The following is a 103,829-nucleotide window of genomic DNA, read 5'->3' as shown; positions in this document are numbered from 1 at the left end:
CCGACGGCCGCATCGTCGACGAACTCCACCAGCCCACCGCCGACACCGTCCTGGACCGCATGCGCCGCTTCGACGCCAAGGGCCGCACCAGCTGAGCCGGATCCCGGCCCACCCGCCCGGCGCCGCTCCGGCCTCCGTCCCCACGACCTTCCAGGACTGACACCACTCCATGTACCGCACCGCACTGCGCACCGTGCTGGCCCACAAGGGCCGACTGCTGATGACGACGCTCGCCGTCCTCCTCGGCACCGCCTTCGTGGCCGGCACCCTGGTCTTCACCGACACGCTCGGCAGCGCGCTCCGCTCCCAGAGCGCCAAGAGCTACACCGACATCACCGTGACCGTCAGCGACCGCTCCGCCGTCAGCAAGGGGTACGACCACGGCGGCGGCGCCGAGGCCGGCCCGGCCCTGTCCGAGGAGACGCGCGGGGCGATCGCCGCGCTGCCCGGCGCCGCCGAGGCCCGCGGCGTGGTCAGCGGCTTCGCCGGCATCGCCGACCGGAAGGGCGCACTGATCGGCAACGGCTTCTCCACCACCGGCACCAACTACGTGCCCGGCGCCGACGGCACCGACCCCCGCTACCCGCTGGTCGACGGACGCGGCCCGCGCGGCGCCGAGGAGATCGCGCTGGACGCCAGGACCGCCGAGAAGGGCGGCTACAAGGTCGGCGACACCGTCCGCGTCGCCGTCAACGGCCCGGTCATGGAGCTCCGGCTCACCGGCACCCTGCACACCAACGACCCGCGCGTCGTCTCCGGCGGATCGCTCGCCGCGTTCGACACCGCCACCGCCCAGCAGCTCTACCTGAGCCCCGGCCGGTTCGCCGAGATCGACGTCAGGGGCAGGCCCGGCGCCGACGACACCGCGCTGCTCGCCGCCGTGAAGCAGGCCGTGCCGCAGAGCGACTCCGTCGAGGCCCGGACCGGCCGCGAGCTCGCGGACGAGCAGGACCGGATGATCGCCGAGGGCACCAAGGGCCTCTCCACCGTCCTGCTGGGCTTCGCCGCCATCGCGCTCTTCGTCGGCATCTTCATCATCGCCAACACCTTCACCATGCTGGTCGCCCAGCGCACCAGGGAACTGGCCCTGCTGCGTGCCGTCGGCGCCAGCCGCAAGCAGATCACCCGCTCGGTGCTCGCCGAGGCACTGCTCGTCGGCCTCACCGCCTCGCTCGGCGGGCTGGTCGTCGGCATCGGCATCGCCACCGGACTGCGCGCCCTGCTCAACGGCCCCTTCGAGGCCAACCTGCCGGACGGCCCGCTGGTGATCGGCCCCTCCACGGTGCTCGGCTCCGTCGGCGTCGGCGTCGCGGTGACCGTGCTCGCCGCCTGGCTGCCCGCACGCCGTGCCTCGCGGATCGCCCCGGTCGCCGCGATGAGCTCCGCCGAGCAGCCCGCCACCCAGAAGTCCCTCGTGGTCCGCAACGTGATCGGCCTGCTGTTCGCCCTCGCCGGCGTGGGCGGCCTGCTGGCCGGCGCGGCCGGCAAGGAGGCCAAGCTGGTCGGCCTCGGCGCGGGTGCGCTGATGATCGGCGTCTTCGTCCTCACCCCGCTGCTCTCCCGGCCGCTGATCGCCCTGTTCGCCCCGCTGCTGCGCAGGCTCTACGGCACGCCCGGCAAGCTGGCCCGCGAGAACGCGGTGCGCAACCCGCGCCGCACCGCCGCCACCGCCTCCGCGCTCACCATCGGCGTCACCCTGATCACCGCGCTGACCGTGGTCGGCGCCTCGGTGAACAAGGCCGTCGACGAGGCCACCGCGAACGACCTCAAGGCCGACTACACCGTCGCCATGTCGAACTTCTCCATGCTCTCCCCCGAGGTCGCCCCCCAGATCGCCAGGATCCCCGGGCTCACCGCGACGAGCGTGATGCGCACCGTTCCCGTCAAGGCCGCCGAGGACGACACCTCGTGGCTCACCTCGGTGGACGCGGCCACCTTCGACCGGCTGGTCGACGTGAAGACCACCGAGGGTTCGGCCGACGCGCTCAAGCAGGGCAAGCTGCTGGCCGGCGCCGACTACGCCGCGCGGAACGGCCTCACCGTCGGCTCGACCCTGACCGGCACCTACCCGGACGGCAGCCCGGCCACCCTGACCGTCGGCGGCCTGATCGGGCACAGCACCGTGGTGTCCGGGCTGATCGCCCCCGAGAGCGTGGTCGGCCCGCACGCCGGCGCCGGCACCGGCCTGGACAAGGTGCTCGTCAAGGGCCCTGACGGCCCGGACGCCGCGCTCAAGCAGGCGCTGCGCGACGCCACCGGCGGCAACCCGCTGATCGCGGTCAAGGGCGACAAGGACATCAAGGCGGAGAACCGCGAGATGGTCTCCGCCGTGCTGAGCATGATGTACGGGCTGCTGGGCATGTCCGTGGTGATCGCGGTCCTGGGCGTGGTGAACACCATGGCGATGTCCGTGTTCGAGCGCCGCCGGGAGATCGGCATGCTGCGGGCGATCGGTCTGGACCGGCGCGGCATCGGCCGGATGGTCCGGCTGGAGTCCCTGATGATCGCCCTGTTCGGCGGCGTGGTCGGTGTGCTGCTCGGCATCGTCACCGCCTGGGCCGGCGTCCGGACCATGAAGGACGTGTTCAGGAACATCACCACGGTGGTGCCGCCGGTGCAGATCCTGGGCTTCCTGGTGGCCGCCGCGGTGATCGGCCTGCTGGCCGCGCTCTGGCCGGCCCGCCGGGCGGCCCGGACGGACATCCTGAGCGCGATCAAGAGCGACTAGCGCCGTCCGGTACCGCACGCACGGCGCCGCCCGCCGGGACTCCTCCCGGCGGGCGGCGCCGTCGTGATCGGCACTCTCGTGAGCGGCGCCGTCACGAGCGGTCTGTCGCGGCGGGCGGGGCGGTGGCGGGCGGCGCCGTGGCGGGCGGGGTGTTCCCGGCGGCTCCGGTGTGCGCCGCGCCGAGCGAACGTTTCCTCAGCAGCCGTTGAGGATCGAGGAGAGCGCGCTCTTCTCGGCGCTGTCCACGCTGAGGCCGTAGTAGTACTTCACCTGCACCCAGGCACGGGCGTAGGTGCACCGGTAGGAGGTCTGCGGCAGCCAGTGGGCCGGGTCCTGGTCGCCCTTGCTGCGGTTGGAGCTCGCCGAGACCGCGATCAGCTGCGGGCGGGTCAGGTCGTTCGCGAAGCCCTGGCGCTGGCCGGTGGTCCAGGCCCAGGCGCCGGAGCGCCAGGCCTCGGCGAGCGGCACCACGTGGTCGATGTCGAAGGACGAGGCGCTGGTGGTGCTGACGTTGTCGTAGACCGAGAACCAGGTGCCGCTGACGGAGGCGCACGCGGAGTCGGTGACGACGTTGCTGCCGTCCCGCTTGAGGACCGTCTCACGGGTGTTGCAGGTGCCGGAGACGGTGATCCAGTGCGGGAAGAGCGCCCGGTCGTAGGTGGAGGCGTGGGACTCGGCGGACACCGCGATCGAGGCGAGGTAGCTGCGCGCGGTGGCGGCGGAGACCGGGGTCGGCAGGGCCGCCCGGGCGGTGCCGGCGCCGGTCAGCAGGGTGACGAGGGCGAGCAGCAGGGCGCCGAGGGCGGCGGCCGGGGCGCGGCGGGGCAGGCGGGACGGACGGGGCACGGGTATCGCGGACATGGGGGACTCCTGAGTCGACGAGGGCAGGGGAAAGCCCCCGGGCGGAGCGGCCCGGGCTGCCGACCAGCATGCGGCCCCGGGGGTATACGCGGGTAGAGCCGGGAGGTGAACTTTTGAGCGGGCGTCAGCACCACACCCGTCCCGGCGGGCGCAGGAACGCCGAAGGCCCCGCCCGGCGGGTTGCCGGACGGGGCCTTCGAGGCCACCAGGTGGCCTGAACTCTTCGCTCAAACAGCCGAGTTGGCCGCTCCCGCGTTCGGCGCGGCAGGCTTGGTGCGGCGCCCGCCGAAGACGTTCAGGAAGATCGCCAGAGTCGGGACCAGGTAGGCCGCCCAGACCACGACCTGGAGGACCGTCGGGTCGGGCTGGAAGTTGAACACGCCCTTGAGGAGCGTGCCGTACCAGCTGTCCTTGGGGATGCCGGAGCTGATGTCGAAGGCGCGGCTGCGCAGGCCGGGGAGCCAGCCGGCCTCCTGGAGGTCGTGCACCCCGTAGGCCAGCACCCCGGCGGCGACCACCACCAGCATCGCGCCGGTCCAGGTGAAGAACCTCGCCAGGTTGATCCTCAACGCGCCCCGGTAGAACAGCCAGCCCAGGACCACCGCGGTCAACAGACCCAGCGCCGCACCGATGATCGGGTTGTAGCCGTCGTCGGTCGCCTGCACGGCCGACCAGATGAACAACGCCGTCTCCAGCCCCTCCCGCCCGACCGCCAGGAACGCGGTGACCACCAGGGCGGCCGTGCCCATCGCGAGCGCCGCGTCCAGCCTGCCGTGCAGCTCCGTCTTCAGGTGCCGGGCGGTGCGGCGCATCCAGAACACCATCCAGGTGACCAGACCCACCGCCACGATCGACAGCGTCCCGCCGAGGGCCTCCTGCGCCTCGAACGTCAGCTGCGTCGAGCCGTACTGGAGCACCGCGCCGAACGCCATGCTGAGGGCGACCGCCGCGCCGACGCCCGCCCACACCGGTGGGAGCTTGTCCCTGCGGCCGGTCCTGACGAGGTAGGCGATGAGAATGCACACGACGAGGCTGGCTTCCAGACCCTCGCGCAGGCCGATCAGATAGTTGCCGAACACGGCACCCTCCTCCGGAGGTTGTACAGGGGTGACGGGCGGAACGGTCAGCCGAGGAGGGCCTGGCCCCACCACTCACCGGGCTTGCGCACACCCGCCGGACAGGCGAAGTGCGCCGAACCGACGTGCTGGATGTACTCGTTCAGCGCATCCGACGCGGCGAGGCGCTGCTGCAGCGGGACGAACCCCGTACGGCTGTCCCGCTGGTAGGCCAGGAAGAACAGGCCCGCGTCCAGCCGCCCCAGCCCGTCCGTCCCGTCGGTGAAGGAGAACCCGCGCCGCAGGATCATGTGGCCGCCGTTCGAGTCCGGGTGCGCCAGGCGCACGTGGGCGTCCCCGGGCATGGCGTCCAGGTCCGGCGCGTCGTGCTCCCGGGCCTTCCCGTACGCGGCGCCCTCGCCCTTGGTGCGGCCGAAGACGTCCTCCTGCTCCTTGAGCGACGTACGGTCCCACGTCTCGATGTGCATCCGGATCCGCCGGGCGACCAGGTAGGAACCGCCGGTCATCCACTCCGGCCCCTCGCCGGGCGCCACCCAGACGTGCTGCGCCAGCGCGGCGGCGTCGGTGCCGGCGATGTTGTGGGTGCCGTCCTTGAAACCCATCATGTTGCGCGGTGTCTGCGCATCGGGCGTGGTGGAGGAGGTCTTGCCGAAACCCAGCTGCGACCAGCGGATGTTGACCGTCCCCATCCCGATGCGGGCCAGGTTGCGGATCGCGTGCACCGCCACCTGGGGGTCGTCGGCGCAGGCCTGGACACAGAGGTCCCCGCCGCTGCGCTGCGGATCGAGGTTGTCGCCCTTGAACCGGGGCAGGTCGATCAGCGCCTCGGGGCGCCGCGCCTTCAGCCCGAAGCGGTCCACACCGTCCTTGTCGAACAGGCCCGGACCGAAGCCGACGGTGAGGGTCAGCCGGGAGGCCGGCAGGCCCAGCGCCTCGCCGGTGTCGTCCGGCGGCGCCTGCGGCAGGCCGCTCGCCGCACCGCTGCCCACCTCGCGACCGCCGGTCATCGCCGCGGCGGCCCTGGTCCACTCCTTGAGCATCCGCACCAACGACTCGCGGGTCGCCGACGCGGAGACGTCGAAGGCCGCGAAGTGCAGCCGGTCCTGGACGGGGGTGGCGATCCCGGACTGGTGCTCCCCGAAGAACGCGACGTCCCCGCCCGCGGCGGCCGGCGCCGGGGCGTCCTCCTCCCGGCGGGTCGCGGCGGCCACCGAGCCGACGCCGGCCGCCCCCAGGGCGGCCCCCGCACCGGCCCAGCCGATCACCGCACGGCGGCTGAACCCGCCACCGGCGGCACCACCCGGCTCCCGGGCCCCGGGCTCGTCACCCCTGGGGGACGGCGTCCCGTGGTCCGGCGCCCCGTTCTGCTGCTCCTGCTCGGCGTCCATCGGCGGCGGACCCTTCTCTGTACGGGACTCGCGCCGTGGCGGCCGCGCGGGCCGCCACGGCGGCGGGGGGGGGGGGTGCGCGGTGCGGCGGCCCGGCCCGCCCGGGAAGCGGTGCGGGCGGGCCGCCGGGCCCGGCGCTATTCGGTGACGACCGCGGCGGCCAGCTTCGACAGCGGCTCGCCCAGCGCGTTGACCGCGTCGGAGAACGTCTTGCGCTCGGCCTCCGTGACCTTCTCGTACGAGGTGTAGGAGCCGTCGGCCTGCTTGTACTTGGCGAGCAGCGCCTCCAGGGCGGCGAACTCGGAGTCCAGCGTCTTCGCCAGCGCCGCGTCCTTCTCGGCGGCGACCGGCTTCAGCAGCTCGTACGCCTTCTTCGCGCCCTCGACGTTCGCGGCGAAGTCGGCCAGGTCGGTGTGGCTGTAGCGGTCCTCCTCGCCCGTCACCTTGCCGGTCGCGACCTCGTCCAGCAGTTCCTTGGCGCCGTTGGCCATGCCGGTCGCGGTGATCTCGGCCTCGGGGATCCGCTTCTGCCAGTCCTTCAGGTCGGCGACCAGCTGGTCCGCCAGCTTCTTCTCCGCGTCGCCGACCGCCGCGTCGGCCCAGAGCGACTTCTCCAGCTTGTGCCAGCCCGTCCACTCCTGACCCGGCTCCAGACCGTCCTCTCGGGTGTCGGTCTTCGGGTCCACGTCACCGAAGCTCTCCGCCACCGGCTCGGTCCGCTCCCAGCCCGTGCGCGAGGGGGCGTACAGCGACTTCGCCTTCTCCAGGTCGCCGCCCTTGATGGCGGCGGCGAACGCCTCCACGGCCGGAACGGTCGCGTCCGCCTGCTCCTGGGCGTACGTGCGGTACGCGTCGACGGCCGCCGTCAGACGGGGGTCGACCGCCGCCGCCGAGCCCTCGCCGGTCACGGTGATCTTCTGGCGGATGCCGTCGCCGACCATGCCCGGCTTGCAGGCGATCTCGTACGAACCGGCCTTGATCTCGGCGTTGACGGTCGCCTTGGTCCCGGGGCCGATGTTCTCCCGCTCGGTGACGATCTTGTCACCGGCCGCGTAGACGTAGACCTCCGTGGTCTTCGACCCCTTGTTGGCGATGTCGAGGACGATGTGACCGGCCGGGAACGTGGTCTTCGAGACCTCGCAGGCGGTGTCGGTGGCGTTCACCTTGACGGCGTCGGAGCCCGCCTTGTCGTCCTTCTTCTGCGAGCAGCCGGCCAGTGCGGCGGTCGCCACGGCGAGGGTGAGCAGCGTGGCTGCGGTGGAACGACGGGCGGACATGGGGGCTCCAGCGGGCAGGGCGTATGAGGGCAGGGCTGAGCGTGGACGAGGCAACGGCACGTGAGGCCCCCCGTCCACTTAGCTTAGGCATACCTTATGTACATCAGATTTCGCCGTCTACGCCCGGGACGGTAAAGAATAGGTAAGGCCGTCACCGCAGGTGAGAGCGGTCGCCCTGCGGGAAACCGGTCGGTACACCGATCGTTTCCGGCCAAGGGGGCTCACGGCCGGCTCCGTCACCGGGCGCACCGAGGCGGGCTGGGGCGCGCCCCCCGACGGCGCACGCCCGGCGCCCGGCCGGCCCGGCGCCCGGCCACACCGGCGCCCGGCCACCCCGGCGCCCGGCCGGCCCGGCGCCCACCGCCGCGGTGTGCCGGAGCGGCCTCAGCGCACCGGTGTGCGCCGGGCGGCGGCGCGCGCGGTCCAGCGGCCCTCGTGCCGGCTGATCCTGATCGGGTGGCCGAAGGTCGCGCTGACCAGCTCGGTCGTCATCGCCTCGTCGACCGGGCCGGCCGCGACCGTCTCCCCCTCCCGCAGCAGCAGCGCGTGCGTGGTCGACTCCGGCAGCTCCTCCAGGTGGTGGGTGACCAGCACGCTCGCCAGGTCCGGGTGCTGGTGGCGCAGCAGGTCCAGGCTGTCCAGCAGCAGCTCACGGGCGGTCAGGTCCAGCCCGGTGGCCGGCTCGTCCAGCAGGAGCAGGCGCGGACTGGGCATCAGCGCACGCGCGATCAGCGCCCGGCCGCGCTCGCCCTGGGAGAGGGTCGTCCACGGGGACTCCGCCGCCGCCGTCATGCCGAGCGTGTCGATCAGGTGCTCGGCGCGGTCCCGCTCCTCCGGACCGGGCTTGCGGTACAGGTCCGGCTCGATGGTGTTGGTCAGGCCGGTCAGCACCACCTCCCGCACGGTCAGCGGCGAGCGCAGCGGGTGGCGCGGGTTCACGTGGCCGAGGTGGGCGCGCAGCTCGCGGACGTCGACCCGGCCGAGCCGGCGACCGAGCACGTCCACCTCGCCCCGGGTCGGGTGGGAGACCGCGCCGAGCAGGGCGAGCAGGGTCGACTTGCCGGCGCCGTTGGGCCCGAGCAGGGCCCAGTGCTCGCCGGCCCGGATCTCCAGATCGATCCCGCGCAGCAGGTGGCGCCCGCCGCGGACGACGTCGACGCCACGGGTGCGCAGCAGCGGGCCGGCGAAGGAAGGATCGGGCGTGCTCATGGTGGGGGCCTCCGGGGGCGGGTGTCGGGCAGGGGCGCGGCCTCGGCGCCGTACCGGGCGGGCGCGACGCCGACCGTCCGCGTGCAGAGTACAACCGTCGGCCCCGCCACGGCCCTGCCGTCCGAGCCGTGGACACCGGCGCGACCCCGCACGCCCCTGTTCCGGAGGGGCAGTTGGCGGGAGTATCGGGGAACCGCGGAGGGCTTCTGCGCCGTCCCGCGAGGCAGCATCGGCACGGCGGAGGGGCGTATTCATGACAGGGACGGACGTACCGGTCGGGATCGGTTCGGGGCGGGCCGGGACGCTGCACGGACGGTTCGAGGAGCACACGCGGCGGACGCCCGACGCGGTCGCCGTCCGGTGCGCCGGGCGGGAGTTGAGCTACGCGGAGCTCGACGCCCGGGCCGACCGGCTGGCCCGTCACCTGGCGGCACGGGGTCTCACCCCGGGCCGGCGCGCCGCGGTGGCGTTCGGCCGCGGCACCGAGGTGTACGTCGCCCTGCTCGCCGTGCTGAAGACCGGCGCCGCGTACGTGCCGCTCGAACCGAGCGCGCCCGACCCGCTGCTCCGGCACGTCCTGGCCGAGGCCGACCCGGTACTCGTCGTCACCGAGGAGAGCCACCGGCTGCGGCTCTCCGACGCGGGCGCGCGCGCCCTGGTCTGCGTGGACCCGGCCGCGGCCGGGACCGCCGAACTGCCGGCCCTCTCCCCCACGGTGGCGGTCGGACCGGAGGACCCGGCGGTGGTCTTCACCACCTCGGGCACGACCGGTGCGCCCCGCTGCATACCGATCGAGCACCGCAACCTGCTGGCCCTGCACCGCGGGTGGCACGAGGTCTACGGGCTCTCCCCCGCCGACCGGATCCTGACCACGGCGAGCCTGGAGTTCGACGTCTTCACCTCCGACTGGGTCCGCGCGCTCTGCTCCGGCGCCACCCTGGTGGTCGCCCCGCGCAACCACACCCTCGACCGGAGCGCCGACATCGCCGACCTGCCCGCGCTGGTGGCCTCCGAGCGGATCACCGTGCTGGAGCTGAACGTCCGCACCGCGCGCCGGCTCACGGCCCACCTCGTCGCGTCCGACACCGCGGTCGGCGCGGTGCACGACGCGGTGGCCGGCGGCCCGCTCGGCGGCCTGCTGTCGGGCGTGCGGGTGCTCACCGTCGGCGCCGACAAGTTCTGGCTGGACGAGCACCTGATGCTGCGGCAGCTGCTCGGCCCGTCGACCCGGGTGATCAACGTCTACGGGCTGGCCGAGGCCGCCGTCGACAGCACCTGGTACGAACCGACGGGCCCCGGCGACGTAGCGGGGAGCGCCCAGGTCTCGCTCGTCGGCGTGCCGTTCCCCGGCGTCCGGGTCTACGTCCTCGGCCCCGACCGTGCCCCCGCGCCGCCGGGCACCCTCGGCGAGATCGCACTCGCCGGTGCGGGCCTCGGCCGCGGCTACCTCAACCACGCGGACGAGACCGCGCAGCGGTACGCCCACGTCGCGTACGACCCGGACGGCCGGGTGCTGCTCACCGGCGACTACGGCCGGCTCCGGCCGGACGGCGTCCTGGAGTTCGTCGCCCGCGCGTCGACCGCGCTCGGGGAGCCCGACCTCGCCCGCCCCGTCGGGACGGCGGTCACCCTGGCCGCCGAGGCCGCCGTCGCAGGCGTCGTGGCCCACGGCGTCGAGACGGCGGCCCGCGCCGAGGCCCTGCTGCGCGCGCACCCCGGCGTGCGGGAGGCGGTGGTCACCGTGGTCCAGGTGTCACCCACCCGCCGCGAGACGGTCGGCTACGCGGTCGTCGAGCCGGGCGCCACCGGCGTGGACGGCTGGTCGCTCACCTCCTACCTCGCCGACCGGCTGCCGGAACACGGAACGCCGGCCGCCGTGGTGCCGCTGACCGAGCTGCCGCGCACCCGGGCGGGCAAGCTGGACCACGGCGCGCTGCCGCTGCCCGCCCCCGCCGACCACACCGCGCCGCGCCGCGCCGTCGGCGCGAAGGGCGGCGGCGGCAAGGGCGGCGGACGGACCCGCAACACGGTCGAGGCCAGGGGGGTCGGCTGCGTCGGGGTCTTCGTGGCGCTGGCGTTCTCGGTCCTGGCCTGGGTCTTCACCGACGCGCTCTGGCCCGGTTCCACGGACGTCTCGGCGGTGCCCGCCCCGTACGACACCTACTTCCAGGTGCTGTACCTCTTCGAGTGGGGCTCGTTCGGCCTGGGCGTGGTGTGGCTGCTCGCGGGGCCCGGCGCGCTCGTCGAGCTCGGGCGGCCGTTCTGGCTCTCGGTGGCCACGTACCTGTCGGTGTTCTGGCTGCTGGCCTCCTGGTGGCCACAGGACAACATGTACCGGACCAGCGCGAAGGCGGACTGGTCCCGGCAGTCGCTGCTGGTCTACGTGTTCAACGTCGCGCTGATGGTCTCGGCCGCCGTCGTGGTCCGCTTCATGCTCTGGGATCCGCCCGCCCCGGTCCGGGACAAGCGGCGGGGCCGGCGGTAGGACGGGCGCACCGAGGGAGGCGCGCCGAGGGGGGCGTGCCGAACGGCGGGTCAGCGCAGGGCCTCGAACATCCGGCCCAGCGCGTGGTGCGCCGCGCCGACCAGCGCCTCCGCCGCGTCCAGCACCTCGACGCTGTGCGCGGCGAGCGCCAGACCGACGGTCGGCTCCGGCTCGTGGCCGGCCGTCACGATCAACGGCAGGACGGTCGCGCCGAGCCGGGCGCACCGCGGGCGCAGCCGGTCCAGGTGCGCGTACAGCGCCTCCTGGGAGAGCCGGGCGCCCAGCGGCATCGCGTCCAGCGTGCGGACCAGGTGGCCGGGCCCGCGCACCTCGTCCAGCCGCTGCCGCAGGACGAAGGCGACGGCCGGCCCGGTGAGCCGCAGGTTCACCTCGGTCGGGGCGGGCCGTCGGTCCCGGTCGGTGACGAAGTCCACGTCGAACCAGCCCCGGTGGCCGGCCGCGGCCAGCCGCTCCCCCACCGCCAGCCCGAACCGCTCGGCGGTCGCCGCCACCCCCGGCGGCACCACGCCCGGGCCGACCGTCACCCCCTGGTAGCGGGTGCCGTCCACGGCCATCTCCCCGGCGCCCACCGGGTGCACCCGCCCGTCGTCGCCGATCACGGCGTCGAAGGTGAGGTCGCGCAGCCGGTCCGAGCCGGCCGGTCCGCCGTCCACGAACTCCTCCAGCAGCAGGGCGCCGCCGGGCGGCAGCACCTCCTCCCGGACCAGCCGGCGGAGCAGTGCGCGGGCGCCGCCGGCCGCGAACACCTCCTGCGGGGTGGCCACGACGGTCCCGTACCCGCCCACGCCGTGTGGGCTCTTCACCACGGTGGTCAGACCCCGCGCCGCCCGGATCGTCAACCGGCGCGCGGCCCGGCGGGGGCCGTCCGCGTGCTCCTGGCGGGGCACCCGCACGCCTGGGTGGTCGGGGGCGAGCGCCGTGAACAGCTCGTGTGCGGCCGCCTTGGACTCGTACCGGCGCACCGCCGCCAGCTCCGGCCCCTCGCCCTGCGCGGCGGTCCGGCCCCAGACGAGGACCGGCTCGCCGCCGCGCGTGAGGCGTTCCGCGAGCGCCGGGCGCCGTTCCAGCGCCCGGGCCACCGTTTCGCCGGGTGCCACGCCGCTGTGCAGGTCGACCGGGCCCCAGGCCAACTCCCGGGCCAGCCAGTCGATCCAGTCCCGTTCGACCTCGGCCGGGAGCACCAGTGCCGCCGGCTCGGGGCTGTAGCAGGTCGCCATCCCGGCGTAGTGGTGCGCCTGCCGCAGCCGCCGCTCGCGCTGCGCCTGGTCCGTCCGCTCGTCGAGGAACTGCGCGTTGAAGTCGGCCACGTTGCCCACGTGCACGGCCCGGCGTCCGCCGGTCCAGGCCCCCACCCATCCGTCCATCCCGCGAGGGTACGGCCTCGGCGGGGCGTCCGCGACGGTTCCTCAGAGCGCGAGGAGCCCGGCGTCGGTGGTCGACGGTGCACGCAGGTCGAACGCACTCGATCATTTTTGATCAGTACAGGACACGACTTGGTCAAGAAATGGCGCCTCCTCTAGCTCAATCTGACTGACCACCGTCAACCTCGTGGCAGCTCCTTCCCTGCAGCTACCCCGACTGGAGTCAGAGTGAGCCCCATCTCCTCTTCCCGCCGCCTCCTCGCGGCCGGAGCCACCGCGGCCACCGCCGCCCTCCTCGCCGCCACCTTCACGGCCGGCACCGCCTCCGCCGCCCCCACCGGCCGTGACGCGGCGATCGACCGGGCCCGGTCCAACGTCGCCCACAACGCCGGCGTCTTCGGCTACGGCGACGGCCAGGACCTGGTGGTCAGGGACGTCGTCCTGGACGCCGACGGCACCCAGCACGTCCGCTTCGACCGCACCTACCTCGGCCTGCCCGTCGTCGGCGGCGACCTGGTGGTCCACCAGGACGCCCGCGGCCGGCTCAAGGACTCCTCCCGCGCCGCCGCCCACGACGCCGCCGTGGCCTCGATCGTCCCCAAGGTCCCCGCCCAGCTCACCGCCGGCCGCGCACTCGAAGCAGCCCCGGGCGTGGCCGACGCCACCAGCAGCCCCGAACTGGTCGTCTGGGCCGCCGACGGCACCCCCCGCCTCGCCTGGCGCACCACCGTCCGGGGCACCGGCGAGCACGGCCAGCCCGCCGGCCGCGTCGTCGTCACCGACGCCCGCAGCGGCGAGCAGATCGAGTCCTACGACTCCGAGCACCAGGCCGCAGGCACCGGACACTCCGAGTACACCGGCGACATCACCGTCGACACCACCCCGCAGTCCGGCGGCTACGCCCTGATCGACCCCCTGCGCGGCCACCGGACCAGGGACGCGCGCAACGCCGGCGCCGGCTCGATCACCCCCACCTCCGGCACCCTCTTCACCGACGCCGACAACGTCTGGGGCGACGGCAGGAAGTTCTCCACCGACCGCGCCACCGCCGCCGTCGACGCCCACGCCAACACCGCCCTGACGTACGACTACTACAAGAGCGTCTTCGCCCGCAACGGCATCAGGAACGACGGCAAGGGTGCCACCGTCTTCGTCCACGTCGGCACCAAGTGGGACAACGCCCAGTGGTCCGACACCTGCTTCTGCATGCTGACCGGCGACGGCGACGGCAGCGTCGACCCCGAACAGGTCGACCTCGACACCATGGGCCACGAGATGACCCACGGCGTCACCAGCGCCACCGCCAACCTCCGCTACAGCGGCGAGTCCGGCGGCCTCAACGAGGCGACCTCGGACATCTTCGGCACCATGGTCGAGTGGTACGCCGACAACACCGTCGACAAGCCGGACTACCTGTTCAGCGACCAGTCCACCCCGCCGTGGCTGCGCCGCTTCGACAAGCCCTCACTGGACGGATCGTCCGCCGACTGCTGGACGAAGAAGGTCGGCCAGCTCGACGTCCACCACTCCTCCGGCGTCGGCAACCACTGGTTCTTCCTGGCCAGCGAGGGCAGCGGAACCAGGACCGTCAAGGGCGTCACCTACACCAGCCCGACCTGCAACGGCTCCAGCGTCACCGGCGTCGGCAACCAGAAGATCGCCAAAATCTGGTACCGCGCGCTCACCGTCTACATGACGTCCACCACCGACTACAAGGGCGCCCGCGCCGCGTCGCTGAACGCCGCCGGTGACCTGTACGGGCTCAACAGCCCCGAGTACCGGGCGGTCGCGGCCGCCTGGAGCGCCGTCTCCGTCGGCTGACCCCGGCCCCGGCACCCACGGCCCGCCGCCCCGGCAGGGGTGGCGGGCCGGCTCTCCCGTTCAGGAGGGTGCCGTTCCGGCCGGCCGGGCGGCGGCCCCTGCCGTCGGGGCGCCGCCGCCCGGGCCCTCGAACCGCACGGTCGGCTCGAAGTTGGCACGGCGGGCCGCGCGGCGGAAGACGGTGAGGACGGCCGGACCGACCACGAGGACGGCGACGAAGGTGGTCACCGCCCGGCCGGTGTCCCAGCCGAGCGAGGTGGCCAGGTCGAACAGCAGGTAGCGGTGCCACTGTTCGGTGAAGGGCAGCCCGGGCAGGTAGGCGATCGAGCTGTTCGGGTCGGTCGCGAACGGCCAGAACGAGAGGTTCAGCAGGAAGCCGAAGAGGTACCCGGAGAAGGCGCCGTAGCCGGCCAGCACCAGGACCTCCCATCGGCGCGGCAGCTTGGGGAGCAGGCCGGCGAGCATGCCCACGAAGGCGCAGCCGAACATCTGGTAGGGCATCCAGGGGCCGACCCCGCCGGTCAGGAGGGCGGACGCGAACAGGGAGGTGCAGCCGAGCGTGAAGCCGAAGCCGGGACCGAAGACCCGGCCGGCGAGGACGAGGACGAAGAAGACCGTCTCCACCCCGGCCGTCCCGGCGCCGAGCGGGCGCAGGCCCGCGTTGACGGCCGACAGGACACCGAGCATGGCGAGGGCCTTGGCGTCGATGCCGCCGGCCGAGATCTCCGCGATCACGACGGCGAGCACCAGGATCAGCAGGGCACCGAAGATCAGCGGCGGGGCGTAGGAGGAACCGAACGTCCCCGGGGCGACGACGAAGGGCCAGGTGAAGGCGACGAGGCCGATGAAGGCGGCCAGCGCCACCACGACCCGGGCCCGGCCGGGTATCCGGACGGCGGTCACCGGGCGGCCTCCACCGGTGCGAGGGCTGCGGCGACCTGGCGTGTGGTCAGGTACGGCAGCGGGGCGAGGATCTTCGCGGTCTGGGGCGCGAAGGTGGGCGAGGCGACGATGACCTCGGCGGTGGGACCGTCCGCGACGATCTCGCCCTCGGCCATCACCACCACCCGGTCGGCCGCGCCGGCGACGAACTCGACGTCGTGGGTGGAGACCACCACGGTGCGGCCCTCGGCGGCGAGGGCGTCGACGATGCCGGTCAGCGCCTCCTTCGCGTGGTAGTCGAGCCCTCGGGTGGGTTCGTCCAGCAGCACCACCCTGGGGGCGGCGGCCAGCTGGATCGCGAGGACCAGGGCCAGCTTCTGGCCTTCGGAGAGGTCCCGGGGGTGGGCCCCGTCGGGGATCCCGGGGGCGAGGCGGTCGAGGATCCGCCGTGCGGTCGGCCCCTCGGCGGACGCGGCCTCCTGGTCGCTCTGGGCGAGTTCCTGGGCCACGGACTCCAGGTAGAGCAGGTCGGTGGGGGTCTGCGGGACGAGCCCGACCAACTGCCGGGCCTCGGCAGCGGGGAGGCGTTTGGGGTCCTTCGGCGGCTCGCCGCCGGCCCGGGCGACCTTCACGCTGCCGCCCTGCCGGGGGCCGGAGCCCTGGAGCGCCCAGAGCAGGGACGACTTCCCGGAGCCGTTGCGCCCCATCAGCGCGGTCACCTCCCCGGCCCTCAGGTCCAGGGCGACCTCCCGGACGGCGGCCACCTGGCCGTAGCGCACCACGATCCGTTCGGCGCTCAACACGGTCTCCCCGGCGCCGGGTTCGTGGCGAGGTGCCGGGGCGGGAAGCGCGGCCAGGCGCTCCCGCAGGGGGCCGGCGGCCCTGCGGGCGTCGCGGACGGAGAGCGGCAGCGGGCTCCAGCCGGCCAGCCGGCCGAGGCCGACCACGGGCGGAGCGGTCGCGGTGTGCCGGAACACCTCGGCGGGCGGCCCGTGCACGACGGTGCCGTCACCGGGCAGGTAGGCGACCCGGTCGGCGTACTGGACGACGCGCTCCAGCCGGTGCTCCGCGAGCAGGACGGTCACCCCGAGGTCGTGCACCAGCCGGGTGATCGCGGCGAGGACCTCCTCGGCGGCGGTCGGGTCGAGCGCGGAGGTGGGCTCGTCCAGCACCAGGACGCGGGGGTGCGCGGTCAGCACGGATCCGATGGCGACCCGCTGTTGCTGGCCGCCGGAGAGCTCGTACAGCGCACGGTGGCGCAGGTCGGCCAGGCCCAGCAGGTCGAGGGTCTCCTCGACGCGCTTGCGCATCACGTCCGGGGGCACGGCCAGCTGCTCCATGGCGTAGGCGAGCTCCTCCTCGACCGTGTCGGTGACGAAGCCGGCCAACGGGTCCTGCCCCACCACGCCGACCACGTCGGCCAGTTCGCGCGGCGGGTGGTGGGCGGTGTCACGCCCGTCCACCGTCACCCGGCCGCGCAGGGTGCCGCCGGTGAAGTGCGGCACGAGACCGTTCACGGCGCCGAGCAGGGTGGACTTGCCGACCCCGGTGCGGCCGACCACCAGGCAGAGCTCGCCCTCCGGGACGTGGAGGTCGACGTCCCGGAGTACCGGGTCGGTCCCGCCGTCGTACACCACGCCGACCTGGTCGAATCGGATCACTTGGTCACCTCGGTGTGCGGGCGGGCGGTGCTGTCGGTACGGACGGCGCTCCTCGTCGCGCCGGGCGGGCGCTGCCCCGGTACGGCGCCCGGTCCCGGCACGGCACCGGGTCCGGACGGGCGGCCGGAGGGCGGCGAGATCACCCCGGCGGCGCCGGCCAACAGCAGCGCGACCACCGGGACGAGCGGCAGGCTGGGCCAACTCAGCGGATACAGCGAGGGGTTGAGATCGGTGGCGTCGTAGCCGACCGTCCCGAACAGCAGGACGGCGGCGGCCACACCGCACCCGGCGACACCCCATTCGGCGGCCAGCCAGCGGTCCGGCCGATAGGTGGTGCGCCTGACCCGCCGGCCGCCGAGCGCCAGACCCGCCGCGCAGAGCCCGGCGCCCGCGAGCAGCGCGGGCAGTCCCAGCGCGGCGGGGGCGGTGCCGTCCAGGAGCCCGTAGACCCCGGCGCAGAGGCCGCACATGCCGGCCAGCATGAGGGCGCCGGTGGCCCGGCGGGAGCCTCGGGTGGCGGTGCCGGCGCGCCCGTAGCCGCGCGAGTCCATCGCGGCGGCCAGGTGCAGCGAGCGCTCCAGCGCGTCCTCCAGCACCGGGACGACGATGCTGCGCAGCGCGCGGACGCCCTTGCTCTGCCCGGCACGCAACCGCCGTGCCCGGGTGACGCGTTGGACGCTCTGCACGAGCTGCGGCGCGACGCTGAGCGACACCGTCACGGCCACCCCGAGCTCGTACAGGGCCCCGGGCAGGACACGCAGCGCCCGCTTGGGGTTGGCCAGGGTGTTGGCGGCGCCGATGCAGCAGAGCAGGCAGGCCAGGCGCAGCCCGTCGAAGGCCGCGGAGAGGGTGGCCTCCAGGGAGACCGGGCCGCCGATCCGGATGCCCGCGTACCAGGCGGGCGTCGGGATGTGCGGGAGGGAGAAGAGCAGGTGGTCGTGCGGGGTGATGCCGGTGGCGAAGACGCACCGGAAGACCACCCGGATCGCCACGACGGTCAGGGCCAGCCACAGGTAGTACTTGAACCCCCGGGCCCACGGGGCCTCGGTGCGACGGGCGGTGACCACGTAGCCGAGGACGGCGAGGACGAGGAGGAGCAGCAGCGGGTTGGTGGTGCGGCTGGCCGCGGTCGCCAGGGCCAGGGCCCAGATCCACCACGCCAGGGGGTGGAGGTCGCGCGGGCTGCGCCGGCCCCCCGCGGCCCGCCCGGGGGCGGACTGCGGGGGGCCGGTGCGGTGCTTGTCGGGCATGCTCACCTGATCACTCGGCCCGTCGGCGGCGGCGCGCGGCGACCACGGTGGCCCCGCCCAGCAGCACCACGAGGACGACCGCGACCACGGCGGGGACCATCGATCCGGTGTCGTGCGGGGCGTCGGCGACCGGTGCCGCGTTCATCACCGGCGGGCCCGCGGCGTCCACGGGCGCCGACGGGACCGGGGCGGCGGTGGGCGTCGCGGGCCCGGTCCCGTCCGCTGCCCGGGTCTCCGACGGGGCCGGGGCGGGAGTCTCGGCGCCCTCGGCTGCCGGGGGTGCGGACTCCGTGGAGTCCGGGGCCGGCGTGGCCGGTGCGGGGGCCACCGGCGCCGGAGCCGTCGGCCCGGACCGGTCGGAGCCGCCGGACGTGCCGGTCGGGGGCGCGCCCGTGGTCGGCCGCTTCGGGGCGGCGCCACCACCGCTCGTGCCACCACCGCTCGCGCCGGCGCCGCTCGTGCCGGCGCTGCCGGCGGATCCGCCCGTGGCGGTGCCGCCGCTGCCGGAGGTGGCGGCACCGCCGGAGGACGTACCGCCACCGGACGAGGCGGCGCCTCCGGACGAGGTGGTACCCCCGGAGGAGCCACCGCCGCCGGAGGTCCCGCTGCCCCCGGAGGAGCCGCCGCTGCCACCGCCGGTCACCGTGCCGGCCGTGCCGCCTCCGGTCGAGCCGCCGCCGGCCGTGCCGGGGTCGGTCGTCGGCGCGGGCGGCTCGGGAGTGGCGTTCGTACCGCCGCCCGGCGCCGTGTTGTGCGCACGCACGGTGTCCGGCGAGAAGGTGGGGCGCCCTTCGGTTCCCTCGATGTTGGTGCCACCGAAGATCCACAGGTCGACGCTGCCGGGCTTCGGCTGGTAGCTCATCGCGCCGAGCTGGCTGTAGGACCAGCTGTTCTGACCCGGGTCCGCGTGCCAGTACGACCAGTAGGCCGAGGCCGGGGGCGTCAGGACACACTTCTCCTGCTCCGGGGGCGGGAACTGCTTGCCGCCCTGGAAGCCGCTGTACCCGATCCGGCAGATGAACGCCGGGCCGTCGTGCCCGGTCCCGGTGGTCTTCCAGCCGCCCTGGTTCAGCAGGCTGTACCCGGTGGTCGGGGTGGTCCCGCAGGAGCGCAGGAGCGGGCCGCCCCACTTGCTGAGGTCCACCGCGAGCACCACGCCGGAGCCGGTGGTGCACTGTTCGATCGGCAGCGGGGCCGCGGCGGCCGGGGTCGCGCCCGCACCGAGCCCGCCGATCGCGAAGGCGAGCGCCGCGGTGGCGGCCCCGAGGATCCGGCCGATCCGCCGGATCACCGGTGACGCCCCGGGGTGGAGCCCGACCGGCGACGGGCGACCAGGACGGCTCCGGCGCCGACGGCGGCCAGCAGGCCGGCGACGGTCGTCAGCACCAGTGCCTCGGTCCCGGTCCCGGCCAGGCTGCCGGTGTCGGTGTCGGTCCGGACGGGTGCGCCGCCGACCGGGGCGCCGTCGCCTCGCACCGGATCACCGGCACCTCCGACGCCACCGGAGCCTCCGGCACCGCCCGCCCCGCCGGGGAGCAGCGAGTCACCGGGTCGGGCGGTCGTGCCCCCGGTAGGCGTGGTGACGGCCGTGGGCGTGCCGGTGGGCACGGGAGTACCGGTGGGCGTCGGCGAACCGGGCAGAGTGCCCGACGGCGTGCCGGTCACGGTCGATGTCGCGGTGGCCGTGGGGGTGGGCGTGGGCGTCGGGGTGGCGGTCGGGGTCGGCGTGGCGGTGGGCGTCGGCGTACCGGTCGGCGTGGCCGTCGCGGTCGGGGTGGGTGTCGGCGTGCCGCCGAGGTCGCGGCGCAGGGTGCCGAAGGAGATCCCGGTGGCACCGCCCACGGCCTGGGTGGAGGCCCGCACGTCCGATCCCTGCTGTCCGGCGGAGGCGACGTCGAAGCCCCCGTCGCCGTTCTGCTGCCCGGCGAGGAAGTCGAGCGCCTTCGCGATCCGTGCGCCGTAGGCGGACTGACGGAGGGTCAGGCCCTGGACCGCGAGGGCGGCCGAGTTGGTGGAGTTCCCGGCCGCGCCGGGGAAGCCCCCGTCGGCCAGCTGTCGCCCGGCCAGCCAGGTCAGTCCCTTGTCGACCGCCCGCGCGGCCTCGTCGCCGGGGACGAGCGCGAGTGCCATGGCGGCCATCGCGGTGCTGTCCACGTCGGAGTCGCCGGTGGCGGGGATGAGGCTCGGCCAGGAGCCGTCGGCGTGCTGGAGGCTCTCCAGGTAGGCGACCGGCGAGGTGGCGCTCGCGGTGTCCCCCGCGCGCAGCTGGGCCATGATGCCGAGAGCCTGGGAGAAGACCGACGTGGCGTAGGTGTAGTTGCCGGGGCCGGCGCAGCCGGTGGCCTCGTCGGCCTTGGCGCAGACGGCCGCGGCCAGGGCGGCGATCAGGTCGTGCCCGCCGAAGGCCCGCGGGTTGCGGCCGACGACCTCGGCGAGCAGCGCCTCCTTGCCGAGCGAGCCGCCGCCCGCGTACTCGGTGCCGATGCTGGTCCAGTCGTTGACGGTGCGCCCGTTGGGGTCCGTGCCCTGCTGGTCGAGGAAGTCGACGATCCGGCGCAGGGCCGCGTCGTTCGCACCCGTGGCGGCGAGCGCGAAGGCGCCGTCGATGGTGAGGCCGAAGTCCGCGAAGGTCGGGAACGCCTCGTAGTAGTGGCCGTCGATCAGGTTGGCCGGGGCGGTGAGGTAGGAGCTGCCCCGGGCCAGGTCGGGGGCCCGGCCGGCGGGCGTGGTCGGCGGGGTGGTGGTGGCACCGTTCGGGTTGTGGCGGACGGTGGTCAGATCGGTTCCGGTCAGGGCCAGGACGGCCTGCTCGGTGGCGGCCGCGTCGGCCTCGGCGGTCGACTCGTCGGGGCCGAAGCCGCCGTCCTCGCCCTGGCGGGCGGCCAGCCAGGCCTTGGCGGTGGCCTGTTTGGCCCCCTGCCCGACGGCCTTCAGCGTCTGGGCCGCGGCGGCGGTGCTCGTGGTGTCGCCGGCGGCGCCGACGTAGGGGGCGTAGGAGCCGTCGGCCTGCTGGCTCGCGGCGAGCTGGTCCGCGGCCTTCTTCGCGGTGGGCTCGAAGCCGGCCGCCGGGCGCAGGGCGAGGACGGCGAGGCCGGTGGCCACCGGGTCGGACTCGCAGTGGCCGCCGGCCACGATCATCGAGCCGGCGATGCCTCCGTCGGCGCACTGCAGGACCGTGAAGCGGGCGAGCGTCGCGGCGGGCGGCGTGACCCCGGCGCGCTGCAGGGCGATCACGGCCCACGCCTGCACCCAGGGCGAGGCCGCACCGTGGAAGTCCCCGGCCGCGGTGCACTCCCCGTTCTCGCCGGCCGCGACGCACACGTGGTCGGTGAGCGCGGCGATCAGGTCGCGGCCGCCGAAGTCCCGGGGGTTGCCGTCGGTGCTCTCGGCGACCAGGGCCAGCAGCGCGGCGGCCTTGGAGTCGGGCTTGCCGCTCGGCCCGTCCGGGTACAGGAAGGCGTCGGTGTGGGCGGCGAGGTAGGCGACGACCTTGCGCAGGGCCGGGTCCTGGGTCCCGGCGGCGGCCAGGGCTGTCGCGGTGAGGGCGGTCCGGGGGAAGTCGGCCCCCTCGAAGGCCCAGTTCCCCATGTACTCGCCGTTGACGAGGCGGCCCGCCAGCCAGGCCGCCGCGGCGGCGGGGTCTCCCGCGGGCGGCGGGAGGGTCGGGCTCGGGGACGCCGACGGCGACGCGGAGGCGGACGGCGACGGACCGGTGTTCCTGGCCCGGACGGAGTCCGGGGTGAAGGAGGGCGCTCCGCTCGTCCCGCCGATGTCGGTGCCGCCGTACACCCAGGCCTCGACCTCGCCGGGCTTGGGCTTCTGCGTGCCGGCGCCGTAGCGGCTGTAGGACCAGGTCGCCTGGCCGGGCTCGGCGATCCAGTAGGACCAGTACGCCGTCGCCTGGGGGGTGTTGACGCAGGGTTCCTCGGCGACGGTGGGGTACTGGGTGCCGTTGCCGAAGGCGCCGTTACCGAGCCGGCAGATGAAGGCGGGGCCGTCGTGCTCGGTGCCGGTGGTGGTGAAGCCCGCGTTGTGCAGCAGGTTCATCCCGGTCGTGGGGTGGGCGTCGCAGCCGCGGACGACTCCGCCGCCCCAGTGGCCGAAGTCGACGGCGACGATCGCTCCGGTGGTGGCGGTGCACTCCTCGATCGGGTCCGCGGCGGCCCTGCCGGGGTGTCCGAGCAGGACCGTGCCGCCGGCGGCGATCGCGACGGCACCGGTGGCCACCAGGGACGTGAACCCCCGGGCTCTGTGACTCGTACGACTGCTGCTGGCCCTCACCGGCGACTCCCTGATCAGTCGTCGGGATGCCACAGCGCAGCCGACGGCCTCCTTCGCGCGGGGCCGTTCTGACCGCGTCGTAGTCCACGACGACGCAAGCACTCCTGGAACAAGGCCCCGGCGCAGGCATTCCGGCTCACCAGCCCGGGGTGGGGCGGGTCTACGGTTGCGGGTCAGCGCCGGAATCGGACCGGCTTCCCCTGACTGCCGAGGATGAAAAAGCATTTCATCAGACCACGCTCGCGGAGTCGGCGTCAACGAAGCGTCATGTCTCCTTTCCCACCTCGTGACTGCCCCGCCGGTGCGGTAGCGTCCGCGGTGGCCGAGCGGGGGAATCCGGTGTGAATCCGGGGCTGACGCGCAGCGGTGTGGGGCGGTGACCGTGCCGGCCCGAGCCCGAATGCCCGCCCGGCCGCGCAGCATCAGCGAAAGCCAGCCCACGCGATCCGGGCGGCGGCCGCCCCAGCCGCCGCGCGCCCGACCGGGCACCGGGGCCGGGGCCGGATCGGCGCCCGCCACACCAAGGAGCCGTTCCGTGCCCGTTCCCGCCTCCTCGCGCTTCGCCTCCTCACGCGCCGCCTCCTCACGCGCCGCCTCCGCGGTGACCGTCTCGCTGGCCGCCGGCGCCCTCGTGCTGTCGGCCGTCCCCGCCCACGCGACCGCGACCCCGGCCCAGATAGCCACCTCGAAGAGCACCGGCGTCACCTACCTGAAGTCCCTCCAGGCCGCGGACGGGAGCTACGTCACCGGCGGCGGGCTCTCCAACGAGTGGGCGTTCAGCGCGCTGGCCGCCGCCGGTACGGCCGCGGCGGACGTGACCCCCGGGGGCGACGCCACCAAGAACGCCCGGCTCGTCTACCGCAACCAGCTCGCCGCCGCCACCTGGCCGGGCGCCTCGCCGGTCGTCACCGACTACGAGCGCGGCGCCCTCAACGCGTACGCCGCGGGGATCGACCCCGCGCGCGTCGGGCCGGGCCGCAACCTCGTCGCGGACCTGGTCGCCTACTGGCAGACCGCCGAGCCCGGCTACTACGGCCCCTCCGCCAACTTCAACGGCACGGTCTTCGGGCTGCTCGCCCTCGGCGGCGCCAGGACCCAGGGCGGCGGGCAGCGCGTCCCGCAGGCCCTGCTGGACGCCTCGGTCGCGACCGTGCGCGCCAACCAGCACACCGACGGCGGCTGGAACTACAGCAAGGCCGCCGGCGACCCCGTCGCGCTCGGCCAGGGCAGCGACATCGACATGACCGGCGCCGCCATGGCCTCGCTGTGCAGCGGCGGCGTCCCCAACACCGACTCCGCCGTCGTCGCGGCCAAGAACTTCCTGAAGGGCAAGCTCGTCGCCTCCGGCGCCTTCCACTCGATGTGGGGCGCCAACACCGACTCCAACGGCTGGGCCGTGTCCGGCCTCAACGCCTGCGGGATCAACGCGCAGGGCGTCGACTTCACCAGCGGCACCGGCAAGACCCCGATCGACTTCCTGATCGCCCAGCAGTTCAAGCCCGGCGGCGGCTTCAAGTACCTGCCCACCGACACCACCCCGTCCCCCTACGCCTCCGTGGACGGCCTGCGCGCCGTGGCCGGCGGCGGGTTCACCGCCACCCCGCCCGCGCCGACGGCGGCCGGTGAGCCCGCCTGGGCCGCCACCACCGGCTTCACCTCCGGCACCGCCGCCCGGCTCGCCCTCGTCGTGGACAACGGCACCGCCCCGCTGAAGGTCTGCGCCGTCACCCTCACCCCGACCGGCGCCACCACGACCCTGGGCGCCGTCCTCGACGCCGCCGCGACCGCCACACCGAGCGGCTGCGTCACGTCGGTCACGCCGTCCACCGGCAGCGGCACGATCACCGCGGTCAACGGCACCGCCAACAGCGGCGCGTCGACCTGGAAGGTGAGCCTGGACGGTGCCGCCGCCACCGGCGCCACCCGGGCCACCGTCGTCCACGTCGGCGACACCGTGTCACTGCGCTACGGCAGCTGACCCGCGGCCGGCCCCCCGGCCGGGCGCGGTGGCCGGGCCACGGGCTCCCCGTGCCCGGCCACCGCGCCCCGGGCCGCCCTCAGGCGTCGGCCGCCCGCCCCTCCGGTTCGGCGCGGGCGGGATACGGCACGAACGTGCTGGTGTGCTCGTCGATCACCGGCGGGACGCCGACGGCGGGCGCGGAACGCTGCGGACAGGCGGGGCGTTCGCCCACCTTGCACCCGAGGCCGATCGGGGTGGCCGCGCCCTCGTCGCCCAGGTCGAGGCCGGCGGAGTACACCAGCCGGTGGGCGTGGCGGAGTTCGCAGCCGAGCCCGATCGCGAAGGTCTTGCCCGGGCGGCCCCAGCCCCCGGGTGAACGGGTGACGGCGCGGGCGGTCCACAGGTAGTGCCGTCCGTCCGGCATGCCGGCGACCTGGACGTGGACGCGGCCGGGGGCGGCGAAGGTCTCGTAGACGTTCCAGAGCGGGCAGGTGCCGCCGGTGCGCGAGAAGTGGAAGTCGGTGGCGGACTGCCGCTCGGAGACGTTCCCGGCGCGGTCGACCCGGACGAAGGAGAACGGCACCCCGCGCAGTCCCGGCCGCTGGAGGGTGCTGAGGCGGTGGCGGACGGTCTCGCCTCGGCCATCCCCGTCACCCGGCTCGGGATCGCCACCGGCCGCGCCTCGCAGGTGCTCGGTCTGCGCTTCTTCAACCCCGCCCCGGTGATGCCGCTGGTGGAGCTGGTCTCCTCGCTGCACACCGACCACACCGTGCTCAACCGGGTGGAGACCTTCGCCAAGGAGGTGCTGGGCAGGCACGTCGTCCGCTCCCGCGACCGGGGCGGCTTCGTGGTCAACGCCCTGCTCGTCCCCTATCTGCTGTCCGCGATCCGGATGGCCGAGGCGGGGCACGCCACGGCGCAGGACATCGACGACGGCATGGTCCACGGCTGCGCCCACCCCATGGGCCCGCTCCGCCTCGCCGACCTGATCGGGCTCGACACCGTGCAGGCCATCGCCGAATCGCCGTACGCCGAGTACAAGGAGCCGCTCTACGCTCCCCCGCCGCTGCTGTCCCGCATGGTCGAGGCCGGCCTGCTCGGCCGCAAGACCGGCCGCGGGTTCCACCCGCACCGGACGGCCTGACCACACCCCCGGCACACCGGTGCCCCGGTCTCCGTCGCGGAGGACCGGGGCGCCGGCGTGCCGGGGGTGTCGGCGTGTCGGCGTCAGGGAGCGGTGATGCCCGGCTGGGCACCCGCACCGAAGGACCAGCCCTCGACCTCGCCGGGCGCCGGGTCGTAGCTGCCCGCGCCCAGGCTGCTGTACGACCAGGGGCCGCCGTGCGGCGCGTGCCAGTACGACCAGTAGGCGCTGCCGGTCGGGTTGGTGCAGGTCGTCGGCAGAGAGTTGATCTTGCAGACGAAGCCGGGGAAGCGCGGGTGGAAGGAGTAGGAGAACCCGGCGCCGGTGATCGCGGCGAGCCCGCTGGCCGGGTCGCCGAGCGCGCAGCCGGTCTGGATGCCGCCACCGACTGCGGTGAAGTCGACGACCACGGTCACGCCGGTGGTGCCGGTGCAGGCGGCCGCCCGGGCCTGCGGAGCGTGGACGGCGGAGGCACCGAGCAGCCCGGCGGTGAGGGCCGCCGCGGCGGCGACCGAGCCGAGCGTCCGGCGGACCGGTCGGGTCCGGGTGGGAGTGTCGATCATCGAAGTGCTCCTCGGGTGGTCGCGGACGGTCAGTGGGTGGCCGGTGCCGGGCAGGCCAGGGTGGGCGGGGCCGGACGCGCGCCGGCGGCCGAGAGCGTGGCCAGCGGCGTGCCGGCCAGGCCGAGGACGGCCTGGGCGGTCGCCCGCGCGCCGTTGCCCGGGTTGAAGCCGGTCGCGTCGTAGGCGACCGCCCCGCGGACGGCGGGGGCGGCCGAGCAGCCCTGCTGGAGCTTGACCAGGCTGCTCCAGCCCTTGAGGCCGGCGCCGAAGCGGCCACCGGAGAACAGGGCCTGGGTGGCGAGGCCGGTGGTGTTGGCGTTGGACGTGGTCGCTCCGGCCGCCGCGAAGCCCCCGTCGGCGTTCTGGTGGCCGGTCAGCCACCCGAGCCCGGCGTTCGCCTTCGCGGTGCGGCCGGTCGCGGCGAGGGCCTGGACGGCCAGCGCGGTGGCGTCGGCGTCGCTCGCGCAGGTGGCCTGGCCGAAGGAGACCGGGAAACCGCCGTCGGCGCACTGACTGTCGGCGAGGAAGTCGACGGCGGCGGCCGGAGCACCACCGGGCGTGCGCTTGAGCGCGATCAGCGCGAGCGACTGGCCGAACGCGTTGCTGTAGTCGCCCCACTGGGACCGGTCGGAGAAGCGGCCGCTCGGGCTCTGGAGCGAGCGGAGCCGGGCAGGGAGGTCGACGCCGCCGAAGGCGGTCGGGTTCTCGCCGCGAACCTCGACGGCGAGCAGCAGCTTGGCCGTCGCCCCGGCGTACGCCTCGGTGGTGCCGTCGCCGAGGTAGCCGCCGATGACGTCGGGCTTCGCCAGCCAGGCGGTGGCCTTCGCGGCGGCCTGGTCGGAGCTGCGGGAGGCGGCGAAAGCGAGCACGGCGTCGATGGTCAGGCCCTGGTCGGGGTAGGCGGTGCCGTCGAACACCGACTCGAAGTGGTCCCCGTCCACCAGCTGGCGGGCCAGCCAGCCCGCCGCGGCGGCGTCCGGACGGACGGTCGGGGAGGACAGTCGTGCGGGGGTGGCGTGTGCGGCGGTGACCGCCGGGAGCGCGGTGGCGAGGGCGAGCGCGGGTATGGCGAGCAGTCCGAGAGTGCGGCGGAGCGCGGGCATGAGAGCCTTTCCGGGCCTGGACGCAGGGGCCCGGAGAGCGTCCGCGGGGGGCCGGGGGCAGCTCTCGGAGCTCCGGCCCGCAGACCACGACGGGAGGAGTGGACACCTCTCCGCCGCCGGGTACTCGGGCTCGCCGCCGACAGCCGTCGGCGGCCTACCGTTGCGGGTCAGCGCCGGATTCGAACCGGACTTCCCCCGACGGCGGAGTCAGAACATGACGGCCCATCATGGCGACGCCCGAAAGGCCGGGTCAAGGGTCCGTGCGTCACATCACAGCGCATCCGGGCAGGTCGTCGGCGACCTACCCCCGGGAGGGCCCGGACGCCGCTCGACGGGCCGACGGCCCCGTGGTGCGGCGCCCCGCGGCCGGGGCGCCGCACCACGGCGCGCCTCGGCCCGGGTGCCGGCGGTGGGTGGTGGCGGTGGGTGCCGGCGGTGGGTGGTGGCGGTGGTGGGTGGCGGTGGTGGGTGGCGGCGGTCGTCAGTTGTCAGCGGTGGGTGAACGACGCCGGCCGCTTCTCGGCGAACGCCGCCATGCCCTCCTTCTGGTCGGCGGTGGCGAAGACGGCGTGGAAGAGCCGCCGCTCGAAGCGGACGCCCTCGGCGAGGGTGGTCTCGAAGGCGCGGTCGACCGCCTCCTTCAGCATGATGCTCGCCGGCGCGGACATCTCCGCGACCTTCTCGGCCGTCGCCAGCGCCTCGGCCAGCAGCCGGTCGGCCGGGACGATCCGGGAGACCAGGCCGGCCCGCTCGGCCTCCTCGGCGCCCATCGTCCGGCCGGTCAGGCACAGGTTCATCGCCTTCGCCTTGCCGACCGCCCGGGTGAGCCGCTGCGAACCGCCGATCCCGGGGATCACCCCCAGCTTGATCTCCGGCTGGCCGAACTTCGCGGTGTCCGCCGCGAGCAGGATGTCGCAGAGCATCGCCAACTCGCAGCCCCCGCCCAGCGCGTAGCCCGCGACCGCCGCGACGATCGGCTTGCGGATCCTGCCCAGGTCGTCCCAGGCCGCGAACCAGTCGCCGAGGTAGGCCTCGACGAAGTCGAGGGACTGCATCTCCTTGATGTCGGCGCCGGCCGCGAACGCCTTCTCGGAGCCGGTGATCACCAGGCAGCCGATCCCCGGGTCCCGGTCGAAGTCCCTCGCCGCGGCGACGACCTCGTTCATGAGCTGCGTGTTGAGCGCGTTGAGCGCCTTCGGCCGGTCGAGCGTGATCAGCCCGACCCGGCCCTTGCGCTCCACCAGAATCGTCTCGTACGCGGTCACTGCGCGCTCCCTCCCAGGGTGGTGATGATCGCCGAGAAATCCAGTCCGGCACCCTCGTCGGCGGCGAACTTCGCGTACAACTCGGCTGCCTTCAGGCCGAGTTCGGTGGGCAGACCGGCGGACCGGGCCGCGCCGGCAGCCAGCCCGAGGTCCTTGGCCATCAAGGCCGCCGCGAACCCCGCGCGGTAGTCGCGGTTCGCCGGACTGGCCGGCACCGGGCCGGGGACGGGGCAGTTGGCGGTCAGCGCCCAGCACTGCCCGGAGGCGGTGGAGGCGACGTCGAACAGCGCCTGGTGGCTCAGGCCAAGACTCTCGCCGAGGACGAAGGCCTCGCTGACGGCGATCATCGAGATGCCGAGGATCATGTTGTTGCAGATCTTCGCGGCCTGCCCGGCGCCCGACGGCCCGCAGTGCACGACCTTGCCGCCCATCGCGTCCAGCACCGGCCGGACCGCGCCGAAGTCCGCCTCCGCCGCTCCCACCATGAAGGTGAGGGTCCCGGCGGTCGCGCCCGGCACTCCTCCGGACACCGGCGCGTCGACCGCCCGGCCGCCTGCCCGCACGGCGAGGTCGTGCGCGGCCCGGGCGTCCGCGACGTCGATGGTGGAGCTGTCGACGAAGAGCGTGCCCGGACGGGCGGCGGGCAGCAACTCCTCGTAGGCGGCCAGGACGTGGCGTCCGGCCGGCAGCATGGTGATGACCACGTCCGCGCCGCCGGCGGCGTCGGCCGCGGACTCCGCCGGCCGGACGCCGGCCGCCTCCGCCTGCCGCAGGGCCTCCGGCACGAGGTCGTAGCCGACGACCCGGTGCCCTGCCCTGGCCAGGTTGGCGGCCATCGGGCCGCCCATGTTGCCGAGTCCGACGAATCCGATGTCGTGGGTCACCAGCGCTCCAGGGGTTTCGTGGTGGCGAGGCCGAGTTCCCGCTCGCCGAGCTGGGCGAAGTAGCGTGCCACGGCGGCGGGGGCGACGGCGTCCAGCGTGGCCGGGCTCCAGCGCGGCGTGCGGTCCTTGTCGATCACCTGGGCACGGATGCCCTCGGCGAGGTCGGGTGTGTCGAGGGCGGCGCAGGAGGTGCGGTACTCCTGGTCGAGGACGGCCTCCAGCGGGCCGAGGGACCGGGCGCGGCGCAGCGCGGCGAGCGTCGCCTTCACCGCGGTGGGCGAGTTGGCGGTGATCCGCTCGGCGGCCTTCCCGGCCTCGGGCTCCCCGCTGTCGCGGAGCCGGCCGAGGATCTCCTCGACGGTGCCCGCCGCGTAGCAGCTGTCGATCCACTCGCGCTGCCGCTCCAGCGGGGCGGGCGGTGCGGGGGCGACGTGCCGGACGAGCGCCTCGTGCACGGGCAGTTCGGCGAGGTCGTCGAGGAGCGCGGGCAGCCGCTCGGTGGGGACGAAGTGGTCGGCCAGGCCGCAGAGCAGGGCGTCGCCTGCGCCCGCCGAGCCCGCGGTGAGGGCGAGGTGGGTGCCCAGCTCGCCGGGGGCCAGCGAGAGCAGGTAGGTGCCGCCGACGTCCGGCACGAAGCCGATGCCGGCCTCCGGCATCGCGACCCGGGTCGTCCCGGTGACGATCCGGACGCTGCCGTGGGCGGACACGCCGACTCCGCCGCCCATCACGATGCCGCTCATGACGGCGACGTACGGCTTCGGGAAGCGGGCGATCCTGGCGTTGAGCCGGTACTCGTCGCGCCAGAACTCCTCGACGGCCGCCGGGTCACCGCCGGTGGCGGCGCGGTGGATGGCGACGATGTCGCCCCCGGCGCAGAAGGCCCGGTCGCCGGCGCCGGTGACGACGACGGTCTCGACCCGGTCGTCGCGCTCCCACGTGTCCAGTGCGGCGTCGATCCGCCGCACCATGGCGTGGGTCAGGGCGTTCAGCGCGGCGGGCCGGTTGAGGACGATCAGGCCGGACCTGCCCTCCCGCTGGACGAGGACCTCGTCGACGGTGCGCCCGGACGCGGTGCTGCCGGCTGCGGTGCTGCCGGACGCGGCGTGCCCGGCTGCGGCGTTACCCGCTGTGGCGTTACCCGCTGCGGTGTTGCCGGCCATCAGGCGGCTCCCGTCAGTCCGCGGGCGACGATGACGCGCATGATCTCGTTGGTCCCTTCCAGGATCTGGTGCACCCGCAGGTCGCGGACGATCTTCTCGATGCCGTACTCGGCGAGGTAGCCGTAGCCGCCGTGCAGTTGGAGTGCGGCGTTGGCGACCTCGAAGCCGGTGTCGGTGGCGTACCGCTTGGCCATCGCGCAGAGCTCCGGCGCCCGGGGGTCCCCCCGGTCCAGCGCCGCGGCGGCCCGCCAGAGCAGCGACCTGGCCGCCTCCAGCTCCGTCGCCATGTCGGCCAGCCGGAACTGCAGGGCCTGGGCGTGCAGCAGCCGGGCGCCGAACGCCTCCCGGTCCGAGAGGTAGCGGGTGGCCCGCTCCAACGCGTCCTGCGCGCCGCCGAGCGAGCACGCCGCGATGCCGATCCGGCCCCCGTTCAGCCCGTTCATGGCGATCCGGAAGCCCTCGCCCTCGGCCCCGAGGAGCCGGTCGGCGGGCAGCCGGACGCCGTCCAGGAGCACCTGCCGGGTCGGCTGGGCGTTCCAGCCCATCTTCCGCTCGTTCGGACCGAACGAGACGCCGGGGTCGTCCCGTTCGACGAGGAACGCGGAGATCCCGCCGGCGCCCGGGGCGCCGGTGCGGGCCATCACGACGTAGACCTGCGAGGTTCCGGCGCCGGAGACGAACTGCTTGACGCCGTCGAGGACGTAGTGGTCGCCGTCGCGCCGGGCCCGGGTGGTCAGCGCGGCGGCGTCCGAGCCCGCGCCCGGCTCGGTGAGGCAGTAGCTGGCCAGGGCCTCCGTCGAGCAGAGTCCCGGCAGCAGTCGGGCGCGCTGGCCCGGGCTGCCGTAGCGGTCGATCATCCACGCGACCATGTTGTGGATGGACAGGTACCCGGCGATCGACGGGCAGCCGGTCGCCAGCGCCTCGAAGACGAGCACGCCGTCCTGGCGGCCCAGCCCGGAGCCGCCCGACTCCTCCCGCACGTACACGCCGCCGAGGCCGAGGCCCGCGGCCTTGCGCAGCACGTCGACGGGGAAGTGCTTGGCCTGGTCCCACGCCACGGCGTGCGGGGCGAGGTGCTCGCGGGCGAAGTCGCCGGTGGCCTCGACGATCGCGAGCTGGTCGTCGGTCAGATGCGTGTGCACGGCGCGCCTCAGCCCATCGTCGGGATGGTGAAGCTCGCGCCCTCCTTGACCCCGGAGGGCCAGCGCGAGGTCACGGTCTTGGTGCGGGTGTAGAAGCGGATCGAGTCCGGGCCGTGCTGGTTGAGGTCACCGAAGCCGGACCGCTTCCAGCCGCCGAAGGTGTGGTACGCGACCGGCACCGGGATCGGCACGTTGACGCCGATCATGCCCGTGTTGACGCGGCGGGTGAAGTCGCGGGCGGTGTCGCCGTCCCGGGTGAAGATCGACACCCCGTTGCCGAACTCGTGCTCGCTCGGCAGGCGCAGCGCCTCGGCGTAGTCCGCCGCGCGGACCACGCACAGGACCGGGCCGAAGATCTCCTCGCGGTAGATCCGCATCGCGGGGGTGACGCGGTCGAAGAGGGTGGCGCCCAGGAAGTAGCCGCCCTCGTACCCCGGCACGGTCAGGTCGCGGCCGTCGACGACCAGTTCGGCGCCCTCCCGGACACCGAGGTCGAGGAAGCCGCGGACCCGGTCCAGCGCGTCGCGGCCGACGAGCGGCCCGAAGTCGGCCTCGGGGTCGTCGGAGGCGCCGACCCTGAGTGCGGCGATCCGCTCGGTGAGCTTGGCGACGAGGGCGTCCGCGGTCTCCTCGCCCACCGGCACGGCGACCGAGACGGCCATGCAGCGCTCGCCGGCGGAGCCGTAGCCGGCGCCGATCAGGGCGTCCGCGGCCTGGTCGAGGTCGGCGTCCGGCATCACGATCATGTGGTTCTTGGCGCCGCCGAAGCACTGGGCGCGCTTCCCGTGGGCGGCGGCCGTCGCGTACACGTACTGGGCGATCGGGGTGGAACCCACGAACCCGAGCGCCTGGACCCGGGGGTCCTCCAGCAGCGTGTCCACGGCCTCCTTGCCCCCGTTGACGACGTTCAGGACGCCCGGCGGCAGGCCCGCCTCCAGGAACAGCTCGGCCAGCCGCAGCGGCACCGACGGGTCCCGCTCGGAGGGCTTGAGGATGAAGGCGTTGCCGCAGGCCAGGGCGGGCGCCGCCTTCCACAGCGGGATCATCGCCGGGAAGTTGAACGGGGTGATGCCGGCGACCACGCCGAGCGGCTGGCGCATCGAGTACACGTCGATGCCGGTGCCGGCGCTGTCGGTGAACTCGCCCTTCAGCAGGTGCGGGATGCCCGCCGCGAACTCCACCACCTCCAGCCCGCGCTGGAGGTCGCCGTGGGCGTCGGCGACGGTCTTGCCGTGCTCGGCCGAGAGCAGGCGGGCCAGCGGCTCGCGTTCGGCCTCGACGAGCTGGAGGAAGCGCAGCAGCACGCGGGCGCGGCGCTGGGGGTTCCAGGCGGCCCACTCGGACTGGGCGCGCTCGGCGTCGGCGATCGCCGCCTCGGTCTCGGCGCGGCCCGCGAGCGGGACCCGGGCCTGGACCGTGCCGGTGTTCGGGTCGTAGACGTCGCCGAAGTCCCCGGAGGTCCCGGGGACGTGCTTGCCGCCGATGAAGTGGGTGAGTTCACGGACCATCACAGACCTGCTCTCGTCAGGGTGTCGGGAAGATCCGAGGGAAGGGCGCACGACGGACGCCCGCGCCGCGCTCGGGTGAGCGCACGCGTCGGGCCGTCGCCGGGCGCGGCGAGCCGTCAGGGAGACGGGTGTGCCGCAGCCGTCGCAGGATCACCAGGGTCGGGAAGGGCGCGGACCGGTGCCATGCGTGTTTGCTCCATCCTCGTGGACAACACGGAACACCCGCAGTCGGTATCCTGACTCCCGGATCAGCGCGCGTCGCCCGGCCTTCCCGGCTGGCTGCCAGTGGCTGGTACTGCGGCGACGCACTCCCCGGTCACAGTGGCGGGACCGTGCCGGATTCACACCGGCTTCCCTGCACTGCGGGCCTTGTCCACGACCATATAGTTGGACGTCCTAGTAAGTCCAGGGCATCCCTCGCCGCCGCCGTCCGTTCCGCGACCTCCTCCGGCGCGGCGACGTGGTTGTGGTCCGCGTGGAAGAAGTCCCTCACCTCGTCGTGCGGTTGGGCCGGTCGCAGCACCGGACCGGCGCCGGAGTCGCCGAGCTCCGCAACCCTCGTGACGGCCTCGCGGCAGCTGCCGTGCAGGGCGATCCTTCCGCCCGGCGGGGCGTGCCCGGCCCGGGTCCGACCAGCGCCCCCCGTCCGAGAACGAGTCCGGTGTCACGTTCACGATTCCCCTCACCGCACACCGGTCCCAGTCGGGTATTCCCGGAAGCCCGTACGAACGTCTCTCCATGCGCCTATGGTGCCCTTCTGCGAGGCCGCGCCGGACTTTTTCCCGACGGGCCGGGAATCCGCGGGGAACCGTCGGTGGAAAACACCGGAACAGGCCCGCCGGACGTATGCGTGAGAAATCTCGTATCACAGGATGGACGGACGCGTGTGCGATCCCACCGCTCTGGATAGCCTCCTCCCATGACACTCGGAATCCCTTCCAGACGAACCGATCACGCGGCATCCGTCCGCGAACTCCTGGCCACCGGTCGGCGTTCCTTTTCCTTCGAGTTCATGCCGCCGCGCAGCGCCGCGGCGGAGGCCGGCCTGTGGAACGCGATCCGCAGGCTGGAGGCTCTGGCACCCACCTTCGTGTCGGTGACGTACGGCGCCGGCGGGTCCACCCGGGAGCGCACGGTGAACGTCACCGGGCGGATCGCGCAGGAGACCACCCTGACGCCGACGGCCCACCTGACGGCCGTCGGCCACAGCGTCGCGGAGCTGCGGAACATCCTCGGGCACTACGCCGACCAGGGGGTCCGCAACATCCTGGCCCTGCGGGGCGATCCGCCCGGCGACCCGCTCGGCCCCTGGGTCCGCCACCCCGCAGGCGTGGCGTACGCCGCCGACCTGGTGCGGATGATCAAGGAGTCCGGCGACTTCTGCGTGGGTGTCGCGGCCTTCCCGGAAATGCACCCCCGCTCCCCGGACTGGGATTCCGAGATCCGTTTCTTCATCGAGAAATGCCGAGCCGGCGCCGACTACGCGATCACCCAGATGTTCTTCGACGTGGAGAAGTACCTGAGATTCCGGGACCGCCTCCTGAAGGCCGGATGTTCCGTTCCGATCATTCCGGAGATCATGCCGGTGACCACGATCCGGTCACTCGAACGCATTCCCACCCTCAGCACCGCGGCCATTCCGGCGCACCTCGCCGAGCGGATGCTCGGCGAGCGGCACGATCCCGCCGCGGTGCGCGCCGTCGGAATCGAGTACGCCACCGAAATGTGCCGCCGCCTCCTGGCCGAGGGCGCCCCCGGCCTGCATTTCATGACCATGAACTTCTCCACGGTCACGACGGAGATCTACCAGAACCTCGGCCTGCCCGAATCCGGCTGAGGGACACCGCCGGGGCGGGCGCGGCCGGAGTGCCGCGCCCGCCCCGGGCCTCCCCGCCCGGCTCAGCCGGCCAGGTCGTCCCGCAGGCGACGGGCGGCGGTGACCAGGCTCTCCAGCGAGGCCCGGGTCTCGGTCCAACCGCGGGTCTTCAGTCCGCAGTCGGGGTTGACCCAGAGCCGCTCGGCCGGAATCGCCGCGAGCCCGGCACGCAGCAGTTCCACCGCCTCGTCGGCGCTCGGCACACGCGGGGAGTGGATGTCCCACACGCCCGGTCCGACCTCGCGCGGGTAGCCGGCCGCGGCCAGCTCACCGGCGACCTCCATGTGCGAACGGGCCGCCTCCAGCGAGATCACGTCGGCGTCCAGCTCGTCGATGGCCGTCATGATCGCGCCGAACTCCGCGTAGCACATGTGGGTGTGGATCTGGGTGTCGACCCGCACGCCCGAGGTCGCGAGGCGGAAGGCGACCGTGGCCCAGTCCAGGTAGGCCGGGCGGTCGGCGGAGCGCAGCGGGAGCGTCTCGCGCAGCGCCGGTTCGTCGACCTGCACGACGACCGCGCCGGCGGCCTCCAGGTCGGTGACCTCGTCGCGCAGGGCGAGGGCGACCTGGAAGGCCGTGTCGGCGAGCGGCTGGTCGTCCCGGACGAAGGACCAGGCGAGCATGGTGACCGGCCCGGTGAGCATGCCCTTCACCGGACGGTCCGTCAGGTCCTGCGCGTAGCGGAACCAGTCGACGGTCATCGGGTGCGGGCGCGAGATGTCACCGGCCAGCACCGGCGGGCGGACGTACCGGGTGCCGTAGGACTGCACCCAGCCGTGCCGGGTGGCGAGGTAGCCGGTGAGCTGCTCGGCGAAGTACTGGACCATGTCGTTGCGCTCGGGCTCGCCGTGCACCAGGACGTCCAGGCCGGCCTTCTCCTGGAAGGCGATCACCTCCCGCACCTCGCTCCGGATGCGCTCCCGGTACGCGGCCGGGTCGATCCGCCCGGCGGTGAGGTCGGCCCGGGCCACCCGCAGTTCGGAGGTCTGCGGGAACGAACCGATCGTGGTGGTCGGCAGCAGCGGCAGGCCGAGGCGGGTGCGCTGGGCCTCGGCGCGCTCCGGGTAGGCCTGGGCCCGGCGGGCGTCCGCCTCGGTCACGGCCGCGGTGCGGGCCCGCACCGCGGGGTCACGGGTGATCGGGGAGTTGGCGCGGGACGCCAGGTCGGCGCGGTTGGCGGCGAGTTCGGCGGTGATCGCGCCGGTGCCCTCGCGCAGGCCGCGGGCGAGCAGGGCGACCTCGTTGGCCTTCTGCCGCGCGAAGGCGAGCCACCGGGCGATCTGCGGGTCGAGGTCGCGCTCGGCGGCGGCGTCCAGCGGGACGTGCAGCAGCGAGCACGACGGGGCCACGTCGACGGTGCCGGCCAGCCCGAGCAGGGTGGCCAGGGTGGAGAGCGACTTCTCCAGGTCGTTGATCCAGATGTTGCGGCCGTCCACCACACCGGCGACCAGCCGCTTGCCCGGCAGACCGCCCGCGGCGGCCAGGTCGCCCAGGTTGGCGGCGGCCGGGCCGGTGAAGTCCAGGGCGAGGCCGTCGATCGGGGCCCTGGCCAACACGGGCAGCGCGGCGCCCAGGCGGTCGAAGTAGCTCGCGACCAGCAGCTTGGGCCGGTCGGCGAGGGCACCGAGGTCGCGGTAGGCGCGCGCGGCGGCGTTCAGTTCCGCGGGGGTGCGGTCCTGGACGAGCGCCGGCTCGTCCAGCTGGACCCAGGCGGCGCCGGCCTCGTGCAGGTCGGCGAGGAGGGCGGCGTAGACGGGCAGCAGCCGGTCGAGCAGGGTGAGCGGCTGGAAGTCCTCGGGGACGCCCGGGGCGGGCTTGGCGAGGAGCAGGTACGTGACCGGGCCGACCAGCACCGGACGGGCGCTGTGGCCGAGGTCCAGGGCCTCGCGCAACTCCGCGACCGCCTTGGCGGAGTTCGCGGTGAAGACGGTGTCGGGGCCGAGTTCGGGCACCAGGTAGTGGTAGTTGGTGTCGAACCACTTGGTCATCTCCAGCGGCGCGACGTCCTGGGTGCCGCGCGCCATGGCGAAGTAGCCGTCCAGCGGGTCGGCCTCGACCGCCGCCCGGTGACGCGGCGGGATCGCGCCGACGGCGACCGTGGTGTCCAGCACGTGGTCGTAGAGCGAGAAGTCGCCGGTGGGCACCTCCTGGACGCCCGCCCCGGCGAGCCTGCTCCAGTTCTCCAGACGCAGGTCGGCGGCGGTGGCCAGCAGGGCGTCGGCGCTCACGGCGCCCTTCCAGTACCCCTCGATCGCCTTCTTGAGCTCACGGCCACCGCCCTGGCGGGGGTATCCGTACACGGTGGCCAGGGTTGCCGCGGCTGCGGACTTCGCTGTCAAGGGACTCTCCTTCGCGAGCCTGTCTGTGGCCCCGGTGACGGGACGGAGGCGCGAAGGGGTGACGAACCGGGCGGGACCGCGTGCGCACGAGAAGCGCCGGATCCGCCTGGTATGTACGCCGACCCGCCCACGAGGTCACCGGGATGTCCGCGCGCGAACGGGTCGCGTGCGGGCAACGGGCAGGTCTTCGGACTCGTGGACACGCCCGCCCGAAAGGGCGGACACCTACTGGCCGTCGCTTCCCAGACCCGACCGGGCCCAGTGCGTATGACGGCGGTCGTTCCCACTCACCGCTGCGGGGCAGTCCCGGATTCCCACCGGGTTCCCTCTTACGACGCGCCTGCCTGGTGGGCAGGGCGAACCAGCTGCCCGCCCAGCTTAGGGCGAATCCGGTACCGGGAGAACACAAGGACACCTGGACGTCCACATCCTGAGACGCCGCCAGGGCCCCGGACGGGCGGCGGAGGGCCGGACGGGACAGGACAGGACCGGCCGGTGCGGGTGCCGGCCCGCCGTCCCGGAACCCCGCGCCCCGGCCGTGCCGCTACTCGTCGGAGAGCACGAAGGTCCGACCGCACCCGGGCGTGGACCGCAGGTGACCGGGCACGGGTCCCCGGACGCGGCCGGCCCGGTCGCGCTCGGCGCCCAGCACGACGGCCGCGTGGACGGCGCGGGCGGCGCGGGATCCCCAGCGGGACCGGGGGCCGCCGAACGGCTCCGCCTCCCGGCCGGGACCGGTCCGCCGCACCGCCACGCAGACCGCGTCCGACGGCGTCCCCGAGCAGTCGTACCCGGCTTCGAGCAGCGCCTGGACCTTGGCCTCCGTCACGGTGGCCACGAGGTTGACGGCGGCCGCGTCCGAGAGGGCCACCGGAACGACGACCACGATGTTGATCGTGCCGGGAACGAGCGCGTCGCCGGGCGCGGCGCCGTCGGCGGGCGCCGACGCCCAGGTCGGCACGCCGATTCCGGTCGTCACCACCGCGGTGACGCCGTGGTCGCGGGCCCAGGTGAAGGCGTCCACCCGGGCGGCGGTCATCAGCCCGACGCCCGGACCCCGCAGCCCCAGGTCCTCCGCCAGCTCGGCCAGGTGCCGGTCCGGGTCCGTCCTGCCGTACCCGGCCCGGACCTGGGCGTTGACCAGCCACTCCCGCTCGCCCAGGCCGCCGCCCAGCACGGCGCTGCTGAGCATCCGCCAGCCGGGTCCGGCCCGCCACACCAGGAGATGGCGGCACTCACCGTCCTCCGGGCGGCCGGACCGCTCGATCACCACGGGGTCGCCGAAGACCCCGTCGTCCACTCCGGGAGGGCCCGCCTGCTGCTGCGGGATTGCCATGAACGATCCACCTTCGGGCACGTGGGTGAGCGGCCGACCGGCCAGGCGATCAATCCTAGGCACAGGGCGACGCCGCACGGATCGACGGAGCCCCCGGCGGACGCCGGACCCCGTGCCGGGCGAGCGGGCACGGGGTCCGGCGGTCGGTGCGCCGGTGCCGGTCGTGCGCCGGTGCCGGTCGTGCGGCCGACGCGGTCGGTTCGGCCGGGGTGCGCCGGGGTGCGGTCAGCCGTTGGCGGGGGGCGTACCGCCGAGGGCGAGGGCGTCGGCGGCGATCAGCCGGGCCCGGTCGGCGGGGACGGTCCGGCCTGACTGGTTCTCGGCCCACCGGGCGAGCGGCCCGTACTGGCCCTGGCCGAGCATCACGGTCAGGGTGGCGACGGCGTTGCGGTCCGCCCCCGAGGTGAGGACCAGCGAGGCCAGACCGGTCGGCGTGGCCGCGACGGTGAACTCGGCCGTCGTCTCGGCCCGCCCGCCGGGGCCGGTCGCCTCCGCCCGCAGGGTGTGCCGGCCGAGCGCGAGCGCCGTGGTGTCGAGCGCGGTGCCCGGCGTGAGCTCGGCACCGTCCAGGGTCAGCCGAACGGAGTCGGCGCCGCGCGCCTGCACCGCGGTGACCGGCTGCTGGGCACGGTCCAGGGCGGCCCCGGCGGCCGGGGAGGTGATCGCCACGGTGGGTGCGGCGGGCGGCGCGACGGCGCCGGCCTGCTGCCAGGCGGCGTTCCAGCCGGCGAGCTCCGCCGGACGGTTGGTGATGATGCCGTCGACGCCGGCGGCCTCCAGCGCCTTCCACCGGGCGGCCGCGTCGACCGTCCAGACGTTGACCGCGACGCCGGCCGCGTGCAGGTCCTTCACCACGCCGAGCCGGGCGGAGACGGCGCCGTCCGAGGGGTTGTAGGCGGCCAGGCCGAGCTCCCTGGAGATCGCCACCGGGTCGGCGTCGAGGGTGCTGCGCAGCAGGCCGAGCGGCAACTCCGGTGCCAGCTCGCGGGTGTGCCGCAGGGCGTCCACCTCGAAGCTCTGGACGAGGACGCGGCCCGCCATCCCGTGGTCGCGCACCTCCTTGACGATCCGGGCGACCTCGTCGCGGCTGTGCCGGCCCTTGATCTCCAGCAGCAGGTTGCCGCCACGGGTGCGCAGATCCTCCAACTGCGCCGCGAGCGTGGGCACCCGGGCACCCGCGTAGGCCGGGCCGAACCGGGAACCGGCGTCCAGCGCGTCCAGTTGGGCGGAGGTCAGGTCGCGGATCCGCCCCTGGCCGTCGGTGGTGCGGTCCACCGTGTCGTCGTGGAGGATGTACGGCACGCCGTCCTTGCTGGGCTGGACGTCGTTCTCGATCCACTCGGCGCCACCGCGCCGGGCGACCTCGTCCGAGACCAGGGTGTTCTCCGGTGCCGCGGAGGAGGCGCCGCGGTGGGCGAAGACGGTGAGCGGGGAGCCCGCCGGCCGGAGCAGGCCGCCCGGGGCGAGCGCGGTCACCCTGAGGTCGTCGAACGACACCTTCGCGCCGTTGACGACGAGCGCCTGGCCGCCGTCGGCGCTGCGGGCGACCTGGGTGGTGCGGGCGGCCTCCCGGCCGTCGAAGATCCAGCGGGCGGTGGTGCCGTGCACCTCGACGGCGATCCGCACGTCGCGGCCGGTGCCGGCGGCGACCGGGGCGGCGGCGGTGTCGGTGACGAGCCAGCTGTTGGCGGTGGTCCGCCGGGCGAACTCCAGGCCGTTGGCGGCGGTGGTGCCGGTCCGCACGGTGGCGATCGACCACGGGGTGGCGCCGCTCGCCGGGACGTCCAGGCCGAGCGCCGCCCAGCGGGCGTTGTCCACGACGGACTCGAAGCGGGCGGTCGCCTCGATGCGGAAGTCGTCGAGGTGGCGGCCGAAGGTGATCCGGCTCTGCTGGCCGGAGTTGGCGGAGGTGCCGACCAGCCGGCCGTTCGCCACCTTCCAGTCGCCCTCCACGGCGGTCCAGCCGGCGGGGAGTGAGGTGCCGGAGAAGCTCTCGGTCACCACGACGTCACCGGGGGCGGGGGCCGCGGCGGCAGCGGCGAGGCCGGGGGACCCGGCGGGGTCGTCGGGGGACCCGGGGCCGGACGCGGCGGGGCCGGAGGTGGCGGCGGGCGGCTCGGCGGAGGCGGCGTTCGGGGCGCTCAGCGCGACGGTGCCCAGGCCCAGCGCGGACGCGACGAGGGCGGCGAGCACGGCGGTGTGCCGGCCCGCGCTCGACCGGAGGTCGCGCCGGTCGTCGGCCGAGGTGCCGGGGCGGTTGCCCGGGCGGCCGCCGGGGCGGTTGCCGGGACGGGCGGCGGGTGACGCGGCGGACGGGCTGCCGGAGCTGACGTGGTGACTCTGTGTCATGCCCGGCACGCTAGGGGACGCTCCCCGAACCGGAAGCCACTTCCCCGGGAACCGTTCGTGACCATTGCGAAACTCCACGCCGCACGGCCGTACCTCACCGAACCCGCCGACCGGACCGGCGCGTTGTCCTCGCCGAGTCCTCGGTCCCGCCCCGGCGGTAGCGGGTCCGCGGCGTGCTCCCGGACGGCGGGGGCGAGCGCGGCGACGCGCCGTCGGGCACCGTCCGCACGCCTCAGACGAAGGACCGGGTCGCCGTGATGCCGCCGTCGACGGGGAGCGTCACCCCGGTCACGTACGAGGACCGGTCGCTGAGCAGCCAGGCCGCGGCCTGGGCGACCTCGGTGGCGCTCGCCGGGCGGCCGAGCGGGGTGAAGCGGGCGACGGCCTCGCCGAAGGCCGGCCCGGCGGTGAACAGCGGTTCGGCGGACGGCGTCCGGACCACCCCGGGCGCGATCGCGTTGGTCCGGACGCCGTGCCGGGCGTAGTCGGTGGTGGCCGCCTTCACCAGACCGGCGAGCCCGTGCTTGGCCGCCTGCTGGGTGCCGTCCCCGAACCCGCCCACCAGGCCGCCGACCCCGCTGCACAGCACGATCGAGCCGCCCCGGCCGCCCGCGAGCATCGCCCGGAGCTGGGCCCGCAGGCAGAGCCAGGTGCCGCGGAGGTTGACGGCGTGGACGGCGTCCCAGTCCTCCTCGGTCCGCTCGGCGAGCGGGGCGGGCATCGGGCCCGAGCCCGCGTTGTCGAAGGCGGCGTCGAGCCGGCCGAAGGAGTCCAGCGCGACCTGTACCGGCCGCTCGGCCCCTTCGGCCGTGGAGATGTCCGCGGCGACGGCCACCGCGTCGGCGCCGCGCGCCCGCAGCCGGGCCGCCAGCGCCTCGACCTCGGAGCCGGTGCGGGCGGCCAGGACGAGCAACGCGCCCTCCGCCGCGAACAGTTCGGCGGCTGCCGCGCCGATGCCCCGGCCCGCGCCGGTGATGATCGTGACCTTCCGGTCGAGAAGTCCCATGCCGGGAGCATCCCTCGGCGGGACGGGCGGCGGCAGCGGCCGGATCGTCCTGGGCCCGGGAGCCCGGGTCTGCCGGGTCCTGGATACGGCTGCCGGGCTGTGGCAGCGTGGGACCATGCCCGACACTCCGTTCAGCGCGTTCCTGCGGGCCCGCCGCCAGGGCCTGGATCCCTCCGACGCCGGGCTGCCGGTCGGACCGCGCCGCCGCACGCCGGGCCTGCGCCGGGAGGAGGTCGCCGTCCGGGCGGGCATCTCGACGGACTACTACGCCAGGCTGGAGCAGGGCCGCCAGCGGCTGCCGACCGGCCCGGTGCTGGACGGCATCGCCGCGGCCCTGCTGCTCACCGAACCCGAACGGGACCACCTGCACCGGCTGGCCCACCGACGGTCCGCGCCGGCGACCGCCGCCGTGAACGGCCCGGCGACCGTCGACGCGACCGCCCGGAGCCTGCTCGCCTCCCTCGACCGCTCGCCCGCCTTCGTCACCGGGCCCCGGTTCGACCTGCTCGCCTGGAATCCCTGCGCCGCCGCGCTGATGGCCGATCCGGCCTCCCGGCCCGCCCTCGAACGCAACCTCCTCTGGCAGGTGTTCTGCTGCCCGCACGGCGCCGCCCAGCGGGCCAACCACGCCCCCACCGGCTCCATCGGCGCGGACCTGGTCGCCGGGCTGCGCGCCCAGCACGCGGACCGCCCGGACGACCGCGAGCTGACGGCCCTGGTCACCCGGCTCTCCGCCCGCAGTCCGCAGTTCGCCGCCCTGTGGGCCCGCCACCGGGCCGCCCCGCCCCGCCAGGGCCGCCTCGCGCTGCGCCACCCCGCACTGGACACCGGCGTGCTCGACTACACCGCCCTCGCCCTCCCCGCGAGCGGCCACCACCTCTTCGTCTACCTCCCGCCCGCCGGCCGCCGCACCCCGGACCCCTTCCGCCGCCTGCACCCGGCGGCCTCCCGCTAGCGCCCATGCCCGGGCGCCGGGCGGGCGCCGACCGGGCGTCAGAGGCCGGGCGTCAGAGGCCGGGCGTCAGAGGCCGGACGTCAGACGCCGGACGACGGGGAGGCGGGCCACGGGACGGCGGTCTCGGCCTCGGCCTCGTAGTCGACGCCGGGAACGTCCCAGCCGTAGAGCCGGCCGACCTGCTCGCGGAACCAGCCGGTGTCCGCACGGGTGTCCATGGTCTCGGCGTCGATCCGGTCCCACATGGCGCGGACGGCGGTCTGCACCCGGGGGTTCATCTCCCAGTCGTCCAGCCGGATGCGGTCCTGGTCGTCCAGGTCGGGTTCGGCGTCGCCGGAGAGGCGGCTCCACAGCTCCGCTGCCTGGTCGACGGTGGTCTGCCAGCCGTCCCCGGTGACGCGGTGGAGGATGCTGGTGTAGAGCGCGATGCTCGGGATCGCGGTGGAGGCCTGGGTGACGGCCGCGCCGGCGACGACGGTGTAGGCGTGACCCGCGCCGTCGAGACGGGTGTTGAGGGTGCGGGCGGTGTCCTCCAGGTGCTGCTTGGCGGCGCCGATGGTCCCGGCCCGGTAGACGGGGGCCGTGATGTCCGACCCGACGTACGAGAGCGCGACGGTCCGGAAGCCGTCGGCCAGCAGGCCCCTGGACTGCAGGGCGTCGACCCACAGCTGCCAGTCGGCGCCGCCCATGACCTGCACGGTCGCGTCGCGCTCGGCCTCGTCGGCGATCTGGAGGTGCAGCTCGCCGATCCGCGGGGTGCCGTCCTCGAACACGAGCGTCTTGGCCCGGTAGTCGCTGCCGAGCGGCTTGATGACGGAGTGGTGGACCTCGCCGGTCACCGGGTCGGTGCGACGCGGGGCCGCGACGCTGTAGATGAGCAGGTCGACCTTGCCGAAGCGGGCGGCGATCCGGTCGGCGGCCTCCTCCTTGACCCCGTCGGAGAACGCGTCGCCGTTGAGGAAGGTGAAGTCGGCGCCGGCCTCGGCCGCGAGTTCGGCCGTCCGGGCGGTGCGGTACCAGCCCGCGCCGGCGGTGCGGCGCTCGGTCGCGGGGGCCTCGAAGGCGATGCCGAGTCCGCGCATCCGGTGGGCGCGCAGGCCGACCAGGGTCGCGGCCAGCCCGTACCCCGCGCTGGAGCCGATGACGAGGGCGACCGGGCCGGGACGGTCGTCGGCAGGCTCCGGAATCTGCTGCCACAGGTGGTCGACCACCGTGCTGCAGCCGGTCGGGTGGCTGTTGACGTAGAGGTACCCGCGGTTGCCGGGCTTGATCGTGCGGAGGGTCACTCGTGGGGTCCTTCGGGTGCGGGGACGCGGTCGCCGCGGCAGGAACACCTGCGCGCACGGCGGACGTCGGCGACGGTTTCCGGCTGGCCGGTGGCCGGCGTCGTCGGGACGACGACGCCGAACGTGCCCTCCGGGGCGGTGACCGGGCGGGGCCGTCCGTACCCCCGGGGCTCGCTCCGGTCGGGCCCTGCTCACATCCTGGGCGAGCCCGGCCCGGCCCGTGATGGTGATCTTCACCAGAAGTGCCCGCGGATTCTTGTCGGTGTGCCATCCGTTCGCCCCGCCGCCCTCCCCCGTCCTCGACCGGGCCGGAGCCACCGCAACCGGCACCGCCGGATGGCCCCGTCGACAAAATATGCAGACCGGTCTATTGTTTCCGCATGGGAGTCAAAGGCGAGGAGACCCGCGCCCGGCTGATCGCCGGCACGCGCGGCCTGATCGAGGCACAGGGCTACTTCGGCACCGGCCTCAACCAGATCGTGACGGAGAGCGGCGCACCGCGCGGATCGCTCTACTTCCACTTCCCGGAGGGCAAGGACCAGCTGGTGACCGCCGCCCTGATCCAGGCCGGCCAGGAGGTCGAGGAGCTGCTCGCCTCCCTCGCCCGCGAGGGCTCCGACGCGGCGACCGTCGTCGCCGGGCTGGCGCGGGCCTTCGCCGACCGTCTCGCCCGGTCCGAGTACACCAAGGGCTGCCCGATCGCCACCGTCGGACTGGAGATCGCCGGCAGCAACGAGGCGCTCCGCCAGGTCTGCGTCGAGGTGTACGCGAGCTGGCAGCGCGTCCTGACCGAGCGTCTGACCGCCGAGGGGTTCGACCCCGCCGAGGCGGACGTCGCCGCAGGCCAGGCGCTCGCCCTGCTGGAGGGCGCGGTCCTGCTGGCCCGCGTCCGCCGCTCCCCCGAACCGCTGACCGCCGCGACGCACGCCGTCCGCCACCTGCTCGACGTGAAGGCCGCGCAGGCCACGCAGGCCACCCGCGAAAGCCCGGCCTCGCAGCGGACCGGCTGAGCACGGGTGGGCGCCGGCCTCGGCGCCCACCCGCCCCCGGCGGCAGATCCCCACCGCGCACCCGGACACACCCCCGGGCACGGTTCGCCCTCCACCACCACCGCATCCATGCCCAAAAAATATGCAGACCGGTCTACAGAATCAGGTCGACCGGACCGGACCACCGAAGAGGAGAGCACCATGACCACCACGCCCCGCCCGCAGCCCCGGCAGCCGGACGCCTTCCCCGACGACCGGCCACCGCCGCACACCCTGGTCCTGGGCGCCACCGGCTTCCTCGGCCGCTGGCTGCTCCTCGAACTCCTGGGCCGGGGAGAGCCGGTGGCCGCCGGCGTCCGCACCGGCCCCGGCTCACCGCGTGACCGCGAACTCCGCGCCTGGCTGCGGGCGCACGGCGCCGACGACGGCGCCCTCACCACCGTCACCGCCGACCTCACCCGCCCCGGACTCGGGCTGTCGCCCGCCGACGACGCCCGGCTCGCCGCCGTCCGTGACGTCCACAACCTCGCCGCCCTCTACCGCTTCGGCCTCGACCGTGCCGAGGCGCACGCCGCCAACGTGGAGGGCGCACTCACCGCACTCCACTGGGCGGCGGGCCGGCCGCAGCTCCGGCGCCTGGTCCACCTCTCCGGGTACCGGGTCGGCCGCGACAGCGCGCCCCGCCACCCCCTCCCGCCCGCCGAGACCGACACCCTCTACGCCCGGCTCGGGGCGTACGAGGCGTCCAAGCACCTCGGCGACGCCGCCGTCCGCGTCACGGCCGCCGAGCTCGGCGTTCCGCTCACCACGGTGAACCCCAGCAGCGTGATCGGACACTCGGAGACCGGCGAGGCCGGGCAGTACCTGGGCCTGGCGGACCTGGTCCGCCAGCTCTGGTCCGGCCGCCTCCCCCTGCTGCCCGGGACGGCCCGGACCTTCCTCCCGGTGGTCGCGATCGACCACCTGGCCCGATTCCTCGCCGTCGTCCCGGAGTTCGACGACGGACCGGCCCACTCCCACACCGTCCTCGACCCCGCCACCCCACCGCTGCCCGAACTGATCGCCCTGATCGCCCGGCACCTGGACGTCCCGGCGCCCCGGGGGCTCGTCCCGGTCGGCCTGGTACGGCGACTGCCCCGCGCCCTCACCGGCGCCGACCCGGAGACCCTGTCCTTCCTCGTCGAGGACGGCTACGACACCGCCTCCGCCGACCGGCTCGCCCGGGCTGCCGGACTCCACCACCCCCCGGTGGACGACCTGTTGCGCCGCTGGGCCGACCGCCTGGTCGCCGACGGCTTCGGGGCCGCACCCACCGGCCACGGCCCCGGCGGCCCGGCGGGCGGGTTCGCGGACGTCGCCGGCGGACGCACCTACCTCGACGGCGACCGCCGGACACCGCGCTACGTCCTGCTCCCCGGGCCGGGCGCGGACACCGCCGCCTGGACGGACGCCACCGGCCGGCTCGACGCCCCCGCACTCACCGCCGACCTCCCCGGGCTCGGCCGCTCCGCCCCCACGGCCGCCCCCGACGCCGACTGGCTCGCGGCCCTGCTCGACCCGGTCCGCTCACGCCCCGTGCTGGTGACCCACGCCGCCGTCGCCGCACCGGCGTTGCGCTACGCCGCCGCCCACCCCGACCGCGTCGGCGGCCTGCTCGTGGTGACCGCCGACGCCACCGGCCCCGACCGCCCCGGCGGCACCGACCGGTCCGGCGGCGCCACTCCTGCCGCCGCACCCGCGTTCCACCGTCCCGGCGCCGCCCGCCGCGCGGCCCGACGCCTCCGCGAGGCCCGACGGCGCTCCCGCCGGGCGGAGTTGAGCGGGCTGATCGACGCCTGCCCCGTCCCCGTCCGGCTCGTCGCACCCGGGGCGCAGACGCCCCGGACGGCGGCCCCGCACACCGGCGGTGACCCTTCGGACCTCACCAGGGCGGCCTCGGCCTGGTCGTAGCGCCGCCCGGCCCCGCCGGCCCGCACCCGCCGCCGCCCCGCTCCCGCCCGGTCGCCCGGTCGCCCGGATCGTCCCGGCGGTCGGCCGGACCGCCCGCCCGACCACACCTGCCTACGCGTACGGGGTGCGCGCCACACGTGTGGTGCCGGTCCGGCCGGTCGCCGTCCTGGCAGGATGGCGGCATGGAACACGTACGGGGAATTGGCGGATACTTCCTGCGGGCCGCGGACCCGGCGGCCCTCAACGCCTGGTACCGCGACCACCTGGGCCTGGACGCCGACGCGCACGGCCTGTGGCATCAGGAAACCGGGCCGACGGTGTTCGCGACGTTCGAGTCCGGGACCGACTACTTCGGGTCCCGCGGCCAGCGGACCATGCTCAACTTCCGCGTCCGCGACCTGGACGCGATGCTCGCGCAGTTGCGCGCCGGAGGGGCGGACGTGGCCGAGGAGACCCAGGACATGGAGGGTGTCGGTCGATTCGGCTGGGTCACCGATCCCGAGGGCAACCGGGTCGAGCTGTGGCAGCCCGCCTGAAAACCCGTGTCCGGGCCCCGCGCCGTCCCGCCGTCGTCCCTTCGCCACGGCCAGGACCGCGCCGCGCGAGGTCAGGCCGGGCCGTTCCGGAGGGCGAGTACCGTCCACCGGACGTCCGGCCGGCCGTGCAGGTCGGCGCGTCCGGTGCGCAGGAGCAGGTCCAGGCCCCGGGTGCGGGCGAGTTCGACCGTTTCGTCGGCGGACACGTCGAACATCCGCCTCCCCGGCGGGACCGGGCCGTGTCGCAGGGTGAGGAAGAGGCGACCGGCCGGGGCGAGCAGTCCGGCGAGGGCCTCCATCGCCGGGGGTCGTTCCTCGGCCGACAGATGCATCCACACGGCGGTCAGCAACACCGCGTCGAACCGGTCCTCCCCCGCGCCGAGCCGGGGGAGTCCGGGCAGCGCGTCGTCGACCCAGTGCACGCCGCTCCCGGCGTGCAGCCGTCGTCCGATCCGGCGCAGCTCCGTCGTCGGTTCGGCGGCGACCACCCGGTGTCCGAGCGCGGCCAGCGCGGCGGCGTCCCGTCCGGTGCCGGCGCCGACGTCCAGGACGGTGCCGGGTGACGCCGGGAGGAGGTGGAGCACCTCACGGTGGACTTCGGTGAAGGTCACGGCCTCGTACTGGAGGGCGAGTTGATCCGCCGCCTCGCCGTACCCGGCCGTACTCGTCGGTCCGCCCATCCGCCGCCTCCTCCCGTGAACCCGCTCGCCCGGAGCCGCTCCGCGCCTCCGGGGGCGTGCGGCGGGCCGACCCGCCGACCGGCGGTCCCTCGGCGGACGACGTGTCAACGGGCTCCGCTCCGGGGGGCGTCGTACCGGCGGACCGCGTCGGCGGAGCGTCCGGAGTCCGCGGTCAACGGGCGGCGTCAACTGTACAGGGCAGCGGCCACTCCCCCGGTCAGGCCTCACCGGGGTGCCAGGCGGGCCATTCCCAGGGGCGGTCGCTCCACCGGACGCGGACGGCGTCGTGGGGGTCGAGGTCCGGGAAGAGCTGACGGATCCGTGGTTCGAACTCCTCCGGGGCCAGGGGTTCCCAGCCGTGGCCCTCGAAGCGGACCAGCCGGTAGCGGCTGTCGGTGCGGAAGTCGGCGATCTCGACCAGGGGCTTCGTCGCGCCGGACGTACTGATGGTTTTCATGCCCCCCAGCATGTGGCTGACCTGGGGTGACCGCACCCGGGGCACGGCAGGCAGCGTACGCCCCGGAGGACCCCGCGCGCCGCGACAACCCTCGTCCGGGTCATGTCCCCTCGTCGGCGCACTCGTTGGGTACGGCGAGCGGGTGGTCGGCGCCGTACGGGCTCGGTCCCGTACGGCCCGGCGCCGGCGGGGGTCACCGCTCGTCGACGGGCAGGCGAGGCTGCGACGGCAGGAGGACGAGGACATGGGCGGACAACCGGCAGGCGGCGGACGTCCCGCGGGTGGCGGGCAGTGGCAGTGGCCGGAGCAGAGGTGGCAGCCTCCACCGGTGCCGGCCCCGCCACCCGCCGTGCCCCCACCGCCCGCGGCGGCCCCGGCGGGAACGGGTGCGACCGGTGGGGCGGGTGCGACCGGTGGGGTCACGCCGGACCGGCGGCCCCGCTGGGCCTGGGTGGCGGGCGCCGCGGGGATCGCCGCCGGGTTGGCGGCCGTCCTGACGATGTGCGGGCCCGGGTCAGGTGACGAGTCGTCCGGGGTGGTGGCGTTCCCGGCGTCGCCGACGCCGACGCCCTCCGCCTCGGTCCCGCCGGTGCCGGATCTGCTGCCGGTCCCGGCGCCCTCGCCACTGCCCGCCCCGACCGCGGCCGAGAACAGACCGCCGACGGCCGCCCAGGGTCCCGGGCTCGCCGGGAACGGCGCCTCCCCGGCCGCTCCGGGGGCGGGGAGCGACCGTGCCGCGACGACCCGTCCGAAGCCGGGTGGGAGCCGGACCCCGCGCCCGGTACCCACCCGCTCCGCCGGAGCTCCGGGCGCGGGCGCCACGTCGGCGGAGACGCCGGCGGCCGGGCCTGCCCCGGCGCCCGGCCCCGACGCGGGCGCTCCTCCGGCGGGTGCGGCGCCGGCCGCCGCGCCGGGGTCGATCTGCGACCAGGCCGAGCGGTTCGGCCGCTGGCCGGCCGGTTCGGAGCAGGCCCGGCTCTGCCACAGCATCTACGGCTGAGGCGGGCGCGGCGGGACCGACGGCTCTCCCGGGGCCGGCCGCGGGGCCTGTGTCGGAGCCGTGTGCAAGGTCCCGTTCAGGGCCCCTGTGTCGGGGCACGTGCCAGGGCCTGCGCCGTCGGGGCGCAGGCGCTGCACCGCGGAACGGCTCGGCCGCCGCCCGTCGCTGCCCGGCGGCCCCGCACCGATCGGTCCTCCGCCGGTCCGTACGGGGCCGGACCGTACGGGGCCGATCCGTTCGGGGCCGGTCAGCCGCGCCTGTTCAACTCCGGCCGGCCAGCAGCGCCTGGTCCAGGCGCGGGGCGAGGACGCGGGCCAGCGTGTCGGTGATGTGGCCGGTGTCGCGGTAGAGGATCACTCCCTCCAGCACGGACGGGCAGTCGAGGCCGGTGCCCGGGCAGAGCAGCGGACCGAGGTCGAGGACACTGACGCCGTACCGCCCGGCCAGACCGCCGTCGATCAGCGGGTCGCGCTCGAAGGCCGACTCGCGCGGGAAGAAGCAGGCGTCCGAACGGCCGTCGGAGGCGGCCAGGCAGGTGGGGATGTCCTTGCCCGGCATCGGCGTGTCACCCAGGTAGGCGAGCGGTGTGCCGAGGGCCGACAGCCGGTCGAGGGTGCGGGTCCAGCCCTCGGTGCGCTCGTCCTGGCCGCCGTACCGGTTGAGGCCGGCCATCAGGACGAGGCGCGGCTTGGGGCCGACGGCCAGCCGGGTGAGGGTGTTCTCGCGCCAGCGGTCGCACTCCTCGAAGGTGCGGCCGAGGACGTTGTTCCGCACGGTCAGCGTGGCCAGCGGGCAGCCCGGCTTGACCAGCACCTCCAGTGCCCAGTGCCGCTGGTCGGCCATGGCGAGGGCCGCGGAGATCCACTGTCCGGCGTGCGAGTCGCCGATCAGGACGATCCGGTCCGGGCTGGACTCGGTGCCGAACAGGCAGCGCGGGCTGTTCTCCGCGGCGAGCGGGATCTCGCAGCCCTTGCCCGGCGGGAAGTCCTCCCGGGCGCGGGCCAGCGAGGGGGTGAGGGCGAGGACCCTGATCCCGGGGGCCAGCAGGCCCGGGCCGTCCACGGCGCCGGCCGGTGCGACGGCGGGCGCGTTCGGGTCACCGAGTGCCCGGACGGTCCCACCGCCCAGGGTGAGACCGGCGATCAGCGGGATGATCAGGGCGCTGGCGCCGACCGCGAGCCCGCGGCGCGGGGCCGGGCTGCTGCCGTACCGCAGCGGCTGTTCGACCAGGCGCATCGTGAGCCAGGCCGGCAGGGCGCTCGCCGCCGTGAGCAGGACCAGGGTGGTCCACGGGAGGGCGCCGTAGCGGGCCTGGGCGATGATCAGGACCGGCCAGTGCCAGAGGTACCAGGCGTAGGAGAGGCGGCCGGCGGCACGCAGCGGCCGGGTGGCGAGCAGCCGGCCGGCGTCGGTGGGGCCGAGCGCACGGTGGGCCGGGCCGGCCAGCAGGACGGCGGCGGTGCCGAGGACGGGCAGCAGGGCGGCGCTGCCGGGGAACGGCGTGTTGCGGTCGTACCGGAAGACCGCGATCACGACGGCCGCGGCGCCGGCCCAGCCGAGGACGCGCAGCACCCAGCCCCCGAGGCGCGTGCCGGGTCCGCCGCGCCCGAGGCGGGCGGTGAGCGCCGGCGCGGCCAGCGCGGCGCACGCGCCGGCGGCGAACTCCCAGAGACGGCTCGCGGTGGAGAAGTAGCCGAGCGGCGCGGAGCCGGCCGTCCACCGGATGCAGAGCAGCAGGGAGACGCCGCCGATGGCGAGGGTGGCGACGGAGATCGCGGCGGTGCGGCGGCGGCCGACCAGGTAGCGGGCGAGGCCGAGCAGCAGGACGCCCCAGAGCAGGTAGAACTGGTTCTCCACCCCGAGCGACCAGAAGTGCTGGAGCGGGCTCGGGTCGCGCTCGGCCGCGAGGTAGTCGGTCTGCTGGCCGACGAACCGCCAGTTGGCGAACTGTCCGGCGGAGGCGATCAGGTCACGGGCCAGGTCGGTGCCGCGCAGCGGGTCGAGCAGCGCGCCCCCGGCGAGGGCGGTGGCGACCAGGACGACGGCCGCCGCGGGCAGGATGCGGCGGGCCCGGCGGGACGCGAAGTCCCACAGGCCGATCGGGCGGGCGAGCAGCAGGCCGGTGATCAGGAAGCCGGAGATGACGAAGAAGACGTCGACACCGACGTAGCCGCCGGTGAAGGCGGGCACGGTCGCGTGGAAGGCGAGGACGGAGAGCACGGCGACGCCGCGCAGTCCTTCGATGTCGGGGCGGAAGGCCGCCCGCGTCCGGGGCCGGTCGGCCGGTCCGGTGGTCGCGGGTCCGGCGCGGTGGGCCGGTTCGACGGCCGACCCGGTGGCCACGGACCCCGCGGACGCGATGACCGCGGTGCCGGAGGTGTCGGCGGGCGGCCCGGGTACGAGAACGACGGGGACAAGTTCGTTGCTGACGGCGGACGGTGACGTTGCGTCATCCGAAAGGGCGGCGCGAGACGGCTCGGCGCCCGGTGGTACGGCCGTGGGCACGGCGGTGCTCCTTGCAGGGCTGGCAGCGGTGGTCGGGGCCGCCGGGCCGATGGGGCGGCCGGGCGGCGAGTCCGCGCCGGTGGGGCGACGCGCAAGGAAGAGGGGGAAGTCGGTTCGAGCAGATGTTCTCTGACGGCAGGTCAGAAGATGAGCGGGTCGGCCCAGCCGGACGCCAGCAGGCCGCAGAGCAGCAGCACGGCGGTGACGGCGACCGACTCGGCCCGGCCGAAGCGCAGTTCGGCGGCGGAGCCCGGGGTCGGGTCGTCCGCGGGGCGTGCGAGGTCCGCGACGGTGGCGTCGTTGCCACCCCGGAGCAGCGGCCAGAGGGCCCTGATCAGCGGAACCATGGTGTACGTGGTCAGTGCGAGCAGGCCGGCGAGCGCCCAGTACGGCTGCCAGCCGTACAGGGAGACGGCCCGGGCGAGCCCGGCCGCGCCGGCCACGATGACGAAGCCGAGCCAGCCGACACCGATCCGGGCGACGGCCCGGGCCAGCGAGGTGCCGCCCGAGACGGCGCCGGTGGGCACCCACTCGGCGCTGCGGCGTCGCAGCGCGTGCGCGATGGCGACCACGTGGCAGAGCCCGCCCAGGAGTTGGACCCGGGTGACCTCGAAGCGCCAGCGGGTGCGGGACATCGCGGGCAGCAGCACGAGCGAGACCCAGATCGGCGGCAGGAAGGGGAGGACCTGCCAGGGGGCGATCTCGTCGGGCCGGAAGAACAGCATGATCAGCGCCGGCAGCGGGACGGCGAAGACGTTCACCGCGCTGGTGAGGTAGCCGAGTATGCCGTTCCAGAAGCAGAGCCGGGCCGAGCGGGGCAGCGGGCCGCGCCGGAAGTCGGGGTCTCCGACCAGCGCGAGCGAGCCGAGGCACCAGCGGTACTGCTGGCTGATGAACGCGGGCAGGCCGGTGGGCGACATGCCCTTGGCGAGCAGGGCGGGCACGTACCGGGTGGTCCACCCGGCGCGGGCGAGCGAGAGGCCGGTGTAGAGGTCCTCGCTGTGGTCGATCTCGGCGAAGCCGCCGACGCGTTCGAGGGAGGCGCGCCGGTAGAGCGCGTTGGTACCGCAGCAGACGGTGCCGTCCTGGGCGTCCCGGGAGGGCTGGATCCAGCGGTAGAAGATCTCCTGGGTGGCTCCGGCCGCGCGCTCCAGCCAGGACATCCCGGGATCGGTGTCGAAGCACTGCGGGCTCTGCACGATGCCGACGTTCGGGTCGTCGAGGTACGGCACGAGGTGCTGCAGGAAGTCCGGGCGCGGGCAGAAGTCGGCGTCGAGGACGGCGATGATGTCGCCGGTCCCCTCGGCCAGGCCGTGGTTGAGGTTGCCGGCCTTCTTGAAGCGGCCCCGGTCCGGGCGGGCGCGGTACTCGAAGCCGTAGGACTCGGCGAGTTCGCGCACCTCGGGCCGGTTCGCGTCGTCGAGGACCAGGACGGTGAGTGCGCCGGGCCAGCGGACGGCTGCGGTGTGCCGGTAGGCGTTGTCCAGGACGGCGAGCGGTTCGCCGGCGGTGGGCAGCAGCAGGTCGACGCCGGGGTGGTGCGCGGGGCTCCAGGCCCGGACCAGCAGGTCGTGCGAGTCACGGGTGAAGCGGCGGGAACGCTGGCCGTCGGCGATGGAGAGCAGCCAGGTCGCGGCGTTGAGCACGGTGAGTGCGAGGAACGGCCAGAGCAGCGGCCGGCTGAGCGCGAAGAGGCCCAGCGTGGCGGTGGCACCGGCGTAGGAGAGGGTCGCGCAGAGCAGGACCCATCGGCGCTGCGGTCCGAAGTACCAGTAGAGCTCCTGGTCGTCGGGCGGATCTGGCAGCCGAGACGGTCCGTCGCCGGGCCGGTCGCCGGATATTCGGCGGGCACGGCGCGGATCCGTGTCGGTTGCGGACATGGCGTCGCCATGGAGTACGGGCATGCGGAAATGGCCCCCCTGGGCTGGGACGGAACGTGACCGTGCGTCGCCAGCCTCTCACAATGGCCTAGACCAATCGTTAACGAGGTATGACATCCCAGCATCACCGCAGGTCAGGACTTTGACGGCATGTCAGATTCGTGCACGTCCTGACGAAATGTCATCATTACCGGACGGTAAGCGCCTTGACCAGCTTCTCGAAGCGCAGGTCGGAGCGGAGCGGGATCCCGAACCGCTCGTCGCCGTACGGGAAGGGGGAGTAGACGCCCGTGCGGTGGAATCCCCGGCGCTCGTACCAGGCGATCAGGTCGGCCCGCTGCTCGATCACCGTCATCTCCAGCTCGGCGGCCCCCCACTCCCCTGCCGCGAACCGCTCGGCCTCCCCGAGCACGGCCCGTCCGACGCCGCCGCCCTGACGGCCGGGACGCACCGAGAACATGCCGAAGTAGGCGTGCTCGCCCCGGCGCTCCAACTGGCAGCAGGCGAGCAGTTCGCCGTCCCGCTCGGCGAGCAGCACCACGCCGTCGGGGTGGGTGACGGCCGCGGTGACACCCTCCGCGTCGGTGCGCTGGCCCTCCAGCAGGTCGGCCTCGGTGGTCCAGCCGGCCCGGCTGGAGTCGCCCCGGTAGGCGGACTCGACCAGCTCGACGAGAGCGGCGACGTCCGCCGTGGTCGCGGGGCGGAAGGTGAGGCGGTCGGCCGCGGTCTCGGCGGCCTCTCGGGTGGTCTCGGGCACGAGGTTCCTCGTCTCACGGTGGCCCGGGCGGTGACCCGGGCGGGCAGCGGCCGTTCGGGCCGATCCCTGGCATCGTGCCACAGCCCGGCCGGGCCCCGACCTGCGCGGAACGCCGGCCGTCCCCTCCACCTGTCCGCCCACCGGTCCGCCCACCGACTCGTCCACCGGTCCGTCCACCACCCGGACGGTCCGCCCGGCCGCCGCGCGCCCTCGGGCAGGATGGCCGGGACACCCGTCGGACCGCCCGCGCCCAGGAGGCCCCATGACCGTCGTCGAGATCCCCGGTTCCAAGTCGGTGACCGCGAGAGCGCTCTTCCTCGCGGCCGCCGCCGACGGCAGCACCACGCTGCTCCGCCCGCTGGTCTCCGACGACACCGACGGCTTCGCGGAGGGCCTGCGCGCCCTCGGCTACGGACTCACCCGCGAGACCGACCGATGGCTGATCGAGGGCCGCCCGCAGGGCCCCGCCAACGACGCCGAGGTCTACTGCCGCGACGGGGCGACCACCGCCCGCTTCCTGCCGGTCCTCGCCGCCGCCGGGCACGGCGACTTCCGGTTCGACGCCTCCGCCCAGATGCGCCGCCGTCCGCTCGGCCCGCTCACCGAGGCCCTGCGCACCCTCGGGGTGGCGCTCGTGCACGAGGGGGCCGAGGGCCACCACCCGCTGCGGATCACCGCCGCCGGGGTCCGGGGCGGCGACATCACCCTGGACGCGGGCCTCTCCTCGCAGTACCTGACCGCGCTGCTGCTGCTCGGGCCGCTCACCGAGCAGGGGCTGCGGATCACCGTCACCGACCTCGTCTCGGCGCCGTACGTCGAGATCACGATCGCCATGATGCGGACCTTCGGCGCCACCGTGACCCGTACCGGGAACGTCTTCGAGGTCGCGCCCGGCGGCTACCGGGCGACCACCTACCCGATCGAGCCGGACGCCTCCACCTCCAGCTACTTCTTCGCGGCAGCCGCCCTCACCGGCCACCGGCTCACCGTGCCCGGGCTGGGCCGCGACGCGCTCCAGGGCGACCTGCGGTTCGTCGACGTGCTGGCCCGGATGGGCGCGCGGGTCGACGTCAGCGCCGAGCGGGTCACCGTCGAGGGCCCGGCGGACGGCCGGCTCGGCGGGCTGACCGTCGACATGCGGGACATCTCCGACACCATGCCGACCCTGGCCGCCATCGCGCCGTTCGCCGCCGGACCGGTCCGGATCGAGAACGTCGCCAACACCCGGATCAAGGAGTGCGACCGGCTGGAGGCGTGCGCCGGGAACCTCCGCCGGCTCGGCATCGACGTCGCCACCGGCCACGACTGGATCGAGATCCGGCCGGGCACGCCCCGCGCCACCGAGCTCGCCAGCCACGGCGACCACCGGATGGTGATGTCCTTCTCCGTCACCGGCCTGCGCACGCCCGGCATCACCTTCGACGACCCCGGCTGCGTGCGGAAGACCTTCCCGGGTTTCCACGAGGCGTTCGCGCAGCTGCGCGACGGGTGGGCGGCCACCGTCTGACCCGACCCGCACCGGCCCGCGCCGGCCCGAGCGAGCCGGCTCGGGCCGGTGCGGTGCAGGTACGGCGCAGGTGGGTACGGGTCGGCACTGCTCCGCGCGGCGCACGGCGCGAGGCGTGCGAGCCGGGCGCGCGACGTCCGGCATACGGCAGAATTCGACGGGAATATCTCCTTCCGGACCGCATGCTTTTCCCGGCGAAAACACGGCCGGAGAACCGTTCGACGTCAACGGTGAATCGTTTCTCCCCGCCTGTCACTCCCGCCCCGTCCGGACGGCCGGAATTCCGTTCCGGAACGGCCGCCGCCGGTCACCACCCGAGAATTCTCCCTTGACGGCCGGAACTCCCGACGGGACTATTTCCGGGGCTGCGCCCCGGCGGCGCGGTACACACCTCGCAGTATCGTGAACGGAGGACGAACAGTGGACCAGCTGAACGAATCCGGGATCCCCTCGAAGCATCGGGACGGGCGGCGGACCTTCCTGCTCGGCGCGCTCGGCGCCACCGCAGTGGGCCTCGCCGGAACCGTGGGCACGGGCCGGGCGAGCGCCGCCCCGGCCCCCGGACCGGCGAAAATCCGGAGCACGCAGAACAACTGGCGTTTCTGTCAGAAGTGTTTCGTCATGTTCTTCTGGGGCTATCCCACCGACGGCGTCTGCCCCTCCGGCGGCGCCCACAGCGCCCAGGGCTACAACTTCGTCCTGCCGTACGACGTACCGGAAACGCCCACCGCCCAGCGCAACTGGCGATTCTGCCAGAAATGCTTCTCCATGTTCTTCTGGGGCTATCCCACCGACGGCGTCTGCCCCTCCGGCGGCGCCCACAGCGCCCAGGGCTACAACTTCGTCCTCCCGCACAGCTGACGCTCCCGCACGAGGCCGGGCACGACCGGCCCGGCCTCGTGCCGCACCGCACACCGCCCGTCGCGCACCTGCTCGCCGGCCGGGCGGCCACGAGGCTCGGGATCACCCCTGTCCCGTCGGCGCTCCCGGTGCCGACCCGGCCGACGGCCCGGTCAGGGCGGCGGAGCGGCGTGGGGGCGAACGGCGGCGCCCCTGCGACCGGTGCCGTCGGTGAGGTCCAGAGCGTGCCCGGTCCAGGTGCGGAAGGTCCGCGCGCCGAGGCGTTCGTAGAAGCCGCCGGTCGCCATGGCGTTGGTGGAGTCGACGTCCATGACGGCCCACCGGTAGCCGCGGTCCTTCGCGCGGGCCAGCGCGTGGGTGAACACCGTCCGGTACAGGCCGCGTCCGTGCAGGTCGGTGCGGGTGCCGGCGTTGGCGAGGTACAACTCGCGTTCCCGCCCCGCGTCGGCGAGTTCGGTGGCCAGCAGGTAGCAGAGGATCTCCCGGCCGTCGGCGGAGAGCAGGAGGAGGGAGGAATCGGGGCGGAAGTAGGGACTCCCGGTCACCGAATGACGCCACGTCGCGGGCGTCATCGGGACGCTGCCCGGATTGCGGGCGAAGATCTCGTTGCGGGCCGCCAGCAGCAGCGCGTCGTGGCGTTCCTCGAACGGCACCAGTACGGTCCCGGGCGGCAGCACCGGCGCGCCGTCCACCCCGGCGGACGGCGCGGACGGCGCGTGCTCTGCCAGGTCGATCCGCATGCCCCGGTAGCCTCGCACCCGCCGGTAGCCCGCGGCGTCGAGCGCCTCGGCGAGCCACCGCTGGTGGCCGTGCGTCCGGGCGTGGAGCTCCAGCGGTGTGCCGCCGAACCTCTCCCGGTGCCGGCGGGCCGCGGTGCGGCGGCATCCGTCGAGCAGGTGCGCGATGACGCCCGGGGTCCGGTGGGCGGGATGCACCACGACGTCGAGGGTCATCTCGTGGACGGGGTCCGCGTGTTCGCGCACCCGCGTGACGGCGTACGCCACCGGCTCCGGTCCGGCCCAGGCGGAGGCCGTACCGGCGGCCAGGTCGATGCCCGAAGCCGCCCAGCCGTCGAGGACGTCCTGTTCGTCGCGCAGGTCACCGGTGCGGTCCGTCCGTTCGCAGACCGCCAGCAGCCCCGCCACCCGGGGCGCGTCGCGGTGGGCGAGCGGCCGCCACCGCACCGGCTCATCCACCGCGGACCGCCGCAAGTCCGCGCTCGCCGGGCACCACGACCTGGCCGTCGGTGACCAGCATGAACCGCTCCAGACCGGGCACCAGCACGTTGACCACCGCGAGGTCCGGCGTCACGTGGTGGTCGCGCCGGTAGACGGGGAAGCCGTGGTCCTTCAGGCGGCCCAGGAGCCGGTCGAGGTGCCCGCCCGGGGTGTCGGGCGCCGTGGTCGCCTCGAAGGGCCGGACCTCGGCCGAGGCCAGGGCGGCGGTGAAGTCCGACAGGTAGCAGGCGTGCAGCGCCGGGTAGGGTCCGGTGTCGTCGCGCTGCTCGGGCAGCAGGTGCGCGTACTGCTCGCGCAGGCCCATGGTGCTGTGCAGCTGGACGAGTTCGCTCACCGCCCGGGAGATCGCGTACTCGCGGGACAGCGACGCCCCCCAGCCGCAGACCCGCGCGGGCTGCCCCGGGGGCGCGCTCTGGTAGGCCGCGTACGCCGGCACGTCCAGGTCGGTGGTCATGTCGATCAGGTGCACCGGCCGGCCGGTGCGGGCGGTGGCGAAGCCGAGGAGCGGGACGAGGCCCGGGGGCAGCGTCGCCGGGTCGACCACGGCCGGACGGCGTGCGGGTGTGCGCAGGAAGCAGCCGATCAGCAGCATGGACAGCGCGTCCCGCTCGATCAGTTCGTTGATCGCGTGCACCGCGGCCTCGACCGGATCGACCCCGGCGGCCCAGCCGTTGTTGACCGAGTAGCGGCCCACCGACCGGTAGTCGTAGGTGTCACCGGCCTGCCGGCGCAGGCCCTCCCCCGCCGGGCGCAGGTACTCGGGCATGGAGAGGAAGAGCGGGACGTCGACGTCCGGACCGCCGTCGGGCGAGCGGTAGGGCAGACACCCCAACAGGCCGTCGGGTGCCTGGGCGAGCAGCGCGGCGGCGATGTCCCGCCCGAGCGGACCACCCGCGACGTCATGGGCGGAGGCCAACCGGATCCGCGCGCCGTCGAGTCCGTCCACCCCGCTGAGCTGGTGCTCCAGCGCCTCGAACAGCGCTCCCGTCCGGGCCTCCGCCCGGCTGCCCTTGCCCAGCCCCAGTCCGGTGCGCAGCGGTACGCCGCCGCGCCGCAGGACGCAGCGCCACGTCCCGGGGCTGCCGTCGAGGACCGGCGCCAGATCGGCCTCCAGCCCCAGGTCGGCGATCGCGGCGGCGGCCCTCGCGAACGCCTGCTGCGGAGTGAGGCTGCGCTCCCCTGACTGGGGAGGAGCGGTGTGCGTGGTGGTGGTCACGACCGTCCCGTCTGCTGGGCGGGGGCGCGGTCCGCGACGGCCGGCGTACGACCGTCACGGACCGGCACCCTCGGGCCTGTTGGCTTCGAACCGTGTCAGCCCTCGTCCGTGGACTCGCCCGGCTCGCTCTGGCCGCCGCCCTTCAGGAGTTCGGCGATGACGCTCTTCTCGGCCGCCGAGAGGACGACCTCGTCCGGGTGGAACTTGTCGCGGTCCTGGAATCCGCCCATGGGAACTACCTCCTGGAACTCGTCGGCCGGCCACCGGTCGGCGGCCGGGCCCGGGTCGCGCGGCACGGAGTACGCACACGTCCCACCACTCATGGTGACGATCCGGCGACGACGTGTGAATGCTTGCCCGTCCGCGCGACTTGCGCGAGAGTCCGCTCATGGATGCACCGCTGTCCGCGCCCGCCCCCGGCCGTTCGGTCTGGGGGGACCCCCTCGCCGAAGCCCTCGAACTCACCGGCGTCCGCTGCGTCCTGTCGCGCGGCCTCACGGCGGCAGGCGCCTGGGCGCTGGCCTTTCCCGCGCCGGGCCGACTCAAGGTCCAGGCCGTGCTGCAGGGAACCGTCTGGTTGGTGGTGGAGGGTGTCGAGCGACCCGTACGCCTCGAAGCGGGTGCGATGGCCGTCCTCTCCGGCGACCGCCCGTACACCCTCGCGAGTGATCCGGCAGTACCGGCGGTTGACGCACTGCCCCTCCTCAGGGCCTGCGCCGAGCCCTTCCTCCACACCGGGGACGACGGCCGGGACGCCGTCACCATCGGCGGCCACATGGAACTCGACAGCACCGCGAAGGACCTGCTGCTCGGCGCGCTCCCGCCCGTGATGCACGTCAGCGCCGCGACGGCCGAAGCCCCCACCGCCTGCTGGCTCATGGACCAGACGCTGCGCGAGCTGGCCGCCGACCGCCCCGGCGCCTCCTTCGCCGCCGGCCACCTCGCGCCGCTGGTCCTCGTCCAGGTCCTGCGCGCCTTCCTCGCCGATGCGGACGCCGGTTCCTGCCCGACGGGCTGGCTGCGCGCCCTGGCGGACGAACGCATCGCGCCCGCCCTGCGGCTGATGCACGGCGACCCGGCCCGGCCCTGGACACTCGCCGAACTGGCCCGGGCGGCCGCGATGTCCCGCACCAGCTTCGCCAAGCGCTTCAAGGACGTGGCGGGTGTCCCCCCGCTGGCCTATCTCCGCCGCTGGCGGATGCACCGGGCCGAGCACGCCCTTCGACGCGCGGACACCCCCCTGTCGGTCATCGCCTCCGCCCTCGGGTACGGCTCCGAGAGCGCCTTCAGCAATGCCTTCAAACGCACCACCGGCCTGTCCCCGCGCCACTACCGGGAGACGGTCCGCTCCGCGTGAACCGACGAGCCGCCGGGTCGCCCCACGCGCCCCGCTGCCGCGCCGCCGTCGCTCGCTCCGCCGGACTCAGGCGAGACCGGAGACCGCGGTCCGGACCTTGGACGTCAGCGCCTCCGGCAGGGGGACGTAGCCGATCGGGGCGATGGCCTGCTGGCCGGCGTCGCTGCTCGTGTAGGTGAGGAAGGACTTCAGGGCGGGCAGGGTCGAGGCCTTGTTCCCCTTGTCGCAGACCACCTCGTAGGTGACCAGGACCAGCGGGTACGCGTTCGCGTCCTTGATCGCGTAGTCCAGGTTCAGGGCGAGGTCGCCGTCGGTGCCGGTGATCTGAGCCTTGGCCAGGGTGGTGGCGGCGTTCGCGGCGTTCGCCTCGACCGGCTCGGCGGCGCCGGTACTGATGGCGGCGCTCTTCAGGTTGTTGGTCTCGGCGAAGGACAGTTCGACGTAGCCGATCGAGTTGTCGACCTGCTTGACCTGCGCCGAGACCCCGGCCGAACCGTTCGCGGACTGCCCGCCCCTGGCCACCCAGGCCTTTCCGGCCGGGTAGCCCCAGACGCCGTTCGACGCCGCGGCGAGGTACGCGGTCAGATTGGCGGTGGTGCCGGAGTCGTCCCCGCGGTGGAGCGCCTGGATCGGCGCGTCCGGCAGGCTGGTGCCCGGATTGAGCGCGACGACGGCCGGATCGTTCCACGTGGTGATCTGCGAGTCGAAGATCCTGGCCGCGGTGGGGCCGTCGAGCACGAGCCTGTCGACACCGGCGACATTGAAGACGATGGAGATCAGGCCGCCGACCATCGGCAGGTCGATGCCCCGGCCGCCGGCGCAGACCTGCTTGGACGCGTCGACCTCGGCGGGGCTGAGAGCCGCGTCGGTGCCGGCGAAAGCCACCTTTCCCGAGTTGAACTGCTGGACGCCCGCGCCCGAGCCGCCCCCGCCGTAGTTGACGGTGACACTCGGACACGCCGACTCGAACTCGGTCCTCCACAGGTCGATCGCGTTCCCCTGTGCGGTCGAACCGGCGCCCAGCAGCTGCCCGGATCCGCCGCAGGCGATCGCCGCGGAGGCCGACCCGGAGGTCGGCGCGGCCCCCGCCGCGGTGTCGGACTCCACGCCGCACCCCGAGGCGGCGACCACCACAACGAGCGCCGCCATCGACGGCGCAAGCGAACGGATCACGACGGACCGACCAGTGGACACGGGAACTCCCTACGAGTACGAGGCACGCCGACGAACGGGCGAACGGACGCGGTCATCGTCCGAGGCGACCCCCTGTGCCCGACCCGTGACGCACTGGGCGCACCCTGAAAGTCACCGTGAATTCACCTTCCATCAGCACTTCGGTCATCGCCCCCCGGATGTCGACGGGTAGGCCCGGGCAGCGACCGACCCGCGTGTGCCGGCCCACAAGACCCGGCGACCGCCCACGGCAGCCGCCTGCCCCTCCGTGCTCGCGCGAGGCGCCTCACGCAGCCACGAGCCACGGTTACGCGCGGCGCTCCCCGGGCAGCATCTCCGGAGGATTCCTCCTGTGGACAGTCCGAGTCAGCCGTATCGCATGCCACGAGGAAGGGCATTGCCTTGCTGATCTGCGGCATCAAGGTTTCACATGACGGCGGCATCGCGGTGATCGACGGAAACCGCCTGGTCTTCAGCACCGAGACAGAGAAGATCGACAACAGTCCCCGGTACAGCCCGCTCGGGGACCTTCGCCGGGTGTCGGAGATCCTCAGATCCGAGGGTGTGGAGATCGAGGACATCGATCGCTTCGTCGTCGACGGCTGGATGCGTTCGACCGGGGACCCGTGGACGGTGTCCACCTCCGACGAAGGGAAGCCGACCGTCCTGCCGGTCGCCCCCTACGCCGACGGCTTCCTGTCGAACACTCCCCTTCACCGCTACACCTTCACCGCACACGACTTCAGCAAGGGAACCCGCGGGTACGCCAGCTACCACCACGTGGCGAACCACCTGCTCGGTGCCTACTGCTCCAGCCCCTTCGCCGCGCAGGGCGCCGACGCCCTCGCCCTGGTGTGGGACGGCGGCACCGCGGCCAGGCTGTACGAGATCGCACCGGAGCGGGGACCGGTCAGACTCGTGGCTCGCCTGCTGCCCTTCCGCGGAAGGCTGTTCGCTCTCTTCTGCTCCCACTTCGGGCCCTTCCGCGCCCACACCTCGCAGGCCGACCCGGGATCCGACGCCCAGCAGTTCCGCTCGATCGCCGGAAAGGCCATGGCCTGGGCAGCACTGGGCAAGGTCGACCAGGGCGCCTTCCCCGTTCTCGACACGCTCCTTGACGGCATGTCCGAGGAGGCGAGGGAGAGCGGCCTCGCCCTGGGCCCGAAACTGACCGCCGAACGGGAGCGCCTCCTTCCGGGGCTGTCGGACGCCGACCTCGTCGCCACCTTCCAGGAGTTTCTCGGACGCGCCCTCGTGTCCGCCCTCACCACCGTGGTGAACAGCAGGTACAAGGGCCGGTACCCGCGTCTGGTGATGGCGGGCGGCTGCGCCCTCAACATCAAATGGAACTCGGCGATCCGGGCCGCCGGGCTCTTCGAGGAGATCTGGGTCCCGCCGTTTCCCAACGACTCCGGCGCCGCCATCGGCACCGCCTGCTGCGAGATGGTGCACAGCACCGAACACCGCTCCCTCGTCTGGGACGTCCACAGCGGACCACGCCTCCGCTCGGACCGGGCCCTGCCGGAGGGGTGGACGGAACGGGCCTGCGACGAACGCCGACTGGCCGAGCTGCTGCACAGCGACGGGTCACCCGTCGTCGTCCTCTCCGGCCGGGCCGAGCTCGGGCCGAGGGCGCTGGGAAACCGCAGCATCATCGCGCCCGCGACCGAGGCCGGGACGAAGGACCTGCTCAACGCGATGAAGGATCGGGAGTCCTACCGCCCGGTCGCGCCGGTCTGTCTCGCGCACCGGTCACGCGAGGTGTTCGATCCCGGCGGCGACGACCCGTTCATGCTCTTCGACCACCGTGTCCGCCCGGGGTGGGTGAGTCGCATTCCCGCGGTCATCCACCTCGACGGCACCGCGCGGCTGCAGACGGTCAGCCCCGCGTCCGACAGCGCCGTCGCGCGCATCCTCACCGCGTACGAGGCACTGACCGGAATCCCCGTCCTGTGCAACACCAGCGCCAACTACAACGGACGCGGCTTCTTCCCGGATGTCGCGTCGGCCGCCGAGTGGGGCCGCGCCCGCTACATCTGGTCGGACGGCCGCCTCTTCACTCGCCCCGATCAGGCCGAGGAACCGTAGTCGTCACGAGGCCGGCCCCCTCGTTCGCGGTCGGGGCCGGAGCCCGGCGGCCTCCGCCGTCTCCCGGGAAGCCACGGTGCCCCGTTCGCGGCCTGCACGGCCGCGAACGGGGCACCTGCCTGTGCGGCGACGGACGGGCAGGAGCGGCCCCCGCCCCGGCCCTACTGCGGTACCGGTCCGGCGGCCTCGCCCCCGCCGGGCCCGACGAAGGGCCTGAGCGGTTCGCCCCGGACGGCTTCGGACACGAAGCCGTCCGGTCCGACCGGACGGTCCCCCAGGACCATGACCCGGTACATCCTGCGCCGGTAGTCGGTGAAATGGAGATCGGCCGGCTGGAGGTGGGCCACCGAGCGGTTGTCCCAGACGGCGACGTCGCCGGGCCCCCAGTGATGCCGCACGGTGTATTCAGGACGGCTGATGTGGGTGAAGAACAGCCCCAGGATTCCGTCGCTCTCCCAAGGGAGCACTCCGGTCACATGGCATACGGACGCCGGCGGCAGGAAAAGCACCTTCTGCTTCGTCTCCGGGTGCACCCGCACCACCGGGTGCAGGGACAGCAGCGTGTCCTGTGCGAGGTCCCGGATGCTCTCCACGTCCTCGTCGTCGGAGAACAGCAGCCGCACCCCCGCGTGCAGGCCGTGCTCGGCCCGCAGATTGTCGGCAAGCTGCTGAAGGGGGCGGGACAGGCCCTCGTACGCGGCGACGAGATCGGTCCACTGGGTGTCGCCACCGTATTCCGTGGCGACCTCACACCTGAGCACCGAAATCGCCGGGGGGTTCACGGCGGAGGCGATGTCCACGTGCCAACCGGAATCATGGCGCGTCGACTTGCCCGACAACCGCTCCGCAGATCTGAGGCCCCTGCGGGTTCCCTTCGCGTCCGGATCGACGACAAGGATCTCCGGGAATCCCTCCGGATGCGTGCCGTGCCGGCGGCCCGGAAGACGGGTGACTTCGCCCAGACCACGCGCGAAAGCCACGTGTTCGGCGTGACTCAGGTCCTGCGCGCGAAAGACGATCACCTTGTGACGGAGCAGGGCGGCGCGAATCTCCTCCATGATCCCGGGATCGCCGTCATGGGCGAGCCTCAGATCCACACCCCGAATCTCCGCTCCGAGCTTTCCGGCGATGCGGCGTACCTCGATTCCGGAAAGGCCTTCGACCACAGCGACCCCTTCGGTCGTCCTCGGCTCGAAATTGCCGTCTCCTCCGGCGCGCCCATGCCCGTCGGACACGAGAGAATATCAGGAGCCGACCGGTTCGATTATCGGCGATCGCAAGCGGCCGTCAAGCAGTCGCGGCTGCGGGGCCTGCTGATTCGGCCAGTTCCGGCACCGAAGTGACTTATCCCCAGTCCCTCAGGTCGCCGCCGCCCCTCGTGTCCACTTCCCCGGAACTCCCGTGCCCGTTTCGACCTTGATCCCGGCAGCACCCGTGGGCCCGGATCCGGAGAGGAGGAGCTCCCGTGTTCCGCCCGGGCGGTCCTCCGGTGAGCGGAGTTCCGGAGCAGCGCGCAGCACGTCGGGCAGGCCCTGCCGGCTTGCGACCGGTATTGCGGTTCGACTCCTTGAACGCGCACCGGACATCCGTACACTCCGGGGCCATGCGCTATGTCTCGATGGGTAGTTCGGGAATGCAGGTCTCCGCAGTCGGCCTGGGATGCAACGAGTTGGGAAGGTCCGTGGGGCTGGACCGCGCCCGCCCGATGGTCACGGCCGCGCTGGACGCCGGGGTGACGCTGTTCGACACGGCCGACGTCTACGGGGACTCCGAGTCCGTGCTCGGCGAATGCCTCCGGGGACAGCGCGAGAACGTCGTCCTGGCAACAAAGTTCGGCCATCAGAAACTGGCGATGGCGTACGGCCCCGCAGCCGGCGCCAAGGGTGGGCGCGCGTACATCCGCCGCGCCGTCGAAGCGTCCCTCAGGCGTCTCCGTACGGACTACATCGATCTCTATCAGATCCACACGCCCGACCCGCACACTCCGGTGGAGGAGACCCTCGCCGCCCTGACCGAGCTGGTCCGGGAAGGGAAGGTCCGCTATGTCGGGAGCTCCAATTTCGCCGGCTGGCAGATCGCCGAGGCCGCGTGCACGGCCCGTTCCCAGGGATTCGAGCCCTTCGTATCCGCCCAGAACCACTGGTCACTGCTCAACCGGGATGTCGAGAAGGAGGTCCTCCCGGCCGCACGCCGTTTCGGCCTCGGGGTACTGCCCTATTTCCCGCTGGCGAACGGACTGCTGACGGGCAAGGTACGGCGCGGCAGGGCCCTCCCGGAGGGCACCCGCATCAAGGAGAGCGCGTACCAGGTGACGGAGGCACGGCTCGACACCGTGGAGGCGCTGACCGCCTGGGGCGCGAAGAACGGTCGCAGTCTCCTGGAGATCGCGATCGGTTGCCTCGCCGCGTTCCCGGGTTGCACTTCGGTGATAGCAGGGGCCACGAATCCGGACCAGGTGCGGGCCAATGCGGCAGCGGGGCAGTGGATTCCCACCGCCCAGGAGATGAGCGAGATCCTGGAGCTGTTGTAGCAATGATCGTACCGACACCGTTCCGTGGGGCGGGTGGCGTCAAGGGTGGCCGAAAGCCGGACACCCGACAGCAATCTCGGCGTGAACGGGTCTATGCACAACTCTCGATCTCCCAGACCCTGGGGTGTCATGACCCCAATCGAACGGTCCGGCGCGGGACAGTCATCGGCTGGGCACGAGCCGACCGGCGTCCCGTCCGGGATGGCGGGTGAGGTGGCACCGATCCTTCGGGCGGCGGGGCTCACGGTCCGGCCCGTCGAACGCGTGCGTGTGGCTGATGTGGGCGCCCTCCGCCGGAGCGTCGCCGCCCGTTCCGGTCCGCTGGTCTGTTCCGGTCTGATGGATGACTGGCCTGCCGGCACGGCCTGGAACCCGGCGGAGCTCACGAAGCGGAACCCCGAGCGCCGGGTGACGGCCCTGATGGACCTCCCCGCCACCGGCGTGCTCTTCCCCCAGGACCAACGACGGTACGAACGGGAGCTGCCCTTCGGCGAGTTCCTCGACCGGATGACCACCGCCGGACCCGCCGCTCCCTGCTACCTCGCCTACCAGCGTGCCCACGAGATCTTCGATCCCGCCGACTGCGACTTCGCCTCCCTCCTACCGCCCGACGGCCACGGCACCGACACCCGGGTGTGGATCGGCTCCGCCGGGACGCGCTCCATGCTGCACTCCGACCTCAAGGACAACTTCTTCTGCCAGGTCTGGGGCGAGAAGAGCGTCATCCTGGTGTCCTGGCAGGACAGCAGGGCCGTCTATCCGTTCCCCGGCAATCTGGTGAACAGCCGGATCGACCTGGCAGACCCCGACCTGTCCCGGTTCCCCCGTCTTCGGAACGCCGTCCTGCACCATGCGCGGATGCAGCCGGGCGAACTGCTCTACATCCCGCGTGGCTGGTGGCACGACATCCGGGCCCACACGCCGTCCGTCTCGGTCAACCACTGGTTCGGCGAGCCGCTGGGACTGCCGGACTATCTGCGCCTGCTCGGGTTGCTCGGGCCCGCGTACTGGGGCGCCACCGCCCGCGACTTCGTGGTCCACGGGCTGCTGCGGCGCCAGGAATCGACGCGGTTCTTCTTCAGCCCCGCGTCCACCGGTCGGCGGCTCTACGACGCGCTGCGCACCGGCGACTTCTCCCGCGGCAACGACCCGAGCTCCGGCGCCCAGTAGAGGGGATCGCATGGCCGACATGCCTACAGAGTCAGTGAGTTCGGACAGTCCGCCGCGGCGGCGCGTCCTGGTCACCGGCGGCGCCTCGGGGATCGGTGCGGCCATCGCCCGCCGGTTCCTGGCGGACGGCCACCGCGTGGCCGTCCTGGACCGCGACCGCGAGGCGCTGGAATCCTTCGCGAAGGACTCGCCCCGAGTCGAACTGCTGCTGGCCGCCGACGTCGGGGACGAGGCCGAGCTGTGCGAGGCGCTCGCCGAGGCCGACGACGCCTGGGGCGGCGTGGACGTGGTGTGCAACAACGCCGGCATCAGCATCCGGAGCCCGTTCCTCGACACCTCGCTGGAGGACTGGGAGCGGACACTGCGGGTGAACCTCACCGGGGCCTTCCTGGTGGCCCGCGAGACGGCCCGTCGGATGGTTGCCGGCGGGGGCGGGACGATCGTCAACACCGCCTCGGTCAGCGGGCTGGTCGGCATGCCCGACTACGCCGCGTACAACGTCAGCAAGGCCGGGCTGATCGAGCTGACCCGGACGATGGCCCTGGAGCTGGCCCCACGCATCCGGGTGAACGCCGTCTGTCCGGGCTACGTCCTCACCCCGATGCAGCGGGCCGAGTACACCGATGAGCAGCTCGCCGACCAGGAAGGCCTGTTGCCACTGGGAAGGCTCGGCCTGCCGGAGGAGATCGCCGCCCTGGTGGCCTACCTGGCGTCCCCGGAGGCGGCGTTCGTGACCGGGCAGTCCTTCGTGATCGACGGTGGGGAGACGGCGGGCGGGCTGGCCAGCCGGCCGACAGGCGAACCGTGGCGGGGGGCCGGCCGCGGCAACGACGTACCGGGGGCGCCGAACCCCGGTCGGGCTGAGGAACGGGGAACATGACGAGCGACGAATCACGGCCGTTCGGGGACCGGAGCGGCGCGGCGGGACCGGCGGTCAACTCGTACACCGAGTGGGACCCCCTGCGGGAGGTGGTGGTGGGGAGCCTGCTGGGCGCGGTGTTCCCCACCTGGCACGATTCGCTGGAACACACCATGCCGGAGTCCGCCTGGCCGGTCTTCCGGGAGCACGGCGGCTCGCCCCTGCCGGAGCGCCACCTGAAGGCCGCGGAGGCCGAACTCGACAACCTGGCCGAGGTGTTGACGGCCGAGGGCATCCGGGTGCGGCGGCCGGACGCCGCCCGGCACCACCGACCCTTCCGCACTCCGGAGTGGGAGTCGGACGGCGGGCTCTACGCGGCGATGCCCAGGGACTCGCTGATCGTGGTGGGCGACGCGATCGTCGAGGCGCCGATGGCCTGGCGCTGCCGGTACCACGAGGCCGACGCCTTCCGCCCGCTGATCAAGTCGTACTTCCGTCGCGGTGCCCGGTGGCTGCCGGCGCCGCGCCCGCAGCTGACCGACGAGCTGTACCGCGGCGCGCACGGCCCGGGGCGCTGGGCCGTGACCGAGTTCGAGCCGGTCTTCGACGCCGCCGACTTCCTGCGCTTCGGCCGGGACCTGATCGTGCAACGCAGCCACGTCACCAACGAGTTCGGCATCGACTGGATGCGCAGCGCGCTCGGCCCGGAGTTCGCCGTCCACACCGTGGAGACCGACGACGCCCACGCCATGCACATCGACGCCACCATCGCCGCGCTCGCCCCCGGCAAGCTGCTGGTCCACCCCGGGCGGTACGTGCACTCCGAGCTGTTCGACGGCTGGGAGATCCTGCCCGCCCCTCCGCCGACCCTGCCGGCGGACTGGCCGATGTACTTCTGCAGCCCGTGGGTGAGCATGAACGTGCTGTCCCTGGATCCGGAGACGGTGGTGGTGGAACGCCAGGAGCGGCCGCTCATCGAGGCGTTGACGGCCTGGGGGTTCCGCTGCGTCGAGGTGGACTTCCGGCACGTCTACAGCTTCGGCGGGTCGTTCCACTGCGTCACGCTGGACACCGTGCGCGAGGGCGGTCCGGGCCGGTACCTGTCGGTTCCCGGGAGCTGAGTCCGGGTGCGGGGCGGCAGGGCCGCCCCGCACCCGTTCAGGAGGCGAACAGCACCCGGGAGTAGTCCGGGCGCAGCACGACGTTGTTGTCGTACAGGCAGTACCGCACGGCCAGCAGCGGCACCGACGGGTCGCCGGGTTCCACCGCCGTACGCGCCGCCGCGAGGACCTCCTCGACGGAGCCGAACCGGGCGGCCAGCTCCGCGCACACCTCGTAGGCGGTGCGCCCGGTCCGGTCGTCCCAGTACCGGGGCAGGCCGATCCCCGCGAACGCCGCACGGACAGCGGGCAGTTCGGTCCCCACCGCCAGCTCCACCAGGGTCCGGGCGAGCGGGCCCTCGGGCTCCGACCCGTCCGCCGGATCCAGCAACCGCCCGACGAGAGCCGCACCGCCGTCCGACGCGAGGGCCGCCCGGACGGTGCGCAGCTCCGCGCTGTCGCCCTCACCGCCGCTCCTCAGGCGACCGCACCAGGCGGCCAGTTCACCCGCCCCGGCGTGCCGGGCGAGGAACCCCTGCCAGTCGAGGCGGGCACGGTGGGCGCGGGAGAGGTAGGTCGCCTCGACGTGGGCGAAGAACTCGTCCACCGCCCGGGCGCCGCCGAGCGCCGCGACCAGGGCGGGCGGGTAGCTGAAGGTCGGATACAGCAGGTCCACGGCTTCCAGCCGGCCCCGGGGGCCGACCGAGTAGGCCGCGTCGCCCGGTTCTCCGGTGATCCCCTCGCCGAGGTCGAAGACCCGGGTGGCACGGGTGATCAGGGAGTCCTCGAAGCGCTCGGCCAGTCGCAGGTCGCTGACCGCGCGCAGCGTGGTCGAGACGGTCTCGGGGGTCGCGTAGGAGTTCCCGAGGAACATGTCCAGCCTCCGCGGCGGCACCGGCAGGCCGCGTGCCAGGCGGAACGCCTCCTCCTCCTCCAGCCAGTCGACCTGCGCCTGCACGGCGTGGCGGGCCCGGTACGGCACGCGGGTACGTTTGAGGTTCGCGTCGTCGTACGAGCCGAACTGGTTCCAGCTGGGTTCGAAGTGCGATTCCAGCAGCAGCCGGATCTCGGCGCGTTCGAGCGCCGGGTTGGGCAGCAGGTAGCAGGTCCACTGCACCGGCCGGGGCCGGTCGCGGTTGAGCCGGCGCATGCGCGCCGCCAGCTCGAACAGCAGGTCGTTGCGGCCGATGTTGACCTCGGAGCAGACCATCCAGATCCGGGTGACACCGCGATCGGCCAGGAAGCGGATGTCGGTGAGCACGGCGTCCAGGTCCCGCACCCGGGGCCGGCGGCCCTTGACCATCGGCTCGGTGCAGAAGTAGCAGCGGTACGGGCAGCCGCGCTGCACCTCCACCGGCACGTGGACCTCGGGCTCGGGGCCGAGGACGCGTTCGGGGCCGTAGAAGTCCAGGAGGTCGCGCAGGATCTCCTCGGTGTACTCGGGGTGGTCCGTGGGGGGCAGGAAGACCCGCTCGTTGACGGTGTAGCGGTCGCCGTGGCGGTGGGCCAGGTTGGCGATGCCGCGCAGGTCGTGCCCGGCCAGGACGTCGTCCAGGCGGCCCAGGATCTCGTCCGGTTCGCCGACCACCCCGTAGTCCGGCCGCAGCCGCTCCAGCAGGGCGTGCGGCCTGGTGGTGAAGCCGAAGCCGCCGAGCATGACCGGGGTGTCGGTCAGGTCCCGCAGGATGCCGATGAGTTCCTCGGTCTCGTGCATCGGCCAGTAGCTGTTGCGGCGTACCGGTGGGGCGCCGGGGAGGTCGGCGTCGGCGTAGTTCCAGATGAAGATCGAGTCCAGTTGCCGCAGGTGGATGCCGATGAGGCGGGGGGCGGTGCGCTCCAGCGTCGCGGCCAGCACCGAGCGCCACTCGGGCTTGGGGGTGCGCAGCAGGTCGAGCCGGGCGGTGGCCAGGCCGTGCCGTTCGGCGATCGCCGAAACCTGGACGAACGCGTAGGGATAGATGGGCAGTGCCGGGTAGTTCGAGGCGCTCAGCAGCAGCAGGTCCACGCCGCGTCGCCCCGGTACCACTGGGATGGGGTCTGCCATGCTGGGGATGGTGACACATCGTCAGTCCTCTTCACCACCACACGGATCAGCGCAAGGTGTCCGGATCCTCACGCTCTGCGGTGCAACCCCTTGACCGGAGCATGCACCGGACAACAATGGATTCCACGCTCCTGCCGCTCCGGCCCCGCGGCGGACCCACGAGCTTCCGCGCGCCATCGCCTCGCCGTCGCCCGCACCGCACCGCACCGCACCGCACCGCGCCGCACCGACCGGACCCGCCGCGACGGCCCCCTCCCTCCCGTGAGGAGTGAATCCTTGACCTTTCCCGTGCTCTCGGCCGACTCGCACGTCGTCGAACCCGTGCGCCTGTGGACCGAAGGACTGGAACGCAAGTACCGCGACCGCGCGCCCCGGGTCTCCTGGGACGCCGAGCGGCGCGGCTGGTACTTCACCTGCGACGACCTGCGCCCCGCCCTCGTCAACAGCCTCTACGCCACCGACGCCACCGCCGAGGGGTTCGTCACCGACGCCGAGACGGTGGTCGAGGCGGCCCGGCCTGGCGGCAGCGATCCGGCCGCGCGGCTGAAGGACATGGCCCTGGACGGAGTGGCCGGCGAGGTGCTCTACCCCAGCCTCGGCCTGCACCTGTTCTGGCTCTCCGACGGAGAGTTCCAGCGTGCCTGCTTCCGCGCCTACAACGACTGGCTCGCCGAGTACGTGCGCCACACCCCGGAGCGACTGGTCGGCCTCGGGCTGATCTCGCTGTGGGACACCGAGGAGGCCGTACGGGAGCTGCGCCGTTGCCGCGAGCTGGGCCTGCGGGGCGCCGCGATCTGGGCCTCCACCCCCGCCGAGCGGGACTTCGGCGGGGAGACCAACGACCCGTTCTGGCGGGAGGCCCAGGCCCTGGGCATGCCCGTGTCGATGCACTGCCTCACCGGCTACCGGGACAGCCCGAAGCTCTTCGACTACGACAGCCCGCTCGGCCGCATCCGGCGCAACATGGGCTACCCGGAGGAACTCCAGCACACCCTCACCGACCTGATCTTCTCCGGGGTCCTCCAGCGCTTCCCGGACCTCCAGGTCGTCCTGGCCGAGAACGACATCGGCTGGATCGCCTACCACCTGCTGCACGCCGATCGCATCTACGACAAGCTCGGCCCGGCCCTGCGCACCGACCTCACCATGGCGCCCAGCGCCTACTTCCGCCGCCAGGTGCACGCCACCTTCACCGAGGACGAGGTGGGCGTGCTCACCATGCGGCTGCTCGGCTCGGGGAACTTCCTCTGGGGCAGCGACTACCCGCACTACGAGGGAAGTTGGCCGAACTCCCGGGAGGTCCTGGACCTCGGGCTGCGGGACGCCGGCCCGCAGGCGCGGCAACAGGTGACCTCCGAGAACTGCGCCCGGCTCTACGGGTTCGACCTCGCCACCCTGGCCGCCGAACCGACCGAGTGACCCAGCCGTCCACCGCTAGGGAGCCCGCATGGCGGAGCAGAACGCGAACCTCTGGTACCGCTTCATCGACGACGACATCGAACGCAGGACCCGGACGAGCGTCGGCTTCACCAACCTGATCTCCACCCGCCCCTACCCGATGGACACCGGGACGTTCGAGGGCTTCGTCGATCGCAACGCCCTGATCCGCGAGTACCTGCGGATCACCCGGGACGTCTTCCTGGCCAGCGTGCGCGGCGAGATCGACCCGGCCGTCGCGGACACCCTGCTCGCCCGCCAGCCCCCGGAACGCGACCACACCTACCACAAGAACCTGACGGAACGGCACCTGGAACTGCCCCGGTACTTCCGCACCGACGAGCCGGCCCCCGGCCAGATCGCCGAGGTGCAGTGCCCGGCGTCCGGCTGGGAGATCGCCGACCAGGTGCACGCGCTCTACCAGGCCTTCCCGGACGACTTCGGCGGCCCCTCACGACACCTCGGGGCGCCGATCGACAGCCTCGCCGACTCGCTCCGGGCCCGCTTCGGCGACGACCTCGTCGTCCACCACCTCACCGGCAACGCCTCCCGGCCGCACGGCGTCCAGTACACCGTGCAGCGACTGCGCGAGCGGGGCATCCGGCACTTCGGCTTCGACCGGGTGCACTGGAAGGACTGCGGGCTCGTGCGCGCCCACGAGTTCTACGACCTGCGCTACAACGGCTTCTTCGACCAGTGGATGGAGGCCTGCGAGCGCGGCGAACTCTTCTTCGACCACCCGCCGACCCCGCTCTACGACGCCAAGGTGACCATGGCCTGGCCGTTCTGGGAGAAGACCCGGCAGTACTACCCGGACCGGGTGCGCGGGCTCTTCCCGCACACCGAGATCGTCACCCCCGACGGCTTCCACCTGCCCGACGGCAGCTGGATCGGCCTGGACGAGTACTGCGCGCTCGGACAGGGCAAGCGCCGCTACTACCTCAAGTTCGGCAGCCATCACCCCACCCTGAACTGGGGCAGCCGCGCCGTCTACCACACGGGCAGCTTCTCCGGCGCGGCGCTGCGTGCCCTCTTCGACCGGGCCCTGGTCGACACGGCGGCCGGTCACCTCTGGGTCGCGCAGGACGCCCGCCTGCTGCCGGAACCGGCCACGGGCGTCACCCGGGACGGCGAGCAGGTGGGCTTCGACGCCTACACCAAGCTCAGCGGGTTCTACACCCCGGAGGGCCTGGCCGGAGTGATGGTCATGCAGGAGCGTGCCCACAAGGTGCACGGATCGCCGCAGACCGTGCTCAGCATCGCCTACTGACACCCCCCGACCCCGAACGAGGGAGAACCGCGGCCATGGCCGACCCGGGCGCGACCCCGACGCTGGCGGGACGCCGGCGTGACCCCGCGTACTTCCGCTTCCTGGAACGGGACGGCGTGGACTGGGACGCCTGGTGGGACGTCCTGTCCGGCCGCGTCGCCGGCACCATCTTCCGCGGCGCGCTGGCACCCGAGGTCTGCGAGCGCACCTGCCGCCGCTTCTGGGCCAGTCCCCTGACCGTCAGTCCCCCGCAGGCCGTCCGCAGCACCGACCGCGTCGCCGGCCCGATCCTCGTCTCCTCCGGGAGCCTCGACGCCTACCTGGACGCGTCCGAACGCGCCCGCCCCGGCCTCGACGCGATCTGGGAGGGGCCGGGCCCGACCCTGCCCGATCTGCTGGAGGACTGCCGCACACACCTGGCCGGGCTCGGCGTCGAGCTGCGGCCGGCGGAACACGAGGGCCGACAGGCCGCCGTCTTCAAGGTGCGGTCGCGTGCCGACAGCGAGACCTTCGGCCTGCTGCCGCACGACGACGCCCCGCACGGCTGGATGAAGCCGCACCTGGCCGGCTTCGAAGTCATCCGGGTCCGACCGGTCTGCAACGCCCTCACCTGCCTGGAGAACGGCCCGGGCGGCGAGCTCGTCTACTGGAACGCCGCGCCCGGCCCCGAGGACCGCAGGGCCCTGGGGCTGCCGCCCGGGAGCTACGGCTACCCGCTGGAGGCCCTGGAAGGGGTGGAACGGATCACCCTGGAGATCCGCCCCGGAGACGTCTACGTGTTCGACGGCGGCAACGTCCACGCCGTCGCGCCCAGCGGACGACCGGACGTGCGCCGCACCGTGGCGCTCTGGTCGACCGGCCTGCTCGACGAGCGGACCGTCCTGCAGTGGGCCTGACCGGCCAGGCCGACCGACCGGAGGGAAAGGACCTCATGACGGAAGCGACGGGCGCGGGGATCGACGTCCGACAGCTCGCGGGCCACATCGGCGCCGTGATCGACGGGGTCGACCTCGCCGAAGCCCTGCCCGACCCGACGATCGACGCCGTCCGCGCCGCCCTGCTGCGCCACAAGGTGGTCTTCCTGCGCGGCCAGCGGCTCGGCCACCCCGAGCACATCGCCTTCGGGCGGCGCCTCGGCGAGCTGACCCGGCGGCCCGGCCGCAAGCACGGCGTCCACCCGGACGGGTACCCCGAGGTCCTCACCGTCGATCCGGACGTGGAGGACACCCGGCACGGCCAGCGGTTCGAGGAGCGCCTGAGGCCCAAGGCCCTGGAGCCGTACTCCGGCTGGCACGTCGACCTGGCCGCCGCCGTCAACCCGCCCGCCATCTCGGTCCTGCGGGCCGAGACCGTCCCCCCGTACGGCGGCGACACCCAGTGGACCAACCTGGTCGCCGCCTACCAGGGCCTCTCCGAACCGCTGCGCGTGCTCGCCGACGGACTGCGCGCCGAACACACCCTCCACGCCGCGAACCGCCTGCTGCTGTCCGACAAGGAGGACGTCGAAGTCCTGCGCCGGCTCACCGAGGACACCCTGCTCTCCGTCCACCCGGTGGTGCGCGTCCACCCCGAGACCGGCGAACGCGCCCTGTTCGCACCGCCCGCGTCCGTCACCCACCTGCGCGGGCTGCTGCCCTGGGAGAGCCGCCACCTGCTGGAGCTCTTCCACGGGCACATCGGCCGCCCCGAGTACAGCGTGCGCTGGCAGTGGGCCCCCGGCGACGTCGCCATCTGGGACAACCGCGCCGTCGCCCACCTGCAACCCGCCGACCTGGACCGCACCGACCACCGCCGCACCCTCTACCGGGTGACCGTACTCGGCGACCGCCCGGTCGGCCCGGACGGCTTCACCTCCGAGGCCGTCCACGGCGAACCGCTCACCGCGTACCGCGGCAGCTGACCGGAAAGGGGACCGCCCACCATGCCCGGCACCCGCGGGGTCTACTTCGTGGCCAACGACCACGTACTCGAACTGGCCACCGTCTTCCTCAACAGCTTCCGCCACAACAACCCCGACATCCCGCTGCGCCTCATCCCCTTCGACGCCGACCACCACCGGATCGCCGCGCTCGGCGAGCGCCACGGCTTCACCGTCTGGGAGGACCGGGACCTGCTGGCGCGCTGCGACGAGATCAGCCTGTCGTTCCACGACCTCCCGAAAGGCCATTTCCGGAAGCTCGCCGCCTGGGCCGGGGAGTTCGACGAGTTTCTCTACATCGACAGCGACACGGCCGTTCTGGCGAACATCGACTTCGTGTTCGACCGGCTCGCCGGGTACGGATTCCTGACCGCCACCTCCCACCTTCCCGGGCGCGCCTGGAAGGACAGCATCGAGGAATCCGGAAAGCTCACCCCGGAGCAGTACGGATACCGGGCGAACACCGGATTCGTCGCCTCCCGGAAGGGGACGCTCACCTTCGCGGGAATAACCGCCGCGCTGCCGGCCGCCCGCGAGGTGGCCCCGCACATGAAACTCGGTTACGAACAGCCCTTCCTGAACTACCTGATGGTCACCTCGGGCCACCGCTACACCAGCCTGCACCACCTGCGCACCACCACCGGGGACCGGTCCATCCCCGGCGAGGTCTTCGCCTGGACACCGGGCGTCGAGGCGAAGGACGGCGGGATCGTGCACCCCGCCGACCCGCCGACCCTGATGGTGCACTGGACGGAACCGGTGAAGCCGACCCGGCAGGCACCGGAGGACGTCCCGCTCTACGACCTGTGGCGCTACTACCGCGACCTTCGCGCCGTGACGTAGAGCGACTGCTCGTCGTCGTACCGGGGCGGGAACTCCGGGTGCGCGGCGAGCAGTTCCGCCTCCTGCACCTGCTCGACCAGGTCGAACCCGGCCTGGTCGAGGGCCCAGGCGAGCAGCTCGGCGTCGAAGAGGTTGCGGTGCCGGCCGCGCGCCTGGAAGAGGTCGTTGACGAACTGCTGCACCGGGGCACCGCCCAGCGAGTAGTCCGGGTAGCGGCTGCACCGGTCGTCCCTCAACGCCCGTCCCCGGTCGGCCGTGTAGCCGGCGCAGACCTTGGCCAGGTCGGGGCAGGACAACCACAGCACCGCGTCCGGGGTGCACACCCGGCGCAGCTCCCGCAGCAGCGGGATCAGTTGCCCGTGCAGCTCCAGGTGCTCGACCACGTGCTGCATCACCACGACCTCGACCGAGCCGCCGGGGAACGGCAGCCGGCCGGCAGCCAGGTCCACGTCGAGCTCCGACCCGGAGACGTCGCAGTTGAGCCACCCCGGAACACGCCGTCCGCCGCAGCCCAGATGGAGTCGCCGGGATTCCGGGAGCCTGCCGCCCAGAGCGGCGCGCCGCAGCCGCAGCCGGGCGGACAGGCGGGCGCGATCGTGTTCGACGAATGCGATCGTGCGCGGATCGAAATTCAGCCTTCGCAATGCCCAAGTCATCACCCGCCTCACGATGCCCGCGAACCGAATCCCGGTCAACCCCGCCACCGGGACGCCTCATTCGGACACCATTTTTCGGTCATCGTTCCGGAGAACCCATTCGGTGACCGTCCGAACTCTGGTCGCGGATTCCGAATTCCGCGACCATGGGCGCAACCGAACCCCCAGGAGGCACGCATGCGAGCGGTGGTCCTGACCGGACCCGGACAGTGCGAGGTCATCGAGCGGGACGAGCCGCCGGGCGGCCCGGGACAGGTCGTCGTGGACCTGAGCGTGAGCGTGATCAGCCCGGGCACCGAGCGCGCGATCCTGCTGGACCTCCCGAACGCCGGTGCCCGGTACCCCGAGCACCCCGGCTACCAGGCCGCCGGAACCGTGCGCAGCGGATCCGCCCTTCCCGCCGGCACCCGGGTCGCGGTCCGCCGGGCCCGGCACGCGGAGGTCGCCGTCGTCCCCGAACGCCACGTGCGCCCGATCCCCGACCGCGTCCCGCTGGCCGACGCCGCCGTCTGGCAACTCGCCCTCACCGCCCTGCACGGTCTGGAGACCGGTGGGCAGCGCCCGGGCGAGCCGGTCACCGTCGTCGGTGGCGGTCTGCTCGGCGTCATCACCCGCCGCCTGGCCGCGGCGCGCGGCGCCTCCCGGGTGCGGGCGGTCGCCGCCACGACCGCCAAGGCATGGACCCTCCGGGCCGAACCCACCAGCGTCCGGCACGAGCCGGGCGGGCCCGACGACGACGGCACCCCGCTGGTGCTGGACGTCACCGACAGCGGCACGGGCCTGGCCGTCGCCATCGGCGCCGCCGCACCCGGCGGCCGGGTCGTCCTGCTCGGCTCGCCCCGCACCGAACGCGCCGACGTCCCCCTGCAGCAACTCCACGACCGCGGGATCGATCTGCGCGGCGCCCACGTCGGCGGCCTCACCGAGGCCGAGGAGGACCGGCTGAGCGACGTCTTCTTCGACCTCCTCGAACAGCGCCGGTTCACCATCCGCGACGTGCTCTCCGACTACCCGGCCCACCGGGCACCTCAGGTCTACCGCCGGCTCGCCACCGACCGCGCGTTCATCAGCGCGGCCCTGCGATGGGACGCGCCCCGCCCGGCCACCGGCCGCCGGGCCGCGTCCGCGCGCCCGCTGCGCTACGGGCTCATCGGCTGTGGTGACATCGGCATTGAGGACGCCAAGGCCCTCGCCGCCGCGGACGAGGCCGAGCTGACCGCCTGCCACGACCCCTTCGCCGAGCTCGCCGAGGAGACCGCGGCGCGCTTCGGCGGGCAGCACACACCGGACGTCGCGGCCCTGCTGGCCCGCGACGACGTGGACGCCGTGATCGTCGCCACCCCGCACGACACGCACGAGCAGCTGTTCTCCGCCGCCCTGGCCGCGGGCAAGCACGTACTGCTGGAGAAGCCCGTCGCCCAGGACCTCGCCACCGCCCGCCGCATGGCCGAACTCGCCGACAGTGCGGGCCCGTTGCGCACCGGAGTACTCTTCCCGACCCGGACCGACCCGCGATTCGGGCAGGCCCGGGCGGCCATCGCGGCCGGGGAGATCGGCGAACCGCTGGGCGTCACGGCCACCTACTTCACGGACAAGCCGGCCGGCTACTTCCAGGGCGGCCTCAGCGGCCGTGCCCCGTCCAACTGGCGGCTCGACCGCGACCGGGCCGGCGGTGGCTTCCTCATCATGAACCTGATCCACCAGGTCGACACCGTCCGCGCCCTGCTCGGGCGCGAGGTGGACCGCGTCTACGCCGAGACGGCGCCCTCCGCGACGGCCGACGCCGAAGGCATCGAGGACGCGGTCACCCTCGTCCTGAGGTTCGGCCCGATCGTCGCCACCCTGATCGGCAGCGCCAGCGTGGTCGGCGGCACCGGCATGCGCACCAGCGTGTGGGGCGAGAAGGGCGAGGTGGCACTGACGCCCGACTTCCGACTGACCCACCGCGCCCCGCTCGGCGCCGCCCCGCCCGCCGGCCGCCCGGCTCCCACCGCGATCGACCTGCGGACCACCGCGTTCACCCGCTTCGCCCTCGCCGTACGGGACGGCACGCCCGTCGACGTCAGCCTCACCGACGGGCTGCGGACCCAGGCCGTGGTGGAGGCCGGCTACGCCGCGGCGTGGCTCGGCCGAGCCGTCGACCCCGCGCGCCTGCTCGCGGGCGGTACGCCGTGATCGGCCCGCGGCGCGTCCTGCGCTCCCCCGACGGCGACTACCCGCCGCCCGACGGCGTCGGCCCCGACACGGTGTGGTTCGCCGAAGGCACCGCCGCCGACGAGACCTGGGCCGTCGGCTACCCCGGACCGGACGCCGAGACGCGCGCCGCACGCGCCTGGGCGGCCACCGCGCGGGCCGTCGCCGACGCCGCCCGGGCCGCCGGCGGCAGGTCCACGGTGCTGGTGCCGGGAGACGGCGCGCTGGCCGGGCTGGTCCGGTTGGCGCTCCCCGACGCCGTTCCCGCCGGCCCGGAGGTACCTGCCGTGGTCGTCGAGACGACCGGCACCGAGGCCGGGATCCTCCAGGCGCTCGCCGCCGTCCGCCCCGGCGGGTGCGTGCTGCTCGCCGCCCGCCCGCTGCACCTCACCGCGAACCTGCCGACCTACCGCGCCATCCACCGCCCCGGCGTCCGCGTCCTCCCCACCCGCTGGGCCGACGCCACCGCCGACACCACGGACCCGCTGGTCTCCTGGGCCCTGGCCCATCTCACCCCGGACCGACCGGGGCAGGCCGTCACCCCGGGTACCTGGTACCGGCTGGCAGCCCGTCCGCCCGCCTCCGCCGGCTCCGACGGCCGGGTACCGGGCCCGTAGACCTCCTCGGAGGCGGCCCCGGCGCCTCGCCGTTCACGGCACGCCGCCGGCGCCCCGGCCCGCCGAAAGCCGGCGCAGCCGAGCCACCTCGCGGCCCACCGTCCCGGTGACGCCGGTCAGAGGTATCCCAGCGGATATTCCCGTCGTCGATAGCGATAACGAATCCGGCGCGCACGCCGACGAGATCGGACAAACCCGTGGAACAACCGCGGGCTTGGGAGAGACAGCACATTGGCGGCCGGTCCCGGGAAAACGGTTGACGGTTCCCCATTCGCTGCACCTGCGGGCAGGCCCGCTGCCCGCAGGTGCACTACCCGAACGGACCGACGGCTGCCCACAGGTGCAAGCCCTCCCCTGCGTACACCTCCCACCTGCGACGGGGCACAGAGGTCGGACTACCTATTCGGGCAAGGCTACTGCGAGTTGCACCCGAATCGAACTCAGAAACCCTCGCTGTCAGTCGATTTGACTCGGAACATCTGGTGATAAGGTCACACCGCAGCACACCAGACCACCCGCAGACCGTCATGAGCACGGGAGTTGCGACCATCCGCAATCGGGGGCCCGACGACCGACACGCGTGAGAGAAACCATCGAACGCACCCGATTCCGCCCCACCCCGGCGGTTGAACCGCTCGGCCGCCTGCCGTCCAGATCGCCGATGCCGTGCCCCGGGCCGGCAACGCGGCCGGACCCGCGAACCCCGGCTGCGGCCCGTCCGTACGGCTCCCCTGCCTGTACGGAAGGCACCTTGGAAAACCACCGCTGAATCCGAAGTCCCCCGGACGCGCTTCGCGCCCGTCGACTCGACATGCGAGGAAATCGAGGCACCCGGAACAATGACATCTGCGGACATGACGTCCAGGACCCTGGACGTGGACAGAGGGAATCTTCTCGATCCGGCCACCGCACCCCTCCGTGAACGGACCAGCGATGGCCAGGTTGACCGTGACAACGAGAGGCGGCTGCCGGACAGTCGGCGCCGCCCTGGCGAAAGGTGCCTGACATGCAGGTGAGCGTCGACCGGGACCGTTGCTGCAGCTCCGGCATGTGCGTGACGAACGCCCCCGCGGTCTTCGACCAGGACGACCGGGACAGTCTTGTGATCCTCCGTCAGACCGTCCTGCTGCCCGAGCAGTTCGACGACGTCAGACTCGCCTCCGAGCTCTGCCCGGGCCGGGCGATCACCGTCACCGGGGACGAGCCCGCGCGGACCGGGGCCTGACGGACCCCCGCCGCCGGCCCCACCGGCCGCCGGGAACCTTCCCGGGCCCCGAACCCCACGAGAACACCCGCGACGTGAGGAGATCCCCGTCTTGACCACCGCACCCACCACCCCCGTCCTCCCGCTGCCGGCCCGGCACTCCGGCGGCTGCCCGTTCGACCCGCCGCCCCCGTACTCCGAGGCCGCCGCCACCGGGCCGGTGACCAGGGCCAAGCTGCCCGACGGCGACCTCTGCTGGATGGTCACCGGCTTCGCCGAGGTCCGCACCGTGCTGTCCGACCGCCGGTTCAGTGCCGACATACGCCACCCGGCCTTCCCGCTGCTGGTCGCCGGCGCCCGCGAGGAGCTGATCACCGACAATCCGGACTTCCTGCGGCTCGACGACCCCGAGCACGCCCGCCAGCGCCGCATGGTCACCGGGGAATTCCTGGTGAAGCGGGTGGAGGCGCTGCGCCCGGAGATCCAGCGGATCGTGGACGAGGCACTGGACCGGATGACCGCGGGCCGGACCACGGCCGACCTGGTCACCGACTTCGCGCTGCCGGTGCCCTCGCTGGTGATCTGCCTGCTGCTCGGCGTGCCCTACGAGGACCACGACCGCTTCCAGAGCCTGAGCCGCACGATGCTCAACCGGGAGAGCACCGTGGAGCAGCTCCGGGAGGCCCAGGAGGGGGTCCTGGGCTACCTGCGCGACCTGACGGCCCGCAAGCGGACACAGCCGGAGGACGACGTCCTCAGCCGGCTCGCGGCGCGGGACGACCTGACCCCGGACGACGCGGCCGCCATGGGCGTGCTGCTGCTGGTCGCGGGGCACGAGACGACCGCGAACATGATCTCGCTGTCGACCGCGCTGCTGCTGGAGCACCCCGAGCAGATCCCCGGCCTGGCCGACCCGGCCACCCTGCCGGGCGCGGTGGAGGAGCTGTTGCGGCTGCTGACCATCGTGCACACCGGCCTTCCCCGGGTGGCTCTGGAGGACGTGGAGCTGGGCGGCGTCACCGTCCGGGCCGGGGAGGGCGTGATGGCGATGCTCTCCACCGCCAACCGGGACGAGGCGGTGTTCGGCGGCGCCGGCCATCGGGCGACGGACGAGCTGGACCTCTACCGGGACGCCCGGCGGCAGCTGGCGTTCGGCTTCGGCGTGCACCAGTGCCTGGGCCAGCCGCTGGCCCGCGCCGAACTCCAGATCGCCCTGGAGACGCTGTTCCGCCGACTGCCGGGGCTGCGGCCGGCCGGCGAGCGCGAGTTCCGTACCGAGTCGTTCATCTACGGGATGCGGTCACTGCCCGTGACCTGGTGAGCGGGGCCCGACGGAGAACTCCCGCTGGAGTAGTTCGCTTGGGAAAGTGCTGGTCACGGCCGCTCGTCGGCGGCTGTGACCAGCACTTTCGCTTCGCACTTTCGCTTCGTCGGACACGGCCGGTCCGCCGCACGGTGACGCGGTGGTCCGGGATCACCGCGTCACCGCGGCCGGCCGGCGTTTCAGGGGAGTCGCAGGGGCGCGGGAAGGAGGGGGCGGGTCGGAACGGGGTGCCAGCGGAGCGTGCCGGTGCGGTCGGGCAGGACCCGGCCGAAGGGCTGGTCGCCGAAGTGGAAGGCGAAGCCGTAGCTGCCCGGGGCACGAAGCCGGTCGAGCAGGGTCCGGCGGGCGCGCAGCACGGCGGCGGTGTCGGTGTCGGGGCCGGAGGGCCACTCGGGGTGGCTGATCTGGGCCGGGGTGTGGAAGGCGTCGCCGAAGACCACCAGACGCCGGCCGGCCGAGGCGGTGACGACGTACGAGGTGTGGCCGGGGCTGTGGCCGGGGGTGATCAGCGCGGTGACGCCGGGCCAGATCTCGGCGCCGTCGTCGAACGGCCGCAGGACGCGCGACATCGGCACCATGAAGGTGTCCCAGGAGGGGGCGCCGACCGTGATCTCGCCGCGCCAGAACGGCCCCCACTCGGCGCCGGCCACCCGGTAGTCGGCGTTCGGGAAGGCCCTGCGCAGCGCGTGGTCCCGGCCGCCGGGGCGGAAGCCGAGACCGGTGTGGTCGGTGTGCAGGTGGGTGAAGGCCACCGTGTCGACGGACTCGGGCGCCACCCGCAGGGCGCGCAGGGTGTCCAGCAGGGCGCCGCCGCGGGAGCGGCCGAGGGCCGGCGACAGGACGTTGGCGCCGAGGCCGGCGTCGATCAGCAGGCGCCGCCGGCCCCGTTCGACGAGGACGCCGCCCGCCGAGGCCGCGATCCGTCCGGTGCCCGGGGTCAGGGCCTCGGGGTGGTCCCGCCAGTACGCGGGCGGGACGGCGGGGAGGAAGCCGGCCGGGTCCAGCTCCATGGCGCCGTCGACGACGTAGGTGATCCGGGTGTCGCCGAGGGTGAACGAGCGGACCGCGGACTGCTCGTTGAGCGCGCCGAGCCGTGACGGACGCGGACGCGGGCGGGCGGCCTCGGCACGGGGCGCACCTGCGGACAGGGCCGTGGCGGTGGTCGCGGCGACCGCCGTGGTGCCGAGGGCGGTCCGCAGCAGGGTCCGGCGGGAAGGCCCCCCGGGGTGTGGGGTGTTGGCGGTCATGGTGGGGAACTCCCGTGGGGTCAGCCGGTGTTGCGAAGTCCGGCGGCGATGCCGTTGACGGTGAGGAGCAGGGCGCGGGCGAGGAGCGGGTCCGCCCCGGTGGAGGCGGCGACCGCGGCGCGGCGGCGTCGGAGCAGGGCGACCTGGAGGTAGGAGATCGGGTCGAGGTAGGCGTCCCGCAGGGCCAGGGTCTGCTTGAGCCCGGGCTGCTGGTCGAGGAGTTCGCACGCGCCGGTGACCCGGAGCACTTCGGTGACGGTGCGGTCGTGCTCCGTGCGGATGGTGTCGAAGACGTGGTGCAGCTCGGCCGGGACGAGCGTGTCGACGTAGTGGCGGGCGATCCGCAGGTCGGTCTTGGCGAGCGTCATCTCCACGTTGGACAGGAAGTTGCGGAAGAAGTGCCACTGGCCGTACATCTCGTCGAGCACGTCGCCGAGACCGGCCTCGCGGGCGGCGGCGAGGCCGGCGCCGACGCCGTACCAGCCGGGGACGATCTGGCGGGACTGGGTCCAGCCGAACACCCACGGGATGGCGCGCAGGCCGTCCAGGCCGGCGCCCGAGTCGGGGCGGCGGGACGGACGGGAGCCCAGGTGGAGTTCGGCGAGCTGGTCGACCGGGGTGGCCGCGAAGAAGTAGGCGGGCAGGTCGGGGTGGTCGACGAACCGGCGGTAGGCGGTGTGGGCGGCGGCGGAGACGACCTCCATGGCGGCGTCCCAGCGGGCCAGCTGTTCGGCGGACTGCCGGGGCGCGGTGTGCAGGGCGGTGGCCTGGAGGCTTGCGGCGACGGCGAGTTCGAGGTTCTCGCGGGCGAGCGAGGGCAGCAGGTACTTGTCGGAGATCACCTCGCCCTGCTCGGTGACCTTGATCTCGCCCTCCAGGGTGCCCCACGGCTGGGCGAGGATCGCGTCGTGCGAGGGGCCGCCGCCGCGGCCGACGGTGCCCCCGCGGCCGTGGAAGAGGCGCAGCCGGACGCCGTACCGGTGCGCGACGTCGCGCAGCCGCCGTTGGGCGCGGTGGATCTCCCACTGGGAGGTGGTGATGCCGCCGAACTTGGAGGAGTCGGAGTAGCCGAGCATGACCTCCTGGACGTCGCCGCGCAGGGTGACCAGCCGGCGGTAGGAGGGGTCGGCGAGCAGGTCCTCCAGGATGTGACCGGCGGCCCGCAGTTCGTCGGTGGTCTCCAGCAGCGGTACCAGGCCGATCCGGGCGGTCCCGGCGTGCAGGTCGATCAGGCCGGCCTCGCGGGCGAGCACGGTGGCCGCGAGGACGTCGTCGGCGCCGCGGCACATCGAGACGACGTAGGACTCGACGACCTCGGGGCCGAAGGTGTCCAGGGCACGCCGGACGGTGTGGAAGACGTCCAGGGTGCGGGCGGCGGCCGGGTCGAGGGGAGCCGGGCCCAGCAGCCGGCGGGAGGTCAGCTCCTTGGCGAGCAGGCGCTGCCGGTAGTCGCGGGGCATGTCCGCGTAGCGCCACGACTCCTCGTCGAGGCGGTCGACGAGGAGGCCGACGGCGTGGTGGTGGGCGTCGGCGTGCTCGCGGACGTCCATGGTGGCGAGCTGGAGGCCGAACGCGGCGAGGGTGCGGACGGTGCGGGCGAGCCGGCCGTCGGCGAGCAGGCCGCCGCGGTGTTCGCGCAGCGAGTCCTGGACGAGGCGGAGGTCGGCGAGGAGGCCCGCGGTGCCGAGGTAGTCGCGGCCCTCGGTGTGCGGGGTGCCCTCGGCGAGGCGCCGCTTGGTGTTCTCCAGCTTCTGGCGGACGCAGGTGGCCTTGAGGCGGTAGGGCTCCTCGGCGTTGAGGCGCCGGTAGCGGGGGCTGAGTTCGGGGAGGTCGGCCAGGTCGGTGCGGAGCGAGGCGAGGAGTTCCTCGGTGACGCCGGTGTGCCGGACGGAGTGGGAGAGCAGGCCGCGCAGTTCGTCGACGGTCCGGAGGGCGGCGTCGATGCCGTGCTCGTGCTGGAGGAGGAGAACCTCCCAGGTGACGTCGGGGGTGACGTTGGGGTTGCCGTCCCGGTCGCCGCCGATCCAGGTGCCGAAGGTGAGCGGGCGGGTGTCGTCGGGCAGGCGGACACCGGCCTGGTCGAGGTCGGCGGCGAGGTCCTCCAGGAGGTCGCCGACGGCGCCGGCGTGGAGTTCGTCGAGGTAGTAGACCGCGTTGCGGGCCTCGTCGGCGGGTTCGGGGCGGGCGACGCGCAGTTCGTCGGTCTGCCAGACGAGGTCGATGTGCTCCGCGAGCCGGGTGTCGAGGCGGCGGCGGTCGGCCTCGTGGGACGGGGTGCCGGCGGTGTCGAGCAGGGCGGCGATCCGGCGGAGCTTGTGCAGGACGCTGCGGCGCGCGGCCTCGGTGGGGTGGGCGGTGAAGACGGGGCGGACGTTGAGGCGGGCGACGGCGTCGGCGAGGAGTTCCGGCGAGCGTTCCGCCGCCTCCCGGACGACGCGGCCGAGCGGGGACTCCCTGCGCTCCCGGGCCGCTCTCAACTCGCGCCCCCGGTGGACCTGTTCGGTGACGTTGGCGAGGTGGAAGTAGGTGGAGAAGGCACGGACCAGCTCGACGGCGGTCTCCAGGTCGACGCCGGCGAGGAGTTCGGCGGTGGCCTCACCGTCGGTGCGGCTGAGCAGGCGGACCTGTTCGACCAGACCGAGCAGGTGGGCGCCCTCCTGGCGGACCAGTGTCTCGCCCAGGAGGTCGCCCAGGCGCCGGATGTCGGCGCGCAGGGCCGCGTTCGCGATCGGGGCGTTCATGGGTTCTCCCTGGTGGGGCGGTTTCGGGTCGGCCCAGGGCCGACGGGCAGGCGGGCCGTCCGACAGACAGGCAGACAGGCAGACAGGCAGACAGGCCCATCGACAGGGCAACGGGCGGGGGCGGGTTGGGGCCCGGGGTTCAGGGCGCCAACAGCGCGGCCGGGTTCAGCCGGGTGACGGCGCGGACCTGCGTTCCGGTGAGGCCGGCGGCGCGGAACCACTCCGTGTTGCGGACCAGCCAGCCGGCGGGGTCCGGCTGGTCGGGCTGGCCCAGGTCGGAGCTGAAGACGATCCGGGGGTGGGCGCGGACCAGTTCGGCCAGGTGGCCCGGGCTCCGGTGGCCCAGCAGCAGCATCAGGGCGGTGAGTTCGACGTAGAGGCCGGGCAGGTCGGCCAGGCCGGCGAGGTCGGCGGGGGTGAGGCCGGACATCGGGTGGGTGGCGTGGGTCAGCAGCAGCCGGGGCACGTCGAGCCGGGCGGCCTCGTCGGCCACCCGGAGGGTCTCCTCCCGGTCGCAGTGACCGGTGGCCAGGACGACCGGAAGGTCCCGGGCGGCGCGGAGCACCTCGCGCACCGGCCGGGCGAGCCGGCCGGTGCCGTCGAGGATCCGTGGGCCGCGCCACCGTTCGAGGTCGAGCAGCGGGTGGAAGGGGGCGCGGTGGAGGGGGGACGGGTGGGCGGGGCCGATGTGGGTGGGCAGGTGGACGAGCAGCCGGGCGGGGCTGTCGGGGCCGTGGGCGTAGACGGCCTGCTCGACGACCCTGGTCCGGACGCCGCCGGCGAGCTCGTTGAGGACGACGGCGCCGGAGACCGGAAGTCCCTCCTGGCGGGCCTCCCAGGCGGACGCGGCGGTGGAGCCGAGGTGGCTCTTGACGGCGACCCAGCCGTCGATCCCGGCGTAGGCCCGCCCGGCGCCGGCGGCGGTCAGCCGGCGCCGGTAGAGGTCCGGTCCGGCGTGGTAGTGGACGTCCACCACCTGCCGGTCGGCCGGGGGACGCTCCCCGGTCCGGGACCGCTCCCCCGCCGCGGCCCCCTCGGAGGGCGGCGGCCCCGCCGGCCCGATCACCGGCCCGGCCGACCGGGGTGCCGGCCCGGCCGCCGACCGGACCGCCGGGGGCCGGGGGCCGTCAGGCATCGCCGGTCCTGCGCGCCGGCCCCTCCCACGGCTCGGCGTAGCCGAACGTCCGGCGGGCCTCGTCGAGGCGCAGCCCGCCGGCCACCGCCTCGGCGATGGCGGCCTCAGTGGCTTCGACGCGTTCGGCCCGGTCGGCCACCTCGACGGCCTGTCCGGCGGGCACGACGAGGACTCCGTTGTCGTCGGCGACGATCACGTCACCCGGGCGGACGGTGACCTCGCCGATGGTGACGTCCCGTCCGGTGGCGTCGAGTTCGACGCGGTTCTTGCCGCTGACCATGGTGACGCCGGTGCTGAACAGCGGGTACCCGGCGGCCCGGATCTCGGCGACGTCGCGGGCCGACCCGTACACGGCGGTGCCGCGCGCGCCCCGGCTCCGGGCGAGTGCGGTGAGCAGCGAGCCCCAGTTGGTGCAGGCGGTGCTGCCGCCGTTGTCGACGACGACGAAGGAGCCGGCGGGTACCTCGTCGAGGTAGTTGGCCGCGTTGCGGAAGCCGCCCCGGGTGTCGTCGACGGGCCGGTAGGTGACGGTGTAGGCGCGTCCGGCGGTGCGGGCCCCGGGAACGCGGGCGGCCAGACCGGCGAGGACGCCCGGGAGGCCGAGGCTGTCCAGCGCGTCGGAGACCGAGGCGGTGTCGAGGCGGGCCAGCCGGTCGACGACCTCGTCGGTCTCCGCCGGTGGATCACCGGCGCCCGGCCGCCGTACAGCGGCCCCGGCGGAGGGCCGGGAGGCCGCGGCGTCCAGGGCTCCGGCCACGGCCTCGGCCACCTCGCGGGTGCCCGCCGTCCCGCCGAGGTCGTAGGTGACGGTGGTCCGGGCGCGGGCGACGCCGCGCACGGCGGCGCGCAGTTCCTCGCCGGGCACCGTCAGCCCGAGGTGGTCGAGCATCTGGGCGACGGTCAGCAGCATCGCCATCGGGTTCGCCCGGCCGCGGCCCGCCATCGCGGGGGCGGAGCCGTGCACGGGCTCGAAGTAGCTGCCCTGGTCGCCGATGTTGCCGCTGGGGGCGAGGCCGAGGCCGCCCATGACCCCGGCGCCGAGGTCGGAGAGGATGTCGCCGAACATGTTCTCGGCGACGAGCACGCCGAACCGCTCCGGCCGGCGGACCATCCAGAGCGCGACGGCGTCCACGTTGAGGATCTCGGTCTCGATCCCGGGGTACTCGCCCGCGATCAGTTCGAGCCGTTCGCGCAGGTGGTTGCTGCTGTTGCGGAGGACCATCGGCTTGTCGACGAGGGTGAGCAGGCGCTTGCCGCGGGCCCGGGCGTGTTCGAGGCCGAAGCGCAGCAGCCGGTCGATGCCGAACCGGGTCTGGAGGCGCAGGGTGACGCTGGTGTGCTCGGGGCCGGAGGCGGCGGCGTTCGGGTGGTGGCGCACCGCGTCCCAGAGCGCCCCGTCGAGGCCGTGCAGGTCGAGCCCGGCGTAGAGGCCCTCGGTGTTCTCCCGGATGACGGTGAAGTCGAAGCGGCCGTGGTCGAGGTCGGTGACGGGCCGGATGTTGGCGTAGAGGCCGAGGCGCTGGCGGAGCTGGACGACGGGCGAGACGTAGCCGAGGCCGGTGCCGCGCAGTTCGGGGACGAGTTCGGCCTCGGTCTCGCGCAGCGGCTTGCTGGTGATGGCGCCGAGCAGGCAGGTGTCGGTCTCCTCCAGGAGCTTCCAGGTGCGCGCGGGCACCGGGTCGCCCTCCTGTCGCCAGCACTCCCAGCCGATGTCGCCGAAGCGCAGGTCGAGCGGGAGGCCCAGGCGTTCGACGGCGGCGAGGGCCGCTTCGACGACCTCCGGTCCGATGCCGTCGCCGGGCAGGACGGCGATGCTCCTGGTGGCGGATGCGGCGGGTGCGGCGGGTGCGGCAGGCATTACCGGAGTCCTTTCTCGCGCAGGAGTGCCTCGACGCGTGCGGAGACCTCTGCGGGCTGGTCGAAGTGGGGGCGCATGCCGGCTCGGGGGACGACGTGCACCACGTGGTGGGAAGCGGCGGCGGTGTGCCGCCGGGTGACGAGCTGGGACCGGCCGCCGACGATCTGGAGCAGCGGGCCGGGGTGGGCGCGGACGGCGTCGGTGAGGTCGATGTCGCGGAGCAGCCGCAGGCCGCCGGCGAGCCGCCGCCCGGCCTCGGTGTCCGTCGCGGGGTCCGCGTCGGTCTCCGTCGCGGGAGCCGTCCTGGGGTCCGGCTCCGTGGCCGGCGCCGGGACGCCCCCGGTGTCCGGTGTCCGGCCCTGCGGCAGGATCCGGCGGGACAGTAGGTCGAGGGCGGCGGCGGGCCGGCCGGCGGCGGCCAGGTCCGCGATCGCGCCGAGCCGCCCGGCGAGGGCGGTGTCGCTGCGCGCGGGTCCGGAGACCAACAGCGCGGCGGTGGCGGGGTCGATGTCAGGGAGCAGCGCCTGGGCGACGGCGCCGCCCAGGGCGTTGCCGCAGAGCACGTCGACGGGCCCGAAGGTCGGCAGCACCTCGCGCCAGCGTGCGGCCAGACCGGCCAGGCTGGTCACCTCCTCGTCCCAGAGGGCGAGGGTGTCGGCGACGGTGACCCGCAGTCCGGCCCCGACCAGGGTGCGGACGACCGGGGTGAAGAAGGCGCCGCCGTCCCAGCCCGGGGTCACCGGGGCGAGGACCAGGGCGTGCGCCGTGCCGACGGCGGTCCGGGGGAAGAAGACCGCCGTCGGCACGACCGGTCCGGCGTGGGTGGTCACCGGGTGGTCACCGGACGCCGGCGAGGGTGCGCGCGGTGGCGATGGCCTCGCCGTGCTCGCCGAGCAGTTCCTTGCGGTGCTCGACCGAGAGGTCGTAGCGGCCGAGCACGAGGTCGGGCAGCGGCAGGGACGGCCGGCCCTCGGGGACGGTGGCCAGCAGCAGTTCGGCCAGCCGCAGGACGGGGGCGAGGTCGATGTGGCCGGCCTTCTCCGGGTCGGTGCGGTCGAGGTGCGCCAGCCACTGCTCGGCGATGAGGTTGCCGGGGCCCTTGCCCATGCCCTGGATCGAGGAGTCCATCCAGGTCGCACCGGCCGCGACGGCGCTGATGGCGTTGGCCAGCGCGAGGCCGAGGTTGTTGTGGGCGTGCAGGCCGACCGCGCCGCCGGTGACCGAGCGGGTCAGGGTGGTCAGGTCGGTGGTGTCCAGCGGGGAGAGGCTGCCGTTGGAGTCGGCCAGGTAGACGACCTCCGCGCCGGCGTCGGTGGCGGCGGTTGCCACCTCGACCACCTCGCGGGCCGGCCACTGGCTGATCCGGGCGAAGTTGACGCCGACGGTGAAGCCGAGGTCGCGGGCCTGACGGATGTACTCCAGGCCGGGTTCGTAGCCCTTGGCGGGCAGGATGATGCGGACGAGACGGGCACCGGCCGCGTACATGGCGGGCAGGTCCTCGCGGGTGATGTTCTTCGGGTGCAGGATCATCGCGACCCGGTGGGGGCCGATCTCGCGGGCGATGGCGGCGATGAAGTCGTCGCCGCCGATGCCGGTGAGGCCCAGGTCGGGGATCGGGGCGAACGAGCCCTTGCGGTAGGCGATCTCGACCCAGTCGAAGCCGGCCTCGACGCTCAGCCGGGCGTGCTCCAGGGCGTAGGAGAGCGGGAAGTGGAATCCCGTGCGGTACCCCCCGTCCCGGAGAGTGACGTCGATGTTGGTGATCCTCATGGCTCCTCCAGAAAGCGGACGTGCGGGTTGGATCGGGAAGGGTCCGGCGGACACGTCGGGTGCGCGTCAGGCGGACTGGCCGGCGGCCACGTGGTGCGCGGCACGGCGGCCGAAGACCAGCGAGCGCAGCACCGAGGTGGCCGGCGGGTAGGCGTGGTAGAAGAGGCCGGTGGCCTCGCCCGCCGCGTACAGGCCGGGGATGGCGGTGCCGGACGGGGTGACGACCCGGCCGTCGAGGTCGGTGCGGACGCCGCCGTAGGTGAAGCAGATCGCGGCGGTCACCGGGATGCCGATGAACGGCGCGGTGTCCAGCGGCGTGGCCCAGTTGGACTTGGCCGGGGTGAGGCCGACGGTGTGCTTGCCGTCCAGCCGGGTGGGGTCGAACTCGCCCGGGGAGACGGCCGCGTTGAACCCGGCGACGGTCTTCTCCAGGCCCTCGGCGTCGATGCCGAGCTTGGCGGCGAGCCCGGCCAGGGTGTCGGCCTGCTCCGGGGGCACGTCGGTGAGCAGCGAACCGGAGATGCCGGGGATGGCCAGGGTCTTGGCGTCGGCGATCCAGTACGCCTCCTGGTCCTGGTTCTTCCAGATCTCGTAGCCGACGTGCTCGAAGGTGTTGTCCCAGGTGTCGCGGCCCTCGTCGAAGAACCGCTCCAGGCGCCCGTTGACGAAGATTCCGGCGGCGAAGCCGTAGAGGACCGCGTCGGCCTTGTCGGTGCGGGTGTCGACCGGCTCGGCGTGGATGCCGTCGAACTGGCCGGCGGTGTCGGCGCCGAGCTCCAGCGCCATCCGCAGCGCGTCGCCGCGGTTGGCGGCGATGCCGGGGGCAATCAGCGGGAGGTCGCAGGCGTTCTGCCCGACGTACCGGGTGAGCATCTCGGGGTTGCCCTCGAAGCCGCCGCAGGCGAGCACGACCGCGCGGCCGGCCAGCGTGCGGGTGAGGCCGTCGGGGCAGCGGACGACGACGCCGTCGACGGCGCCGTCCTCGTCGGTGGAGAGGCGCAGGGCCTCGGTCAGGTAGCGGATGTCGACCCGGGGGTCCGCCTCCAGGGCGGCGCCGAGGTGTTCGACGATGGCGGCGCCGCCACCTCGCGGGCTGGCCGGCGGGACCATGGACGGGACGCCGGCGGCGAAGGTGTGCGGCAGCGGGAAGTCCAGGAAGGCGATCTCGACGCCGTGCTTCTCGACGAACGCGAGGGTGCCGGGGGTGTCGCGCTCGACGGTGCGGCAGTAGTCGAGGTCGGCCAGGCCGCCGGAGACCCGGTGGACGTGCTCGGCCCAGTCGGAGTCGAGCCGGCGCTGCTGGTCGATCCGCAGGAAGGCGCCCGTCCAGCGGGTGGCGCCGCCGCGGTCCTCCTTGCCGGAGCGCTCCAGGATCGCGATCCTGGCCGGCCGGTCGCGGCCGTCGGTGGCCTCGGCGAAGGACAGCGCGGCCGAGAGGCCGGCGGCGCCGAAGCCGACGACGATCAGGTCGTACGCGGGGGCCGGGGTGGACGTGCCTGACATGGTTCTCCTACGCGGTGTGAGGGGTGTGGGCGGGTGTCGGGCGATGCGCGGGGGTGTGCCTCCCGGCCGGGACGCCGGGTCAGCGGTTGGGGGTGATGACCCGGCTGGTCCGGTACAGGCGGTACTTGGCACCCGTCGTGGTGGTCGCGAACCGCTGGTAGCGGCGGGTGAACTCGGGGTCGTCGAAGATCGCGTCGAAGCTCTTCTCGTCGGACCAGGCGGCGAGGTTCACCACCGCGTCGCCCTCGACGCTGGTCAGCAGCCGGGAGCCGCGGAAGCCCTCGGCGGTGGCGGCGACGTGCTCGACGGCGGAGGCGAGGGCGGCCACGGTGGCGGGCGCGGACTCGGTGGTGGCCACGTTGATGAGCAGCACGCCGTCGCCGGGCTCGGGGGTGGTGACCACGCCGGGGCTGGCGAAGCCCGCGGTGAACGGGGTCCGCTCGTAGGAGGCGATGCCGAGCGTGTGCCAGGGGTCGCTCTCGATCAGCTCGGTGACGGTGGCGTCGTCGAGGTCGGCGGTGACGATGACGGCGCCGCCGTCCGGCCGGGGGCCGCTGAGCAGGATGCGACCGCGGTCGGCGTGGTCGCGCAGCCAGGCCCTGTGCTCCGGCAGGTGGGCGGTGACGGTCTCACGGGGCTTCAGGTAGGTGAGGGTGAGGACGTGGATCACGGTGTTCTCCGGTGCGGTGGGAGGACGGACGGTGAGAGGGCGAACACGGGGAGGAGGGACGCGGGGAGGGGCCGGCCGGAGCCGGCGCCGGTTGCTGAGCCGGTGTCAGCGGCCGATGCGCGTCGCCAGGCCGCGCAGGACGGTCTCCGCCTCGGAGACGGTGTCCTCGACGATCGCGGCGGCGGTCCGGACGTCCTTGACCAGGTCGAGGACCTCGCCGGCGAACAGGGCGCGCTGGCTGACGTCGTCGCGGGCGACGGCGGCGGTCCAGCCCGGCTCGACGTCGGCGCGGCGGGCGGCGAGGTCGTCGTCGCGGCCGGTCCACTCGCGGGTGAAGGCGTTGCTCACCGAGCGCGCCTGGTAGACCTCGTCCCACGGGATGCCGCGGAGCACGTCGAAGGACCGGGTGTTGACGGTGTCGGTGGTGCCCGCGGCGGTCAGCGAGGTCTTGAAGCCGGCGGTCGCGATCGACTCGACGGTGAGCGCGAAGCGGGTCCCCATCATCACGCCGTCGGCGCCGAGCGCCAGCGCCGCGGCCAGGCCCCGGCCGTCCGCGAACCCGCCGGCCGCGACCACCGGGACGGCGCCCCGGACGAGGTCCAGCACGGCCGGGACGAGCGGGAGGGTGGCCCGGGTCTTGTGGTGGCCGCCGGCCTCGGCGCCCTGGACCACCAGCACCGACGCGCCGGCCTGCAGCGCCACGACGGCCTGCTCGGTGTCGTGCACCTGCACCACGACCCGGGCACCGCTCGCGGCGGCGGAGGAGACGTAGCGGCCCACCTGCTCGGCGTCGCCGAAGGAGAGGGCGATGACGGGCGGCGCGTAGCCGAGCACCTTGTCCCAGAGGCCGGGGCGCTCGTCGAAGGTGAACATCACGCAGCCGGCGCCCCAGACGCCGCCGCCCTCGGCGGCCTGCGGGAGGTGCTCGTCGATGAACGCGGCGTCGCCGTAGCTGACGCCGACGAGCCCCAGCCCCCCGGCGCGGGTGACGGCGGCGGCCAGCCGGCCGCCGGAGACGCCGCCCATCGGTGCGCTGACGATCGGATGGTCGATTCCCAGCAATTCTGTCAACTTGGTCGAGATCACGACTTCCCCGGCTCCCAGCTCGAATGTCGGTGTGGCGGACGGAACGGCGGCCTGAACGTCGTCGGGAACGACATGGACGACGACGGATCGACTGGTGGATCGGCCGGTGAATACCGTCCGGCGCCCTGCCCGGAATTCCTCGGGCGGCGGGTCACCGGCACGGCCTCCGGGGTTTTCCGTTCCCGGTTCCGGCCTGCCCGCTTTCGCACTCAAACCATAGTTCGAACGGCGTTCCGAGGGCCAAGACAGAAAATGCGTGGAAGCCATAGGACCGGTCCTATGGGCCGACCCTACGAGGGGGACCGCAAGGAGTCGCCCGGGCACCGGAAGTGAACCTTCCATGACCCCGGGGCAAAAAATCGCCCGGCCCGGAGAAAACATTCTCCGGGCCGGGCATACGGGTGGGGGCAGAGGTGGCGACAGCGGTGGGAGGTGGGGGTGGGACGGCAGCGGACCGGCGGAAGGCGAACTCCTCAGGCGAGGAAGGGCCAGCCCTGCCGCTCGGCGACCTGGGCGAGCACCCGGGCGGCCCGGCCGCCGGCCAGCGCGGTGACCGCCAGCCGTTCACGCGGCGCCGCACTGGTGGGCAGCGGGCGCCAGTGGAGTTGCGTCTCGCCCTGCACGGCGAGCCGCGGACGCAGCGCCACCAGGTCGCAGGCGGTCTGCAGGGTGTGCACGAAGAGCGCCTGCTGGTCGTCGACAGGGTGCAGCTCGGCCCGCCAGCCGAGTGCGGCGAGCTGCGCCGGGATCGTCTCGGCGTAGCCCGGCGCACACCCCTCGTCGTACCAGAGCAACCGCTGGGTGGCGAGATCGTCCCAGGTCAGGCCGGGTCGGGCGGCCAACCGGTGGTCGGGGCGCATGACCACCCCGAGCGGTTCGTCCCAGACCACCGCGCCGACCAGACCGGGTGTGGTGACCGGAAGCCGGACGATGCCGAACGCCAGCTCGCCGTGGTGCAGCAGCTCCGGCTGGTCGGCCGCACCCACGTGCCGCATGCGCAGCTCTGCGCCCGCCCGGACGGCCCCGTCGGCCTGCTCGCCGGCCAGTCCGTTCTGCACCTCGGCGAGGACCTCGGTCGGCACCCCGCCGCAGACCCCGACCGGCCAGACCCGGGGGGTCGGGGCAGCCGCGGCGATCGCCGAGCGGAGCTGCCCGGGAATGGACTGGATTTCCCGGAGGAATGCCCGCCCGCTCGCCGTCAGTTCGACACCGCGTGAACTCCTGATGAAGAGCGAGGCGCCGACCCGGCTTTCCAGTCTCTTGATCTGCTGGCTGAGGCTCGGCTGGGATATCCGGAGTTCCTGGGCAGCCGCCGAAACGGTCCCCGCCCGGACCACCGTGAGGAAATACCGGAGGTGCCGCATGTCGAAGTCGTCGACGTGCTCGGCATGACCCGCCGCGCGCCGGGCGGCGACCCGCGCCGAATCCTCCGGGGCGTGACCGAATTCCGTTTGGTACAGGGCGGACGATCCGATCCTTTCGTGCAGCACACTCATGACACCCCTCCGTCACATCGTCTCGGTTCGCGACCCGCGACCGGTCTGTCCGCCGCCGGGCGGTGGGCTGCCCCGGAGGTCCGGGGCAGCCACATTCTCCCTAAAAATACCTTCACGAGGGTATTTTCAACGGTTCCGTAACGGAACCCTCATACGACCCGTGGATCCGGGCACAGGCTGCACCCCGCCGGAGTCCCGCCCTCCGGAACCGGGGCCCCGGCGGTCGCGGCGGTCCCGGCGGCCGGGCCGGCGAGCGCCGCCAGCAGTAACCGCCACGCCGCCTCGTAGGCGCCGGCCGAACCGCAGGCGCCCGGCGGCCCGAACGACACGTGCGGCGCGCCGTGCATCACGGCCAGGAGCAGCTGGGCGACGAGTTCGGGCGGCCTGGGCGCCATGCTCCCCTCCCCCTGGGCCCGACGGATCAGGTTCGCCAGGCCCCGCTGCACGTCCTCGAAGATGTCCGGCACCATCTGGGCCAGCGCCGGGCAGTCGGTCGCCAGCCGGAGCGCCGCCCGCAGCCTGACGTCCTCCTTCAGCCGGTGCGCCAGGTCCAGGACGAGCGACTCCAGCACCGCGCCGGCCGCGGCGCCCGGGACGTCCCGGGCCTGGCGCATCTCCTCCCAGACCTTGCGGGACTGCAGCAGCAGCGCCCCGGCCAGCAGCCGCTTGGAGGCGAAGTGCCCGTACAGGGCCCCCTTCGTCATGCCGGTCCGCTGCGCCACCGCGTTGAGGGTGGCCCTGCTGTACCCCTGGGCGGAGAACTCCTCTGCGGCGGCGTCCAGCACCTTCTCCCGCGTACGCCGTGCTCGCTCCTGTTTGATCATGCGGGCGCCCTCCTGGTCAAGAACATACCTTCCTAAAGGAATGTTCTCAGGACAGGGGGCACGCCCGCCCGGCTGTCCGCACATCAGACGGAAACCGATCGGTGTGCGACGGCCGGACGCGCCGGCGGCCCCGGCGGGCGGCGCGGACCGCGCCGCCCGTCGAGCACCGGCCAGCCCGCGCGCGCGGCCTCCGCCAGCAGTTCCGCCGAGCCGTTCACCACCACCGGGTGCCCGACCGTGCGGAGCATCGCGAGATCGCTCTCATGGTCGCCGTACGCGAAACAGTCGGCCGGCCGGACGCCCCGCGCCCGGACCAGCGCCGCCACCGCGTCCGCCTTGGCCTGCCCGATCATCGGCCGGTCCACCTCCCCGGTCAGCACTCCCCCCGCCGCCAGCTGCTCGGTGCAGCGCACCGCGGCGGCGCCGAAGTCCTCCGCCACCGCCTCCAGCAGCGGGCGCAGCGACCCGGACACCAGGACCACCTCGTGCCCGAGGTCCCGGTGGCGGGCCAACGCGTCGAGGCTCGCCGTGACGAAGGCCGCGGCGCCCCGGCGGTACTCCTCGTACCACCGGCGTGCCGCCGACCGCAGCGCGGTGGCGGGCACGCCGGCGAACCGGCGGTAGTACATCCGGTTCAGCTCCTCGCGGGGCACGCCCGCGGCCATCGCCGCCCGGAGGTCCGGTGCCCCGGGTCGCCGCGCCGGCCCGGTCGGGGCGGGCCCGGCGGTGCCGGGGTCCGTACGGGCGGGGTCCGTGTGCGCGGGGTCCGTACGGGCGGGGTCCGTGTGCGCGGGGTCCGTGCGGGCCGGGTCCGCCGTCCAGAAGTCCCAGAACGCGAGCATCCCCTTGGCCGCGATCAGCGTCTCGTCGACGTCGAAGAAGGCGATCGGGGCGGGCGCCGTACCGCTCACGCCGCACCGCCGCCGGCGCCGAGGACCGCCTCCGCGTAGCCCCGGGCCGCCGCGTCCGGGTCGAGGGTGCGGTGCACCGCCACCGCCGCCGCGTCCCGCCAGGCGCGTTGCAGGACCGAGCCCGGGGCCTGCGCCCCGACACCGGCCGCGAGGAACAGCGCGTCCACCGCCTCACGGCAGAGCACGGCGGCGGTCGCCGCGTCACGACGGTTCTCGGCCACCGCGAGCGCGGTGATCTCCCCCCGGTCGGCCCGGGCGGCGGCGCCGTCGAGCAGCAGCCCCGCCGTGTGGATCCTGGCCGAGGCGTGCGTCAGCACGGTGTGCGCGGCCGGGTGCGGGTCGACCGCGCGCCGGGCGCCGGCAGTCCATTCGCGCAGGGCGGCCCGGGCGATGCCCAGCAGCGGCGTGGCGAACACCAGGGCCGCGACCATCGGGTACGGCACGGTGTGGCAGCGGGCGGCGTCCTGCTGCGGGACGAGCAGCGCGTCCAGCGTGAGCGTGCGGTGGTCCGGGACGCGGACCCCGTCGGCGGCCACGGACGTGCTGCCGCTGCCGCGCAGCCCGGCCGAGTGCCAGGTGTCCAGCACCGTCAACTCCGAACGGGGCACGGCGAAGACCCGGTGCTCGCGGCCTGCGGGACCCTCGGTCCAGGAGGCGAGCAGGATCCACTCCGCGTGGTCCGCGCCGCTGGCCGGCCGCCACTCGCCGTCGAGGCGCCAGCCATCCCCCACCCGCTCGGCCCGGCCCTGCGGCGGGACGACCGCGGCCGCGATCCGGACGTCGGGGCCGCCGCCCCAGAGGTCGCGCTGCCCCTCCGTCGGGAGGTAGGCGGCCAGCCGGCCGTGCGCCGCGTACAGGGCGGCGCACCAGGCGGCGCCCGCGCAGGACTCGGCCAGCGTCGACGCCCCGGTCACCAGTGCCCCGAACTCCCCGGCGGTGCCGCCCCACCGGCGCGGGACGAAGTGGCGCGGGAAGCCGGCCCGGGTGATCCCGTCGGCGACCTCGCCGGTCAGCCGGCGCAGCTCCTCGGCCCGCCCGGCGTCCCGGCGGGCGGTCCCGGCCAGCTCGCCGAGCACCCGGACGTCGAGCACCCCGGCGTCGAGCACCCCGGCGTCGAGCCCCTCGGCCCGGACGTCGCTCAGCATGCCCTGCCCTCCGCCCCGGCCGGCCCGGCCGCCGGGCCCGCACCCGCGCCCACCGGGCCCGTTGCCGCCGCTCCCCCACCCACCGGGCCCGCACCGGCCGGGCCCGGCGCCGCCGTCAGGCGCACCCGGGCGGCGGCGATCGGCCGGCCGTCCTGCACCGCCGTCAGGCGCAGCGCCCCGGCCGGGCCGCCGTCCGCCGGCTCGGCGACGATCGCGACCGGCGTCGTGAGCTCGCCGAAGGCGGTGAACACGGTGGCGAGTTCCCGCAGTTCGCGGACCGCGTCACCGGCCCCGTACGCGGCGGCGGCCGCCTGCCGGAAGGCTTCCATCAGGACCATGCCGGGTACGTGGTCCACGGGGTGGTCGAACAGGACCGGATGGTCCTCGAAGGGCCGCAGCCACCAGCGGTCGGGGCGGGCCGGGTCGGCGGCGATCACCACGTCACGGTCGGTCGTCTGCCCGACCCGCCGGGGCTCCGGCGGCACGGGCGCGGTCGGGGCGGTCCCGGGCTCCCCCGCCGCGTCGGCCGACCGTCGCCGGAGGGACGCGTAGCGGCCGGGTTCCAGCACCTCCCAGCGCATCCGGACCCGCCCCACCGGCCGGTGGCCGGCCCAGGCCAGGCCCTCCAGCGCGAACCGCTCCCGGCCGGGCCGGGGAGCGGCGGGCGGGCAGCGCAGGTCGAGGCCGACGTCCAGGCCGTCCGGGCCGGTCGGCGACAGGGCCTCGTCGAGGTCGACGGTGAGCTCGTTCAGCACGAACGGGTGGCCGTAGGTGCTGCCGTGGAACCGGTGGGCCAGGTGGATCGCGGTCTGGCGGACCGTCTCGGCCAGCATCATCGGGTCGGACGCCGCTGCCCGCCGGTGACCGAGGTGGTGGTCGCGGAGCCAGCGCGCGGCGACCGCGAACCGTTCCTCCTCCAGCCGCACGGCGTCCGTCAGGAGCACCTCGGGGTCGGCGTGCTTGTGGACCGCCTCCCGCGGCAGGTGCCGGTCGAAACGCAGGCCGTTCCAGCCCTCCCGGAGCAGCGGACGGCGCTGCCCGGGCACCTGAGATGACAGGACGTTCATGAATTCTTCCTCCCCCATGTCGCGGCGACGGGAGCAGGCCCGCTATCTTTCGGTGCCTACCGGAGCGACAGCTCAGGAACATACCTTCTGGAAGGTTTACCGTCGAGGCGAAATTTTGCGCCACTCTGTCCAAATCGCCCCCGCCCTGACGATCCGGCACCACCGTTGACCCCACCATCACAGGAGCCGTCCATGCCCGAGCCGCAGACCACCTCCCCGTTCCCTGTGCGCAGAATCACCACCCGGCGGGGCCCCGACCCCAAACAGGACCGGGCGGCCCGCACCAAACTGCTGGTGCTGACCGCCGCCGCCGAACTCTTCTCGACACAGGGCTTCCGCCACACCTCGGTCAAGGACGTGGCGGACCGGGTCGAGATGACCAAGGGCGCCGTCTACTTCCACTACCCGACGAAGGAGGCGCTGGCCATCGCGGTGGTGGAACAGCACTACGCCCGGTGGCCGATGCTCCTGGAGGAGGTCACCGCCGAGGGGCGCGGGCCGCTGGAGACGGCCGCACGGCTGCTGGCGGGTGCGGCGGCGGCGTTCCGGGACGACATCGTCGTCCAGGCGGGCGCCCGGCTGCAGATCGAACGGCCGCAGATAGACGCCGAGCTGCCCACCCCGTACGTGGACTGGACCGAGCTGCTGACCGCGCTGCTGATCAGCGCCCGGACGGCGGGCGAGCTGCGGGAGGGGGTCTCGCCGCACGCGGCGGCGCGGTCGCTGGTGGCCGCGTTCTTCGGCACCCAGCACATCTCGGACGTGCTCCACGAGCGGGCCGACGTGGTGGAACGCTGGTCCGAGACCGCCGAGTTGCTGTTCCGCGCGATCAGCGCGAGGTAGCACCCCGGGCGGGCCGGCCCTGCGGGCGCGGCCGGCGCACGCGGAAGCGCACCGCGGGCATCGCCGCGGTGCGCTTCGCCGGGGGTCCGTCGGACCCCGGGTCCGGTCGACCCGGCCGGACGGGGGCCGGTCGGGGAGGCCGGACCGGTCAGGTGGTCTCCGGCAGCCGGCCCCGGCTGCCGGCCACGATCAGGCCGCCGGCGACGGCCAGCACCAGCAGGACGACGCCGAAGACCGTCGCCCCGTCGGTGAGCCCGACGGAGTCGCTGAGGTAGCCGGCCGACACCGGGAGCAGCCCGGCCGGCACGTAACCGCCCACGTTGAGCGCGGCGTTGGCCTCGGCCAGGCGCCGCGGCGGGACGGCGGAGTTCAGCAGCGAGAGACCGCCGAGCTGGCCCATGCCCTGGCCGGCCCCGGCGAGCAGGGCCGAGGCGACCAGCACGGGAACGGAGGAGGCGTGGACGGCGGCGATCAGCGTCACCATGGCCAGCGTGGTGGAGACCGCGCCGGCCATCAGGATGGTGCGCCGGCGCAGCTTCTGGACGGCGAACTGCACGGCGGTGGCGGTCAGGAACATCACGAAGGCCATCGCGCCGGCCACGATCCGGCTGGTGGTGCCGAGCAGGCCGGAGAGCAGCGACGGGCCGAGCGAGAGCACGAACGAGGTCGCGGTGATGCCGGGCGCGAACACCGCGATGCCGAGGGCGAGTTGCAGGCCGTTGCCGCGCGGGACCCCGGGCACCCGGATCCAGGCGCCCTTCGCCGGCGCGGCAGGCCGGCGGACCGGCATCCGCAGCACCGCGAAGACCGCGGTGGCCAGCAGCACCGCCTCGACCACGAAGACGGTCACGGTCGGGCCGGGCGCCGTCTCGGAGAGCACCCCGGCGAGCAGCGGGCCGAGGCCCGCGCCGAAGACCATCGCGCAGGAGGCGAGCAGGGCGGCGAGGCGCTTGCGGGCCGGGCCCGCCACGTCGGTCACGGCCGCCATGCCGGCCGAGACCACGGCGCCGACCGCGATGCCGGTGAACAGCCGGGCCACGATCAGCGCGGCGACCGACGAGGCGGTGGCGAAGATCGCGCAGGCGGCCACCGCCAGACCCAGCGCGGGCAGCAGCACCGGCTTGCGGCCGAGCCGGTCGGAGACCACGCCGGAGACCAGCAGCGAGCCCAGCAGCCCGACGATGTAGAACGCGAACACGACGGTCAGGGTGCCCTTGGAGAACCCGATGTCCCGCTGCCAGACCACGTACAGCGGGGTCGCCGCGTTGGACAGGACGAACACCGCGGTCACCGGCCACGCGGCCAGCCACACCCACCAGGTGGGCGTCCCCGCGGCCGCCCCCTGCTCCCTCCCGGGCGTCGGCAGGTCCGCCTCGGCGACCTCCTGCACCGACACCGTCCGACTCTCCGACATGGTCGCTCCCTCCGCCAGACGTAGTACGAGTTAACTCGAACATAGCATGCAGTACGATGAGACTCGTACAGGAGAGTCCGAAATCCTTTCGGCCCACGAGGAGTCGCCCATGCCTTCGACGCTGCGCCAGGCCCCGCCCTTCGTCGTCCTGCCGGAACCGGCCGACCTGCCGGAGGCGCTTCCCGAGCCGGCCGTCGAGGAGCTCAGGCTGGAGCTCGTACTCGGGGCCCTGAGCGACCCGCTGCGGCTCACCATCGTCCGCAAGCTCCTCCTGGAACGGGAGCGGTTCGACCACCCCTGCGGCTGGTTCGGGCTGGACCGGCCCAAGTCCTCGCTGACCCACCACTTCAAGGCGCTGCGCCAGGCGGGCGTCATCCGCCAGCGCCAGTACGGCCTGGAGCGGCGCAGCCACGTCCGGATCGACGACCTGGACGCCCGATTCCCCGGGCTCCTCGGACTCGTCGCCGACTGGACCCCGGACAGCCTCTGACCGGCGGGGGTCGCACCCCCGCCCCTGAACGGCCCCGGGCCCCCCGTACCCGGGGGCCCGCGGGCCCCGCGGCGCGCGGGGGGGGGGGGGAAC

78 protein-coding genes, 4 pseudogenes and 5 riboswitches are annotated in these 103,829 nt (G+C 74.1%); of the genes and pseudogenes, 30 read left to right on the top strand and 52 right to left on the bottom strand.

Translation table 11 applies throughout. The features are described from left to right. Positions 1-95, top strand: a pseudogene (locus ACFWIC_RS21470) (ABC transporter ATP-binding protein); the annotation flags it as partial. 74 nt (positions 96-169) lie between these two features. Then, positions 170-2,728 carry an ABC transporter permease gene (locus tag ACFWIC_RS21465; protein ID WP_380519752.1) on the top strand — a complete coding sequence of 853 codons (2,559 nt, stop codon included), beginning with the start codon at positions 170-172 and terminating at the stop codon, positions 2,726-2,728. A gap of 195 nt (positions 2,729-2,923) precedes the next feature. Here the strand turns inward: ACFWIC_RS21465 and ACFWIC_RS21460 are convergent, their stop codons facing one another. The 5 genes from ACFWIC_RS21460 to ACFWIC_RS21440 form a co-directional block, all read right to left on the bottom strand. Further along, a complete protein-coding gene (locus ACFWIC_RS21460; protein WP_355409242.1) occupies positions 2,924-3,589 on the bottom strand; it encodes an HNH endonuclease family protein in 666 nt (221 codons plus the stop codon). Between the two features lie 227 nt (positions 3,590-3,816). Then, positions 3,817-4,668, bottom strand: a complete 852-nt coding sequence (gene efeU, locus ACFWIC_RS21455) for an iron uptake transporter permease EfeU (RefSeq protein ID WP_380519751.1) — start codon at positions 4,666-4,668, stop codon at positions 3,817-3,819. A 44-nt stretch (positions 4,669-4,712) separates the two neighbouring features. Next, a complete protein-coding gene (gene efeB, locus ACFWIC_RS21450) occupies positions 4,713-6,053 on the bottom strand; it encodes an iron uptake transporter deferrochelatase/peroxidase subunit (RefSeq protein WP_380519750.1) in 1,341 nt (446 codons plus the stop codon). A gap of 137 nt (positions 6,054-6,190) precedes the next feature. Continuing rightward, positions 6,191-7,330, bottom strand: a complete 1,140-nt coding sequence (gene efeO / locus ACFWIC_RS21445) for an iron uptake system protein EfeO (RefSeq protein ID WP_380519749.1) — start codon at positions 7,328-7,330, stop codon at positions 6,191-6,193. A 384-nt stretch (positions 7,331-7,714) separates the two neighbouring features. Further along, entirely contained in the window at positions 7,715-8,539 is an 825-nt protein-coding gene (locus ACFWIC_RS21440; RefSeq protein WP_380519748.1) for an ABC transporter ATP-binding protein, read from the bottom strand. Positions 8,540-8,792: 253 nt separating this feature from the next. Between ACFWIC_RS21440 and ACFWIC_RS21435 the strand changes: the two genes are divergently transcribed. Then, the gene (locus tag ACFWIC_RS21435) at positions 8,793-11,024 is read left to right on the top strand and encodes an AMP-binding protein (RefSeq protein ID WP_380519747.1); all 2,232 of its coding nucleotides are present in this window, start codon (positions 8,793-8,795) and stop codon (positions 11,022-11,024) included. Positions 11,025-11,074: 50 nt separating this feature from the next. Here the strand turns inward: ACFWIC_RS21435 and ACFWIC_RS21430 are convergent, their stop codons facing one another. Continuing rightward, positions 11,075-12,409 (bottom strand): hypothetical protein, encoded by a 1,335-nt coding sequence (locus tag ACFWIC_RS21430; protein WP_380519746.1) that lies wholly within the window; start codon positions 12,407-12,409, stop codon positions 11,075-11,077. A 225-nt stretch (positions 12,410-12,634) separates the two neighbouring features. Between ACFWIC_RS21430 and ACFWIC_RS21425 the strand changes: the two genes are divergently transcribed. Beyond that, positions 12,635-14,227, top strand: coding sequence for a M4 family metallopeptidase (locus ACFWIC_RS21425; RefSeq protein WP_380519745.1), 1,593 nt, complete (start codon positions 12,635-12,637; stop codon positions 14,225-14,227). Between the two features lie 60 nt (positions 14,228-14,287). Here the strand turns inward: ACFWIC_RS21425 and ACFWIC_RS21420 are convergent, their stop codons facing one another. The 5 genes from ACFWIC_RS21420 to ACFWIC_RS21400 are packed head-to-tail and all read right to left on the bottom strand — an operon-like array spanning position 14,288 to position 22,247. Further along, positions 14,288-15,130, bottom strand: a complete 843-nt coding sequence (locus tag ACFWIC_RS21420) for an ECF transporter S component (protein ID WP_380361541.1) — start codon at positions 15,128-15,130, stop codon at positions 14,288-14,290. Continuing rightward, a complete protein-coding gene (locus tag ACFWIC_RS21415) occupies positions 15,127-16,770 on the bottom strand; it encodes an ABC transporter ATP-binding protein (RefSeq protein ID WP_380519744.1) in 1,644 nt (547 codons plus the stop codon). Before ACFWIC_RS21415 ends, ACFWIC_RS21420 begins: the two co-directional genes overlap by 4 nt. Continuing rightward, entirely contained in the window at positions 16,767-18,020 is a 1,254-nt protein-coding gene (locus tag ACFWIC_RS21410) for an energy-coupling factor transporter transmembrane component T (RefSeq protein ID WP_380519743.1), read from the bottom strand. The genes ACFWIC_RS21415 and ACFWIC_RS21410 overlap by 4 nt, the downstream gene beginning before the upstream one ends. 10 nt (positions 18,021-18,030) lie before the next feature. Continuing rightward, a complete protein-coding gene (locus tag ACFWIC_RS21405; RefSeq protein WP_380519742.1) occupies positions 18,031-19,311 on the bottom strand; it encodes a hypothetical protein in 1,281 nt (426 codons plus the stop codon). Then, on the bottom strand, positions 19,308-22,247 hold the full coding sequence (locus tag ACFWIC_RS21400) for a prenyltransferase/squalene oxidase repeat-containing protein (protein WP_380519741.1): 2,940 nt from the start codon (positions 22,245-22,247) through the stop codon (positions 19,308-19,310). Before ACFWIC_RS21400 ends, ACFWIC_RS21405 begins: the two co-directional genes overlap by 4 nt. Positions 22,248-22,404: 157 nt before the next feature. After that, positions 22,405-22,558, bottom strand: a riboswitch (cobalamin riboswitch). A 72-nt stretch (positions 22,559-22,630) separates the two neighbouring features. Beyond that, a riboswitch (cobalamin riboswitch) is annotated at positions 22,631-22,707 on the top strand. A 129-nt stretch (positions 22,708-22,836) separates the two neighbouring features. Between ACFWIC_RS21400 and ACFWIC_RS21395 the strand changes: the two genes are divergently transcribed. After that, on the top strand, positions 22,837-24,279 hold the full coding sequence (locus tag ACFWIC_RS21395; protein ID WP_380519740.1) for a hypothetical protein: 1,443 nt from the start codon (positions 22,837-22,839) through the stop codon (positions 24,277-24,279). A gap of 79 nt (positions 24,280-24,358) precedes the next feature. Here the strand turns inward: ACFWIC_RS21395 and ACFWIC_RS21390 are convergent. Further along, positions 24,359-24,895, bottom strand: a pseudogene (locus ACFWIC_RS21390) (short-chain fatty acyl-CoA regulator family protein); the annotation flags it as partial. On the opposite strand from ACFWIC_RS21390, the pseudogene ACFWIC_RS21385 reads away from it, so the two are divergent. Next, positions 24,896-25,405, top strand: a pseudogene (locus tag ACFWIC_RS21385) (3-hydroxyacyl-CoA dehydrogenase family protein); the annotation flags it as partial. An 83-nt stretch (positions 25,406-25,488) separates the two neighbouring features. Here the strand turns inward: ACFWIC_RS21385 and ACFWIC_RS21380 are convergent. The 8 genes and pseudogenes from ACFWIC_RS21380 to ACFWIC_RS21345 all read right to left on the bottom strand — a co-directional run. Beyond that, complete coding sequence (locus ACFWIC_RS21380; protein ID WP_355409121.1) at positions 25,489-25,968, bottom strand: flagellar hook-length control protein FliK; 480 nt, start codon at positions 25,966-25,968, stop codon at positions 25,489-25,491. Positions 25,969-25,997: 29 nt separating this feature from the next. After that, positions 25,998-27,071 (bottom strand): prenyltransferase/squalene oxidase repeat-containing protein, encoded by a 1,074-nt coding sequence (locus tag ACFWIC_RS21375; protein WP_380361553.1) that lies wholly within the window; start codon positions 27,069-27,071, stop codon positions 25,998-26,000. A gap of 97 nt (positions 27,072-27,168) precedes the next feature. After that, a riboswitch (cobalamin riboswitch) is annotated at positions 27,169-27,308 on the bottom strand. A 251-nt stretch (positions 27,309-27,559) separates the two neighbouring features. After that, complete coding sequence (locus tag ACFWIC_RS21370) at positions 27,560-28,336, bottom strand: enoyl-CoA hydratase (protein ID WP_380519739.1); 777 nt, start codon at positions 28,334-28,336, stop codon at positions 27,560-27,562. Further along, entirely contained in the window at positions 28,333-29,220 is an 888-nt protein-coding gene (gene mmsB / locus ACFWIC_RS21365) for a 3-hydroxyisobutyrate dehydrogenase (RefSeq protein WP_380519738.1), read from the bottom strand. Before mmsB ends, ACFWIC_RS21370 begins: the two co-directional genes overlap by 4 nt. Further along, positions 29,217-30,380 (bottom strand): enoyl-CoA hydratase/isomerase family protein, encoded by a 1,164-nt coding sequence (locus ACFWIC_RS21360; RefSeq protein WP_380519737.1) that lies wholly within the window; start codon positions 30,378-30,380, stop codon positions 29,217-29,219. Before ACFWIC_RS21360 ends, mmsB begins: the two co-directional genes overlap by 4 nt. Next, positions 30,380-31,522: an acyl-CoA dehydrogenase family protein gene (locus ACFWIC_RS21355; RefSeq protein ID WP_380359339.1), complete on the bottom strand. Its 1,143-nt coding sequence runs from the start codon at positions 31,520-31,522 to the stop codon at positions 30,380-30,382. Before ACFWIC_RS21355 ends, ACFWIC_RS21360 begins: the two co-directional genes overlap by 1 nt. Before the next feature lie 8 nt (positions 31,523-31,530). Then, entirely contained in the window at positions 31,531-33,030 is a 1,500-nt protein-coding gene (locus ACFWIC_RS21350; RefSeq protein ID WP_329948008.1) for a CoA-acylating methylmalonate-semialdehyde dehydrogenase, read from the bottom strand. A gap of 208 nt (positions 33,031-33,238) precedes the next feature. After that, positions 33,239-33,429, bottom strand: a riboswitch (cobalamin riboswitch). A gap of 215 nt (positions 33,430-33,644) precedes the next feature. After that, positions 33,645-33,770: pseudogene (locus ACFWIC_RS21345) on the bottom strand (dihydropteroate synthase); the annotation flags it as partial. Positions 33,771-33,949: 179 nt separating this feature from the next. Between ACFWIC_RS21345 and metF the strand changes: the two are divergent. After that, positions 33,950-34,867 carry a methylenetetrahydrofolate reductase [NAD(P)H] gene (gene metF / locus ACFWIC_RS21340; protein ID WP_380519736.1) on the top strand — a complete coding sequence of 306 codons (918 nt, stop codon included), beginning with the start codon at positions 33,950-33,952 and terminating at the stop codon, positions 34,865-34,867. A gap of 62 nt (positions 34,868-34,929) precedes the next feature. Here metF and metE read toward each other — a convergent pair whose 3' ends face one another. The 4 genes from metE to ACFWIC_RS21320 form a co-directional block, all read right to left on the bottom strand. Further along, positions 34,930-37,245 carry a 5-methyltetrahydropteroyltriglutamate--homocysteine S-methyltransferase gene (gene metE, locus ACFWIC_RS21335; RefSeq protein ID WP_380519735.1) on the bottom strand — a complete coding sequence of 772 codons (2,316 nt, stop codon included), beginning with the start codon at positions 37,243-37,245 and terminating at the stop codon, positions 34,930-34,932. Between the two features lie 160 nt (positions 37,246-37,405). Further along, a riboswitch (cobalamin riboswitch) is annotated at positions 37,406-37,626 on the bottom strand. Positions 37,627-37,789: 163 nt separating this feature from the next. Further along, positions 37,790-38,581 (bottom strand): adenosylcobinamide amidohydrolase, encoded by a 792-nt coding sequence (locus ACFWIC_RS21330; RefSeq protein WP_380519734.1) that lies wholly within the window; start codon positions 38,579-38,581, stop codon positions 37,790-37,792. Between the two features lie 225 nt (positions 38,582-38,806). Then, complete coding sequence (locus ACFWIC_RS21325; RefSeq protein WP_380519733.1) at positions 38,807-40,930, bottom strand: glycerophosphodiester phosphodiesterase; 2,124 nt, start codon at positions 40,928-40,930, stop codon at positions 38,807-38,809. Between the two features lie 232 nt (positions 40,931-41,162). Then, positions 41,163-41,936, bottom strand: a complete 774-nt coding sequence (locus tag ACFWIC_RS21320; RefSeq protein WP_380519732.1) for an SDR family NAD(P)-dependent oxidoreductase — start codon at positions 41,934-41,936, stop codon at positions 41,163-41,165. 115 nt (positions 41,937-42,051) lie between these two features. Between ACFWIC_RS21320 and ACFWIC_RS21315 the strand changes: the two genes are divergently transcribed. Continuing rightward, positions 42,052-42,891, top strand: coding sequence for a helix-turn-helix transcriptional regulator (locus ACFWIC_RS21315; RefSeq protein WP_380359323.1), 840 nt, complete (start codon positions 42,052-42,054; stop codon positions 42,889-42,891). 80 nt (positions 42,892-42,971) lie between these two features. On the opposite strand, the gene fabV is transcribed toward ACFWIC_RS21315, so the two are convergent. Next, positions 42,972-44,177: an enoyl-[acyl-carrier-protein] reductase FabV gene (gene fabV, locus ACFWIC_RS21310; protein ID WP_355407676.1), complete on the bottom strand. Its 1,206-nt coding sequence runs from the start codon at positions 44,175-44,177 to the stop codon at positions 42,972-42,974. A 380-nt stretch (positions 44,178-44,557) separates the two neighbouring features. Between fabV and ACFWIC_RS21305 the strand changes: the two genes are divergently transcribed. The 3 genes from ACFWIC_RS21305 (at position 44,558) to ACFWIC_RS21295 (ending at position 47,652) form a co-directional block, all read left to right on the top strand. Next, positions 44,558-45,187 (top strand): TetR/AcrR family transcriptional regulator, encoded by a 630-nt coding sequence (locus tag ACFWIC_RS21305; RefSeq protein ID WP_380519731.1) that lies wholly within the window; start codon positions 44,558-44,560, stop codon positions 45,185-45,187. Positions 45,188-45,367: 180 nt separating this feature from the next. Further along, positions 45,368-47,116 (top strand): SDR family oxidoreductase, encoded by a 1,749-nt coding sequence (locus ACFWIC_RS21300; protein WP_380519730.1) that lies wholly within the window; start codon positions 45,368-45,370, stop codon positions 47,114-47,116. 182 nt (positions 47,117-47,298) lie between these two features. Further along, positions 47,299-47,652, top strand: coding sequence for a VOC family protein (locus ACFWIC_RS21295; RefSeq protein ID WP_355407670.1), 354 nt, complete (start codon positions 47,299-47,301; stop codon positions 47,650-47,652). 71 nt (positions 47,653-47,723) lie between these two features. On the opposite strand, the gene ACFWIC_RS21290 is transcribed toward ACFWIC_RS21295, so the two are convergent. The 5 genes from ACFWIC_RS21290 to ACFWIC_RS21270 all read right to left on the bottom strand — a co-directional run bounded on the left by ACFWIC_RS21290 (position 47,724) and on the right by ACFWIC_RS21270 (position 54,931). Continuing rightward, positions 47,724-48,332, bottom strand: a complete 609-nt coding sequence (locus ACFWIC_RS21290) for a class I SAM-dependent methyltransferase (RefSeq protein WP_380519729.1) — start codon at positions 48,330-48,332, stop codon at positions 47,724-47,726. Between the two features lie 217 nt (positions 48,333-48,549). Beyond that, positions 48,550-48,789 (bottom strand): hypothetical protein, encoded by a 240-nt coding sequence (locus tag ACFWIC_RS21285; RefSeq protein WP_380519728.1) that lies wholly within the window; start codon positions 48,787-48,789, stop codon positions 48,550-48,552. A gap of 1,261 nt (positions 48,790-50,050) precedes the next feature. Continuing rightward, entirely contained in the window at positions 50,051-52,132 is a 2,082-nt protein-coding gene (locus tag ACFWIC_RS21280; RefSeq protein WP_380519727.1) for an acyltransferase family protein, read from the bottom strand. A 302-nt stretch (positions 52,133-52,434) separates the two neighbouring features. Further along, positions 52,435-54,174, bottom strand: coding sequence for a cellulose synthase catalytic subunit (locus tag ACFWIC_RS21275; protein WP_355406216.1), 1,740 nt, complete (start codon positions 54,172-54,174; stop codon positions 52,435-52,437). 187 nt (positions 54,175-54,361) lie between these two features. Next, complete coding sequence (locus ACFWIC_RS21270) at positions 54,362-54,931, bottom strand: GNAT family N-acetyltransferase (protein ID WP_355406218.1); 570 nt, start codon at positions 54,929-54,931, stop codon at positions 54,362-54,364. A gap of 262 nt (positions 54,932-55,193) precedes the next feature. Between ACFWIC_RS21270 and aroA the strand changes: the two genes are divergently transcribed. Beyond that, a complete protein-coding gene (gene aroA, locus ACFWIC_RS21265) occupies positions 55,194-56,438 on the top strand; it encodes a 3-phosphoshikimate 1-carboxyvinyltransferase (protein WP_329948022.1) in 1,245 nt (414 codons plus the stop codon). A gap of 420 nt (positions 56,439-56,858) precedes the next feature. After that, positions 56,859-57,299: a hypothetical protein gene (locus tag ACFWIC_RS21260; RefSeq protein ID WP_380519726.1), complete on the top strand. Its 441-nt coding sequence runs from the start codon at positions 56,859-56,861 to the stop codon at positions 57,297-57,299. A gap of 152 nt (positions 57,300-57,451) precedes the next feature. On the opposite strand, the gene ACFWIC_RS21255 is transcribed toward ACFWIC_RS21260, so the two are convergent. The 3 genes from ACFWIC_RS21255 to ACFWIC_RS21245 form a co-directional block, all read right to left on the bottom strand. Further along, positions 57,452-58,483, bottom strand: a complete 1,032-nt coding sequence (locus ACFWIC_RS21255; protein ID WP_380519725.1) for a hypothetical protein — start codon at positions 58,481-58,483, stop codon at positions 57,452-57,454. A gap of 4 nt (positions 58,484-58,487) precedes the next feature. Beyond that, positions 58,488-59,753 carry a YcaO-like family protein gene (locus tag ACFWIC_RS21250; RefSeq protein ID WP_380359302.1) on the bottom strand — a complete coding sequence of 422 codons (1,266 nt, stop codon included), beginning with the start codon at positions 59,751-59,753 and terminating at the stop codon, positions 58,488-58,490. 95 nt (positions 59,754-59,848) lie between these two features. After that, positions 59,849-59,983 (bottom strand): hypothetical protein, encoded by a 135-nt coding sequence (locus ACFWIC_RS21245; protein ID WP_355406226.1) that lies wholly within the window; start codon positions 59,981-59,983, stop codon positions 59,849-59,851. A gap of 158 nt (positions 59,984-60,141) precedes the next feature. On the opposite strand from ACFWIC_RS21245, the gene ACFWIC_RS21240 reads away from it, so the two are divergent. Continuing rightward, positions 60,142-61,110: an AraC family transcriptional regulator gene (locus ACFWIC_RS21240; protein ID WP_380519724.1), complete on the top strand. Its 969-nt coding sequence runs from the start codon at positions 60,142-60,144 to the stop codon at positions 61,108-61,110. 66 nt (positions 61,111-61,176) lie between these two features. Here the strand turns inward: ACFWIC_RS21240 and pstS are convergent, their stop codons facing one another. Further along, a complete protein-coding gene (gene pstS / locus ACFWIC_RS21235) occupies positions 61,177-62,304 on the bottom strand; it encodes a phosphate ABC transporter substrate-binding protein PstS (protein WP_380519723.1) in 1,128 nt (375 codons plus the stop codon). A gap of 381 nt (positions 62,305-62,685) precedes the next feature. Between pstS and ACFWIC_RS21230 the strand changes: the two genes are divergently transcribed. Further along, positions 62,686-64,371 carry a carbamoyltransferase N-terminal domain-containing protein gene (locus ACFWIC_RS21230; protein ID WP_380519722.1) on the top strand — a complete coding sequence of 562 codons (1,686 nt, stop codon included), beginning with the start codon at positions 62,686-62,688 and terminating at the stop codon, positions 64,369-64,371. Positions 64,372-64,532: 161 nt separating this feature from the next. On the opposite strand, the gene ACFWIC_RS21225 is transcribed toward ACFWIC_RS21230, so the two are convergent. Further along, the gene (locus tag ACFWIC_RS21225) at positions 64,533-65,606 is read right to left on the bottom strand and encodes a TauD/TfdA dioxygenase family protein (protein WP_380519721.1); all 1,074 of its coding nucleotides are present in this window, start codon (positions 65,604-65,606) and stop codon (positions 64,533-64,535) included. 368 nt (positions 65,607-65,974) lie between these two features. On the opposite strand from ACFWIC_RS21225, the gene ACFWIC_RS21220 reads away from it, so the two are divergent. The 4 genes from ACFWIC_RS21220 (at position 65,975) to ACFWIC_RS21205 (ending at position 70,051) form a co-directional block, all read left to right on the top strand. Further along, complete coding sequence (locus tag ACFWIC_RS21220; RefSeq protein ID WP_380519720.1) at positions 65,975-66,901, top strand: aldo/keto reductase; 927 nt, start codon at positions 65,975-65,977, stop codon at positions 66,899-66,901. 201 nt (positions 66,902-67,102) lie between these two features. Then, a complete protein-coding gene (locus ACFWIC_RS21215) occupies positions 67,103-68,071 on the top strand; it encodes a cupin-like domain-containing protein (protein ID WP_380519754.1) in 969 nt (322 codons plus the stop codon). A gap of 19 nt (positions 68,072-68,090) precedes the next feature. Then, positions 68,091-68,951, top strand: a complete 861-nt coding sequence (locus ACFWIC_RS21210) for an SDR family NAD(P)-dependent oxidoreductase (protein WP_380371652.1) — start codon at positions 68,091-68,093, stop codon at positions 68,949-68,951. Then, a complete protein-coding gene (locus ACFWIC_RS21205; protein ID WP_380519719.1) occupies positions 68,948-70,051 on the top strand; it encodes an amidinotransferase in 1,104 nt (367 codons plus the stop codon). Before ACFWIC_RS21210 ends, ACFWIC_RS21205 begins: the two co-directional genes overlap by 4 nt. Before the next feature lie 37 nt (positions 70,052-70,088). Here ACFWIC_RS21205 and ACFWIC_RS21200 read toward each other — a convergent pair whose 3' ends face one another. Continuing rightward, entirely contained in the window at positions 70,089-72,074 is a 1,986-nt protein-coding gene (locus ACFWIC_RS21200; RefSeq protein ID WP_380519718.1) for a B12-binding domain-containing radical SAM protein, read from the bottom strand. 276 nt (positions 72,075-72,350) lie between these two features. Here ACFWIC_RS21200 and ACFWIC_RS21195 point away from each other — a divergent pair, with 276 nt between their 5' ends. From ACFWIC_RS21195 to ACFWIC_RS21175, 5 genes are read left to right on the top strand one after another with little or no spacing between them, the layout of a single operon-like run. After that, positions 72,351-73,493, top strand: coding sequence for an amidohydrolase family protein (locus ACFWIC_RS21195; RefSeq protein ID WP_380358864.1), 1,143 nt, complete (start codon positions 72,351-72,353; stop codon positions 73,491-73,493). A 28-nt stretch (positions 73,494-73,521) separates the two neighbouring features. Continuing rightward, complete coding sequence (locus ACFWIC_RS21190; RefSeq protein WP_380358867.1) at positions 73,522-74,781, top strand: hypothetical protein; 1,260 nt, start codon at positions 73,522-73,524, stop codon at positions 74,779-74,781. A 35-nt stretch (positions 74,782-74,816) separates the two neighbouring features. After that, entirely contained in the window at positions 74,817-75,677 is an 861-nt protein-coding gene (locus ACFWIC_RS21185; protein ID WP_380519717.1) for a hypothetical protein, read from the top strand. A 35-nt stretch (positions 75,678-75,712) separates the two neighbouring features. Beyond that, the gene (locus tag ACFWIC_RS21180) at positions 75,713-76,681 is read left to right on the top strand and encodes a TauD/TfdA dioxygenase family protein (RefSeq protein WP_380358873.1); all 969 of its coding nucleotides are present in this window, start codon (positions 75,713-75,715) and stop codon (positions 76,679-76,681) included. A gap of 21 nt (positions 76,682-76,702) precedes the next feature. Beyond that, positions 76,703-77,542 carry a hypothetical protein gene (locus ACFWIC_RS21175; RefSeq protein ID WP_380519716.1) on the top strand — a complete coding sequence of 280 codons (840 nt, stop codon included), beginning with the start codon at positions 76,703-76,705 and terminating at the stop codon, positions 77,540-77,542. Here the strand turns inward: ACFWIC_RS21175 and ACFWIC_RS21170 are convergent. Further along, positions 77,515-78,198: a methyltransferase domain-containing protein gene (locus ACFWIC_RS21170; RefSeq protein WP_380519753.1), complete on the bottom strand. Its 684-nt coding sequence runs from the start codon at positions 78,196-78,198 to the stop codon at positions 77,515-77,517. The genes ACFWIC_RS21175 and ACFWIC_RS21170 overlap by 28 nt on opposite strands. A 177-nt stretch (positions 78,199-78,375) precedes the next feature. Here ACFWIC_RS21170 and ACFWIC_RS21165 point away from each other — a divergent pair, with 177 nt between their 5' ends. The 4 genes from ACFWIC_RS21165 (at position 78,376) to ACFWIC_RS21150 (ending at position 83,533) form a co-directional block, all read left to right on the top strand. Then, positions 78,376-80,373 carry a Gfo/Idh/MocA family oxidoreductase gene (locus tag ACFWIC_RS21165; protein WP_380519715.1) on the top strand — a complete coding sequence of 666 codons (1,998 nt, stop codon included), beginning with the start codon at positions 78,376-78,378 and terminating at the stop codon, positions 80,371-80,373. Further along, positions 80,370-81,008, top strand: a complete 639-nt coding sequence (locus ACFWIC_RS21160; RefSeq protein ID WP_380519714.1) for a hypothetical protein — start codon at positions 80,370-80,372, stop codon at positions 81,006-81,008. The genes ACFWIC_RS21165 and ACFWIC_RS21160 overlap by 4 nt, the downstream gene beginning before the upstream one ends. Positions 81,009-82,014: 1,006 nt before the next feature. Next, positions 82,015-82,233, top strand: a complete 219-nt coding sequence (locus tag ACFWIC_RS21155) for a ferredoxin (protein WP_380519713.1) — start codon at positions 82,015-82,017, stop codon at positions 82,231-82,233. A gap of 91 nt (positions 82,234-82,324) precedes the next feature. After that, positions 82,325-83,533 carry a cytochrome P450 gene (locus ACFWIC_RS21150; RefSeq protein ID WP_329948030.1) on the top strand — a complete coding sequence of 403 codons (1,209 nt, stop codon included), beginning with the start codon at positions 82,325-82,327 and terminating at the stop codon, positions 83,531-83,533. A 182-nt stretch (positions 83,534-83,715) separates the two neighbouring features. Here the strand turns inward: ACFWIC_RS21150 and ACFWIC_RS21145 are convergent, their stop codons facing one another. The 14 genes from ACFWIC_RS21145 to ACFWIC_RS21080 all read right to left on the bottom strand — a co-directional run bounded on the left by ACFWIC_RS21145 (position 83,716) and on the right by ACFWIC_RS21080 (position 100,989). Then, the gene (locus ACFWIC_RS21145) at positions 83,716-84,783 is read right to left on the bottom strand and encodes an MBL fold metallo-hydrolase (RefSeq protein ID WP_380519712.1); all 1,068 of its coding nucleotides are present in this window, start codon (positions 84,781-84,783) and stop codon (positions 83,716-83,718) included. A gap of 20 nt (positions 84,784-84,803) precedes the next feature. Then, the gene (gene ppc / locus ACFWIC_RS21140; RefSeq protein ID WP_355406238.1) at positions 84,804-87,524 is read right to left on the bottom strand and encodes a phosphoenolpyruvate carboxylase; all 2,721 of its coding nucleotides are present in this window, start codon (positions 87,522-87,524) and stop codon (positions 84,804-84,806) included. A gap of 139 nt (positions 87,525-87,663) precedes the next feature. Continuing rightward, a complete protein-coding gene (locus ACFWIC_RS21135) occupies positions 87,664-88,659 on the bottom strand; it encodes a DUF6282 family protein (protein ID WP_380519711.1) in 996 nt (331 codons plus the stop codon). After that, complete coding sequence (locus ACFWIC_RS21130) at positions 88,652-90,517, bottom strand: isocitrate/isopropylmalate family dehydrogenase (protein WP_380519710.1); 1,866 nt, start codon at positions 90,515-90,517, stop codon at positions 88,652-88,654. The genes ACFWIC_RS21135 and ACFWIC_RS21130 overlap by 8 nt, the downstream gene beginning before the upstream one ends. Further along, positions 90,517-91,347, bottom strand: a complete 831-nt coding sequence (locus tag ACFWIC_RS21125) for an alpha/beta fold hydrolase (RefSeq protein ID WP_380519709.1) — start codon at positions 91,345-91,347, stop codon at positions 90,517-90,519. Before ACFWIC_RS21125 ends, ACFWIC_RS21130 begins: the two co-directional genes overlap by 1 nt. Before the next feature lie 7 nt (positions 91,348-91,354). Further along, complete coding sequence (locus tag ACFWIC_RS21120; RefSeq protein ID WP_380519708.1) at positions 91,355-92,287, bottom strand: hypothetical protein; 933 nt, start codon at positions 92,285-92,287, stop codon at positions 91,355-91,357. A gap of 66 nt (positions 92,288-92,353) precedes the next feature. Then, positions 92,354-93,790, bottom strand: coding sequence for an FAD-binding protein (locus tag ACFWIC_RS21115; protein WP_380519707.1), 1,437 nt, complete (start codon positions 93,788-93,790; stop codon positions 92,354-92,356). Positions 93,791-93,869: 79 nt separating this feature from the next. After that, positions 93,870-94,460 carry a YciI family protein gene (locus ACFWIC_RS21110; RefSeq protein WP_380519706.1) on the bottom strand — a complete coding sequence of 197 codons (591 nt, stop codon included), beginning with the start codon at positions 94,458-94,460 and terminating at the stop codon, positions 93,870-93,872. A 105-nt stretch (positions 94,461-94,565) separates the two neighbouring features. Then, positions 94,566-95,813 (bottom strand): NAD(P)H-dependent flavin oxidoreductase, encoded by a 1,248-nt coding sequence (locus tag ACFWIC_RS21105; protein ID WP_380519705.1) that lies wholly within the window; start codon positions 95,811-95,813, stop codon positions 94,566-94,568. A gap of 206 nt (positions 95,814-96,019) precedes the next feature. Then, entirely contained in the window at positions 96,020-97,042 is a 1,023-nt protein-coding gene (locus tag ACFWIC_RS21100; protein ID WP_380519704.1) for a LysR family transcriptional regulator, read from the bottom strand. 149 nt (positions 97,043-97,191) lie between these two features. Then, complete coding sequence (locus ACFWIC_RS21095) at positions 97,192-97,866, bottom strand: TetR/AcrR family transcriptional regulator (protein WP_355406256.1); 675 nt, start codon at positions 97,864-97,866, stop codon at positions 97,192-97,194. A gap of 83 nt (positions 97,867-97,949) precedes the next feature. Further along, positions 97,950-98,777, bottom strand: a complete 828-nt coding sequence (locus tag ACFWIC_RS21090) for an HAD family hydrolase (RefSeq protein ID WP_380519703.1) — start codon at positions 98,775-98,777, stop codon at positions 97,950-97,952. After that, positions 98,774-99,922 carry an oxidoreductase gene (locus tag ACFWIC_RS21085; protein ID WP_380519702.1) on the bottom strand — a complete coding sequence of 383 codons (1,149 nt, stop codon included), beginning with the start codon at positions 99,920-99,922 and terminating at the stop codon, positions 98,774-98,776. The genes ACFWIC_RS21090 and ACFWIC_RS21085 overlap by 4 nt, the downstream gene beginning before the upstream one ends. Beyond that, the gene (locus ACFWIC_RS21080; RefSeq protein WP_380519701.1) at positions 99,916-100,989 is read right to left on the bottom strand and encodes a ScbA/BarX family gamma-butyrolactone biosynthesis protein; all 1,074 of its coding nucleotides are present in this window, start codon (positions 100,987-100,989) and stop codon (positions 99,916-99,918) included. Before ACFWIC_RS21080 ends, ACFWIC_RS21085 begins: the two co-directional genes overlap by 7 nt. 192 nt (positions 100,990-101,181) lie before the next feature. Here ACFWIC_RS21080 and ACFWIC_RS21075 point away from each other — a divergent pair, with 192 nt between their 5' ends. Beyond that, the gene (locus ACFWIC_RS21075) at positions 101,182-101,832 is read left to right on the top strand and encodes a ScbR family autoregulator-binding transcription factor (RefSeq protein WP_329948232.1); all 651 of its coding nucleotides are present in this window, start codon (positions 101,182-101,184) and stop codon (positions 101,830-101,832) included. Positions 101,833-101,980: 148 nt separating this feature from the next. Here the strand turns inward: ACFWIC_RS21075 and ACFWIC_RS21070 are convergent, their stop codons facing one another. Next, complete coding sequence (locus ACFWIC_RS21070; RefSeq protein WP_380519700.1) at positions 101,981-103,246, bottom strand: MFS transporter; 1,266 nt, start codon at positions 103,244-103,246, stop codon at positions 101,981-101,983. Positions 103,247-103,355: 109 nt separating this feature from the next. Here ACFWIC_RS21070 and ACFWIC_RS21065 point away from each other — a divergent pair, with 109 nt between their 5' ends. Next, on the top strand, positions 103,356-103,736 hold the full coding sequence (locus ACFWIC_RS21065) for an ArsR/SmtB family transcription factor (protein ID WP_380519699.1): 381 nt from the start codon (positions 103,356-103,358) through the stop codon (positions 103,734-103,736). Positions 103,737-103,829: the final 93 nt, after the last annotated feature.

The organism is Kitasatospora sp. NPDC127035 (assembly GCF_042726075.1).
Taxonomy (GTDB): Bacteria; Actinomycetota; Actinomycetes; order Streptomycetales; family Streptomycetaceae; genus Kitasatospora.
This window is presented reverse-complemented; position numbering and strand designations above follow the sequence as displayed.

Bases quoted from the DNA above. Each gene is read 5' to 3' on its own strand.
- ACFWIC_RS21465 (WP_380519752.1), top strand. From the start codon at position 170: ATGTACCGCACCGCACTGCGCACCGTGCTGGCCCACAAGGGCCGACTG.
- ACFWIC_RS21460 (WP_355409242.1), bottom strand. From the start codon at position 3,589: ATGTCCGCGATACCCGTGCCCCGTCCGTCCCGCCTGCCCCGCCGCGCC.
- efeB (WP_380519750.1), bottom strand. From the start codon at position 6,053: ATGGACGCCGAGCAGGAGCAGCAGAACGGGGCGCCGGACCACGGGACG.
- efeO (WP_380519749.1), bottom strand. From the start codon at position 7,330: ATGTCCGCCCGTCGTTCCACCGCAGCCACGCTGCTCACCCTCGCCGTG.
- ACFWIC_RS21440 (WP_380519748.1), bottom strand. From the start codon at position 8,539: ATGAGCACGCCCGATCCTTCCTTCGCCGGCCCGCTGCTGCGCACCCGT.
- ACFWIC_RS21435 (WP_380519747.1), top strand. From the start codon at position 8,793: ATGACAGGGACGGACGTACCGGTCGGGATCGGTTCGGGGCGGGCCGGG.
- ACFWIC_RS21430 (WP_380519746.1), bottom strand. From the start codon at position 12,409: ATGGACGGATGGGTGGGGGCCTGGACCGGCGGACGCCGGGCCGTGCAC.
- ACFWIC_RS21410 (WP_380519743.1), bottom strand. From the start codon at position 18,020: ATGCCCGACAAGCACCGCACCGGCCCCCCGCAGTCCGCCCCCGGGCGG.
- ACFWIC_RS21380 (WP_355409121.1), bottom strand. From the start codon at position 25,968: ATGATCGACACTCCCACCCGGACCCGACCGGTCCGCCGGACGCTCGGC.
- ACFWIC_RS21375 (WP_380361553.1), bottom strand. From the start codon at position 27,071: ATGCCCGCGCTCCGCCGCACTCTCGGACTGCTCGCCATACCCGCGCTC.
- ACFWIC_RS21360 (WP_380519737.1), bottom strand. From the start codon at position 30,380: ATGGCCGGCAACACCGCAGCGGGTAACGCCACAGCGGGTAACGCCGCA.
- ACFWIC_RS21350 (WP_329948008.1), bottom strand. From the start codon at position 33,030: ATGGTCCGTGAACTCACCCACTTCATCGGCGGCAAGCACGTCCCCGGG.
- metF (WP_380519736.1), top strand. From the start codon at position 33,950: ATGACACTCGGAATCCCTTCCAGACGAACCGATCACGCGGCATCCGTC.
- ACFWIC_RS21330 (WP_380519734.1), bottom strand. From the start codon at position 38,581: ATGGCAATCCCGCAGCAGCAGGCGGGCCCTCCCGGAGTGGACGACGGG.
- ACFWIC_RS21325 (WP_380519733.1), bottom strand. From the start codon at position 40,930: ATGACACAGAGTCACCACGTCAGCTCCGGCAGCCCGTCCGCCGCGTCA.
- ACFWIC_RS21320 (WP_380519732.1), bottom strand. From the start codon at position 41,936: ATGGGACTTCTCGACCGGAAGGTCACGATCATCACCGGCGCGGGCCGG.
- ACFWIC_RS21315 (WP_380359323.1), top strand. From the start codon at position 42,052: ATGCCCGACACTCCGTTCAGCGCGTTCCTGCGGGCCCGCCGCCAGGGC.
- ACFWIC_RS21305 (WP_380519731.1), top strand. From the start codon at position 44,558: ATGGGAGTCAAAGGCGAGGAGACCCGCGCCCGGCTGATCGCCGGCACG.
- ACFWIC_RS21300 (WP_380519730.1), top strand. From the start codon at position 45,368: ATGACCACCACGCCCCGCCCGCAGCCCCGGCAGCCGGACGCCTTCCCC.
- ACFWIC_RS21295 (WP_355407670.1), top strand. From the start codon at position 47,299: ATGGAACACGTACGGGGAATTGGCGGATACTTCCTGCGGGCCGCGGAC.
- ACFWIC_RS21290 (WP_380519729.1), bottom strand. From the start codon at position 48,332: ATGGGCGGACCGACGAGTACGGCCGGGTACGGCGAGGCGGCGGATCAA.
- ACFWIC_RS21285 (WP_380519728.1), bottom strand. From the start codon at position 48,789: ATGAAAACCATCAGTACGTCCGGCGCGACGAAGCCCCTGGTCGAGATC.
- ACFWIC_RS21275 (WP_355406216.1), bottom strand. From the start codon at position 54,174: ATGTCCGCAACCGACACGGATCCGCGCCGTGCCCGCCGAATATCCGGC.
- aroA (WP_329948022.1), top strand. From the start codon at position 55,194: ATGACCGTCGTCGAGATCCCCGGTTCCAAGTCGGTGACCGCGAGAGCG.
- ACFWIC_RS21245 (WP_355406226.1), bottom strand. From the start codon at position 59,983: ATGGGCGGATTCCAGGACCGCGACAAGTTCCACCCGGACGAGGTCGTC.
- ACFWIC_RS21240 (WP_380519724.1), top strand. From the start codon at position 60,142: ATGGATGCACCGCTGTCCGCGCCCGCCCCCGGCCGTTCGGTCTGGGGG.
- ACFWIC_RS21220 (WP_380519720.1), top strand. From the start codon at position 65,975: ATGCGCTATGTCTCGATGGGTAGTTCGGGAATGCAGGTCTCCGCAGTC.
- ACFWIC_RS21215 (WP_380519754.1), top strand. From the start codon at position 67,103: ATGGCGGGTGAGGTGGCACCGATCCTTCGGGCGGCGGGGCTCACGGTC.
- ACFWIC_RS21210 (WP_380371652.1), top strand. From the start codon at position 68,091: ATGCCTACAGAGTCAGTGAGTTCGGACAGTCCGCCGCGGCGGCGCGTC.
- ACFWIC_RS21205 (WP_380519719.1), top strand. From the start codon at position 68,948: ATGACGAGCGACGAATCACGGCCGTTCGGGGACCGGAGCGGCGCGGCG.
- ACFWIC_RS21200 (WP_380519718.1), bottom strand. From the start codon at position 72,074: ATGGCAGACCCCATCCCAGTGGTACCGGGGCGACGCGGCGTGGACCTG.
- ACFWIC_RS21190 (WP_380358867.1), top strand. From the start codon at position 73,522: ATGGCGGAGCAGAACGCGAACCTCTGGTACCGCTTCATCGACGACGAC.
- ACFWIC_RS21185 (WP_380519717.1), top strand. From the start codon at position 74,817: ATGGCCGACCCGGGCGCGACCCCGACGCTGGCGGGACGCCGGCGTGAC.
- ACFWIC_RS21180 (WP_380358873.1), top strand. From the start codon at position 75,713: ATGACGGAAGCGACGGGCGCGGGGATCGACGTCCGACAGCTCGCGGGC.
- ACFWIC_RS21175 (WP_380519716.1), top strand. From the start codon at position 76,703: ATGCCCGGCACCCGCGGGGTCTACTTCGTGGCCAACGACCACGTACTC.
- ACFWIC_RS21170 (WP_380519753.1), bottom strand. From the start codon at position 78,198: ATGACTTGGGCATTGCGAAGGCTGAATTTCGATCCGCGCACGATCGCA.
- ACFWIC_RS21165 (WP_380519715.1), top strand. From the start codon at position 78,376: ATGCGAGCGGTGGTCCTGACCGGACCCGGACAGTGCGAGGTCATCGAG.
- ACFWIC_RS21155 (WP_380519713.1), top strand. From the start codon at position 82,015: ATGCAGGTGAGCGTCGACCGGGACCGTTGCTGCAGCTCCGGCATGTGC.
- ACFWIC_RS21145 (WP_380519712.1), bottom strand. From the start codon at position 84,783: ATGACCGCCAACACCCCACACCCCGGGGGGCCTTCCCGCCGGACCCTG.
- ppc (WP_355406238.1), bottom strand. From the start codon at position 87,524: ATGAACGCCCCGATCGCGAACGCGGCCCTGCGCGCCGACATCCGGCGC.
- ACFWIC_RS21135 (WP_380519711.1), bottom strand. From the start codon at position 88,659: ATGCCTGACGGCCCCCGGCCCCCGGCGGTCCGGTCGGCGGCCGGGCCG.
- ACFWIC_RS21130 (WP_380519710.1), bottom strand. From the start codon at position 90,517: ATGCCTGCCGCACCCGCCGCACCCGCCGCATCCGCCACCAGGAGCATC.
- ACFWIC_RS21120 (WP_380519708.1), bottom strand. From the start codon at position 92,287: ATGAGGATCACCAACATCGACGTCACTCTCCGGGACGGGGGGTACCGC.
- ACFWIC_RS21115 (WP_380519707.1), bottom strand. From the start codon at position 93,790: ATGTCAGGCACGTCCACCCCGGCCCCCGCGTACGACCTGATCGTCGTC.
- ACFWIC_RS21105 (WP_380519705.1), bottom strand. From the start codon at position 95,813: ATGGCTTCCACGCATTTTCTGTCTTGGCCCTCGGAACGCCGTTCGAAC.
- ACFWIC_RS21100 (WP_380519704.1), bottom strand. From the start codon at position 97,042: ATGAGTGTGCTGCACGAAAGGATCGGATCGTCCGCCCTGTACCAAACG.
- ACFWIC_RS21095 (WP_355406256.1), bottom strand. From the start codon at position 97,866: ATGATCAAACAGGAGCGAGCACGGCGTACGCGGGAGAAGGTGCTGGAC.
- ACFWIC_RS21085 (WP_380519702.1), bottom strand. From the start codon at position 99,922: ATGCTGAGCGACGTCCGGGCCGAGGGGCTCGACGCCGGGGTGCTCGAC.
- ACFWIC_RS21080 (WP_380519701.1), bottom strand. From the start codon at position 100,989: ATGAACGTCCTGTCATCTCAGGTGCCCGGGCAGCGCCGTCCGCTGCTC.
- ACFWIC_RS21075 (WP_329948232.1), top strand. From the start codon at position 101,182: ATGCCCGAGCCGCAGACCACCTCCCCGTTCCCTGTGCGCAGAATCACC.
- ACFWIC_RS21070 (WP_380519700.1), bottom strand. From the start codon at position 103,246: ATGTCGGAGAGTCGGACGGTGTCGGTGCAGGAGGTCGCCGAGGCGGAC.
- ACFWIC_RS21065 (WP_380519699.1), top strand. From the start codon at position 103,356: ATGCCTTCGACGCTGCGCCAGGCCCCGCCCTTCGTCGTCCTGCCGGAA.